General features: G+C 70.3%; 117 protein-coding genes, 1 tRNA gene and 1 pseudogene (1 of these 119 only partly in view). 59 read left to right on the top strand and 60 right to left on the bottom strand.

All coding sequences use genetic code 11. The features are described 5' to 3' along the window. The 3 genes from DP107_RS09590 to DP107_RS09600 form a co-directional block, all read right to left on the bottom strand. Entirely contained in the window at positions 1-240 is a 240-nt protein-coding gene (locus DP107_RS09590; RefSeq protein WP_144261945.1) for a hypothetical protein, read from the bottom strand. A 44-nt stretch (positions 241-284) separates the two neighbouring features. Then, on the bottom strand, positions 285-1286 hold the full coding sequence (locus DP107_RS09595) for a hypothetical protein (RefSeq protein WP_144261946.1): 1002 nt from the start codon (positions 1284-1286) through the stop codon (positions 285-287). 63 nt (positions 1287-1349) lie between these two features. Then, on the bottom strand, positions 1350-1772 hold the full coding sequence (locus tag DP107_RS09600) for a hypothetical protein (RefSeq protein ID WP_144261947.1): 423 nt from the start codon (positions 1770-1772) through the stop codon (positions 1350-1352). 86 nt (positions 1773-1858) lie between these two features. Here DP107_RS09600 and DP107_RS20005 point away from each other — a divergent pair, with 86 nt between their 5' ends. Beyond that, a complete protein-coding gene (locus DP107_RS20005) occupies positions 1859-2014 on the top strand; it encodes a hypothetical protein (RefSeq protein ID WP_185977252.1) in 156 nt (51 codons plus the stop codon). Positions 2015-2231: 217 nt separating this feature from the next. On the opposite strand, the gene DP107_RS09605 is transcribed toward DP107_RS20005, so the two are convergent. The 4 genes from DP107_RS09605 to DP107_RS09620 form a co-directional block, all read right to left on the bottom strand. Further along, positions 2232-2336, bottom strand: a tRNA-Gln gene (locus DP107_RS09605). 380 nt (positions 2337-2716) lie between these two features. Beyond that, positions 2717-3172 carry a metal-dependent transcriptional regulator gene (locus DP107_RS09610; protein WP_144261948.1) on the bottom strand — a complete coding sequence of 152 codons (456 nt, stop codon included), beginning with the start codon at positions 3170-3172 and terminating at the stop codon, positions 2717-2719. Continuing rightward, a complete protein-coding gene (locus DP107_RS09615) occupies positions 3169-3651 on the bottom strand; it encodes a ferritin-like domain-containing protein (protein WP_144261949.1) in 483 nt (160 codons plus the stop codon). Before DP107_RS09615 ends, DP107_RS09610 begins: the two co-directional genes overlap by 4 nt. 576 nt (positions 3652-4227) lie before the next feature. After that, positions 4228-4776: a class I SAM-dependent methyltransferase gene (locus DP107_RS09620; protein ID WP_144261950.1), complete on the bottom strand. Its 549-nt coding sequence runs from the start codon at positions 4774-4776 to the stop codon at positions 4228-4230. Positions 4777-4883: 107 nt separating this feature from the next. Between DP107_RS09620 and DP107_RS09625 the strand changes: the two genes are divergently transcribed. Further along, entirely contained in the window at positions 4884-5396 is a 513-nt protein-coding gene (locus DP107_RS09625) for a GNAT family N-acetyltransferase (protein ID WP_144261951.1), read from the top strand. A gap of 21 nt (positions 5397-5417) precedes the next feature. Here DP107_RS09625 and DP107_RS09630 read toward each other — a convergent pair whose 3' ends face one another. Then, on the bottom strand, positions 5418-6014 hold the full coding sequence (locus tag DP107_RS09630; RefSeq protein ID WP_185977253.1) for a YbhB/YbcL family Raf kinase inhibitor-like protein: 597 nt from the start codon (positions 6012-6014) through the stop codon (positions 5418-5420). A 109-nt stretch (positions 6015-6123) separates the two neighbouring features. On the opposite strand from DP107_RS09630, the gene DP107_RS09635 reads away from it, so the two are divergent. Together DP107_RS09635 and DP107_RS20010 are read left to right on the top strand one after the other, a co-directional pair. Then, the gene (locus tag DP107_RS09635) at positions 6124-6315 is read left to right on the top strand and encodes an HEWD family protein (RefSeq protein ID WP_144261953.1); all 192 of its coding nucleotides are present in this window, start codon (positions 6124-6126) and stop codon (positions 6313-6315) included. Positions 6316-6475: 160 nt separating this feature from the next. Further along, on the top strand, positions 6476-6652 hold the full coding sequence (locus DP107_RS20010; protein WP_185977254.1) for a hypothetical protein: 177 nt from the start codon (positions 6476-6478) through the stop codon (positions 6650-6652). A 183-nt stretch (positions 6653-6835) separates the two neighbouring features. Here the strand turns inward: DP107_RS20010 and rpl12p are convergent, their stop codons facing one another. The 6 genes from rpl12p to DP107_RS20015 form a co-directional block, all read right to left on the bottom strand. Then, entirely contained in the window at positions 6836-7195 is a 360-nt protein-coding gene (gene rpl12p / locus DP107_RS09640; protein ID WP_144261954.1) for a 50S ribosomal protein P1, read from the bottom strand. Between the two features lie 5 nt (positions 7196-7200). After that, on the bottom strand, positions 7201-8268 hold the full coding sequence (locus DP107_RS09645; protein ID WP_144261955.1) for a 50S ribosomal protein L10: 1068 nt from the start codon (positions 8266-8268) through the stop codon (positions 7201-7203). Further along, a complete protein-coding gene (locus tag DP107_RS09650) occupies positions 8268-8909 on the bottom strand; it encodes a 50S ribosomal protein L1 (protein WP_144261956.1) in 642 nt (213 codons plus the stop codon). Before DP107_RS09650 ends, DP107_RS09645 begins: the two co-directional genes overlap by 1 nt. Positions 8910-9048: 139 nt before the next feature. Next, positions 9049-9723: a TMEM165/GDT1 family protein gene (locus tag DP107_RS09655; protein WP_144261957.1), complete on the bottom strand. Its 675-nt coding sequence runs from the start codon at positions 9721-9723 to the stop codon at positions 9049-9051. A 283-nt stretch (positions 9724-10006) separates the two neighbouring features. Continuing rightward, positions 10007-10495 (bottom strand): 50S ribosomal protein L11, encoded by a 489-nt coding sequence (locus tag DP107_RS09660; RefSeq protein ID WP_144261958.1) that lies wholly within the window; start codon positions 10493-10495, stop codon positions 10007-10009. 83 nt (positions 10496-10578) lie between these two features. Then, positions 10579-10746, bottom strand: coding sequence for a hypothetical protein (locus tag DP107_RS20015; protein ID WP_185977255.1), 168 nt, complete (start codon positions 10744-10746; stop codon positions 10579-10581). Positions 10747-10889: 143 nt separating this feature from the next. Here DP107_RS20015 and DP107_RS09665 point away from each other — a divergent pair, with 143 nt between their 5' ends. The 3 genes from DP107_RS09665 to DP107_RS09675 all read left to right on the top strand — a co-directional run bounded on the left by DP107_RS09665 (position 10890) and on the right by DP107_RS09675 (position 13118). Then, positions 10890-12002: an OBG GTPase family GTP-binding protein gene (locus DP107_RS09665; protein ID WP_144261959.1), complete on the top strand. Its 1113-nt coding sequence runs from the start codon at positions 10890-10892 to the stop codon at positions 12000-12002. A 68-nt stretch (positions 12003-12070) separates the two neighbouring features. Beyond that, positions 12071-12763: a DUF7546 family protein gene (locus tag DP107_RS09670; RefSeq protein WP_144261960.1), complete on the top strand. Its 693-nt coding sequence runs from the start codon at positions 12071-12073 to the stop codon at positions 12761-12763. Positions 12764-12887: 124 nt separating this feature from the next. Next, complete coding sequence (locus DP107_RS09675; protein ID WP_144261961.1) at positions 12888-13118, top strand: SelT/SelW/SelH family protein; 231 nt, start codon at positions 12888-12890, stop codon at positions 13116-13118. A gap of 20 nt (positions 13119-13138) precedes the next feature. Here the strand turns inward: DP107_RS09675 and DP107_RS09680 are convergent, their stop codons facing one another. From DP107_RS09680 to DP107_RS09705, 6 genes are all read right to left on the bottom strand, one after another. Then, positions 13139-14020 (bottom strand): 3-hydroxyacyl-CoA dehydrogenase family protein, encoded by an 882-nt coding sequence (locus tag DP107_RS09680; RefSeq protein WP_144261962.1) that lies wholly within the window; start codon positions 14018-14020, stop codon positions 13139-13141. A 64-nt stretch (positions 14021-14084) separates the two neighbouring features. Further along, entirely contained in the window at positions 14085-15206 is a 1122-nt protein-coding gene (locus DP107_RS09685) for a branched-chain amino acid ABC transporter permease (protein WP_185977267.1), read from the bottom strand. Between the two features lie 205 nt (positions 15207-15411). Beyond that, on the bottom strand, positions 15412-16467 hold the full coding sequence (locus tag DP107_RS09690; RefSeq protein WP_144261963.1) for a branched-chain amino acid ABC transporter permease: 1056 nt from the start codon (positions 16465-16467) through the stop codon (positions 15412-15414). After that, entirely contained in the window at positions 16464-17162 is a 699-nt protein-coding gene (locus DP107_RS09695) for an ABC transporter ATP-binding protein (RefSeq protein ID WP_144261964.1), read from the bottom strand. The genes DP107_RS09690 and DP107_RS09695 overlap by 4 nt, the downstream gene beginning before the upstream one ends. Then, positions 17159-18067 carry an ABC transporter ATP-binding protein gene (locus tag DP107_RS09700; RefSeq protein WP_144261965.1) on the bottom strand — a complete coding sequence of 303 codons (909 nt, stop codon included), beginning with the start codon at positions 18065-18067 and terminating at the stop codon, positions 17159-17161. Before DP107_RS09700 ends, DP107_RS09695 begins: the two co-directional genes overlap by 4 nt. Position 18068: 1 nt before the next feature. Beyond that, positions 18069-19310 (bottom strand): ABC transporter substrate-binding protein, encoded by a 1242-nt coding sequence (locus DP107_RS09705; protein WP_238330844.1) that lies wholly within the window; start codon positions 19308-19310, stop codon positions 18069-18071. A gap of 325 nt (positions 19311-19635) precedes the next feature. Between DP107_RS09705 and DP107_RS09710 the strand changes: the two genes are divergently transcribed. Then, positions 19636-20583, top strand: a complete 948-nt coding sequence (locus DP107_RS09710) for an alpha/beta fold hydrolase (protein ID WP_144261967.1) — start codon at positions 19636-19638, stop codon at positions 20581-20583. A gap of 101 nt (positions 20584-20684) precedes the next feature. Here DP107_RS09710 and DP107_RS09715 read toward each other — a convergent pair whose 3' ends face one another. Beyond that, the gene (locus tag DP107_RS09715) at positions 20685-21392 is read right to left on the bottom strand and encodes a helix-turn-helix domain-containing protein (RefSeq protein ID WP_144261968.1); all 708 of its coding nucleotides are present in this window, start codon (positions 21390-21392) and stop codon (positions 20685-20687) included. A 212-nt stretch (positions 21393-21604) separates the two neighbouring features. On the opposite strand from DP107_RS09715, the gene DP107_RS09720 reads away from it, so the two are divergent. The 3 genes from DP107_RS09720 to DP107_RS09730 all read left to right on the top strand — a co-directional run bounded on the left by DP107_RS09720 (position 21605) and on the right by DP107_RS09730 (position 23726). Beyond that, positions 21605-22567, top strand: a complete 963-nt coding sequence (locus DP107_RS09720) for an ABC transporter ATP-binding protein (protein WP_144261969.1) — start codon at positions 21605-21607, stop codon at positions 22565-22567. Further along, positions 22564-23364, top strand: a complete 801-nt coding sequence (locus DP107_RS09725; protein WP_144261970.1) for an ABC transporter permease — start codon at positions 22564-22566, stop codon at positions 23362-23364. Before DP107_RS09720 ends, DP107_RS09725 begins: the two co-directional genes overlap by 4 nt. 86 nt (positions 23365-23450) lie before the next feature. Beyond that, the gene (locus tag DP107_RS09730; protein WP_144261971.1) at positions 23451-23726 is read left to right on the top strand and encodes a hypothetical protein; all 276 of its coding nucleotides are present in this window, start codon (positions 23451-23453) and stop codon (positions 23724-23726) included. Between the two features lie 86 nt (positions 23727-23812). On the opposite strand, the gene DP107_RS09735 is transcribed toward DP107_RS09730, so the two are convergent. Continuing rightward, positions 23813-25501: an acyl-CoA synthetase gene (locus tag DP107_RS09735; RefSeq protein ID WP_144261972.1), complete on the bottom strand. Its 1689-nt coding sequence runs from the start codon at positions 25499-25501 to the stop codon at positions 23813-23815. Positions 25502-25640: 139 nt separating this feature from the next. On the opposite strand from DP107_RS09735, the gene DP107_RS09740 reads away from it, so the two are divergent. From DP107_RS09740 to DP107_RS09765, 6 genes are all read left to right on the top strand, one after another. Next, positions 25641-26165 carry an HNH endonuclease gene (locus DP107_RS09740; RefSeq protein ID WP_144261973.1) on the top strand — a complete coding sequence of 175 codons (525 nt, stop codon included), beginning with the start codon at positions 25641-25643 and terminating at the stop codon, positions 26163-26165. Beyond that, a complete protein-coding gene (locus tag DP107_RS09745; RefSeq protein WP_144261974.1) occupies positions 26162-28459 on the top strand; it encodes a helicase HerA domain-containing protein in 2298 nt (765 codons plus the stop codon). Before DP107_RS09740 ends, DP107_RS09745 begins: the two co-directional genes overlap by 4 nt. A gap of 88 nt (positions 28460-28547) precedes the next feature. Next, complete coding sequence (locus tag DP107_RS09750; RefSeq protein WP_144261975.1) at positions 28548-29354, top strand: enoyl-CoA hydratase/isomerase family protein; 807 nt, start codon at positions 28548-28550, stop codon at positions 29352-29354. A gap of 49 nt (positions 29355-29403) precedes the next feature. Continuing rightward, positions 29404-30294 (top strand): BKACE family enzyme, encoded by an 891-nt coding sequence (locus DP107_RS09755; protein WP_144261976.1) that lies wholly within the window; start codon positions 29404-29406, stop codon positions 30292-30294. A 111-nt stretch (positions 30295-30405) separates the two neighbouring features. Beyond that, positions 30406-30720 (top strand): DUF7116 family protein, encoded by a 315-nt coding sequence (locus DP107_RS09760; protein WP_144261977.1) that lies wholly within the window; start codon positions 30406-30408, stop codon positions 30718-30720. A 285-nt stretch (positions 30721-31005) separates the two neighbouring features. Beyond that, positions 31006-32220, top strand: coding sequence for an acyl-CoA dehydrogenase family protein (locus DP107_RS09765; protein WP_144261978.1), 1215 nt, complete (start codon positions 31006-31008; stop codon positions 32218-32220). Positions 32221-32516: 296 nt separating this feature from the next. Here DP107_RS09765 and DP107_RS09770 read toward each other — a convergent pair whose 3' ends face one another. Further along, positions 32517-33302 carry an SDR family NAD(P)-dependent oxidoreductase gene (locus DP107_RS09770; protein WP_144261979.1) on the bottom strand — a complete coding sequence of 262 codons (786 nt, stop codon included), beginning with the start codon at positions 33300-33302 and terminating at the stop codon, positions 32517-32519. 157 nt (positions 33303-33459) lie between these two features. Next, the gene (locus DP107_RS09775) at positions 33460-34173 is read right to left on the bottom strand and encodes an HAD family hydrolase (protein ID WP_185977256.1); all 714 of its coding nucleotides are present in this window, start codon (positions 34171-34173) and stop codon (positions 33460-33462) included. 182 nt (positions 34174-34355) lie between these two features. Between DP107_RS09775 and DP107_RS09780 the strand changes: the two genes are divergently transcribed. The 4 genes from DP107_RS09780 (at position 34356) to DP107_RS09795 (ending at position 39537) form a co-directional block, all read left to right on the top strand. After that, on the top strand, positions 34356-35483 hold the full coding sequence (locus tag DP107_RS09780; protein ID WP_144261981.1) for a hypothetical protein: 1128 nt from the start codon (positions 34356-34358) through the stop codon (positions 35481-35483). Further along, positions 35480-36550 carry an ABC transporter permease gene (locus DP107_RS09785; protein ID WP_144261982.1) on the top strand — a complete coding sequence of 357 codons (1071 nt, stop codon included), beginning with the start codon at positions 35480-35482 and terminating at the stop codon, positions 36548-36550. The genes DP107_RS09780 and DP107_RS09785 overlap by 4 nt, the downstream gene beginning before the upstream one ends. 1 nt (position 36551) lies before the next feature. Continuing rightward, positions 36552-37316: an ATP-binding cassette domain-containing protein gene (locus tag DP107_RS09790; RefSeq protein ID WP_144261983.1), complete on the top strand. Its 765-nt coding sequence runs from the start codon at positions 36552-36554 to the stop codon at positions 37314-37316. Between the two features lie 85 nt (positions 37317-37401). Beyond that, complete coding sequence (locus tag DP107_RS09795; protein ID WP_144261984.1) at positions 37402-39537, top strand: DHH family phosphoesterase; 2136 nt, start codon at positions 37402-37404, stop codon at positions 39535-39537. A 96-nt stretch (positions 39538-39633) separates the two neighbouring features. On the opposite strand, the gene DP107_RS09800 is transcribed toward DP107_RS09795, so the two are convergent. From DP107_RS09800 to DP107_RS09810, 3 genes are all read right to left on the bottom strand, one after another. Next, a complete protein-coding gene (locus DP107_RS09800) occupies positions 39634-40353 on the bottom strand; it encodes an MBL fold metallo-hydrolase (protein ID WP_144261985.1) in 720 nt (239 codons plus the stop codon). Positions 40354-40498: 145 nt separating this feature from the next. Further along, the gene (locus DP107_RS09805; RefSeq protein ID WP_144261986.1) at positions 40499-41383 is read right to left on the bottom strand and encodes a CAP domain-containing protein; all 885 of its coding nucleotides are present in this window, start codon (positions 41381-41383) and stop codon (positions 40499-40501) included. An 84-nt stretch (positions 41384-41467) separates the two neighbouring features. After that, a complete protein-coding gene (locus tag DP107_RS09810; protein WP_144261987.1) occupies positions 41468-42682 on the bottom strand; it encodes an HD domain-containing protein in 1215 nt (404 codons plus the stop codon). A 120-nt stretch (positions 42683-42802) separates the two neighbouring features. Here DP107_RS09810 and cofD point away from each other — a divergent pair, with 120 nt between their 5' ends. From cofD to DP107_RS09835, 5 genes are read left to right on the top strand one after another with little or no spacing between them, the layout of a single operon-like run. Next, positions 42803-43798 carry a 2-phospho-L-lactate transferase gene (cofD, locus tag DP107_RS09815; RefSeq protein ID WP_144261988.1) on the top strand — a complete coding sequence of 332 codons (996 nt, stop codon included), beginning with the start codon at positions 42803-42805 and terminating at the stop codon, positions 43796-43798. Then, complete coding sequence (locus DP107_RS09820; protein WP_144261989.1) at positions 43795-44595, top strand: tRNA-dihydrouridine synthase; 801 nt, start codon at positions 43795-43797, stop codon at positions 44593-44595. The genes cofD and DP107_RS09820 overlap by 4 nt, the downstream gene beginning before the upstream one ends. Next, positions 44592-45431 (top strand): triphosphoribosyl-dephospho-CoA synthase, encoded by an 840-nt coding sequence (locus tag DP107_RS09825; protein ID WP_144261990.1) that lies wholly within the window; start codon positions 44592-44594, stop codon positions 45429-45431. The genes DP107_RS09820 and DP107_RS09825 overlap by 4 nt, the downstream gene beginning before the upstream one ends. Before the next feature lie 2 nt (positions 45432-45433). Next, positions 45434-46051, top strand: a complete 618-nt coding sequence (locus DP107_RS09830; protein ID WP_144261991.1) for a DUF447 domain-containing protein — start codon at positions 45434-45436, stop codon at positions 46049-46051. A 55-nt stretch (positions 46052-46106) separates the two neighbouring features. Next, the gene (locus tag DP107_RS09835) at positions 46107-46292 is read left to right on the top strand and encodes a 30S ribosomal protein S17e (RefSeq protein WP_144261992.1); all 186 of its coding nucleotides are present in this window, start codon (positions 46107-46109) and stop codon (positions 46290-46292) included. A 150-nt stretch (positions 46293-46442) separates the two neighbouring features. Here DP107_RS09835 and DP107_RS09840 read toward each other — a convergent pair whose 3' ends face one another. From DP107_RS09840 to DP107_RS09860, 5 genes are all read right to left on the bottom strand, one after another. Beyond that, the gene (locus DP107_RS09840; protein WP_144261993.1) at positions 46443-47117 is read right to left on the bottom strand and encodes an O-methyltransferase; all 675 of its coding nucleotides are present in this window, start codon (positions 47115-47117) and stop codon (positions 46443-46445) included. Positions 47118-47252: 135 nt separating this feature from the next. Further along, positions 47253-47870, bottom strand: coding sequence for a thioredoxin family protein (locus DP107_RS09845; RefSeq protein WP_144261994.1), 618 nt, complete (start codon positions 47868-47870; stop codon positions 47253-47255). Between the two features lie 66 nt (positions 47871-47936). Then, a complete protein-coding gene (locus tag DP107_RS09850; RefSeq protein ID WP_144261995.1) occupies positions 47937-49604 on the bottom strand; it encodes a flavin-containing monooxygenase in 1668 nt (555 codons plus the stop codon). Positions 49605-49698: 94 nt separating this feature from the next. Next, complete coding sequence (locus DP107_RS09855) at positions 49699-50526, bottom strand: SDR family oxidoreductase (RefSeq protein WP_144261996.1); 828 nt, start codon at positions 50524-50526, stop codon at positions 49699-49701. A 115-nt stretch (positions 50527-50641) separates the two neighbouring features. Then, entirely contained in the window at positions 50642-52144 is a 1503-nt protein-coding gene (locus DP107_RS09860) for a class I adenylate-forming enzyme family protein (RefSeq protein WP_144261997.1), read from the bottom strand. Between the two features lie 143 nt (positions 52145-52287). On the opposite strand from DP107_RS09860, the gene DP107_RS09865 reads away from it, so the two are divergent. Together DP107_RS09865 and DP107_RS09870 are read left to right on the top strand one after the other, a co-directional pair. After that, on the top strand, positions 52288-53424 hold the full coding sequence (locus tag DP107_RS09865) for an acyl-CoA dehydrogenase family protein (protein WP_144261998.1): 1137 nt from the start codon (positions 52288-52290) through the stop codon (positions 53422-53424). 258 nt (positions 53425-53682) lie between these two features. Then, positions 53683-54618 (top strand): thiamine-phosphate synthase family protein, encoded by a 936-nt coding sequence (locus DP107_RS09870; RefSeq protein ID WP_144261999.1) that lies wholly within the window; start codon positions 53683-53685, stop codon positions 54616-54618. A gap of 7 nt (positions 54619-54625) precedes the next feature. Here the strand turns inward: DP107_RS09870 and DP107_RS09875 are convergent, their stop codons facing one another. Then, entirely contained in the window at positions 54626-57826 is a 3201-nt protein-coding gene (locus DP107_RS09875; protein ID WP_144262000.1) for an FAD-binding and (Fe-S)-binding domain-containing protein, read from the bottom strand. Positions 57827-58002: 176 nt separating this feature from the next. After that, positions 58003-58722 (bottom strand): FAD-dependent thymidylate synthase, encoded by a 720-nt coding sequence (gene thyX, locus DP107_RS09880; RefSeq protein WP_144262150.1) that lies wholly within the window; start codon positions 58720-58722, stop codon positions 58003-58005. Between the two features lie 605 nt (positions 58723-59327). Here thyX and DP107_RS09885 point away from each other — a divergent pair. The 5 genes from DP107_RS09885 to surE all read left to right on the top strand — a co-directional run bounded on the left by DP107_RS09885 (position 59328) and on the right by surE (position 64051). After that, positions 59328-60122 carry a creatininase family protein gene (locus tag DP107_RS09885; RefSeq protein ID WP_144262001.1) on the top strand — a complete coding sequence of 265 codons (795 nt, stop codon included), beginning with the start codon at positions 59328-59330 and terminating at the stop codon, positions 60120-60122. Positions 60123-60192: 70 nt separating this feature from the next. Continuing rightward, complete coding sequence (locus DP107_RS09890; protein WP_144262002.1) at positions 60193-60639, top strand: dual specificity protein phosphatase family protein; 447 nt, start codon at positions 60193-60195, stop codon at positions 60637-60639. Between the two features lie 190 nt (positions 60640-60829). Then, positions 60830-61669 (top strand): prephenate dehydrogenase/arogenate dehydrogenase family protein, encoded by an 840-nt coding sequence (locus tag DP107_RS09895; protein ID WP_144262003.1) that lies wholly within the window; start codon positions 60830-60832, stop codon positions 61667-61669. Then, entirely contained in the window at positions 61669-63153 is a 1485-nt protein-coding gene (locus tag DP107_RS09900; RefSeq protein WP_144262151.1) for a small ribosomal subunit Rsm22 family protein, read from the top strand. Before DP107_RS09895 ends, DP107_RS09900 begins: the two co-directional genes overlap by 1 nt. Positions 63154-63244: 91 nt before the next feature. Continuing rightward, positions 63245-64051 (top strand): 5'/3'-nucleotidase SurE, encoded by an 807-nt coding sequence (gene surE, locus DP107_RS09905; protein WP_144262004.1) that lies wholly within the window; start codon positions 63245-63247, stop codon positions 64049-64051. Between the two features lie 11 nt (positions 64052-64062). Here the strand turns inward: surE and DP107_RS09910 are convergent, their stop codons facing one another. Beyond that, positions 64063-65901, bottom strand: a complete 1839-nt coding sequence (locus DP107_RS09910) for a CocE/NonD family hydrolase (protein WP_185977258.1) — start codon at positions 65899-65901, stop codon at positions 64063-64065. A gap of 145 nt (positions 65902-66046) precedes the next feature. Here DP107_RS09910 and DP107_RS09915 point away from each other — a divergent pair, with 145 nt between their 5' ends. Further along, positions 66047-66781 (top strand): proteasome assembly chaperone family protein, encoded by a 735-nt coding sequence (locus tag DP107_RS09915; RefSeq protein ID WP_144262006.1) that lies wholly within the window; start codon positions 66047-66049, stop codon positions 66779-66781. A gap of 117 nt (positions 66782-66898) precedes the next feature. Further along, the gene (locus DP107_RS09920; protein ID WP_144262007.1) at positions 66899-67300 is read left to right on the top strand and encodes a TlpA family protein disulfide reductase; all 402 of its coding nucleotides are present in this window, start codon (positions 66899-66901) and stop codon (positions 67298-67300) included. A gap of 51 nt (positions 67301-67351) precedes the next feature. Here the strand turns inward: DP107_RS09920 and DP107_RS09925 are convergent, their stop codons facing one another. Both DP107_RS09925 and DP107_RS09930 read right to left on the bottom strand, forming a co-directional pair. Beyond that, positions 67352-67882, bottom strand: coding sequence for a hypothetical protein (locus DP107_RS09925; RefSeq protein WP_144262008.1), 531 nt, complete (start codon positions 67880-67882; stop codon positions 67352-67354). A gap of 6 nt (positions 67883-67888) precedes the next feature. Beyond that, positions 67889-70114 (bottom strand): thioredoxin domain-containing protein, encoded by a 2226-nt coding sequence (locus DP107_RS09930; protein WP_144262009.1) that lies wholly within the window; start codon positions 70112-70114, stop codon positions 67889-67891. A 132-nt stretch (positions 70115-70246) separates the two neighbouring features. Here DP107_RS09930 and DP107_RS09935 point away from each other — a divergent pair, with 132 nt between their 5' ends. The 3 genes from DP107_RS09935 to DP107_RS09945 all read left to right on the top strand — a co-directional run bounded on the left by DP107_RS09935 (position 70247) and on the right by DP107_RS09945 (position 73030). Beyond that, the gene (locus DP107_RS09935) at positions 70247-71140 is read left to right on the top strand and encodes an esterase/lipase family protein (RefSeq protein WP_144262010.1); all 894 of its coding nucleotides are present in this window, start codon (positions 70247-70249) and stop codon (positions 71138-71140) included. Positions 71141-71197: 57 nt separating this feature from the next. After that, positions 71198-72514 carry a phosphoribosylamine--glycine ligase gene (gene purD / locus DP107_RS09940; RefSeq protein WP_144262011.1) on the top strand — a complete coding sequence of 439 codons (1317 nt, stop codon included), beginning with the start codon at positions 71198-71200 and terminating at the stop codon, positions 72512-72514. Positions 72515-72685: 171 nt separating this feature from the next. Further along, positions 72686-73030, top strand: coding sequence for a DUF7113 family protein (locus DP107_RS09945; RefSeq protein WP_144262012.1), 345 nt, complete (start codon positions 72686-72688; stop codon positions 73028-73030). Between the two features lie 4 nt (positions 73031-73034). Here the strand turns inward: DP107_RS09945 and DP107_RS09950 are convergent, their stop codons facing one another. Next, on the bottom strand, positions 73035-74297 hold the full coding sequence (locus tag DP107_RS09950) for a DNA double-strand break repair nuclease NurA (RefSeq protein WP_144262013.1): 1263 nt from the start codon (positions 74295-74297) through the stop codon (positions 73035-73037). Between the two features lie 114 nt (positions 74298-74411). Here DP107_RS09950 and DP107_RS09955 point away from each other — a divergent pair, with 114 nt between their 5' ends. Both DP107_RS09955 and DP107_RS09960 read left to right on the top strand, forming a co-directional pair. Further along, positions 74412-75233 carry an ATPase gene (locus tag DP107_RS09955; protein WP_144262152.1) on the top strand — a complete coding sequence of 274 codons (822 nt, stop codon included), beginning with the start codon at positions 74412-74414 and terminating at the stop codon, positions 75231-75233. A 64-nt stretch (positions 75234-75297) separates the two neighbouring features. Next, positions 75298-75705, top strand: coding sequence for a universal stress protein (locus DP107_RS09960; protein ID WP_144262014.1), 408 nt, complete (start codon positions 75298-75300; stop codon positions 75703-75705). 33 nt (positions 75706-75738) lie between these two features. Here DP107_RS09960 and DP107_RS09965 read toward each other — a convergent pair whose 3' ends face one another. Next, entirely contained in the window at positions 75739-76365 is a 627-nt protein-coding gene (locus DP107_RS09965; RefSeq protein ID WP_144262015.1) for an MBL fold metallo-hydrolase, read from the bottom strand. A 60-nt stretch (positions 76366-76425) separates the two neighbouring features. Between DP107_RS09965 and DP107_RS20020 the strand changes: the two genes are divergently transcribed. The 3 genes from DP107_RS20020 to DP107_RS09975 all read left to right on the top strand — a co-directional run bounded on the left by DP107_RS20020 (position 76426) and on the right by DP107_RS09975 (position 77522). Further along, a complete protein-coding gene (locus tag DP107_RS20020; protein ID WP_185977259.1) occupies positions 76426-76569 on the top strand; it encodes a hypothetical protein in 144 nt (47 codons plus the stop codon). Positions 76570-76655: 86 nt separating this feature from the next. Further along, positions 76656-76850, top strand: a complete 195-nt coding sequence (locus DP107_RS09970) for a methytransferase partner Trm112 (RefSeq protein WP_144262016.1) — start codon at positions 76656-76658, stop codon at positions 76848-76850. Positions 76851-76901: 51 nt separating this feature from the next. Beyond that, positions 76902-77522, top strand: coding sequence for a DUF7524 family protein (locus DP107_RS09975; RefSeq protein WP_144262017.1), 621 nt, complete (start codon positions 76902-76904; stop codon positions 77520-77522). Between the two features lie 21 nt (positions 77523-77543). Here DP107_RS09975 and DP107_RS09980 read toward each other — a convergent pair whose 3' ends face one another. From DP107_RS09980 to DP107_RS10000, 5 genes are all read right to left on the bottom strand, one after another. Then, entirely contained in the window at positions 77544-78692 is a 1149-nt protein-coding gene (locus tag DP107_RS09980; protein WP_394348537.1) for a DR2241 family protein, read from the bottom strand. Positions 78693-78803: 111 nt separating this feature from the next. Beyond that, complete coding sequence (locus DP107_RS09985) at positions 78804-79712, bottom strand: CbiX/SirB N-terminal domain-containing protein (protein ID WP_144262018.1); 909 nt, start codon at positions 79710-79712, stop codon at positions 78804-78806. Between the two features lie 63 nt (positions 79713-79775). Further along, on the bottom strand, positions 79776-80000 hold the full coding sequence (locus DP107_RS09990) for a hypothetical protein (RefSeq protein ID WP_144262019.1): 225 nt from the start codon (positions 79998-80000) through the stop codon (positions 79776-79778). 34 nt (positions 80001-80034) lie between these two features. Then, positions 80035-80721: a hypothetical protein gene (locus DP107_RS09995; protein ID WP_144262020.1), complete on the bottom strand. Its 687-nt coding sequence runs from the start codon at positions 80719-80721 to the stop codon at positions 80035-80037. A gap of 170 nt (positions 80722-80891) precedes the next feature. After that, a complete protein-coding gene (locus DP107_RS10000; RefSeq protein WP_185977260.1) occupies positions 80892-82316 on the bottom strand; it encodes a cytochrome P450 in 1425 nt (474 codons plus the stop codon). A gap of 117 nt (positions 82317-82433) precedes the next feature. Between DP107_RS10000 and DP107_RS10005 the strand changes: the two genes are divergently transcribed. The 5 genes from DP107_RS10005 (at position 82434) to DP107_RS10025 (ending at position 86943) form a co-directional block, all read left to right on the top strand. Then, a complete protein-coding gene (locus tag DP107_RS10005; protein ID WP_144262022.1) occupies positions 82434-83084 on the top strand; it encodes a cupin domain-containing protein in 651 nt (216 codons plus the stop codon). A 26-nt stretch (positions 83085-83110) separates the two neighbouring features. Then, positions 83111-84748 (top strand): spermidine synthase, encoded by a 1638-nt coding sequence (locus DP107_RS10010; RefSeq protein ID WP_144262023.1) that lies wholly within the window; start codon positions 83111-83113, stop codon positions 84746-84748. Positions 84749-84786: 38 nt separating this feature from the next. Next, positions 84787-85044, top strand: coding sequence for a hypothetical protein (locus tag DP107_RS10015; protein ID WP_144262024.1), 258 nt, complete (start codon positions 84787-84789; stop codon positions 85042-85044). A gap of 302 nt (positions 85045-85346) precedes the next feature. After that, positions 85347-86450, top strand: coding sequence for a sulfite exporter TauE/SafE family protein (locus DP107_RS10020; protein WP_185977261.1), 1104 nt, complete (start codon positions 85347-85349; stop codon positions 86448-86450). Positions 86451-86508: 58 nt separating this feature from the next. Then, positions 86509-86943 carry a universal stress protein gene (locus DP107_RS10025; protein WP_144262025.1) on the top strand — a complete coding sequence of 145 codons (435 nt, stop codon included), beginning with the start codon at positions 86509-86511 and terminating at the stop codon, positions 86941-86943. Here DP107_RS10025 and DP107_RS20025 read toward each other — a convergent pair. Beyond that, complete coding sequence (locus DP107_RS20025) at positions 86940-87092, bottom strand: hypothetical protein (RefSeq protein ID WP_185977262.1); 153 nt, start codon at positions 87090-87092, stop codon at positions 86940-86942. The two genes, DP107_RS10025 and DP107_RS20025, sit on opposite strands and share 4 nt — an antisense overlap. A gap of 212 nt (positions 87093-87304) precedes the next feature. Between DP107_RS20025 and eif1A the strand changes: the two genes are divergently transcribed. Beyond that, positions 87305-87589 (top strand): translation initiation factor eIF-1A, encoded by a 285-nt coding sequence (gene eif1A, locus DP107_RS10030; RefSeq protein WP_144262026.1) that lies wholly within the window; start codon positions 87305-87307, stop codon positions 87587-87589. A gap of 105 nt (positions 87590-87694) precedes the next feature. Here the strand turns inward: eif1A and DP107_RS10035 are convergent, their stop codons facing one another. Next, positions 87695-88519, bottom strand: a complete 825-nt coding sequence (locus tag DP107_RS10035; protein WP_238330845.1) for a potassium channel family protein — start codon at positions 88517-88519, stop codon at positions 87695-87697. Positions 88520-88628: 109 nt separating this feature from the next. Between DP107_RS10035 and DP107_RS10040 the strand changes: the two genes are divergently transcribed. Next, a complete protein-coding gene (locus DP107_RS10040; RefSeq protein ID WP_144262028.1) occupies positions 88629-90020 on the top strand; it encodes an NAD-dependent succinate-semialdehyde dehydrogenase in 1392 nt (463 codons plus the stop codon). Between the two features lie 207 nt (positions 90021-90227). Here DP107_RS10040 and DP107_RS10045 read toward each other — a convergent pair whose 3' ends face one another. Then, entirely contained in the window at positions 90228-90422 is a 195-nt protein-coding gene (locus DP107_RS10045; protein ID WP_144262029.1) for a cold-shock protein, read from the bottom strand. 280 nt (positions 90423-90702) lie between these two features. On the opposite strand from DP107_RS10045, the gene DP107_RS10050 reads away from it, so the two are divergent. The 4 genes from DP107_RS10050 to DP107_RS20745 all read left to right on the top strand — a co-directional run bounded on the left by DP107_RS10050 (position 90703) and on the right by DP107_RS20745 (position 94144). Further along, the gene (locus tag DP107_RS10050) at positions 90703-91302 is read left to right on the top strand and encodes a class I SAM-dependent methyltransferase (RefSeq protein ID WP_144262030.1); all 600 of its coding nucleotides are present in this window, start codon (positions 90703-90705) and stop codon (positions 91300-91302) included. 303 nt (positions 91303-91605) lie between these two features. After that, a complete protein-coding gene (locus DP107_RS10055) occupies positions 91606-92829 on the top strand; it encodes an FAD-dependent oxidoreductase (protein WP_144262031.1) in 1224 nt (407 codons plus the stop codon). Between the two features lie 609 nt (positions 92830-93438). After that, positions 93439-93714, top strand: coding sequence for an FAD-binding oxidoreductase (locus DP107_RS20740; protein ID WP_238330846.1), 276 nt, complete (start codon positions 93439-93441; stop codon positions 93712-93714). 70 nt (positions 93715-93784) lie between these two features. Beyond that, a complete protein-coding gene (locus tag DP107_RS20745; protein WP_238330847.1) occupies positions 93785-94144 on the top strand; it encodes a ferredoxin--NADP reductase in 360 nt (119 codons plus the stop codon). A gap of 99 nt (positions 94145-94243) precedes the next feature. On the opposite strand, the gene DP107_RS10065 is transcribed toward DP107_RS20745, so the two are convergent. From DP107_RS10065 to DP107_RS10100, 8 genes and pseudogenes are all read right to left on the bottom strand, one after another. Continuing rightward, positions 94244-95212 (bottom strand): hypothetical protein, encoded by a 969-nt coding sequence (locus DP107_RS10065; RefSeq protein ID WP_144262032.1) that lies wholly within the window; start codon positions 95210-95212, stop codon positions 94244-94246. A gap of 484 nt (positions 95213-95696) precedes the next feature. Continuing rightward, positions 95697-96168 (bottom strand): annotated as a pseudogene (locus DP107_RS10070) (nucleic acid-binding protein). Then, positions 96165-96443 carry a hypothetical protein gene (locus DP107_RS10075; protein WP_144262033.1) on the bottom strand — a complete coding sequence of 93 codons (279 nt, stop codon included), beginning with the start codon at positions 96441-96443 and terminating at the stop codon, positions 96165-96167. Before DP107_RS10075 ends, DP107_RS10070 begins: the two are co-directional and overlap by 4 nt. A 237-nt stretch (positions 96444-96680) precedes the next feature. Then, positions 96681-97460, bottom strand: a complete 780-nt coding sequence (locus DP107_RS10080) for a HEAT repeat domain-containing protein (protein ID WP_144262034.1) — start codon at positions 97458-97460, stop codon at positions 96681-96683. 36 nt (positions 97461-97496) lie between these two features. After that, positions 97497-97931 (bottom strand): cupin domain-containing protein, encoded by a 435-nt coding sequence (locus DP107_RS10085; RefSeq protein ID WP_144262035.1) that lies wholly within the window; start codon positions 97929-97931, stop codon positions 97497-97499. A 3-nt stretch (positions 97932-97934) separates the two neighbouring features. Beyond that, positions 97935-98246, bottom strand: a complete 312-nt coding sequence (locus DP107_RS10090) for a nickel-binding protein (RefSeq protein WP_144262036.1) — start codon at positions 98244-98246, stop codon at positions 97935-97937. Positions 98247-98404: 158 nt separating this feature from the next. Continuing rightward, a complete protein-coding gene (locus DP107_RS10095; RefSeq protein WP_144262037.1) occupies positions 98405-98962 on the bottom strand; it encodes a DUF7351 domain-containing protein in 558 nt (185 codons plus the stop codon). Positions 98963-98965: 3 nt separating this feature from the next. Then, entirely contained in the window at positions 98966-99394 is a 429-nt protein-coding gene (locus tag DP107_RS10100) for a DUF7347 domain-containing protein (protein WP_144262038.1), read from the bottom strand. Positions 99395-99983: 589 nt separating this feature from the next. Between DP107_RS10100 and DP107_RS10105 the strand changes: the two genes are divergently transcribed. After that, positions 99984-101186: an MFS transporter gene (locus tag DP107_RS10105; RefSeq protein WP_144262039.1), complete on the top strand. Its 1203-nt coding sequence runs from the start codon at positions 99984-99986 to the stop codon at positions 101184-101186. 13 nt (positions 101187-101199) lie between these two features. Here DP107_RS10105 and DP107_RS10110 read toward each other — a convergent pair whose 3' ends face one another. The 4 genes from DP107_RS10110 to DP107_RS10125 form a co-directional block, all read right to left on the bottom strand. Further along, positions 101200-101499, bottom strand: coding sequence for a hypothetical protein (locus DP107_RS10110; protein ID WP_144262040.1), 300 nt, complete (start codon positions 101497-101499; stop codon positions 101200-101202). A 95-nt stretch (positions 101500-101594) separates the two neighbouring features. Then, positions 101595-102674 carry a deoxyhypusine synthase gene (locus DP107_RS10115; protein WP_144262041.1) on the bottom strand — a complete coding sequence of 360 codons (1080 nt, stop codon included), beginning with the start codon at positions 102672-102674 and terminating at the stop codon, positions 101595-101597. Positions 102675-102837: 163 nt separating this feature from the next. Continuing rightward, on the bottom strand, positions 102838-103476 hold the full coding sequence (locus DP107_RS10120) for a fibrillarin-like rRNA/tRNA 2'-O-methyltransferase (protein WP_144262042.1): 639 nt from the start codon (positions 103474-103476) through the stop codon (positions 102838-102840). After that, positions 103473-104351: an NOP5/NOP56 family protein gene (locus tag DP107_RS10125; RefSeq protein ID WP_144262043.1), complete on the bottom strand. Its 879-nt coding sequence runs from the start codon at positions 104349-104351 to the stop codon at positions 103473-103475. Before DP107_RS10125 ends, DP107_RS10120 begins: the two co-directional genes overlap by 4 nt. Positions 104352-104507: 156 nt before the next feature. Between DP107_RS10125 and DP107_RS10130 the strand changes: the two genes are divergently transcribed. After that, entirely contained in the window at positions 104508-104846 is a 339-nt protein-coding gene (locus DP107_RS10130; protein ID WP_144262044.1) for a DUF1330 domain-containing protein, read from the top strand. A gap of 55 nt (positions 104847-104901) precedes the next feature. Here the strand turns inward: DP107_RS10130 and DP107_RS10135 are convergent, their stop codons facing one another. Beyond that, complete coding sequence (locus DP107_RS10135) at positions 104902-105363, bottom strand: nucleoside deaminase (RefSeq protein ID WP_144262045.1); 462 nt, start codon at positions 105361-105363, stop codon at positions 104902-104904. A 265-nt stretch (positions 105364-105628) separates the two neighbouring features. On the opposite strand from DP107_RS10135, the gene DP107_RS10140 reads away from it, so the two are divergent. From DP107_RS10140 to DP107_RS10150, 3 genes are all read left to right on the top strand, one after another. After that, a complete protein-coding gene (locus DP107_RS10140) occupies positions 105629-107191 on the top strand; it encodes an FAD-binding domain-containing protein (RefSeq protein WP_144262046.1) in 1563 nt (520 codons plus the stop codon). A 179-nt stretch (positions 107192-107370) separates the two neighbouring features. After that, positions 107371-108912: a ribonuclease H-like domain-containing protein gene (locus DP107_RS10145; RefSeq protein ID WP_144262047.1), complete on the top strand. Its 1542-nt coding sequence runs from the start codon at positions 107371-107373 to the stop codon at positions 108910-108912. Positions 108913-108914: 2 nt separating this feature from the next. After that, positions 108915-109878: the beginning of a DEAD/DEAH box helicase gene (locus DP107_RS10150; protein ID WP_144262048.1), read on the top strand. Its footprint extends 1553 nt past the window's final position; only the first 964 of its 2517 coding nucleotides appear in the window; it begins with the start codon at positions 108915-108917; the stop codon falls past the right edge of the window.

The raw sequence follows: 109878 nt of genomic DNA on the forward strand, positions 1-109878 counted from the left end.
TCACTCGCCGACCGTGCCCGGGCCGTCGGTGGCCTCGTCGGTGCCGTCCGACCGCGCCCGGAGGAGTGTGACGAGATAGGCGACCACGACGATACATATCGCCGGAGCGGTGGCCGCGATGACAGGGTCGTTCAACGCGAGCCACGTGCCGGCGGCGAGATACGGGTAGCCCAGCAGGACGAGGATGTACCGCTGCCGACGGTCGAAACGGTCGAGACGTTGCTGGAGGGCGTCAACCATGCGCGGACTCCTGCGCTGTCGGCGTAATAAACCTTCCTACGGAGTCACCACTCGGGCGGGTAGTCCCGGTCCGGGAGCGGTGGCTCCGTGCCGACCCACTCCGCGCGGCCGGCGGACGACTCGAGCGTGACCGGCTCCTCGTTCGCCAGCGTGTAGGTGAGTGTCACGTCCGCCAGCGAGCAGTGGGCGTTGTAGCGCAGCGTCTCATCGGGGGCCATGTAGGAGACGGTCTGCCACTTCACCTCCTCCGGGGCCCGGATCGTGACCTGGATGTCGACGCCCTCGCCGCCGCCGGAGAAGCGCCAGAGCCCGGGCTCGTCATGGGCCGTCCGGTTGGATTTCGGGCCGACGACGTGCTTCAGCTGGTTCAGCGCGTGGACCTCGCCGTCCCGCCGGAGGCAGATCGAGAGCGTCCCGTCGATATCGAGCGCCTCGAGCACGACCGACCGGTCCGTGAACTCGTTGCACTGAATCCAGGTCCAGGAGTCCGGCGGCGAGGAGCCGAGCGTATGCCCCTGATGGCCCGGGGCGTCCTCGAAGTCGATGACCCGGTCGCCGACCGTCACCTCGCCGTCCATCCGGACGCCCTCGTTGGCGCTCCAGTGCTTGCCCGTGCCGGCGACCGTCGAGAGCAGGTCCGTCAGCAGTTCGCTCCGCAGCGGCGTGAACGAGTACGGGTCCGGGTCATACGAGAGGTCCCACGCCACCTCGCCCCCGTCGCCGGCGAGCGGAATCGAGCCCACCGCCGACGAGGAGGTGAGCTCCGCGTCGTCGATAGTCAGCGAGAACGGCGCGCCGCGGGCCCGGACCCCGTCGAACGGGACCGACCGCGTGATGAACGTCGAGCGGTCGGGGTTCTCCCGGTCGGTGAGCGCGGCCCAGAGCCGCCCCCCCTGCCGGCCCCCCTCCGTCGACAGCAGCGTGTACCGGTACCAGAACGCGACGGAGCCGTCCGTCGGGCTCACCAGCGAGTACCACACCTCGCGGCCCGGCTCGCCGACCGGGAGCGGCCAGTCAAGTACGGGGTCGTTGTCCTCGGGTGCCATGTGCCCTCCCACCGACCACCGGCGAATAAGGATGGTGGAACCCCGGGCCACCAGGCGACCGGCTCAATCCACCCGTGAGTCGTCGACCGACGCCTCGACCGCCTCGGTCACGTCCGCGATGGGCGCGTCCGGGGCGAGCGCGATGTAGAAGCCGCTGTCCTCGTAGAGCACTCGCAGCAGCGTCAGCTCCTCCATCTGCGTGACGATGGAGCGGACCCGGCCGGCGTTCGGGAGCAGCGTCTTCTCGTAGGCCTCGCGCTCTAAGAAGTCCATGTTCAGGTGGTCCAGCACCTGCTCGTAGTGCTCGTTCAGATGTGACTCGTCGCGGTACATCGAGAGGATCCTGTCGTCGACGTAGAGCGTCCGGAAGTCCTCGGCCGTGAACTCGACGAACGACCGTACCCCGTTGCCGCCGGCCTCGCGGGCGGCCTCCAGGGCGGCCCCGGCGTCGATGTCGGCGAGTTCCGCCTCCTGTGTGAACGGCATACGCGTTCCTGTGGGAGCCGAGTGGATAAACCCGAGCGTCACCTCGGCGGGACAACCTGCTACCACGGGCCGTGATACGGACCCATATGCGCCGCGAGACCGCGGGGCTGGGCCGGCTCCGGGACGTCCCGAACACGCTGCTCTCCGCGCTCCCGCTGGGCGAATCGGTCGACCGGGCCAGCAAGCGGCTCCTCCGGGGCGCGACGACGAGCCTATCTGGACGCGCGTCGTGGTCTCCGTGAACGGCCCCGGCCGGTGGGTCGAGGGTCGGCACCGGACGGCTGGTGGCCCCCAGGAACCGGGCATCGTCACGGCCACCGACGGCGTCGATGGCAGCAACCTCGGGGACCACACGGCGGACGGCGACGGGGGACTGTCGACGCCGAGCGCGTCCCCCGGTCGGGCACCCCGGCCGGTCCGGGGACGGTCGATACTGGATGAAACACCCGGATAGCTCAGTAGCCCCGCCCAGATTCGAACTGGGGTCCTAGGCTCGCTTCCGGATACGGCACGAACCGTACCTCGTCCAAAGGCCCATATGATTGGCCACTACACCACGGGGCTACACAGCAGTATTGCGGACGGGTCAGCAATAGCGTTATGATTGTCCCATATGGCCGGGGCGTTCGACGTTCCCTGCCTCGGCGCGACGATGGCGCGACCGACAGGGGCAGGTCACGCCGTCCATCCGGTGGGCATCCTGTGGACCGCCGCAGCTTCCAACTGGTCCGATGTGATGGACACCGGGTTCTCGTCCGATGTTCCCCTCGACTTCCCGCGGACACGGCACTGGTGACCGTCCCGCGCCCGTGCCTCCCGACGGATGGTCCACTGACGTCCCGTTCCTCGGGCGAGGGTGTTCCGAGGCACTCCCGGCCGGCCTCCATACTGTGGACAGTAGACACTAAACCGCGTCCGAGCGGAGTGAAACGGGACAGGGCCGGTCAGTCGGCCGCCTCGGACCCCATCTCGAGGTCGATATCCAGATCGTCGACGAGGTGGTCACAGACGTCGGCCTCGGCCTCGAAACAGTCCGGACAGGCCGGGTCACGGTCGATGATGGTATCCAGCCGGTCGCCGACGGTCTCGTCGATGACCGACTCCAGCTGGCGGGCTTCGGCGCGGAACTCCTCGACCTCCAGCACCTCGACGAGGAACCGTTCGATGATGCAGTATGTCTGGAGCGCGTCGCGGGCGCGGCGGATCCCCTCGTCCGTGAGGTCGACGCCCTTGTACTTCTCGTGGTCGGCGAGGCCGGCCGCTTCCAGCTTGCCGATCATCTCGTTCGCCGAGGCCGGCGAGACGTCGAGCGCCTCGGCGACCTTCCCCGTCGATGCGGGGCCGTCGGCCTGCTGCTGGACCAGGTAGATGGCCTTCAGATATTGGTTCTGGGTGTTCATGAACGGGCCTCCATCAGTCGTGTCACGTCCTCGACGCCCGCCGCCTCGTCGTCGCGGATCTCGCGGAGGGTGTCGAGTAGCCGGCCGCGGTCGATGCTGAATCGGACGTCCGAGCCCTCGATGGCCTCGATGAGGTCGTCGTAGAACTTGTACGCGGTCTCCTCGTTGGCGAGCTGGTCGTAGAGGACCCCGTCCGTGTCGGTGTCGGCCTCGTACCGGGCGGCGACGAGCTGCTCGATCTCCTCGTAGGCCACCGGGTCGCCCTCCAGCTCGTCGACGAGCGACTCCAGGCTGGCGCGGTGCCCGGCGGACTCCTCGGCCGCGTCTCGCAGCAGGGCCTCGATGTCGGTGTCCTGCTCGTCGTCTAGCGACTCGTTGTGCTTGTGGGCGCGGGCCTCGACGACCTCCTCCAGCACCATCCCGATCTGGAGGAGCCGGGCGAGTTGGTGGTCCGAGGCCACGGGATAGGAGAGGCTCACGGCCGCTCATCCCGCGGAAGTACCGGGGAACTCATACTCGGAGAAGGGGGAGCCGCGGACTTAAGCGGTTCCCTCGGCGGTGTCGGCCGGTGGACGTGGCGGTTGCTAGCGGTCGGAACCGGGAGGAACTCCGGGGCCGGACGGTTCGGACCCGGACGGGAGACGTTTTCCGCGGCCCATATGGCCTCCGACACGGCGGGCATCGATGCCGGGGCGTGTCCCGGCGTGCCGACCGTCGTCGGCTCTGGTCGGTCTCTCACCGACCGCCGTGCCCGTGGTGTCGGCTTCGCGAGCGCCGCTCACACGACGCCCGGTAGTTGGCCTTCGCGCCCGGCCGGCCGGCTGGCCGGATACCGGGCCGCTGCGGTTCTCCTTCGAGGCGTTCTCCTCGTGACCCTGTGACGGGCCCTTCGGTCGTTGCCCCCAACCCGACCTCGCTGTCGCTTCGGCCGGGTCGTCCGGTGTGTCCCTGTCGGCCCCCGGAGACGACAGTAGCTAACAAGTCACACGGTAATAAACCTTGTGAACAAGTAGCACGGTTCGCCGCCGACCCCGCGTCGGAGGGCGTTCATGCGGTCATCGACGCGCCCGGAGGACGAACGTCTCCCGACGTTCGTCGGCCCGTTCGACGGTGAATCCGGCTTCCGTGAACGCTTCGAAGGCGTCGGCCGCCGCGAACCGTTGGTCCCGCGGGGGCCCGGCCGCACCCTCGCCGTCCGCCGACCAGTCCGCGATACCGACCAGGCCGTCCGGGCGGACCACGCGGGCGAGTTCGGCCAGCGCCGCGTCCGAGGCGAACTCGTGGTAGGTCATCGTCGACACGGCGCCGTCGAGCGCGTCGTCGGCGAACGGCATGTCGGCCGCCTCGGCGGTGACGAACCGGACGTTGTCGGGGGCGCCCTTCTCGCGGTAGCGGTCGTGCATCGCGGCCTGGACGTCGACGGCGTGGACCGTCCCGGCGTACGGCGCCACGGCGTCCGTGTAGAAGCCCGTCCCGCTGCCGAGGTCCGCCACCACCCCCGACGGCTCGAACAGCGCCAGCAACTCGTCGACGGAGACGTACTCGTACCGGCCCGGGTCCTCCAGGTCGTCGGCGCGCTCGATGTCGTACGTGTGGAACCCCATAACTCCCGTTGCACTGGCCGGTAGATAAACCACCGCGGCCCTGACGATCACCACGTCCGCGGGACTCCGGGACGCAACTGAAGTAGCCGGGACTCTAATGGACGTTCATGATAGTACGGCGCGCGTCCGAGGCCGACGCCGCGGACGTCCAACGAGTCGCCCGCACGGCGTGGCGTGTGGACTACCCCGAGGTGCTGAACCGGGAGAACGCCGCCGAGGCGGCGACCGACTGGTACGACGACGCGACGATAACTCAGGCCATCGAGCGCCCCGACACCAGGCTCTACGTGGCGAGCCTCGGCAACGAGGTCGTCGGCTTCGCACACACCTACGTCGGCGAGGACCGCGGCGACGTCCTCCGGCTGTACGTGGCCCCGGGCTACCGCCAGCAGGGTGTCGGTACCGCGCTCCTGGACCGCGCCGTCACGGACCTGTTCGAGGCCGGTGCCGAGGCCGTACGTGCGATGGTGCTGACCGCGAACGACCACGGTCGGGCGTTCTACGAGGACGCGGGCTTCGAGCTCGGGACCGAGGACGCGGAGACCGCCATCGACGGCGAGACACACGCCGAATGCCGGTACCGTCTCGACGAGGCGCAGTGGGCAGCCATCGAGGCGTGACCGCCGCCGAGCCGCGGGCGGTCACCGACCGCGTGCCGTCCCCGTCACCTCGTCCGGCCGGGCGTAGTAGCCCACGTACCTGATGCTTGCGAGCACGGCCCCCTCGAGTTCCTCCTCGAACTGCTCCTGATTCGCCCCGCCGGGCAGGTCGAGCGGACGCCGCAGCGCATAGACCCGGAACCGGTACTCCTCGGCGCCGAGCGTCGGCGGCGGACAGACCGGGAGCCAGCCGACCTGGCCGATGCCGTTACGCCCCTGTCGCGCGCCGCCGAGCTCCGAGAGCGACTCCGTCGTCGGGAGCCCCGCGGGTATCTCGGCACGGTCCGGTGGCACGTCCCAGAGCAGCCAGTGGTCGAAGTTGTTGGCGAGGCTGTTCGGATACCGGCAGGTGAGCGCGACCGCCTCGGTCGGCTCCGGGAGGCCCGAGAACCGGAACGGCGGCGAGCGCCCCGCCCCGTCGCAGGTGTACTCCATCGGGATGGTCCCGCCGTCGTCGAACGCGGGGGACCGGAAGCCGAACTCGTCGGGGGTCGGCGGGGTGCCGCCGATGCTGACACAACCGGCCGTCCCGGCCGCGGCTGCGGCCCCGAGTGTCGACAGCAGCGCTCGACGGTCCATACCCGACGTACGGGGGATGCCGGGAAAGCGGCTGCGTTCCGGGGCCGCTGCGGAGTCGGTGACCGCCCCGCGCCGCGGGATTGAAGCCCCATAGCGTCGTGCGTTCGCTATGGTCGAGATCGAGCCACCGACGCGACGCTCCTGTGAGCGCTGTGGGCGGGAGGACGTCTGGAACGAGGAGGCGAACAACTGGGTCATCCGGGTCGACGGCGGCGAGCGGCTGGTCGGGGACCGACACTGCATCCACGAGTGGGACATCAACGGCGGCTACAGCCCCATCGTCGAGGACGGCGAGGCCTGACCTCTCACCCGCGGGGCCGAACGGTTGCTCATGCCGACTGCCCAAGCCATCGCGCCGCCGGATGCTGACGGTCCACCGTCACCGGCCGTCCGCAGGGTTGCGGTTTCACTTCCACTCCGGGTGGCTGGCGTTCATACCTGTCCCGGCCGTCCGTTCAGGTATGTCGATAGATACCATCCGCGTGCGAAGCGACACCGACGGCACCCCTCGTCCCGACCGGCGCGTCCTTGATGTGAGCGAGCGGCCGCCGTCGGAGGTCGTCGAGTACGCCCGCGACACTGCCGACGACTGCTACCTCGAACGGAAGGGCGGCCGGACGTACCTGGTCGCGGACTGAGTCGGCCGGCGGGACACCCGGATACTGCAGGAACTCCCTCTCGACGTCGGAACTGCGGGCGCGGCCGGATGCCCACCCGGCTGGTCGATAGAGCACGCCCTGCGCGGGAGACGAGGCTGAGGACACCGAAACTGCCGTCGCTGGCCGGTCGCGTCGAAGGAAGGTGTGGGTGTCGTCGCCGGTTCAGCCGAACAGCTCGCCGAGGCCCTCGCCGTCGGCCTCGTCGTCGTCGTCGCCGCCCTCGTCGGCTTCGGCTTCCTCGGCCTCCTCCTCGTCACCGCCCTCGTCGGCCTCGGCCTCCTCGGCCTCGGCACCGCCGGCGTCGCCGCCGGCCGGGGCGCCGCCACCGGCACCGCCCGCGGGCACCGCGGCGGCCCCCTCGACGGCCTCCTCGATGTCGACGTCCTCCAGCGCGGCCACGAGGGCCTTCACGCGGGACTCCTCGACGTCGGCACCGCCGGCCTCCAGCACGCCGGTCAGGTTGTCTTCGTTGATCTCTTCGCCCGTCTCGCTCAGGATGAGTGCTGCGTAAACGTATTCCATTGTTGTCAGAACATCTCCCCGAGGGCCGCGCCACCGTCGTCACCGTCGTCGTCGGTGTCGTCGGGTTCGGCCTCGGCGTCGTCGGTCTGGTCGTCGGCCTGTGCCTCCTCGTCCTCGGTGGCGTCCGCCTCGGGTTCGGCGTCACCCGCGGGCTCGGGGGCCGTCCCTCGGAGTTCCTCGGGCAGCGCCTCCTCGTCGTCGATGGCGGCGGCGAGCGCGCGGAGCCGGCTGTCGGCCCGCGCGACGAGGTCCTCTGCCACGTCGGGCGACCCGATGGCTGCCTCGATGGCCAGCGTGCGCGCCTCGGCGGCGGCCGTGCTCAGCATGGTCCCCGCCGTCGCCGCGGTCGGGTACTCGGCGTTGATCGAGAGGTTGCGACCGCGTGCGGCCGCCGTCTCGATGTCGGCGCGGTACTCGTCCACGTCGATGGCCAGCTCCTCGGGCTCGAACAGGACGCCGTCGGAGACGACGCCACGCAGGTCCAGCCCGACCTCCTTGGGCTCGATGCCCAGCTCGGAGAGCACGTTCGCCAGGTCGGCGCTCACCTCCTCGCCCGCCTCGAGGACGGTCGAGTCGGACATCACCTGGATGGAGCCCTCCTGGATGCGCGCGTCCGCACCGACCTGCTGGAGCTCGCCCACGAACGGACCGGGGTCGACCCCCGTGTCACCCTCCGGGATGACGATGTCGTTGGGCGCGACTTCGCCGGCGTTGATCGGCGCGGGCGTCTTCGACGCCTCGAGCTGCTTGAACAGCCCGAACGGATTGTCGTCGGTGCCGATAAGGCCGACCTGGCCGGAGACGAACCCCGTCAGGTCCCCCATGCCCTCCTCGACCTCCTCGAGCGCGCGGGTCAGCAGGGTGTTGCGCGAGACGCGGAGCTCGGCGGTGCCGTACAGCTCCCGGCGCATGTCCTGGAGCTGTCGCGACGGGATTCCCGCGATGGCGACGACGCCGATACTCTCGTAGGACTCGATGGTCCCGACGAGCTCGTCGACCTCCTCCTGCTTCCACTGGGGGATCTGCTTCGTCTTCCGCTCGGCGGCCGCCTCCGCGTCGGAGTCGGCGCTCATCAGACGGGCACCTCCATGGCGGGACCCATCGTGGTCTTGACGAAGATCCGGTCGATGTTCTGCGGGCCCTTCTCCAGGTCCGCGGTCATCCGCCGGACGATCACGTCGATGTTGTCGGCGATCTCGTCGGCGGTCATGTCCTCGGCGCCGACGCGGGTGTGGAAGGTGCGCCGGTCGCCGGAGCGGACCTGGACCGTGTTCTTCATGCGGTCGATGGTCTCGACCACGTCCTCGTCCGGTCCGAGGGGGGTCGGCATCTTCCCACGCGGGCCCAGCACCGTCCCGAGGAAGCGACCGATGTCCTGCATCATCACCTGCTCGGCGATGAAGAAGTCGGTCTCCTCGGCGAGGTCCTTCGCCTCGTCGGTGTCGTCCCCGAGGTCCTCGAGGTCGTCCCCGTCGAGCACCTCGTCGGCAACGTCCTCGGCTCGGAGGGCGGTCTCCCCCTCGGCGAAGACGACGATACGTGTCTCCTGACCCGTGCCGGCCGGCAGGACGATCGACTCGTCGATCCGGTTGCTGGGGTCGTCCAGATTGATGTCGCGCAGGTTGACGGCGAGGTCCACGGTCTCGCGGAAGTTCCGCTCCGGGGCCTCGTCAATCGCTTGCGCGACGGCGTTCTCTATGTCCTGATCTGCCATCGTTCACCTCCGTAGTGCGCCGTCTGGCTGCTACGGTGTGAAACAGGGTCCGACGGACGCCTGTCTCGTCGGAAGTTCGACGATGCCACAGTTAAGCCCGTCGAAGCGTGAAGACGCTCCGGCCGACGCGTTCCCGCGGTCAGACGGGGAGGAACCCGTGACCCAGCAGATACACCGCGGCGGTGTCGGCGGCGAACAGCAGGAACAGCGCTGCTGACCCCAGGTAGATGTACTTCCGACGGGTGGCCGTCAGCCGGTGTGCGCTCCTGTGGAACACCAGCGCGTTGACCAGACTGACCGGGATGATGGCCAGCATCTCCCCGGCCCAGATGGCGGGATGTGCGCCGTACTGGACGGCGAGCCCGATGGTCACCAGCTGTGTCTTGTCGCCGAACTCGCCGAACGCGCTCACCGAGAAGGCCGATATGAACCCGTGGTACCGGTCGGGTACGCGCTCGCTGATGGACGCCAGCCCGGCCGTGGGTCGAACCTCGCCGCCGTCCGTAGCGACCCGCTCGCCGCCCCCGTCCGCGTCGACGTGCAGCGCCGTTCGGACGAGCAGTAGACCGAACAGCAGGAACAGCCCGCCGGTGATGGCGTCGAGATAGACCCCCGGGAGCGCGGCCTGCAATGCCTCGCCGAACGCGACCTCCAGCGCCGTCCAGCCGGCGAACGCCGTCCCCGCGCCCGCGACGACGACGTACGGGTTGTACTTCGTCGACAGGCCCGCGATTATCATCTGGACCTTCTCCCCCGGTAACACGAGCAGCTGCAGCGTCGCTGCCGCGACCAGGATCTCGAGCCAGCCCGCCATCTACGACCACCTCCCCCGAGGAGTTATGACGGCCTCATCCATGGATTAGTCGTGTCTAACGTTTCCTATCGCAAGGGACAAAAACCCTCGTATATGGGTGACCGCGTTCGGCGGTCCTGCCAACTGCGGGGCGTCTCGAAGGCGGTCCCGCGACGCCCGGCCGCTCCGTTCGACCGGAGAACGGGACGTCCACTGACCGTCATCGCGTTTCGCCCGCCGGGCTACCGACGGGACCGTTAGTGCCGAGAAGAGCTCGTCCCCAAGCCGTCGCCCCGTCGGCTACCTACGCGGCAGCCCCTTCGGCGAACAGGTCGTCGTACTCCCCCTCGTCGATGCGCTCCTTGAACTCGCGGGGGTCGTGGCCCTCGATGGTGACGCCCAGGGAGGTGCAGGTGCCGGCGACCTCCTTGGCGGCGCCCTTCACGTTGTAGGCGAGCAGGTCGGGGAGCTTCTGCTCGGCGACCGTCTGCAGCTGCTCGACGGACATGTCGGCGACGAACTCCTCCTGTGGCATGCCGCTGCCCGTCTCGAAGCCGAGTTCGTCCTTGATGAGCGCCGCCGTCGGCGGAACACCGACGTCGATGCCGAAGGAGCCGTCGTCCTCGTAGTCGACGGTGACGGGGACCTCGGTCCCGTCGAACGCCGCGGTCTGGTCGTTGATCTCGCTGACGACCGCCTGCACGTCCACCGGGGTCGGGCCGAGCTCCGGCCCGAGCGGCGGGCCAGGGTTGGCCTGCCCGCCGGGGACGAGCACTTCGATGGTTCCAGCCATAGCTAACGGAACCGCCGCGCCGCGTTTAAGCGTTGTTTCTTCGGGCGGTCGCGGCGGCCGGCAGAGCCCCGCCGCTGGGCCGGTCACGGCCGGAGATTGACCAGTGCGATGCCGACGAGACAGGTCCCGGCCACGAGCAGGCCGACCTGCTCCAGCCCGGTATCGAAGACGAACGCGAGAACGGTGTGGAGGAGACCGACGAGTGCGATACCGCCGAGCAGAAGACTGACCGCGAGCGCCCGCTTGTCCATGGCATTCGTTGCCGCTGGGGTGATATAACGCCCCCGAAAGCGGGCGCCGCGGGCGGACTGGGGGCAGCGACCCGGCGTCCCGCGCCGGGGTGTGAAATCGGGAACGGGAACGCATTTGAGTCCGGGTGGCCGACTGCAACGCAATGGGCCTGGAAGAGGAGATCGAGGCGATCGAAGAGGAGATCGCCGAGACGCCGTACAACAAGTCCACGGAGGCCCACATCGGCCGGCTGAAGGCCAAGCTGGCGGAGAAGAAGGAGAAGCTGGAGCAGCAGTCCGGCTCCGGCGGCGGGGGCGGCTACGCCGTCGAGAAGACCGGCGACGCCACGGTCGCGCTGGTGGGCTTCCCGTCGGTCGGCAAGTCGACGCTACTGAACGCGCTCACGAACGCCGACAGCGAGGTCGGCTCCTACGAGTTCACGACGCTCGACGTCAACCCGGGGATGCTGAAGTACCGTGGCGCGAACATCCAGCTGATGGACGTCCCCGGACTCATCGAGGGCGCCGCCAGCGGCCGGGGCGGCGGCCGCGAGGTGCTCTCGGTCGTCCGGACCGCCGACCTCGTCCTGTTCGTGCTGTCGGTGTTCGAGATCGACCAGTACGACCGCCTCTCGGAGGAGCTCTACAGGAACAAGGTCCGGCTGGACACCGACCCCGCTTCCGTCTCCATCACCAAGACCGGTCGCGGCGGCATCAAGCTCACCACATCGGACCAGGTCTCGCTGGACGACGACACGATCAAGGGCGTCCTCCGGGAGTACGACTACATCAACGCCGACTGTACGATCCGCGAGGACATCACCATCGACGAGTTGGTCGACACGCTGCAGGACAACCGCGTCTACCTCCCCTCACGGGTCTGTGTCAACAAGACCGACCTCATCGAGCCCGACTACAAGGACCAGGTGGACGCCCAGCTCCGGGAACACGGCCTCGACCCCGACGACTGCATCTTCATCAGCGCGGAGGCGGAGAAGGGGCTCGACGCCCTGAAGGAGGCCATCTGGGAGTCGCTCGGTCTCGTCCGCATCTACATGAACAAGCCCGGGCGCGGCACCGACTACGAGGAGCCGCTCATCCTGACCGAGGACGCGAACACCGTCGAGGACGCGCTCCACCGGCTCGGCGGTTCGTTCGACGAGCGGTTCAAGTTCGCCCGTGTCACGGGCGAGTCGGCCAAACACGACGAGCAGCAGGTCGGTCGCGACCACGAGCTCGTCGACGAGGACGTGCTCCGCATCGTCGCCCGGAAGTGACGACGCCCGTGGTGCACGGCTGCCGGAACGCGAGGGCTTGAAGCCCCTTGCCCCCGTATCGGAACACGATGAGCACCCTCGCGGGCCGTCTCGATGCCCTCCGTCCCGGCCGCCAGACGGCGGTCTGGTGGGCGGTCGTGCTGAACACGGAGCTCCTGATCATGCTCGCGTACGTCGCCGTCGTCGGCCCCGACGTGACGCGGCCGCTGTTCTACGTGGTCCCGTTCGTCTGGGTCAATGCTGCCCTCTGGGCGGTGTTCCGGGTGTCGCCGCGCCCGGTCACCGGCCGCCAGCGCGCCGTCGCGGTCGTCGTCGCCGTCGGCTACTTCCTCGTGCTCGGCTACGCCGGCGGCCTCTACGGCGGGAGTAACGGCGTCTCGACCGGGTTGCGCGTCGTCGTGACCGCGCTCCCGCCGGGCTGGGGACCGGCGGTCATCTACGGCGGCACCGCCGTCCAGTTCGCGCTGCTCCCGTTCAAACTCGTGGGCTACGCCACGCTCGCATACCTCGTCTACGCCACCGTCGTCGAGACGGCCTCGTCGGTCGTCGGCGGCGTGCTGGGGCTGTTCTCCTGTGTCTCCTGTACGCTGCCGGTCATCGTGGGCGTCCTGTCGGGGTTCGTCGGGGGGACGGGCGCCGTCGCGGCCGCCGCCGCCGGTCAGACCTACGGCCTCTCGACGGTCGTCTTCGTCGTCACCGTGGTCCTGCTCGTCTGGCGGCCGACGATGGCCGATCTGCGTGGATTGACGGCGCGCGGCTGAGCGCCCGATAACCGAGTTACAGCCGACATTTATCCGCCGTACCCGACTCAGCTCGGGAATCAGATTTATAATCGGCCTGTTCGCTCTCGAAAGCCACAAGCCCCGGCGGCGCCAGCGGTCGACCGTGACGACCGTCGAGATCGAGTACTGCGTGCCGTGTGGCCATCTGGACCGTGCCTCCGACCTCGCCGGGCATCTGCTGCGGACGTTCCGCGAGCGGCTGGACCGCGTCGCGCTGGTCACCGGCGACGGCGGCGTCTTCGTCGTCCGGGTCGACGGGGAACGCGTCTACGACGTCGCCGAGGACCCGTACGACCCGGACGAGATCGCCCGACGGGTGCGCGACCGGCTGTGATCGGGGGCCTCGACCGCGGCTCAGTCGTCGTACTCGTAGAACCCCCGGCCCGTCTTCTTCCCGAGGTCGCCGGCCTCGACCTTCCGCTTGAGCAGGTAGGCCGGCGTGTAGCGGTCGCCGAGTTCCTCGTGGAGGGTCTCCGTCGCGTGCAGGCAGACGTCCAGCCCGATGTGGTCGGCGAGTTCCAGCGGCCCCATCGGGACGTTCGTGCCGAGCTTCATCCCACGGTCGATGTCCGCCTTCGTGGCGACGCCCTCGTCGTACGCCCGGACGCCCTCGTTGATCCAGGGCATCAGGATGCGGTTCGAGACGAAGCCCGGCTTGTCGTCGGCCTCCCAGGTCTCCTTGCCGAGCGACTCGGCGAACGCGTGGCCGAACGCGACGACCGGGTCGGCGGTTCGCTCGCCGACCACGAGTTCGACCCCCTTCATCAGGGGGACCGGGTTCATGAAGTGGAGCCCGAGAACGAGCGGCGCGCGCTCGGTGGCGGCAGCGATGGTCGTCACCGACAGCGTCGAGGTGTTGGTCGCGAGCACCACGTCCCCGTCGGTCGCCGCGTCCAAGTCGGCGAAGACGTCGCGCTTGAGCTCCATCTCCTCGGGTGCGGCCTCGACGACGAGGTCCGCCGCGGCGAGGTCGTCGAGCTCCGTCGTGCCGGTGACGCGGTCGCGGGCGGCCGCGGCCTCGTCCTCCGTGAGGGTCCCCTTGCGGACGAGCCGCGAGAGCGAGTCGTCGACGGCGTCCAACCCGTCGGCGACGAACGACTCCTGCACGTCCCGCATCACGACGTCGTATCCCGCCGTGGCGCTCACCTGTGCGATGCCGTTGCCCATGGTGCCGGCGCCGACGACGCCGACCGTCCCGACGTCATCGAGGCCGCGGAAATCCGGATGCTCGGTCATGGTCGGCGGTGGGGCGCCGTGGTGTATAAGGGTGAGCGTCCGAGCCCAAGCGGCGGCCGGGGAGTCAGTCCCCGCCGCGGATCCGGCTCGCGACGCGCTGGGCGACCGTTCCGCCCAGTCGCTCCCGGACGTACCCCAGCACCCCGCCGGGGACGAACAGGACGAAGCCGATGAACAGCAGCCCCAGGTAGAGGCTCCCGTGCCCGTTGAGGAACGTCTCGATGGCGCCCTGGACGGTGAGCCCGGCGATGTCGACCGTGAGTATCGACTCGGGCAGCACCTCCCGGAGGTACGGGAGGAGGCCGCCGCCGGTCCCCTCCTTCGAGAGGAACTCGCGGATGGTCTCGTCCAGCAGGCGACCGTACAGCGGCCCAGCGAGCGTGCCGAAGCCGCCGATGATGGACGCCAGCAGCGCGTCCCCGGTGACGAGGAAGAAGAAGGCGTTGTCCGGCGACGCCGAGCGCCGGAAGCCGGCGAACAGTCCGCCGGCGATGGCGGCGAAGAAGCCGCTGATGGCGAACGCGATGAGCTTGTACCGGAACGTGTCGTAGCCGACCGCGCGGGCCCGCTCCTCGTTCTCCCGGATGGCGATGAGCACCCGGCCGAACGGGGAGTGGATGACGCGCTGGAGCAGCAGGTAGCAGACGAGCACGACGATGCCGACCATGTAGAACGAGACCTCCGTCGTGCCGAGCGAGAGCGGCCCCAGGACGACCGAGTCGCCGGTCAGTACGCCGATGTCGAGCGCGAGGCTGTCGACGAACGGGACGCCGACGCTGAACACCGGGGCCATGGCCCCCTCGGGGCCGACGACGAACGGGCCGTCCCGGGGGCTGGAGGCGAGATAGCCCCAGTCACGCACGAGCACGTACGCCACCTGCGAGAAGCCGAGCGTGATCATCGCGAAGTAGACGCCGGTCAGGCGGAAGGAGACGACGCCGATGCCCAGTGCCAGCAACACCGCGAACACCCCGCCGAGCAACAGCAGCAGCATGAACGGCGTGGTGTGAGGGACCAGCGGCAGCTTCCCGTTGGCCGCCAGGATGACGACGTACGCCCCGGTGCCGTAGAAGACGGCGTGGCCGAACGAGAGGTAGCCGGTGTAGCCGGAGATGAAGTCGAACGACATCGCGAAGAGGCCGAAGTACAGCACCGCGGTCATCGTCTCCACGTTCGGCAGCAGCATCCTCGCCTCGGACGCGACCGGCGAGGCCAGCAGCGCCCCGTGGAGCAGCGGGTAGGCCGCGAGCAGGGCGATGACGGCGACGTGGGCGACGTGCTCCTCGAGATACCGGCGCCACCATGCGGTGTCAGGGGTCGCGACGGCCGTGGGGTCCGACTCGACCGCGTCCTCGGGCGTCGCGGCCGCCTCGTCGGCGGGGTTCGGGTCGCTAATGGCCACCCACCTCCGCGACGCCGAACAGGCCCTGTGGCCTGACGACCAGCGTGACGACCAGGATGAGGAAGATGAAGATCTCGGGGAGGCCGCTGAACTCGACCGCGTTGACGAACCACCAGGTCGTGACCGCGTCGACCATCCCGACCAGCAGTGCGGCGACCACCGTACCGCGGAACGTGCCGAGGCCGCCGACGATGACGACCACGAACGCCGGGAGCAGGGTGTCCGCGGCCAGCGGGACGCTGGCCCCCCAGACGGGGTCCCACATCAGCAGGGCGCCGGCGACGCCGGCGATGCCGGTCCCGAGCGCGAAGACGGTGGCGAACACCCGCCGGACGTCGATACCGAGGGCCTCGGTCATCTCGCTGTCCTCGCTGCCGGCCCGGATGACCAGGCCGTACCGCGTCCGGGTGAGGAACGTCCACACCGCGGCGACGGTGACGACGCCGAACAGGATCTCGAACAGCGACAGCGCGCTGACCGTGGTCGAGCCGAGTCGGAACGTCTCGGTCAGCAGCTCCGGTTTCGTGCTCAGCGCCTCCTGCCACTCGGAGATGGGCTGGAGGCCGTAGAACTGCGTCACGATGCGGACGAGCTCATCCAGGACCAGCGTCACCCCGAACGTCAGGAGGATCTGGTAGATGGGCGGCCGGTCGTAGAGCGGTCGGATGAGGCTGACCTCGACGGCACTCTCCAGCGCGACGAGTCCCCCGAACGTCACCAGCACCGCCACGAAGAACAGGCCGAAGCGGAGGGCGGTCCCGGTGGCGGCGGTCACGCTGAGCACCATCACCAGCCCGCCGAGGTAGGCGCCGACCATCGTGAGCGAGCCGTGGGCGAAGTTCAACACGCCCATCAGTCCGAACACGAGGGTCAGGCCGCTGGCGATCATCACGTAGAGCGCCGCCTTCGACAGCCCGCGCACGAACACCCCCGCCAGCGTCGAGGGCCGGAGGAACTGCGCGAGCGCGTCCAGATACGAGACGAGCGGGAACGGCCCCACGACCCCGGCTCCGGCCAGTTCCACCACCGGTACGGTCCCGGTCATGCGCTGAGATACCTCCGGATGCGGTCGTCGTCGGTCACGCCGCGCGTCGCCGCGCCGTCCTCGACGACCTGGCCGTTGTCGAGCAGGTAGAAGCGGTCGGCCAGGTCCATCGCCAGCGGGAGGTTCTGCTCGACGAGCAGTATCGTCGCCTCCTCGGCGGCCCGCTGGACCGCCTCCGCCACGTCCGCGACGATCTGTGGCGCCAGCCCCTCACTGGGCTCGTCGATGAGGAGCACGTCGTTGTCGCCGACCAGCCCGCGGGCGATGGCCAGCATCTGCTGTTGGCCGCCCGACAGCGCGCCGGCGTCGGCGTCGCGGCGCTCGCTCAGCGCCGGAAACGTCTCGTACGCCAGTTCCAGCGCGGCGTCCACGTCGCCGCCCTTCGGGGTCGCGACACGGACGTTCTCCGCGACGGAGAGCTGGGAGAAGACGCGCCGCTCCTCGGGGATCCAGCCGACTCCCAGCTCGGCCACCTCGTGGGTCCGCTTGCCGACCAGCTCCTCGCCGCGGTAGGTGATGCTCCCGGAGCGCGGGGCGGTCAACTGCAGGACCGAGCGCAGCGTGGTCGTCTTGCCGACCCCGTTCCGGCCGATGAGCGCGATGACCTCGCCCGCCGCCACGGAGAGTGAAACCCCCTCCAGGATGTGGCTCTCGCCGTAGTACGTGTGGATGTCGTCGACCTGGAGGAGGCTCACCCGGGCTCACCTCCGCCGGCCGGGTCGTCGGTTGCAGCGTCGCCCTCCTCCGTGGCGTCGCCAGGGTCCTCAGCATCCGTGTCGTCGCCCACGTCGCCGGGCTCGTAGCCGCCGAGGTACGCCTCCTGCACGGCGGGGTCATCCCGGACCGCGTCGGGCGGCCCGTCGGCGATCACCTCGCCGCGGTTGAGCACGACGATGCGGTCGGAGACGTTCATGACGATGTCCATGTTGTGCTCCACGAGGAGGACCGCGTGGTCCGTTGCCACGTCCTCGATGAGGGCGATGATGTCGTCGACGGATTCGCTGGAGACGCCGGCGTTCGGCTCGTCCAGCAGCAGGACCTCCGGGTCGCCGGCGAGCGCGATACCGACCTCCAGCTGGCGCTTCTCCCCGTGGCTCAGCGTCTCCGCGGGGGCGTCCGCCTTCCCCCCGAGGCCGACCCGCTCCAGCACCTGCCGGGCCTCGGCCAGGTACGATTCGAACCCGTTGACGTTGCGCCACGCCCGGAAGGAGTCGTCACCGTGGGCCTGTGCCGCGATGCGGACGTTCTCCAGCACGGTGCTGGTCGGGAAGACGTTCGTCACCTGGTAGGAGCGGTGGAGCCCCTGCTGAGCGGTCGCGTGGGGTGGGGCATCGGTGATGTCGATCCAGCCGACACTCCCACCCGTGGCCGACCCGCCGTCGGCCCGCTCCCCGTCCGTATCCTCGCGGACGGCCACCTCGACCGTGCCGGCCGTCGGGTCGAGGGCGCCCGTCAGCAGGTCGAAGAACGTCGTCTTGCCGGCGCCGTTCGGCCCGATGAGCGAGCAGAGCTCGCCGCCGGCCAGCTCGAAGTCGACGTCGTCGACTGCGGTCAGCCCGCCGAACTGCTTCGTGAGCCCCTCGGTCCGCAGGACCGCCATCCTACAGCGAGCAGCCCATGTCCGGGCTGTCCTCCGGGATGGTCGTCTCGCTCGCCGGGATGGTCTCGGCCGGTTCGCTGGGCCTGATCGCCGCGTCCCAGTTGTCCTCGTCGTTGGGGACCACGTTCGCGATGGTCATCGCCGAGCGGGCCTGGTTGTTGTACTCCTGGAACGTGTAGCCGTTCTCGCCCTTCGGGGTGTCCGTGACGGTCATGCCGGTCAGGCCCGTCCGGATGTCGGCGCCCGAGGTGGACCCCTCCTCCTCGACGGCCTGGACGATGGCCGAGGCGGCGGTGAACGTTCCCGAGGTGAACAGGTCCGGCACGATGCCGTACGCGTCCGTGTAGCTCTCGACGAACGCGTCGTTGATCTCGTTGTCGTACTGGTTCCAGTGGTACCGGGAGGTGAAGGGGCCGAGCCCGGCGTTGGAGAGCTTCTCCTCGGTCAGCGGCTCGCCCAGCTCCCCCTGCAGGGTCTGCCCGATGATGCCGGTCGTGATCTGGGTCGCGAACCCGCCGTAGACGTCGTAGGAGTAGTCCCCGTTGAGGTAGGCGGTGAACATCGCGGGCAGCGTCTGGACGGTGAACCCGGCGACGATGCCATCCGCGCCCGCGCTCTCGGCGTTGTCCAGCGGGCCCTGCCACTCGCTGTAGCCCCGCTCGAAGAACTTCTCGTCGACGACCTCGACACCGTTGGCCTCCAGCACCGTCCGGTAGTTGTTGACGACTGAGCGGCCGAAGGAGTAGTCCGCGCCGTACATGTAGACGCTCTCGACGTCGGTGTTCTCGGCGACGTACTTCCCGCCGGAGCGGGCGTCCATCGCGACGTTCTCGCTGGCGCGGAACACCTGCTCGCCGCAGGTCTCGCTGTTGGACGTGATGCTGGCCGAGGCCGCCGGCCCCAGCATCGTCGTCACGTCGGCCTGCTTGGAGACCGTGGTCGCGACGCGGCTGGCCGACGCGGAGGAGGTGCAGCCGAACAGCATATCGACGTCCTCGTTCGTGACCAGGTCCTGCGCCGCGGACTGGGCGGTGTCGGCGGCCAGCTCGGTGTCCCGGATGATCAGTTCGTAGTCCACGTCGCCGACGGTCGCGGTCTTCGTTCCGGTCGAGGCCTCCGGCGCGAAGTCGTCGTCGCCCTTGTAGTTGAACCCCTGGAAGAAGCCGTACAGGGCCTGTTCGCCGTAGTAGCTGAGGCTCCCCGACAGCGGCTGCAGCACGCCGATGGAGACGGTGCCGCTCACGGACCCACCTCCGCCGCCGTCGCCGCCATCGCCACCATCGCCGCCGTCCCCGCCGTCGCCGCCGTCCCCGCCGTCGCCGCCATCGCCGCCATCGCTACCGTCACCGCCGTCGCCGGTACAGCCGGCGATGCCGCCGATACCTGCCGCTGCGAGTCCCGCCAGCGCCTTCCGCCGTGTGAGTCGTTACCGTTCCATGGCACTACCTGATGTTGCGAACGGGGCCGTATCGCTCCCCGGGTTAACATATGAACGAGCCGGCCAGGGACGGCCGAGGGTTCACACGTGAACCCCGCGATACACGGTGGTCAGGTCGCAACCATCAGCTATGCAACCGACGCCGACGACGGTGACGGCGACCGACGGGACCGACCTGCGCCTCTGGGACCAGCCGACAGAGGACGGCGACGACGGAACGGCGGTCGTCCACGTCCACGGCTCCATCACGAACTCGCGGGCGCTGTTCGCGCCGCCGGTCGAGGGCGACGATTCCTACTCCTGGCTCGGCGCGACTGCCCGTACCGGGCGCACGGCGCTGGCGCTCGACGTCCGCGGGTACGGGGACAGCGACCGGCCGCCCGAACTCGACGAGCCGCCCGAGGCGAACGACCCGCCCGTCCGCGCGCCGACGGCGGCGAAGGACATCGCCGCGGCGGTCGAGGCCGCCGCCGACCGCTTCGAGACGGTCCACCTGCTCGGCGTCTCCTGGGGGACGATGACCTGCGGCTACTACCTCGCGCATCACGCCGACGACGCGCCCGTGGCGTCGTTGACGCAGGTCGCCCCCGTCCACCGGCCGCCTTGGACCTTCGGGGAGGTGACGACCGCGCTGGGCGTCGACGCGGGACTGGACGCCTACTACCGGCAGCAGTACGACGAGGTCCGGGAGCGCCAGGGCGTCGCCGACGAGGGCTCGGACCCGCTGTTCGAGGCCGTCTGGCGGGCGCAGGTCGAGTCCGACCAGGGCGTCGACGAGGACACCTATCTCGCGCAGGCGGGGGCGCTCGCCGACACGGCCCGGGCCTGCGACGGCGAGCCCGTCTACGACGCCGAGGCGGTCGACGTGCCGGCGCTGGTCGTCCGGGGGACCGACGACGCCATCTCCGTCCGTGAGGACGCCATCGGGCTGTACGACGAACTCGGGGCGACGGCCGACCGGAAGGAGTACGCCGAGCTGGCGGGCGCGGACCACTACGCGATGCACGGCGCCCGGCGGCAGGCGCTGTACGACGCCGTCACCGCACATTACGACCGGGTCGAGGGGGCGCTGGACTGAGGAGAAGGCCGGATAGCCGCGTTATCGTTCTCATTCTCGATGAGACGCGCCGATTGCTGCCCGAGAACGAACACTCGATGCCAACCCGACGGAGAAGTCGGCTACTCGTCCAGTTCCGCCATCGCCTCCACCATCCGGCCGACGGCCTTCTCCTGGCCCCACCGGAGCCGCTTCGAGACGGCGGGCTTGGAGACGCCGAACTCCTCGGCGAGGTCCCCGAGCGTCGCCCCCCGCGGCGACCGGAAGTAGCCGCGCTCGACGGCCGCCTCCAGGGTCTCGCGCTCGGCCGTCGTCAGGTCCTGGCAGCCCTGGATGAGCGTCATGGCCGCGCCGACGTTCTCGACGAAGCCGGTCACCTCCGCCTCGTCGACGGGGTCCCGCGCGACGACCTCGAACTCGTTCTCCCGCTCGAGCCCCGCCAGCGCGCCGTCGGCCGTCGACTCGCGGTCGAAGCCGACGTGCCACAGCTCGCTACCGGCCTCGATGTGGAACGGGCCCGTGATGTAGCCGTCGTGGTCGCGGATGGTCCGCATCGCCGCCGTCTCGTCGATGACCGTCCGGACGTGGGCCACGTCCGCCTGCTTGGAGATGAGGCCACACTCGTGGACCCCGTCGTGGGACTGGAGGACGTCGAGTCCGGCCTCGACGGCGGCGCGGTCGTCACCCTCGACCAGCATCCGCGTCTCCAACCGCTCCGCCCGGCCGTCGTCGAACTCCCAGTTGACCGCCGAGAACGAGACCGGCTGGGCCTCCGTCGCGGCGATGAACGGGCAGTCGTACTGCTCCATGTCGAGGGTGAGGTCTATCATGGTTCTTCCCCGCGGGTTGCCCGCACTGTGTCGCCGAGAAACAAAACGGTTGTCCCCGCCACCGAACCGGCAGAAATCCACGATGACAGGTGTATCGGCCCGCGAGGCGGGTGTCGAACCGGTCGGGGCGACGACCGTCGGGATGCGGGCCCCCGGCCCCCGGGCGCGGGCCGGACGGAAACCCATATCGGGGGACCAGCCGAACCGCATCCATGGTCATCGTCGCCGAGAACGTCCGCCGTCGCTACGGCGGGACGGTCGCGCTGGACGGCGTCTCGCTGTCGGTCGCCGAGGGGGAGGTGTTCGCCCTCGTCGGGCCGAACGGCGCCGGCAAGACGACGCTCGTCCGCGCGCTCACGGGGACGACCGTCGTCGACGGCCGGGTGACGGTGTTCGACGAACCCCCGGCCGACGTCGACCCCGAGCGGGTCGGGCTGCTCCCGCAGGAGTTCGACCCCGCCGAACGGCTCACCGCCCGCGAACTCGTCACCTACTACGCCGGGCTGTATGACCGCCCCCGGGACGTGGACGCGGTACTCGCGGACGTCGGCCTCGACGGCGCGGACGCGCGCAAACCGTACGAGGACCTCTCGGGCGGGCAAAAACGCCGCACGTGCGTCGCCACCGCGCTGGTCAACGACCCCGACCTGCTCTTCCTCGACGAGCCCACCGCGGGCATCGACCCCGCCGGTCGCCGACAGCTCCAGTCCCTGGTCACCGACCTCGCCGACGGCGGCACGACCGTCCTGCTGACGACCCACGACATGGCGGCCGCCGAGTCCCTAGCCGACCGCGTGGGACTGCTCGCCGACGGGCAGTTCGTCGCCGTCGGGCCGCCGCGGGACCTCGTGGCCGGCCACGGCGGGACCAGCCGTCTCGAACTCGCGGTTCCCGAGCGGGCGGAGAGCGCCGCCGCGATTGCCCTGGAGAGGGCCGGCTACCGGCTCGTCCCCGACGAGGCGGTCCTGGCCGTCGCCGATATCGACCCCCGCGACATCGGCGGCGTGGTCGAGTCGCTGGAGGCCGAGAACGTCCCCTACGACGCCATCACGTGGAAGCAGCCGGACCTGGAGGACGTCTACCTCGCGCTGACGGGCACGGAGGTCGGGGCGAGCGGCGACCCGCGGCCGCGACGGCGCGGCCGTCTCCCGGCGCAGGGGGGTGAGACCCCGTGAGCGCGCTCGGTCGGGTCGGTAGCGAGACGACCGCCGCGACCAAGGCCTTCCTCCGCCGGCGGACGGCAGTCTTCTTCACGTTCTTTTTCCCCGCCATCCTGGTCCTCATCTTCGGCGTGCTGGTGCAGGCCCAACCGACCGGCGGCGGGCTGTTCACCGAGCCGGCGGGCTACTACGTCCCCGGCTACCTCGCCGTCGTCGTGCTGTTCACGCCGCTGTCGCGGGTCGGGAGCGAGGTGGCCCGCCACCGCGAGGGCAACCGGTTCGAGAAGCTCGCGACCACGCCGCTCTCCCGGGCGGAGTGGCTGCTCGCACAGACGCTCGTCAACGTCGCGATCATCGGGGCCGCGGCGGTGCTCATCCTCGGCCTCGTCGTCGCCCTGACGGGCGCGGCGGGGTCGCTGACCCCTTCGCTGCTGGTACTGCCGTTCATCGCGCTGGCCGTGGCGCTGTTCTGTGGCCTGGGCGCCGTGCTCGGTCGGGTCGCGGACTCGCAGGATGGGGTCGTGGCCGCCGCGAACGGCATCGCGCTACCGCTGCTGTTCCTCTCCGAGACGTTCGTCCCGCCGGACCTGCTCCCCGCGTGGTTCGACCCGCTGCGGTTCCTCTCGCCGCTGACCTACTTCGCCCGCGGCGTCCGGGAGGCGACCTACCGTCCGCCGGGCGTCATCGCGTCGTTCACCCCGGGCGGCAACGTCCTCGAGGCCGGCGGGCCGCTGCTCGAACTCGGCGTGCTGGCCGCGCTGGCGGTGCTGTTCTTCGTCGCCGGCGCCTACGCCATCCCGGACACCGACTGACCGGACGCCGGCCGATGACTGCACCCGGGTCCCACGGGGCCTGGACGACCGACGCGTTTTCACGGGTGGCGCGCCCGAGAGGGGATGTGAACAAGCTCCCCGCCGCCGGCGAGGACGCGTGGCGGCTGCCGCGGCACGCCCACATCATCGTCTACGAGACCGACGACGGGAACGAGTTCCTCACGGTCTACGACTGCGGTGCGGCCCAGAAGCCGCCCTCCGCGCAGGTCATCGGCAACCTCGTGCGCGTCGACGCCGACCACGAGACCGAGCGGCAGCCGACGGGCTACATCGTCCGGATGCGGGAGGAGTCGCGGCTGGAGCGGCTGGACGCGGACCACTGGGTCGTCCGGGGCGAGTGAAACGGGATATCTCGAACATCCACATATCAGATCGGTGATCGCGTCAGCTGACGGACGGAGTGGAGAGTATATCGATACTATCCCGCCTATTCGGTCGGGTCCTCCGTCCGGTCGCGCAGCTCCGTCCGCCGGATCTTCCCGGTCACCGTCTTTGGCAGCTCGTCGACGAACTCGATCTCCCGGGGGTACTCATGGGCTGCCAGCTCGGTGCGGACGTGCTCCTTGATGTCCTCCTTCAGGTCGTCGGTCGGCTCGGTTCCCGACACCAGCCTGATGTACGCCTTCACGATGGTGCCGCGTTGCCGGTCCGGCTTGGGGACGACCGCGCCCTCGGCGACGGCGGGGTGCTCACCGAGCGCCGACTCCACCTCGAACGGACCGATGCGGTAACCCGAGGAGATGATGACATCGTCGGCACGCCCCTCGAACCAGAAGTAGCCGTCGTCATCCATATGACCGAGATCGCCGGAGAGGTACCACTCGCCGTCGGGGCCGTCGACGAAGCAGTCGGCGGTCTTCTCGGGCTCCTCCCAGTAGCCCGCGAAGAAGCAGGGGAAGTCGCCCCGCTCGGCGATCTCGCCGGTCTCACCGGGTTCCAGAACCTCCCCGGTGTCCGGGTCGACCACGGCAGCCTCGACGCCGGGCAGTGGCCGACCCATGCTGCCGGGCTTCAGCTCCATGGCGGGGTAGTTGTTGATGATCATGTTCCCCGTCTCCGTCTGGCCGTAGGTGTCGTGGATGGTGACGCCCATCGTGTCCTCGCCCCACTCCACGACGCCCGCGGAGAGCGGCTCCCCGATGGAGAGCGCGTGCCGGAGGTCGAGATCCACCCCCTCGAACACGTCGTCGTGCTCCCGGAGCATCCGGTAGGCCGTCGGAACGGAGAACAGCACCGTGATGGGGTATTCATCCAGCAGTTCGGCCCACTCCGCGGCGTCGAACTCGTCCTCGTAGGTGAACAGCGAGGTGCCCCAGAACCACGCACCCAGCGTGTTGATGGGGCCGGTGAGCCACCCGAGGTCTCCGGTCGACCAGTAGAGGTCGTCCCCCGGCCGGAGATCGACCGCGAACTTCTGCGTCGCCGCGACACCGGCCACCCAGCGGTGCTTGTGGAGGACCCCCTTCGCCGGACCGGTCGTCCCCGACGTGTAGTACAGCAGCGCGTCGTCCTCGCCGCTCGTCCGGATGGTCTCGAACTCAGTATCGGCCGCTGCGACGGCGTCGTGGTAGTCCATGTCGTCGTCGTGGGCCGCACCGTCGCCGTCATCCACCACGATGACCTGCTCGACACTCGGGACCTCCGCCAGCGCGTCGGCCACCGTCCCGCGGTTGCCCGTCGTCGTGAGAACGACCGACGCATCGCAGTCGTCGAGACGGTAGGCGATGCCGTCCGGCCCGAACCGCTCGTTGACGCTTCCCCAGACTGCCCCCGTCTTCAGCGTCCCGATGAGCGCGGCGTAGTGCTCCGGGACCCGTGGCATGTACGAGAAGACGCGGTCACCATGGTCGACGAGGTCGTCGAGAACGTTGGCGAACCGGTCGGACTGTTCGGCCAGCTCATCGAAGGTTACGGTCACCGCCTCCCCGTCGGTCCCGACGTACTGGAGGGCGGTTCGCTCGGGGGTCGCCTCCGCGTGTCGGTCGACGGTCTCGTGGGCGATGTTCAGCGCCCCGGGCGCCGACCAGTCGGCCTCGGCGTACAGCTGGTCCCAGCTGAACGATCCGTACTCGTCCTCGTAGTTCGTCAATCTCGGGCTTGCGTCGTGTTGTGACATACCACACGTCTAGTTCCCATGTCCATTAAAAATTAATCCAGCCCCGGGGGTTCGAAGAACTGGCCGACGGTCCCGTCGTCGGAGCCGTCGGCCGCGCGTCTGACGCGGGTTCTTGTGCCCGGAGCGCCCCGCTCGGGACATGGGCGAGGACACCGAGACGATCCGGGAGTGGATGGACGAGCTCGGTATAGAGACCCGTTCGGTGATCAGGAATCCGCCGGAAGAACTGACGGACGAGGGGTGGCTGAGGCCCTCCTATGTAGATAATGTCTGGAGTACGTACGATATCGCTGATGAACTCGACTGCGCTCCCTCTGCCGTGTTTAATCGGCTGAACAGACACGAAATCGGGACGCGAGATGTCGGCTCCCAACCGGGGGAGCTACATCACCGGTGGAAGGGTGGCACGGACTCCTACTACGGGCCGGACCGGTGTGACACTCGACGGTCCGTACTCGAACGCGACGGGAAACAGTGTACCGAGTGCGGCATGACCGAAGAGGAACATCTGGCGGAGTACGGTCGCTCGTTGCACGTGCATCACCTGCAGCCGATCCGAGAGTTCGATGATCCAGAGACGGCCGATACGATGGACGATCTCACAACACTCTGCCACGGCTGTCACATGGCGATAGAGACTCGAAACGAGGGTGGTTCCGAATGACAGAGAGACATATGGAGGTCGGAACGGACTCGGAGGGGAACAGAGTGGAACTACCGACCGTCGAGGTTCTGACGGGCCGCGGATTTATCACTGGAAAGAGTGGTTCTGGAAAGTCCAATACCGCTTCAGTCATCGCTGAGAAGCTACTTGACGAGCAGTTGGGGCTGTTAATTGTCGACATTGATGGGGAATACTACGGCCTCAAAGAGGAGTACGAGATCCTCCACGTCGGCGCCGACGAGGAGTGCGACCTCGTGGTGAACGAGGAGCACGCCGGCAAACTGGCCGAACTCGCGCTGGAGCAGAACGTCCCCATCATCCTCGATGTCTCCTCGTTCCTCGACGAGTCCGCGGCCCGGGACCTGCTGACGGCGGTCGCCCGCAACCTGTTCGCCAAGGAGAAGAAGCTCAAGCAGCCGTTCCTGCTGGTCATCGAGGAGGTCCACGAGTACATCCCGGAGGGCGGCGGCCTGGACGAGTGCGGGCGGATGCTGATCAAGGCGGCCAAGCGCGGCCGCAAGCACGGGCTCGGGGTGGTCGGCGTCTCCCAGCGCCCGGCCGACGTGAAGAAGGACTTCATCACGCAGTGTGACTGGCTCGTCTGGCATCGGCTGACCTGGGAGAACGACACCAAGGTCGTCCGGCGTCTCCTCGGCAGCGAATACGCCGACGCCATCGACGGGATGGCCGACGGGGAGGCGTTCGTGTTGACGGACTGGTCCGAGCGGATCCGGCGGGTCCAGTTCGACCGGAAGGAGACGTTCGACGCGGGCGCGACGCCCGGGCTGGACGACTTCGAGCGACCGGAGCTGAAGTCAGTCAGCAGCGACCTCGTGCAGGATCTGGAGGCCATCTCGGAGGCGGAGGAGCGCCGGGAGTCGCGCATCCAGGAACTGGAGCGACAGGTGGCGGACCGCGAACAGCGCATCGAGGAGCTGGAGGCGGAGCTCTCGGAGGCGAGGGACCTCTCGAAGATGGCCGAGCGCTTCTCCCGGGCGATGATGGAGCACGCCTCCGGCCGGGCGTTCCGGGCCGATATCGGGACACAGACCGGGATGGACGACTGGCGCAAGCGCGCCGTCGAGGGGGAGCATCTGGACGCGACACGGCGGCCGGCCAACCCCACCGAGGACTACCTCGCGGGGGACGAGGCCCCCGACCCCAGCGACGCGAACGACGACCCTCGAACCGAGACGACGGCCCCCGCCGGCTGGCCCGAGACGGGGGAGGACTCCGGCGAGGCCGACGATGGGTCGTCGAGTCGACCCACCACGTCCAGCAGTACCACCGCCGGGAGCGACGCCATCGACGCGGCCTTCGAGGCGCTGGAAGGGACGACGGACGAGGCGGACGAGGCCGGCGCGACCGCCGGGGGCACGACCGAGGACACTGCCACGGGCCTCGAGCACGACTCGAAGCCGGACGAGGCCCGCGGGGAGTCCGGACCGACGGAACCGTCCGACGTGCCGGGCACGGATGTGGGGGACGACGGCTGGCCGGAGTCCGGGGACGACGCCGCGACCGACGGGCCGACCGAGGGGTCGACCGTCGAGACGGTCGTCGGGGCGTCGGCCCCGGGCTTCGAGCGCGAGGTCGTGCGCGAGGTGAAGGCCACCATCCGCGGCTTCGACGATGTCACCCGCCGGATGCTGGCCCACTACCGCGAGCGGGGTGCGTGCGACCCGGTCGACGCCCACGTCGCGGCCGGCGGCGACAGCGACCGGACGCTGGCCTACAGCCGGAACCGCACGCTCCGGCAGGCTGACCTCGTCGCGCATGCCGGCCGGGGCCGGTACGGCTGTCGGCTCGCCGCACACCTGCGCGAGGCGCACGGCGACCGCCTCTCCGAGTCGGAACTCGCCGACGCGGTCGCGTCGGTCGAGCGGACGTTCGTTGACGGGGACCCGGACGCGGAGCACGAGGCGGCCCGGGACCCGGCCGACGGGACGGCTTCCACAGCCACGGGGCGTCCCGACGCGGGCGCGGGTCGGGCGACGGACGCGGATGCCACCGAGGCCAGTGCGGGTGACGGGACGCGGGAGCCCGACGACGACGCGTCGTTCATCGACGCCGACGCGGTCCGCGACGGTGCGGCCCCGGCCGCAGCACGGGCTTCCACTGGGGAGACGGGCGGCGTCCAGCCCGGGGACAGCCTGTCGACGAGCGAAACCGACGGTGAGCGGACGATCGCGGACGCCGGCGGTGACGGCGGCGAACAGTTCCGGACCAGCGAGGAGCGATCGGCCACGGACGGTGGCGGGACCGACGAGTTCCCGAACTGGCCCGGCGAGTGAACGCTGGGCAACGTGTTCATGATTCAACCAGTGGCCTATTGTCGGGGTTCCGAAATCGTATAGTGGCAACCCGTCGCAAACCCGCTGTATGGTAGACGCCGACGAACTGTCGAACGACGACCTCGCGATCTCCGTCAGCGAGGACGGACTGGTGGCGCGGGCCACCATCGACCGGTACGAGGACCGGAACTCGCTGAACGACGCCGTCATCGGGGGGCTGGAGGACACGCTCGCGGCGGCCTCCGCGGACGAAACCCGGGTGGTCGTCATCCGGGGGGCCGGCGGCACGTTCTGCGCCGGCGGCGATATCAAGGGGATGGCCTCGAACATGGGCCAGGGCCCGATGGCCTACCGGGACGGCTTCTCCGGGATGGCGAACCTCATCGGGGCCATCGTGGACGCGAACGTGCTGGTCGTGGCGGCCGTTGAGGGCTACTGTCTCGCCGGCGGGATGGGCCTCGCGGCCGCGTGCGATGTCATCCTCACGAGCGACGACGCCACCTTCGGGACGCCCGAGGTGGACATCGGCCTGTTCCCGGCCCAGGCGCTCGTCCCCATCATGCGCACGGTCAACGAGAAACAGGCGCTCCACCTCCTGTTCACGGGGGAGCATATCGACCCGGAGAAGGCCTACGAGATCGGCTTCGTCACCGAGGTGGTGGAGGCCGACCGCTTCGACGTGGAACTGGACGACCTCGTCGACTCGCTGGCCAACTCCTCGCCCGTGATGATCGAGGTGGGCAAGCGGTCCTACTACAACCAGCGCGATATGGGGTTCGACGAGGCGCTCTCGTACATGCGCGAGATCATCTCGCTCATCGCGATGAGCGACGACACCGAGGAGGGCATCAACGCCTTCCTGATGGACACCGACCCCGAGTGGAAGGGCCGCTGACCGCAGTCGATGCATCGCCAGCCGACCACCACCCATACAGCATCCACCAATGGCAATCGAGCAGGAATCCGTCAAAGGCAACGACCCGGACAAGGCGATCATCAGCGCGTCCCTCACTGGGGCGCTGACCACCCGCGACCAGTGTGAGGCCATCCCCTACACGCCGGAGGAGATCGCGGAGGACGCGGCCGCGGCCCGCGAGAACGGCGCCGCCGTCGCGCACATCCACGCCCGCACCGAGAACGGGAGCCCCACGTTCGACACCGACATCTACCAGCGGATCTACGAGGAGGTCCGCGAGCGGACGGACGTCCTCATCAACTTCTCGACGGGCGCGATGCACGAGCCCGTCGAGTCCCGGCTGGAGTACATCGAGGCGGTCGAGCCCGACATCGCGGCGCTGAACATGGGCTCGATGAACTACGCGAAGTACTCCGAGAACCGTGACGACTTCGTCTTCGACATGGTGTTCGAGAACCCGTTCAACGAGATCCGGGACTTCCTCACCACCATGCGCGAGAACGGCGTCAAACCCGAACTGGAGTGCTTCGACACCGGCCACGTCGGTAACATCCGGCCGTTCGTGCAGAACGGCGAGCTGGAGGCGCCCATCAACTTCTCGCTCGTGATGGGCGTGCTGGGCGGCATCCCGCCGACGGTCGAGAACCTGGCGCACCAGGTCCGCCAACTACCCGATGACGCGACCTGGCAGGTCATCGGCATCTCCCGCGAGCAGTGGCAACTCGTCTCCGCCGCGCTCGCGATGGGCGGCAACATCCGTGTCGGGCTGGAGGACAACTTCTACCTCCCCAGCGGCGAGATGTCGACCAACCCCGAGCTCGTCGCGAAGGCCGCGGAGATGACGCGGAACGTGGGTCGAGAGCCCGCGACGCCGGCCGAGGCCGCCGAACTGATGTGCATCGAGCCGCCACACCTGTAGCGACGATCAACCACGGAGAGAGCGTCCAGGAACCGAAATCGTGCTCGTCGGCTGTGGCGTGGCGTCCCTGTGCAAAGGCTTATCACAGCGGCTGCGTAACCTGCGAATCGAATGGGTGTCATTGGCACACCACTGCTCGACAAGGCACGGACCATCTTCTCCGACCTGGGGTACGAGGTCGAGAAGGACAGCGAGGAGCTCCGCGCGGAACGGAAGTGGCGGACCGTCTTCGTGACGACGGCCGATCCCGGCGACGCGCCGGAGCACGGTCGACTCCGCTGCTTCGTGGCCGAGGAGCCGCGGGCGGCCGACGTCCGCGACCAGCTGGTCTCGCTCGCCCCGGACTACGATTGGGCGGTCGTCGCCGTCGACGCGGACGACTATCGCATCCTCCATCCCGACGCCGAGGCCCTGTCCGCACCGTAACTCCCGCGGCCGGCCGGAACCGCTCCCGGCATCCTATCCACGTCACCTGGCGCCACCCGCCTCGGAGCAGCGGGTCCGGCGGCCGGCGGCTCGCCCCATCATCGCGGAGTCGTGTCGGGACCGGGATAAAACGCCGCGCAACTGATGGGACAGCGCCAATCCCGTGCCGTTCCTGCTCCCGCGTAGACGGGCCACCGCCCGTGACCGACAGATGGCACCGAACACCACCACCATGCCCGTAGCGCCTCCGAACCGACGCGACCCACGCGACCGGGGGTGGGACCAATGCAGTTGACCCCGGAGCAGGAGGCGTTCGGGCAGGACCTCCGCGACTACCTCGAGACCGAGGTCGAGCCGGACGTGGACGAACTGGACCGGAACGGGCCGATGAGCCGCGACCGGATGCTCGACTACATGGGCGACCTCCGCGAGCTGGGGGTCGGCCACGACCCCGGGACCGTCGAGGAGTACTTCGGCGACCTCTGGCGGTTCGCCATCGCCAGCGAGGAGATCTCCCGCGTCTGGCCCTCGCTGAACGTGGCGCTGCAGATGTCGTTCCCGGCGGTCTTCGTCGAGCACGCCGGCGAGCGCACCCGCGAGACGATGCTCCCGCGACTGGAGGACGGCCAGTGCATCGGCTGTCTGGCGGTCACGGAGCCGGACGGCGGCAGCGACACCGCCCGACCGGACGTGGTCGCCGAGTACGACGAGGACGAGGAGCTGTACACCCTCCGCGGCGAGAAGACATGGGTCGGTAACGGCGGCGTCGCCGACGTGGCCCTCGTCGTGGCCGAGGACGAGCGGACGGGTGTCTCGGACATGTTCCTCGTCGACTACGAGAACGAGCCCTGGGCGGCCGAGTCCATCGACAAACTCGGCTGGAAAGGTGTCGACAACGCCCGGATGGACTTCACGGGCTGTCGGGTGCCGCCGGAGAACAAGCTGATGAACATCGTCGGGAACGCGATGGCCGACGGCCACGGGATGAGTGACATCGTGCCGTTCCCCGAGAGCGTCACGGACCTGTTCGCCCGGCAGAAGCCGCTGAACGCGACCTTCTCGTTCATGCGGACCGGGATGGCGTTCATGGCGGTCGGCATCATGCAGGCCGCGTTCGAGGAGGCTCTGGCGTACGTCGACGAGCGCGAGACGTTCGGCAAGCCCATCGCCGGCCACCAGCTCGTCCAGGGGAAGCTGTACGAGATGAACGCGGCACTGGTCGCCTCGCGGGGGACCGCCCGGCGCGCCGCCGAGGCACTGGAGTCGGGCGCCCCCGAGGCCCGTCGGCTCACGTCGCTGGCGAAGGGCTACTGCTGTGAGCGGTCGAAGGACGTCACCGACGAGGCCATCCAGGTGTTCGGCGGCGAGGGGCTGAAGACCGAGCGCCGGCTCGAGCGCTACTACCGCGACGCCCGCACCATGACCATCCCCGACGGGACGACGGAGATCCAGAAACTCATCGTGGGCAAGGAGCTGACGGGCACCTCGGCCTACAACTAGTGACCGTTCGAGGCCCCGCGCGAGGCCGTCGGTTCAGTTCCCGTACGCCTCGTCGGCGTTGATCGCCGCCCTGTACTCGCCGAACCAGGCCTGACTCGGGAACGCGAGTTCGCTCATCCGCTCGGCCTATCGGCATACCACCACCTCACGGTTGTGGATGCGATCGCCGGATGGTTCATGAGTGGTCACGGGACCGCGTGGCAGCAGCCCGCCGATCGACCCGGAGGCCGCCCCGATCCGTCTGCGCGCGAGCGGTTCCGCACCGCGGGCGCGGACCCCGAGCACGAGAAGCTGCGCTAGAAGGAGAACAGGTCGATGCCGCCGGTGACCCCGACCACCTGGCCGGTGACGTAGTTGGCCTGCTCGGAGCAGAGGTAGGCGATGAGGTTGGCGACGTCCTCCTCCGTACCGAGCTTGCGCATCGGCGTGGCCTTCGCGATACGGGCGAAGTGCTCGTCCGTCTGTTCGAGCATCTCGATGTCCATGTCCGCGAGCGCGCCGACGACGATGCTCGGCGCGATGGCGTTGGAGGTGACGCCGTACTGGGCCCCCTCGAGGGCGAGCGTCTTGGCGAAGCCGATGAGCGCCGCCTTCGTCGCGGAGTACGAGGCCTGACCGAAGCCGCCCTGCCAGCCGGCCATCGATGACATGCTGATGATGCGGCCCCAGCCCTGCTCCTTCATGTGGGGGTAGACCTCCTTGGTGATGTTGTAGCTCCCGGTGAGGTTGACCGCCATGTCCCGGTCCCAGATGTCGTCGTCGAAGTTCTCGACCTTGTCGCGGGCGTCGACCATCCCCGCGTTGTTGATGAGGATGTCCGTCGACCCGAGTTCGGACTGGATGGCCTCGACGGTCGCCGCGACGTCCGGGCGGTCGGTCAGGTCGCACTCGTAGGCGACGGCGTCGCCCCGGTACTCCTCGCCGTCGTTGATTTCGTCGGCGACGTTCTCCGCCTTCTCCTGTGCCACGTCCAGCACGACCACGTCCGCGCCCTCGCGGGCGAGTACGCGACAGTCCTCGCTCCCGATGCGGCCGGCACCACCGGTGACGATGGCGACACGGTCCTCGATTCCAAAGTCCATGACGGACGTGGTATCCGGTGGGCGTCGCTTAAGCGTTTATCCGGCACCCGGACGGTCGTTTATCCCATGACCGCTTTGAGGGCGCCGAACACCCCGATAGCGCGGGTATCGAGCACGCTCGCGATGGACTCCGGACCGCGATACTGAACTCCCGGCTCTATCGCCGTACGGTGACGATATCCAGGATATCCCGAAGGTTCGACAGTTGGTAGGTCGCGACCGGCCCGCTCGCGTCCTCGCCGTACGCGATGGCGTCGAGTCCCAGTGCGCTGGCGCCCTCGATGTCGTGTTCGTAGCGGTCCCCGACCATCACGCCCCGGCCGGCGTCGATGCCGTGCTCGGCGGCCCGGTCGAGCGCCGTCTCGAACATCCGCCGGTCGGGCTTCTTGTAGCCGACCGCCTCGGAGGTGGTGACGTGGGCGAAGCAGTCGTCGATGCCGAGCTCGTCGAACATCGACATCGCCTCGGCGGTGTCGACGTCGCTGATGACGGCCTGGTAGATGCCGGCCTCGTCGAGCGCGCGGACCGTCCCGATGGCCCCCGGCTCCGTGCGGAGCGCCGCGTCGAGGCTGCGGTCCAGTATCGGTCGCCACGCCGACTCCGGCGGCGGCTCACGGCCCTCGGCCTCGAAGACGGCCGCCGTCGCCCGTCGGTAGCCCTCTGCGGCCGTGCGGTACTCCGTCCCCTCGGCGGCGCCGAAATGTTCGCCGAGCGCGCGCTTCCACCGCTCGACCGCGGGGTCCGGGTCGAGGCCGTGTTCGGCCGCGAGTTCGGCGAGGAAGGCGGCGTACCCCTCGCGGATGGACGCCAGTTCGACGATGACGCCGCCGATATCCCAGAAGACGGCGTCGTAATCGCGGTGCTCGCCCATACCACAGCCTGGAGCGGGCGGGGTGAAAGCGGTATCGTCCCCGTGGGCTGTCGGGCGGGTCGGCCCGTCGACAGGCATAAATCCCGACCAGCCGACCGAACGGCCATGACAGGTCCCTCGCCGGCCTGCGGTTCCGCGGTCGCGCGGGCCCACCCCCTCCCCCGAACACGGAGTGAGCTGCGGTGACGCCGGACGGCCGGGCGCTGGCCGTCGCGGCCGTCGCGGCGCTGCTGTTCACCGGGCTCGGTGCCGGTGCGCTCCTGCTGACCGCGGACCGGGCGCCGCCGGAGCCGTACGAACCCACTGCGACCGTCCCCGCCGGCGTCGACTACGTCGGAACGGTGAACCTGACGGCGTACCGCTCCGACCCGGCGGTCGCGAACGGGAGCCGCGCCTCGCTGGGGTTCCAGTCCCGCGTGGAGTTCTACGCCGGGCCACCGTATCTCCGGTCGCTCGCGCTCTCGCCGCCTCCGAACGCCAGCCTCGACCCGACGAACGCCAGCCGTGTCACCTACTTCGGCCGGAGCGGGTCCCGGTACGGCGCCCGACTGGTCGTGGCCAACTGGACGGGTGAGGCGGCCGCGGAGGCGCTCGAGTCCCGACGCGGTATCGGGTTCACGCCCGAGACCCGGCGCGGCTACACGGTTCGCCGGTCCGAGGCCGGCGCGGCCGTCGCCGTGCTCGACAACGGCGCCGAGGGCGGTCCGGTCCCGCGGGCTGGGCCGCGGCTCCTGACCATCGGTAACGCCAGCGCCGTCGAGGACGCCGTCGACGTGGCCGCCGACCGCGCGGCCACCGACGCGGAGCCCGCGACGCTCGACGGCGACCTCCGGCGGGAGTACCGCGAGACCTCCGACGGCTACGTCCGGTTCGCGTACCGGTTCCGGCCGTCGACGGTCCCGGACTACCCGTTCGTCGGGCCCGCGGTCCGGACGATACAGTACGTCGGGAGCAGCTACACGCTCGATCGGGCCGGGACGAACGCCGCGGCCACGCCGGCCGTCCGGGTCCGCATCCACATCACGAGCGAGGGCGCCGGGAGCGCCGACGACGTGCGCAACATCCTGGCGGCGGGCCAGTCGTTCTACCTCCTCCAGTCGTCGAACGACACGCTGAAGACTGAACTGCGGCGGGCTCGGTTCAACGTCACGGGCCGGACCGTCGTGACCGAGTACGAGTCCTCGCCGGCCGGGCTCCGGGTGCTCGTCCGCGGGCTGTTCCGGAACCAGCCCGAACCGGAGTCGCTCGACCCGCCGGCCTCGGCCGAGCCGTCCAGTAGCGGGCGCCCGCCTGCCCGAGGTCCGGCATGAGCCTGCGCACCATCCTCCGGAAGGAACTCCTCTGGAGCCGGCATCGCGCCCTGGCGCTGCTGTTCGTCCTCGTCCTGCTGCCGGCGGCGTTCGCCGGCGCGTCGGTGTTCTTCCAGTCCACGCTCCCGAAGGACGCCCCCGTGGCGGTCGTCGTCGAGGACGACGCGGTGAGCGGGGCGGAGTACGACGTGGTCGCCGCCTCGTTCCGGCTGTTCTCGAGGCCGGTCCGGTACGACTCAGAGGCGCGGGCGCTCCGTGACCTGGAGCGCGAGACGGTGTACGCCGTCGTCAGCGTCCCGCCCGACCTGGGCGACCCCGCCGTCGACCGGGTGAACATGACCGTCACCATCGACGGCGACATGACCCCGTACCGGGAGCCGTCCGGCGCGCTGGTGAGCGTGGTCTCGGCGACGATGAACCGACAGCTGGACACGCGGGTCGTGGTCGACCGGGAGGTCCGTGGCGAGGAGCGGAAGCTCGCCTCCTATCTGCTCCCGAGCTTCCTGCAGATCCTGGTGTTCACCTTCGCTTTCGCCTACCTGCCGTACAACCTCGCGAGCGAGGAGGCGGTGCTCGACCGGCTCCGGGTCGAGACGTCGCTGGACGCGGTCGTGGCCGGCAAGCTGCTCTTCTTCACCGGCCTGCTGGCCGTGCCGCTGCTCGTCTTCCACGGGCTCGGGCTCGGGCTGGGCTACGGCGTGAACCTGCTCGCGCCCGGGGCGATACTCGCATACGGCCTCACCTTCCTCGCGTGCGGGGCCATCGCGACGGCCGTCACCTTCGCATCCGGCTTCGGCACGACCGGGCGACTGCTGAACGTGCTCGTCCTCTTCGCGTTCCTCGGGTTCTCCGGGCTGGTCTACCCGGCCGGGTTCTTCTCCCCGCTCCGGCGGGGCGTGGTTCGACTGATGCCGACCCACTACGCGATGGTCGTGGTCCGGGGGACCACGCTGCGCGACCTCCCGCCCGCGGAGTTCGGGACCTGGCTCGGGGGGGTCGCCCTGTTCGCGCTCGCGGCGCTCGTGCCGTTGAAGCTCGCAATGATCGCCTACGAGCGGGGGACCTGAGATGGCGGGGCGCGAGGCGACGGACGGTGACGGCCTGCCCGACATCCCCCGGCTGGACCCGGGGGCGGTGGCCCCCATCCGGGTCGAGGGGTTGCGCAAGCGCTACGGGAACGTCCTCGCGCTGGCGGGCGTGGACCTGACCGTCGAGCCCGGGGCGTTCCACTGTCTGGTCGGGCCGAACGGCTCGGGGAAGACGACACTGCTCCGGACGCTGCTGGGACTCGTGGAACCCTCCGCCGGCGAGGTCTCCGTCCCGGACGCCCGGCTGGGAACGGCGTTCCAGCGGCCCTCGCACTACGACCAGCTCACCGTCGCAGACAACCTCGACGTGTTCGGCGCCCTGGCCGACGCGGACGCGGCGTGGGCCGAGACCGTGCTGGCCAGGCTGGGGCTGGACGTCGTCCGTGACCGCATCGCCGGGGAGCTCTCGGGTGGCTACAGCCGGAAGCTGGACCTCGCGCTCGCGCTGCAGAAGGCGCCCGCCTACCTGCTGCTGGACGAGCCGCTCGGGGAATTAGACGACGTGACGAAGCTCCGGCTCCTCGAGTTCCTCGGCGCCTACCGGGACGCCGGCCACGGGGTCGTCATCTCTACACACAACCTCGGCCAGTTCGCGAGCTACGTCGACCACCTGACCATCGTCCACGATGGCGCGGTGCTGCTCGACACCCCCCGCGAGTCCCTCGATGTCCCCGACGGGGAGCTCCAGGAGCTCTACGTCGAGCGGATACTGAGTGCCGCGTCCGAGTCCGACGGGGAGGGATAGCCGTCGCGGGGCCGCCGGCCGCGGCCGCTCCGCCGGCAGCCACGTTCCGACAGGGGTTTTAGTCACGGCCGTTTTCTTCCCGGTAATGGGTAACTGCATCATCTGTGGTACGGCGACTGACGGGCCGATCTGTGACACCCACCAGGAGGACGTCGTCTTCGAGTTCGAGGGGAACAGTCCGAGCCAGCTGACCGAGGACCGCTTCTACGAGGGTACCGTCGACGGCTACGCCGACTTCGGTGTCTTCGTCGACCTGAGCAACAGCGTGACGGGGCTGCTCCACCGCTCGAAGCTCGACCGGCGCCTGGAATCACTCGACTGGGAGCCCGGGGATAGCGTCTTCGTCCAGGTCACCAACGTCCGCGACAACGGTGACGTCGACCTGGGCTGGTCCATCCGGCAGTCCGACCGGGACTTCCGCGGCCGACTCATCGACGCCCCCGAGGGCGACTCGCTCGTCGACGAGGACGACGAGGGAAACGCTGACCCTGCCGACGCGCAGTCGGCACGTGCACCGACGTCAGACCCCGACCCCGAACCGGAGCCGGAGCCGGACCTCGAACCGGAGCCCGAGTCGGAGCCCGAACCGGCCCCCACGCCGGGGCAAGCCCGGGCGCAGGCCGAGACCGAAGTCGAGGAGGACGACGAGAGCGACATCGCGGCCGAGGAGCCCGATCCCGAGCCGGAGCCCGAGACGGCCGACATCGAACGGGCCGTCGTCGTGGACCTGCGCGAGCGCGTCGGCGACACCATCGCCATCGAGGGCGAGGTCGTCAGCGTCCGGCAGACGTCCGGGCCGACTGTGTTCGAACTCCGCGACGAGACCGCCGTGGTCGACTGCGCGGCGTTCGAGGAGGCCGGCGTCCGGGCCTACCCCGACATCGAAACGGGCGATACCGTCCGGCTCACCGGCGAGGTCCGCGTCCGGCGCGACGAACTCCAGGTCGAGACCGAGGAGCTGGTCGCGCTGGCCGGCGAGGAGCGCGATGCCGTGGAGGAGCGGATGGCGGCGGCGCTCGACGAGGAGGCCGAGCCCGAGCGGGTCGAGCCGCTGGCCGAGGACCCCGTCGTCGAGGGGCTGGACGACGACCTCGGCGAGGCCGCGACCGCCATCCGGCGCGCGGTCGCCGAGTCACGGCCGGTGGTCATTCGCCACGCCGCCACGACCGACGGCTACGTGGCCGGCGCGGCCATCGAGCGCGCGGTGCTGCCCCTCGTCGCCGAGGAGCACGCCGCGAGCGATGCGAGCTACCACTACTTCGACCGCCGGCCGCTGGAGGGCGCCGTCTACGATATGGACGACGCCACGAAGGACGTGACCGGCATGCTGGGTGACCGGGAGCGCCACGACGAGAAGTTCCCGCTGTTCGTCTTCGCCGCCGCTGGCGGCACCCGCGAGTCACTCGACGGGTTCGACCTGCTGGACGTGTACGACGCCGAGCGCGTCGTGGTCGACGGACAGGCCGTCGACGACGAGATCCGCGACGCCGTGGAGACGACCGTCGCGCCCGACGCCGACACGGCCGAGCGCAGCGCGGCCACGGTGGCCGCGACGCTCGCCGCGTCGGTCAACGACGCCATCCGCGACGACCTGACGCACCTCCCCGCGGTCTCGTACTGGGACGACGCCCCGGCGGCGTACGTGGAGCTCGCGGCCGACGCGGGCGTCGACGCCGGGACGGCCGCGCAGCTCCGCCAGGCCGTCGCGCTGGAGGCCTACTACCAGTCCTACGAGGACAAACGCGAGCTCATCATCGACCTGCTGTTCGAGCGCGGCGAGGGCGGCGACGGCGTCGGTCTCGCCGAGGAGGTCGCCGAGCAGTTCGAGACCAAGCTCGAGGCGGAGATGGACACCGCGCTGGCGAACATAGAACGCCGCGAGGCCGCCGGCGTCAACTTCGCAGTGCTCGACACCGACTCCTACACACACCGCTTTGATTTCCCGCCCAAGCGGCTCCTGCTCGACGAGCTCCACCGCCGCGAGGCAGAGGGCGAGCGGTTCGTCACCATCGGCATCGCCAAGGACGAGCTGTTCCTCCGCGCGACGGAGGAGCTGGACCTGCGGGCCATCGCCGAGGAGGTGGCCGGGGAGGCCAAACACGCCGGCGTCGCCGCCCGCGGCGCCCGCGAGGGGAAGATCGAGTTCCTCTCCGGCGAGCGCGACGCGGTGCTGAAGGCGGTCATCAAGGCCGTCGCGGACCGCGTCGCCGCCGCGGCCTGACGGCGCTGCCCGATCCTCCCGCCACCGGATGTTACGAGGATGGCGGCTGCTCCGCCCGACTAGTATCGGAGTCCCGCCTCGACGTGGCGGCTCTCCTCACAACGCATCGACCAGCCCACGAACCGCCCCCCGGCCGCCGCTGACGAACGGGGTGCCGTGGGCCACCGCGGCGACCTCGAACTCGGGTGCCTCGCGGTCGAAGCGGCGGATGGACTCATGGATGGCGCGCATCTCGTAGGAGTCGAGCCAGAACGGCGGCGTGAGTCGGCCGTCCTGCTCCCAGACGAGATCACCGAGGCAGGCCACCGACAGTCCCTCGTGGACGAAGACGGTGTGGCCGTGGTTGTGACCGGGGGTGTGGAAGGCAGTGAGGCCGGCGAACCGGTCGCCGTGGTCGACGGGGCGGAGGTCGACCCCGTCGAAGTCGTAGAGCCGGCGGGCGACCCGGTGGAAGGCGCCCTTGTGATGGAGCAGCGGCGGGTCCCACTCGCCCCGGACGAGTTCCACATCCCGCCGGCCCATGTGGACGGGCCCCTCGAAGCCGGCGTCCACGAGTCGGCCCAGGCCGGTGACGTGGTCGAGGTCGTAGTGGGTCATGCAGACCCGGTCCACGTCGGTCGCCTCGTAGCCGGCGTCCGCGAGCTCGCCCAGCAGCGTGGGGCGGTTGTACCAGAGGCCGGTGTCGACGAGCGTCACAGGGCCGTCGCTCCCGTCGTCCGGGGCCTCGCGCCCGTCGAGCAGGAACGCGTTCGTCGCGAGCGGCGGTATCAGACCCACGTCGAGCAGCCAGACGCCGGGTGCCAGCTCGCGAGTCATGAACGGTCGTTCGGGGGCAGTCGATATCAAGGGGTCGACATCGGCTCCGGCGGTGGGGAGGCGACGCGCGGAGCCGTCCACGGTCCTCAGACCGTGGCGTCAGCCGGTGCGGCCCTGGCTCCGCCGCCGATGTAGCCCGGCGGGCTCAGCAGAGCGCCACGATGACGACCAGCCGGCCGTCGGCGGCCGCGGCACCGACGCCGACGCGGTCGACCGAGGCATCGAGCAGCTGGTCGCGGGCCGCGTCGTCGGCGAGCGCCCGCGACAGGAGCCCCCCGGCGACCGCGTCGACGGAGGCGTCGCCGGGCGGCCGTTCGTCCGCCGTCGCGGTCACCGCTGCCTCCGTCGCCGTACAGCCCGTCACGCGTTCGGACACCGGTCGGCCGCCGTCCCCCTCGACGAAGGCGGTCGCCCGCGCGTCGGCCGCCGCCACCAGCTCCTCGTCGGTCGTCAGCGTCCCGGCCCCCTCGTCCTCGCGGGCGGCGTTCAGGTCGTCGGCCACGGCCGGGGCGAGTGCGTCCGTGTCGACGGTCGCGGTCCAGGGCGGGTCGGGGGCGAGCGGCCCCACGCCGAGCAGGCCGGCGCCCACGACCGCGACCAGCAGGACGGCCACCCCGATGAGCCCCAGCATCGGCCGGTCGAACTCGTACCAGCGGCCGTCGATGAACTGCGTCGGGGCTACGTCATCGGGGTCCACGTCGACCTGCTCGAAGGAGTGGTTGCCACACCGCTTGCAGGGTGGGTTGTTCCGCTGATGGGACCGGCCACACTGCGTGCAGCGCCACTCCAGGTAGCCCGTCGCCACCTCGCCCGCCGTGGGGCCGGCGTCCAGCGGCTCGAACGAGCGGAAGCCACACTCGGGGCAGGCGTCGACGCCCCTCGTGACCATCGTCCCACACTCCGTGCACTTCCGGGTGAGTTTCTCCGTCAGCTGCCGGAACGACGCCGACCCGCACTCGCAGGTCGACATGTCCGTCGGGTGTCGACGGCCACACTCCGTGCAGACGTACCCATCCGCGTCGTCGGCCATCTACCGACGGTAGATGACGACCGCGTAAATGGGCACCGAGGTTCGGCCGCTCCCGCGCACGGCGTTCTCCGGGACGAGCGGCCGTCAGAAGTCGTCGAGCCGCGTGTGCAGTCGTCGGCGGACGTCGGTGACGAGCGCGTCGAGCTCCAGCCCGAGCACGGTCTCGGCGGCGGGGCCGACCGTGCCGGTGTGCTCCTCGGGGCAGTAGACGCCCATCCGCCACTGCTCGCGCTGGGCCGTCCGGAGCGCGTCGACCAGCGCGGACTGGCGGTCCAGCCGGCGGGCCTCGCCGTTGACGACCACCTTCGTCGTGGATTCGGTCATCCGCGGCTCGCCCGGTACGTCGAGGATGACCGCGTCCGGGTCGACGCCGGCGTGGTCCGCGATCTCCCCCTCTATGTTCCGGAGTTCGTGGTAGTCCGCCCCGAGCACGTCCTCCGGGACGTCGGCCAGCTCGGCCCAGACGGCACGCTTGAACAGGTCCCGGCGGTCGAGCCGGTGAGCGATGGCGGCGGTCGAGTCGGCCTCCCGGAGCGCGACGTGGAAGTCCCAGTCGTCCATCCGGCGGAGCCGCTCGGGTGCGACGCCCGTCTCCAGTAGCCGCTCGGCCCCCCGCCGGAGCATCGCCTTCCCGACCCGCGCGGCGTGGTGGTTGTAGACGGTCGGGTTCATCAGCGCCCGCGCCAGCAGCAGCGACTCGGCGGTCTGGACGTTCCCCTCGTCCAGCGCGAGTTCGCCGTCGACCAGCGCGAGCTCCCGCACGAGCCGCGCCTGGTCGATGGTGCCGTACGGGACGCCGGTATGGTGGGCGTCCCGGACGAGGTAGTCCATCCGGTCGACATCGAGTTCGCCCGAGACCAGCTGCCCGAGTTCCCCCTCGCCGCGGACGAGCCCGGCGACCGAATCCGGGTCGAGGTCGTGGGCCGTCAGGACGCGTGCGACTGCCCCCTCCGTGATGAGCGGCCCCACGTCGTCGTGGGCGCGGCCGGTGTGGCGCTGTACCACCGCCTCCGTGTTGTGCGAGTACGGCGAGTGGCCGATATCATGCAGCAGTGCGGCGGCGCGGACCCGCTCGGCCTGTGGCCCGGCGACCGAGAGATGCTCCAGCGCCCGGTCCGCCAGATGGAGGACACCGAGGGAGTGCTCGAAGCGCGTGTGGTTGGCGGCGGGGTAGACCAGCTGGACGGTCCCCAACTGCCGGATGCGGCGGAGCCGCTGGACGGGCGGCGTCTCGAGCAGGGCCTCCGCCACGCCCTTGACGTCGATGTGGTCGTGGACGGAGTCCTTGATGGTGACCATCGGGATGAGATTGTGCCGGATACGGCAAAAGGCTACGCGTGTCCCTGCCGGAACCGGCGGGGTAACGGGCGAGCCTGCCCCGAGCGAAACGCGTTAGTCCCGCCGCACCCGACGGCGGATATGGTCACCTTCCTCGCCGGCGGCACCGGGACGCCGAAGCTGCTCGCCGGCGCGGACCCGGTCTTCGACCCGGCCGAGACGACGGTCATCGGCAACACCGGCGACGACATCGAACTCGGCGGCCACCTCGTCTGCCCGGACCTCGACACGGTGCTCTTCCTCGAGGGGGGCGTCCTCGACCGCGAGCGCTGGTGGGGCATCGACGGCGATACGACGGTCACGCACGAGCGCCTGCAGGGGCTGGCCGCCGAGGCCGGGCTCGACGGCGGCCCGCGCTACCTCCCGGAGGACGCACAGACCGCCGGCCGGGAGCTCGCGAACTGGCGGCGCTTCTCCGCCGTCGCGGAGTTCATGGAGATCGGCGACCGCGACCGCGCGGTCCATCTCACCCGGACCTCGCTGCTGGACGAGGGGGACAGCCTGACCGAGGTCACCGAGCGGCTGGCCGAGGCCTTCGACCTGGAGCGGACGCTGCTGCCGATGAGCGACGACCCCGTCGCGAGCATCATCCACACCGATGTCGGGTCGATGCATTTCCAGGAGTTCTGGGTCGCGCGCCGGGCCGAGCCGGCCGTCGAGGACGTCGAGTTCCGGGGCGCCGAGGACGCCACCCCGACTGACGACGTGCTGACGGCGCTGACCGAACCGGTCGTCATCGGGCCCTCCAACCCGGTGACGAGCATCGGTCCGATGACGGCGATGGATGGGTTCCGCGAGGCGCTGGACCGGACGCCGGTCGTCGCCGTCTCCCCGTTCGTCGAGGACCGCGTGTTCTCGGGGCCCGCCGCGACGCTGATGGCGGCGGTGGGCCACGAACCGAGCACGCGCGGCGTCGCCGGGGCGTATCCGTTCGTCGACGCGTTCGTCCTCGACGAGGCCGACGGGACCGACCTGGACCGGCCGGTCGTCCGGACGGACACGACGCTGGAGACGGACGCCGATGCCGAGCGCGTGGCCCGGGCCTGCCGCGAGGCGCTGGGGGTGGTGGACGGGTGAGCACCGCCGATGCGTTCACGCCGCGTGTTGCGGCCGCCTCGCTCTCGGGCGAGGCCGACGCCGCGTGGGCCCGGACGGCCGCACCACACATCGGCTGTGCGTTCCTCGGCGGTATCGCGCTGGACGAGCCGACCCGCGACGCGGCGCGGGCGCTGGTCGGCCGCGACCGCGACGAGTTCCTCCCGAGCGACCCCCTCGCGTTCGTCGACGACCAGTTGCTCGCGCTGGCGGACGCCCCCCTTCGCCCCGCGTTCAACGTCCGCGCGGCGGCCCCCCGACCGGTCGCCGCGGCCGCAGAGGTCTGTGCCGCGCACGACGCGGTACTGGAGGTGAACGCACACTGCCGGCAGGGCGAGATGTGCGGGGCCGGTGCCGGTCAGTCACTGCTCCACGAGCCCGACCGGCTCGCTGCGCAGGTCCGCGCGGCGAGCGAGACTGGCGCGACGACGAGTGTCAAGTGCCGGACGGAGGTCCCGGGCGTCGACCTGCCCGCGGTCTGCCGGCGGGCCCACGACGCCGGGGCGGACGTCCTCCACGTGGACGCGATGGACTCGGAGGGGGTCGTGGCCGCGGTGGCCGCGGCCTGCCCGGACGCCTTCGTCGTCGCCAACAACGGCGTCCGGGACCGCCGGACGGTCAGGGAGTACCTCTCCTACGGCGCGGACGCGGTCTCGGTCGGCCGGCCCAGCGACCGCCCGCCGGTCCTGCGGCGGGTGCGGGCCGCGGTCGAGACGTGGTTCGACGGCTCGGCGCCCGAGCGGCGGCGGGCGGCACCGGACGCCGGTGGTCGCGGATGAGCTCCCCGCGGACCGTCGCCCAGGACGCGACCCTCGCGCTCCTGCTGGAGATGACGGGGACACCCAAACCGGGCAACGTCGACCGCCATCACGACCACGACGACCTCCGGTTCGAGCATTTCCTGACGGGCGCTGTCGGCGCGGCGCCGGCACTCCGCGACGTCCCCGATGCGCCGCTCGGGCCCACCTTCCGCCGGGCTATCGAGGGGATGAGCCATCAGCGCGGCGGCAACACGCAGTTCGGGGCCATCCTGACGGTCCTGCCGCTCGCCTACGCGGCCGCCGGGGACGACCTGACGTCGGAGGGCGCGACCGCCGTCGTCGAATCGACGACGGTGGCGGACGCGGTCGGCTTCTACCGCGCGTTCGATGCCGTCGACGTGGCCGTCGATGACCCCCCCGAGGGGCTGGGCGACCTCGACGTGCGTCGCGGCGGCGACGCCGCGCCGACGCTCCGCGAGCGCGACCTCACCCTGTCCGACGTGATGGAGCGGTCGGCCGATGTCGACGGCATCGCGGCGGAGTGGGTCGCGGGCTTCCCGCGGGTGTTCGACGCCGCCGCTGCCATCGCCGACGACACCGGTCCGGTCCCGGACCGGGCCGCCCGGGCGTATCTGGAGGCCCTCGCCGACGAGCCGGACACGTTCGTGACGAAGACCCACGACCGGGCGACGGCCGAGCGCGTCCGGGAGCGTGCTCGCGCGGCCCGCGACGGCGATACCGACGTGGCCACGTTCGCGGACGAGCTGGTGGCGGAGGGTATCAACCCCGGGACGACCGCCGACCTGACCGCCGGGGCGCTGTTCGTCGCACTCCGGCGCGGGCTGGAGGTGTGACCGTGCCGGATGACCCCACCGCGGACTGGCCGGTCGCTCTCGCGGACAGGGGGGTGACCGAGACCGTGGTGACGACGCGCGGCCCGAACGACCGATGGAACGTCGCGGCACTGGGGCTGCACGCACCCGAGACGGATGGGGCCCCCGCCACGGCCCGGACCTGGGGCCGGACCCGGACGTGGCGTAACTTCACCGAGCGCGACGGCGGCTACGTCCAGTGCTGGACGGACCCCATCGACTTCGTCGAGGCGGCCTGTACCGTCCGCGAGGAGGACGCGCCGGTCCTCGACAGTGCCGCCGCCTGGGCCCGCGTGCAGGTCGAGCAGCTCGACTCCGGGACCGACGGTGGGACGGAGTGGGTCGACTGGGCCCTCCACCCGGTCGAGTCGGTGGTGCGGAACCGCGAGGTGCCGACGCACAGCCGGGCCCGCGCCGCCGTCGTGGAGGCGACCGTCGCGGCCTCCCGGCTCGGCGTCCCGGGGTTCGACGACGAGCGACTCCGCGCACGTATCGACCACTACGCCGACGTGGTCGACTCCTGCGCCGGCTCCCGCGAACGGGCCGCATGGAGGCGGTTCGACGAACTCGTCGACCGGCGACCGGACCGTGACGGGCGTTGACAGGCCGGTCCGGGAGTCGAACGTTTTTTGCTGGGGAGTACCGAGGTAACAGTACATGGCTATCAAGCCCGCCTACATCAAGAAGATCGGGAAACGACTGCTCGAGCGCTACCCGGACGCGTTCGGCCAGGACTTCGAGCACAACAAGGACGTCGTGACGGAGACGACCAACGTCGAGTCCAAGGGCGTTCGCAACCGCATCGCGGGCTACATCACGCGGAAGAAGCGGCCCACGGCCTGATCCTTCGATCGTACCGCGTCGTCGATGCCGACAGGTAGCGGCGGCTCATCCGGGGCTCGGGATCATCCGAGAAGACCGACGAGTTCTGCTGAAGCCGGATAATACGACGGATAGTCGCGATACACGTTCGAAACACCGGGCTTCCGGGCGCTACTCGGTCCGGATACTGACCGCGAGCCCCTCGCCCAGCGGGAGCAACACCGTCTCGAAGGCCGGGTCGGACCCGACGGTGTCGAGGTAGTCCGCGATGCCGCGCGTCGGTTCGTTGGTGTCGACATCTGCCTCGCCGGCGACCAGCCGCCGGAGGGCGTCGAACTCCATCGGGCCCGCGGTCATCGCGTTGTCTGCACAGACCAGCCCGCCGGCCGGAACCTTCCCCCGAACCGCCTCGAAGGCAGCCGTGTAGCGCTCCTTCTCGTTATCCAGCAGCACGAGGTCGAAGGGACCGTCGTACCGCCCGACCGTCTCGAGCGCGTCGCCGGCCTCGAAGCGGGCGCGGTCGGCGTAACCGCCCCGACGGAGGTTCCGCCGGGCGTCCTCGAGTTCGCCCGCGTCGACCTCGGTCAGGACGAGTTCGCCGTCCGGCGGCAGCGCCGGGGCCATCCAGTAGGCGGAGTAGCCGAAGCCGGAGCCGAACTCGAAGACGCGTTCGGCGCCGACGGCCCGTGCGAGGAACCGGAGCCAGCCACCGACCGCGGGCCCGACGGTCGGGAACCCCTCGCGCTCGGCCTGGGCGTCCATCTCCTCGATGACCGCGTCCGGCTCGGGCCCGACGGCCGCCGCGAACGTCCCCGTCACCGCGGGCAGGAACTCCTCGATGTCCATACCAGCCCGTGGGCGTCAGGGATGAAATGTGTACAGGCGACGCGACCTCCGCCCGAGGACCGACCCCCCAGGCCCCTGTCCCCGGCATGGACCGTCCCGACGGCATCCACACCTCCCCGACAACGGTGGCGCCGCTCAGTCGCGCCACTTGATGGAGCAGCCGCGCGAGGGCCGCGTTTCCGCCCCGACCGGGTCGCCCGCCAGCACCGTCTCGATGTGTTCGCGCATCTCGAATCCAGGGTCGCCCGATGGCTCCGCATCCGGGCTCATCGCGTCGTCGAGCCGGCCGTGGTACTTCAGGTGCCATTCGCTCCGCGGCGCCGCCGCTCCGTCGTCCGAGGCGTGTGATTCGCTGCCGCCGTGATTCACGAACAGGTAGGGGTCCGGGGTGCAGGTCGCGCCGTACGCCCGGGCGACCTCCTGGGACTCGTCGCGGAGGTACGCGTCGTAGGCCACCCGGCCGTCCGCGACGTACTCGCGCATCTTCTCGAACGAGTCCTCGGGGTACGCCGCGGCGTCGTTCGGGTTGATGCCGACGACGGCCACCTCGTCGTAGTCCGTCGCGATGGCGTTCAGCGCGTCGAACTTCGCCTTCGCGTACGGGCAGTGGTTACAGGTGAACACCAGCAGGAGCGCCCCGTGGTCGGCGAACGAGTCGAGCGTGTACGTCCCGCCGTCCGTCCCGGGCAGTTCGAAGCCGGGGGCGGAATCCCCCCGTTCCAGGGCGTCCGTCTCGGATTCCTTCATGACCATATCCGCCGGTTGGACCGGGCAGGGCATGTGCGTTCCGACGGTCGCCGCGGGGGTGGCGGTCCCCGACTACTGCCCGGCCGTCGGTGCGGCGGTGCCGCGCTCGAGCTCGAAGCCGTCGTAGTCGTCGCGGGCGACCCGATCGCAGATCTCCCGGTACTGGTCCAGCCCGCCGGGGAACGGCGTGAAGATGGACGGCTTGCCTGGGACGTTCTCGCCACGGTACCAGGAGTCGGCATCGGAGAACAGCATGTTGGACGCGAGCATGTTGGTGTTCGAAACCCAGCGCTGCTCGGCCTCCTCCGTCGGCTCGATGCGGTCGTACCCCTCCGCGTCCATGTAGGCGATGCAGTCGTCGATCCACTCGACGTGCTGCTCGATGGACATCGGCATGTTCGTCAGCACGGAGGGGCTCTGGGGCCCGGTGATGGTGAACATGTTCGGGAACCCGCGGCTCATCAGCCCGAGGTACGTCAGGGGGCCGTCGGCCCATTTCCCATTCAGCCGGCGGTCGTCCCGCCCCTCGATATCCATCGCCAGGATGGCGCCGGTCATCGCGTCGAACCCCGTCGCGAACACGACCATGTCGAGGTCGTACTCGGCGGCGGCCGTCCGGATGCCGGCGGTGGTGAAGCCCTCGATGGGTTGGCCGTCCTCGCTGACGTCAACGAGGGAGACGTTGTCGCGGTTGTAGGTGCCGTAGTAGTCGTTGTAGTCCATCGGCGGTCGCTTGGCGCCGTACGGGTGGTCCGTCGGGACGAGCGTCTCGGCGGTCTCGGGGTCGTCGACCTTCGCGCGGATCTTCTCGCGGATGAACTCCGAGACCGTCTCGTTCACCTCCCGGTTGGTCAGGATGTGGGCGGGTTCGAAGGCGTGCAGGAAGCGGAAGCCGCCCTTCTCCCACCGCTCCTCCAGGGTCTCGCGGATCTCCGTCTCCGAGAGGCCCGCCGCCGAGTAGTGGTCGTGGTCGAACGGCATCCCCAGCCGCGAGTCCCGTGCGTCCGCCCAGATCTCGTCGTAGTTATCGCGGATCTCCTCGTACTCCTCCTTGCTGATGGGCCGGTTCTGTGCCGGGACCGCGTAGTTCGGCGTCCGCTGGAACACCGTCATGTGCTCGCACCGGGCGGCGTTCTCGGAGATGAACTGGATGCCGGTCGAGCCGGTGCCGATGACGCCGACGTGGTCCCCACTCAGGTCGAGGTCGCCGGGCCAGCGGGCCGTGTGGTACCAGTCGCCCTCGTACGACTCCAGGCCGCCGAAGTCGGGCCGGTACGGCTCCGAGAGGCAGCCGACCGCGCTGATGAAGAACTGCGCCGTGACCTGCTGGCCGTCGGCCGTCTCGACGGTCCAGGTGTTCGCGGTCCCGTCGTACGTGGCCGACTCGACCGCCGTGTCGAACCGGATGTCACGCCGGAGGTCCAGCTTGTCGGCGGTGTGCTTGAGATACTCCAGTATCTCGGGCTGCTCGGGGTATCGCTCGCTGAACTCCCACTCCTCCAGCATCTCGTCGTCGAAGGAGTAGCAGTAGATGTGGCTCTCGCTGTCGCAGCGCGCCCCGGGGTACTGGTTCCAGTACCACGTTCCGCCGACCTCGTCGGCCTTCTCGAACGCCTGCACCGACAGCCCTCGCTCGCGGAGGCGATGGAGCATGTACATCCCCGAGAACCCCGCGCCCACGACGACCGCGTCGACGTCCGTCTCGGCCGACTCCGTCCGCTCGCGTGCCCCACTAGACATGGTGACTCACTGCACGGTAGGCGGGGACAATCGCTGTTAAACCTACTGCCGCGCGTTATGGCGGTCTTAATGAGGGGTCGCGAGGGCGCCGGTCTCAGTACGGCGATTGCCGGACCAGGTGCCCCCCGTCGACGGCGTAGTAGGACCCGGTGACGTACGCGGACGCCCGACTCGCCAGGAACAGCGCCAGCGGGACACAGTCCTCGGCAACGCCGAACCGGTCGGCGGCCATCTCGTCGAGCAGCTGCGGGGGGAGCGCGCCGCCGGCGGCCTCGGAGACGCCCTCCGTCTCGATGATGCCCGGCGCGATGGTGTTGGCGCGGATGCCGTACTTGGCCCACTCGCTGGCGACCGTCTGCATCAGGTTGTGGACGCCCGCCTTCCCCGCCCCGGAGTGGCCGTGGAACGGTGCGCCGTCGACGCTGTTCGTGGCCCCCATCGAGATGATGGAACCGCCGCCGGACTCGCGCATGTGCTCACCGACGCTCATCGTACAGTAGGCGGTCCCGTCGAGGATGGTCCCGACGACGGCGCGCCAGCCGTTGACAGAGAGGTCCTCGAACGGGGTGAGGAAGTTCGCACCCGCGTTGTTGACCAGGACGCTGATGTCGCCCAACTCGTCGAGAACGGTGTCGCACATCGCGTCGACCGCCTCCTCCTCCCGCACGTCGACGGTCGTGGCGCACGCGTCGACGCCCTTCTCCTCGATGGCCTCCGCGACCGGTTCGAGGTGGTCCATGTCGCGGCTGGCGACCGCCACGTCGGCACCGTGCTCGGCGAACGCGAGCGCCATCGATTCCCCGATACCCGTGCCGCCGCCGGTGACGAGGCAGACCTCGCCTTCGAGGAGGTCGTCGGCGAAGACGTCGGTCGAGGGTGGGGTGGCCGGCCAGTCGTCCGTCGGCTCGCTGTGGTCGGACATAGCCCACCCCACCGCCGGCGGGCACAAGAAGCCACTCCCGCGCCAGACGGAGCGTATTTATGACGGGGGCAGCGGTGGCGCGTTGCCAGGGGCGTCACCCGGCCGGCGGACGGCCTCAGTCGAACCGCTCGCGCAGCGCCACCTTGTCCATCTTCCGCGTCGAGGTCTTCGGCAGCGCGTCGACGACGCGGAACTCCCTCGGCACCTTGTAGTCGGTGAGGGTCCCGCGACAGCCGGCCTCCAGGTCCTCGGCCGTCACGTCGCCGACGACGAACGCGACGATGCGCTCGCCCAGCCGGTCGTCCGGCGCGCCCACGACGGCGGCCTCGGCGACGCCGTCGATGCCGTAGAGCACCTCCTCGACCTCGCGGGGGTAGACGTTCTCCCCGCCCGTGATGATCATGTCGTCGATGCGGTCCTCGACGAACAGGTGGCCGTCCGCGTCCATCCGGGCGACGTCGCCCGAGCGGAGCCAGCGCTTGCCCTCGCGTTCCACGAACGCCTCGTCGTTCTTCTCGGGCAGGTTGAGATAGCCGGGCGTGATGGTGTCGCCGTGCCAGAGCATCTCGCCCTTCTGGTCCGTGTCTACGGGCTCCTTCGTCTCGGGGTCCTCGATACGGACGTCGACCACCTCTCGGGCCGGCGGCCCGATGCTGCCGGCCTTGTAGACGTCCTGGTCGGGGGTGTTGATGGCCGCCAGCGGCGTCGTCTCCGTCATCCCGTACCCCTCCAGGAGTCTGATGTCCAGCAGCTCCTCGGCGGCGTCGATGCGCTCCCTGGGCATCGGCGACCCGCCGACGCCGACCGTCGAGAGCGACGAGAGGTCGTGGTCCCCGATACCCTCGTTGAGGACGTCGACGAGCATCGTCGGGATGAAGAAGGCGTAGGTCACGTCGCGTTCTGCCATCGTCGACAGCGCGAGGTCGATATCCCACTGCGGGAGGAGGTGGTTCTCGGCCCCCGCGACGATGAACGGCGTCGTCGTCACGTTCAGCCCGGAGACGTGGAAGCAGGGACAGACCGTCAGCGCGACCTCGTCGCTCGTCCAGTCCATCGCCGCGATGAGACCGTCGGCGTTGGCCGAGAGGTTCCCATGCGTGTGCTTGACCCCCTTCGGCCGCCCGGTCGTCCCGGAGGTGTAGACCAGTTCGGCGAGTTCGTCGTTCCGACGCGGATGGGTCTCGTGCGGGCCGGCGTGCTCCGCGACGAGCGAGCCGTACGCGTGGCCGCGCTCGCCACCGGCGACGATGAGGTGTTCGAGGGCGTCCGTCTCGAACGACGCGGCGGCGTCCTCGAACTGTCCGACGGTGACGAGCGCCGACGCCCCCGCGTCGTCGAGGACGTACTCCACCTCCGACCCCTCGAACCGCATGTTGATGGGGAACGGGATGGCGCCGTGCTTCATCGCGCCGAAGTAGGCCGCCACGAACGCGGTGCTGTTCGGGAGGTAGAGCGCCACGCGGTCGCCCGGCGCCACGCCGAGATCGGCCAGCGCGTTCGCGAACGCGTCCGTCTCCCCGGCGAGCTCACGGTAGGTGAGGTCGCGCTGGGGGTCCGTGACCGCGAGGTCGTCCGGCGACTCCGCGGCCGACATGTCGAGGTAGTTGGCGAAGTTCATACTCTCCGACGTGGCTGGGACCGGCTTATCGTTTTGGGGTGTGGTAGCTACGGTCACTCTGCCGGGTCGTGACCGCGGTCCCGGGTCAACCCACCGCACATCCGAGGGCAAACGGCTTGGTGCGTGCCACCGTGTCGTGTGGCATGGTCGACTTCGGGTTCTCCGAGGAGGAGCGCGCCATCCGGCAGACGGCCCGCGAGTTCGCCGAGAACGAGATCGCTCCGGTCGCCCGCCACCACGAGGAGACCGGCCAGTGGCCCCGCGAGGTGTGGGAGAAGGCCGTCGACACCGGGCTCGTCGGCGGCGGCATCCCGGTCGAGTACGGCGGGGCCGGGCTCTCGCAGGTGGAGATGTGCCTGTTCATGGAGGAGATCTCACGGGTCGACGCCGGGATGCTCGCCGCCATCGGCACCGAGTTCGGTACCCGGATGATCGAGAAGTTCGGCACCGAGGCACAGAAGGAGTGGATCCTCCGCGGGGTCGCCGAGGGGGAACTCATCGGCGCGCTCGGCAACACCGAGCCCAGCCACGGCTCCGACGCCGCCAGCATCGAGACCACCGCCCGCAAAGAGGGCGACGAGTACGTCATCGACGGCGTGAAGACGTTCATCACGCACGGCACCATCGCGGACTACGTCCTCACGACGTGTCGCACCGGCGACGAGGGCCACGGTGGCATCTCCGCCGTCATCGTGGAGACGGACCGCGACGGGTTCGAGGTGGAGAGCGAGATCCACAAGCTCGGGTGGAACGCCTCCGAGACCGCCCAGCTGCGATACGACGGCGTCCGCGTCCCCGAGGAGAACCTCGTCGGCACCGAGAACGCCGGCTTCTATCAGCTGATGGAGTTCTTCGAGGAGGAGCGGGTCGGCATCGCCGCGCAGGCGCTGGGCATCGCGCAGGGCTGTCTGGAGGAGACCGTCGACTACGTGGGCGAGCGCGAGCAGTTCGACCGCGAGCTCCGGGAGTTCCAGGCCGTCCAGCACACGGTCGCCGACATGGCGACGAAGGTCGAGCTGGCGCGCCGCATCGTCTACGACGCCGCCCAACGCGTCGACGACGGCGAGAAACCGACCAAGCTGGCGTCGATGGCGAAGCTGTACGTCAGCGAGATCGCCGAGGAGGTGGCCTCGGATGCCATCCAGCTCCACGGCGGCAACGGCTACACCACCGACTACCCCGTCTCACGCCACTACAAACACACCAAGATCTATCAGATCGGCGAGGGCGCAAGCGAGATCCAGCGCAACATCATCGCCAAGGAACTGCTTGACCTGTGAGCCACCCCGGCTACGGTCCCAGTGGAGTAGTAGTTCCCCGTTCCTTCTCCGGATTCGCTGCTCGCCGGGTGACCTCCCCCAGCGACGACACGGCCACGGCCGGGTCACGGGGTGGACCCCGGACTCCCGAGTGGGGAATCGGTGTGTACCACCCCGCTGGCATAGCGGGAACGGGGCCGATACCGCCCAGTCGGACCAGCCGCCAGTGCCGCGTTCCGGACCCCAACCGTTGAAACGCCGGGGCCCCGAAGTCAGACCATGTCGCTCGTGCTGCCCGAAGAAATCGTCGTCGAGCGGCTCCTCCCGACGCTGCGGGTCGCGCTCGCCCGCGACCTCTCGGAGCGGGGCCTCACGCAGTCCGCCATCGCCGACCGGCTCGGCGTGACTCAGGCCGCCGTCAGCAACTACCTCTCGGGGGACCCCGACGTCGAGGAGCGGTTCGTCGAGCACGAGCGGTTCCGGCGGGCCGTCGACCGCATCGGCGCCGGCTTCGCCGAGGGCTCGATGGACGGCTACGAGGCGCTGGCCGAGACGCTCGAACTGGTCCGGGCGTTCGAGGACCGCGGGCCGGTCTGTGCCGTCCACGAGGAGGAGATGCCCGCGCTGCAGGGGCTGGGCTGTGACCTCTGTGTGCGCGGCGCCGACGAGGCGCTCTCCGAGGAGCGTCGCGTGCTCGCGGACGTGCGCAAGGCCACCAGACGGCTGCAGGACGTCGAGGGCGCGGCGGGGTTCATCCCCAGCGTCGGCACCAACGTCGGGATGGCGCTGCCGGGGGCCGCCGACCCGACCGACGTGGCGGCGGTCCCGGGGCGGGTCATCGCCGTCCGCAGGCGCGTGACGGTGCCCGCGAACCCGGAGTTCGGCGCGAGCGAGCACGTCGCGAACGCGCTGCTCGCCGCGGCCGAGCACGACCCCTCCGTGCGGGGCGCGCTGAACGTCGCGACGGACGACCGGCTGCTGGCGGCCCCGCGCGACGCCGGCCACGACCCGCTGGAGGTCGCGGCCGCCGGACCTGACGGCGACGGGGAGCAGGTCGGGTTCTGGGCGGCGTTCGCCGAGCGCGAGGGCGTGCCGCCCGTCGTCTACCATCGCGGTGCCTACGGCGTGGAGCCGGTGACCTACGTCTTCGGTGAGTCCGCGGAGGCCGCGGTCGAGCGGCTGGCGACCCTGGTCGCGGCGGCGACCGCGGAGTGAGGCGCCCTCACTGCTGTTCGGCGAGCGCGGCGTCCAGCGCCTCGACCGGGTGGGGCGGGCGCTGGTCCATCGCGTCCCAGTCCTCCAGCTGCGTGCGGCAGGAGGCACCGGGGGCGACCACCGTCTCCGCGGGGCTCCCTTCGATCTGGTCGAAGAGGACCTCGGCGACCGCCTTGCTCATCGAGTAGTGCTCGGCCTCGTAGCCGAAGGAGCCGGCCATCCCACAGCAGGTCGAGTCGAGCGGCTCGACCGCGAAGCCGGCCCGCCGGAGCACGCCGACGGCGTGGTGGTCCTTCTTCGTCGCCTTCTGGTGGCAGTGGCCGTGGTAGGCCAGCGACCCGCCGATGGGAACGTGGCCGTCGCGCTCGCCGGCCGCGCCGACGGCCCGGTCGGGGTCGAACGCCAGGTCACGGTCTAGGTCGTGCCGGTCGAGATACTCACAGACGCCGTGGGTGTGCTCCCGGACCATGTCGACGGCGGTCCCGGAGAGGAGGTCGCCGTAGTCCGACTGGACCATCACCGCGTCCGTCGGCTCGACGACGACCACGTCCCGTCCGTCCTCGACCCGGGGAGCAAGCTCGGCGACGACCTCGCGGGCGCGCTCCCGGGAGGTGTCGAGGAACCCCTTCGAGTGGGCGGCCCGGCCCGAGGGGAGCGGCTCGGCCAGGTCGACGTGGACGCCCGCCGTCTCGAGCACGCCGACCGCCGCCCGCGCGACCTCCGGGGTGACGTAGGTGGTGTACGGGTCCGGCAGGAGGACGACCCGATGGGTCGCGGATTCGGGGTCGACCGGCGAGGTCCGCCCCTCGAACCAGTCGACGAACGACTCGCTCGCGAACGCCGGGAGGTCCCGCTCCCGGGCGATTCCGACCGTCTTCTCGGCCAGCCAGCCGGCGCCGGGGAGCGACCCGAGTGCGTTGACCAGCGGCGCGAGCCGCGACCCGGCCGCGGAGAGGCCGAACACGTTGGCGAACAGCCGGTCCCGAAGCGGCGGCTTCCCGCCCGACTCGTGGGCAGCGTGCTCGACCTCGGCCTTCAGCTTCGCCATGTCGACCTGCGAGGGGCAGTCCCGGGCACAACCTTTGCACCCGACGCAGAGGTCCATCACCTCGCCGAGGAACTCCTCGTCGGCCGCCTCGATGTCGACATCGCCGGAGAGCACCCCGCGGAGCGCGTTCGCCCGACCACGGGTGGACTGGATCTCCTCGTCGGCCGCCCGGTAGGTCGGGCACATCACGCCGCCGGTGGTCTCCTGGGGGCCGCGACAGCCGCCGCAGCCGTGGCAGAGCTCCACCATCCCCTGGAACCCGTTCTCGTTCTCCCACTCCAGCGCGGGCTCGAAGCCCCCGCCCCCGCCGCCCGCACCGTCGTCGGCGCCCGCGTCCGGAGCGAGCACGTCCGCGTCGAACTCGTACTCCTCGTCGAACCGGAGGTTCTCGGTCATGTCGACGTCGCCACAGACCTGCCCGGGATTGAGCAGGCCATCGGGGTCGAACGCGCCCTTGAGCTCCCGGAACAGGCCGAACACCTCGTCGCCGTACAGCTTCCGGTTCCAGCCCGTCCGGGCGCGGCCGTCGCCGTGCTCGCCGGAGACCGAGCCCCCGTACTCGACGACGAGGTCCGTCACGTCGTCGGCGATGGACTGCATCCGCTCGACGCCCTCGACGGTCTTCGTGTCGACCAGCGGCCGGACGTGGAGACACCCGGGGCCGGCATGGGCGTAGAAGGAGGCGTACGTGTCGTGTGCCTCAAGCACCTCGCGGAAGTCGGCGACGTACTCCGGGAGCCGCTCGGGCGGCACCGCACAGTCCTCGACGAAGGAGATGTGCTTGGCGTCGCTGGTCCGCCCGAGCAGGATGGGGAGGCCGGACTTGCGGAGCTTCCAGAACCGCGCGCGGTCGTCGTCGTCGTGAGCCTCGCGGGCGAACGTGGCACGGGGTTCCGGCCCGGTCGCCGCGGCCACGACCCCCCCGTCCGGGAGCCCGGCCTCGGGGTCGGGGTCGAGGTGGCGCGCGCGGTCGCCCAGCAGCCCGGCCACCGTCTCCCGGCCCGCGGCGTCGTCGTCGGCGTAGAACTCCACCAGCAGGACCGCGCCGGTCCCCTCCGGTGCTAACTCCGCCACGAGGTCGCCGAACTCCGTGGTGTCCCGCGCCAGGTCCAGCAGTACGTCGTCGAGCACCTCCACCGCCGCGGGGTCGTGTTCGAGGATGGGCGCCACGTCGGCCATCGCGGCCACGAGGTCGTCGTAGCCCAGTAGCGCGACCGACTTCGTCGCCGGAACCGGTTCCAGCGACACGGTCACTGACGTCACGACCGCCAGGGTGCCCTCGGAGCCACAGAGCAACGTCGCGAGGTTCACGCTCGTCCCGTCCGGGAGCGGGCCCGCGCCGTCGCCGGGTTCGCGGTCCAGTCCCGCGTAGGCGTCGGCGACGAAGGCGTTCAGGTTGTAGCCGGAGACGTTCCGCTTCAGGTCGGGGAACGCCGTCATCAGGGTCCCGGCCTCGTCCTCCAGGGTCTCCAGCGCCTGGCGTGCGATTCGGGCCTCAATGGACCAGTCGCCGCCGGCCCGGCGCCGGAGCTCGCCGACCGTCGTCTGCCCCAGGGTCGCCGTGGTCCCGTCGGCCAGCACGACCTCGCAGGACTCGACGTATGCGTCGGTCTTCCCGTACTGCAGTGAGTGTGCGCCGGTGGAGTTGTTGCCGACGGCGCCGCCGATGGCGGACTTATCACCCCAGGCCGGGTCCGGCGCGAACTTCAGGCCATGCTCGCCGACGGTCGCGTTCAGGTCGCCGAGCAGACAGCCCGGCTGCACGGTCGCCGTACGCGCCGCCGGGTCCACGTCGACGACGGCATCCATCTGGGCAGTGAAGTCCAGCACGACGGCCTCGTTGACCGACTGCCCGGCCAGCGACGTGCCGCCGCCGCGAGGCAGCACCGGCACGTCGCGGTCGGCGCAGAACGAGACCGTCGCCGCCACGTCGTCGGTATCGCGCGGGAACACCACTCCGACCGGGAGCACCTCGTAGGCGGAGGCGTCCGTGGCGTACAGGGTCCGCGTGTACTCGTCGAACCGGACCTCCCCATCGACCCGCTCGCGGAGCCCCGCGACCAGGTCGGCGTGCTCCTCGGGGACCGGACCGCCGGCGTAGTCGTAGTCGGCCCGCGGGTCCGCGGCGGGGGCGGGTGGGTCCGACTCCTCGGTTGCCATGGTCCCGCTCAAGGGGCGTGAGTATGTTAATCCCCCGCCGGCCCCCGACTGAGCCGACGGTCAGCGCGGGCGCCGGGGCCTCGACGGGTGGCCACGAGGCCAGTCCCCGACACGGCCCCCGGCCGTGGTGGGCGGGCTGGCCGGGCCACGGATGGCCCGGCCCAGCGTGACCGCGGTCAGGGCGACAGCGGCTGTGGGTGGCGCTCCTCGTACCGGTCGAAGGTGTACGGCATCCACTCCTTTGCCTCCTCGAGCACCGTCTCCGAGAGCTCCCGCACCTCCCACTGGGCGTCGCCCTTCATGCGCATGTTGAGGAGATGCATCAGCGCCCGCGCGTTCATCGAGAAGGTGAGGTTCACCTTCGTGCCGATGGGGAGCAGCATCCGCGCGTCCTCCTTCGGGACGCCTGCGTCGACGAGGTCGGCGTAGGCGTCGATACACCTCTTGTACACCTCGTCTGCCAGCTCGGTCCGTTCGGCGGCCGGCATCTCGACCTCCTCCGCCCCCTCGCGGGAGACGACCTCGTCGGCCTCGAACGTCTCCGGGTAGGTGAACCGCTCCTCCAGCGGCTCGTCCTCCGAGAGTTCGACGTAGCGGAGGCTCATCACGTCGAACGAGGCGTGGCGATGCCGGGTGATCTGTGCCATGCACGAGCGACTGACGCCCCGAACCGCGAAGGTCGCGGAGGGGTGCTCGAACGGACCCCAGTGGCCCGACCGCATCAGGTGGTCCATCAGGGTGCGTTTCTTCTCCTCCAGCGTCTCGCCCTCGACGGGCTCCATGACCTCGGCGAACGGCACGTCGCTGCCGACCCAGTCCGACGAGTAGTCGCCGCGGGCCGCGCGACAGACCAGTTCCTCGGGGTTCGGCGTGCAATCGAGGAGTTCGACCTGCATGCACCAGTGCCCGTGCGGAGAGGGTAAGAACCCGTCGCCGTCCGTGTCTCGATGCCGGGCCGCCGCCACCGTCAGCACCACGCCGTCCTCGCTCACGGCGGCGGCCCGCGTCCGGCTCGGGTCGTACGACCTGCGACCGGTGAACGGGTCGTAGCCCCCGTGCGGACCTGCGGCCGACAGCGACGTATCGCCGGTGAGTTCCACCCGGGGAGCCGCTCGACGGCCTCCCGTGATTCGGCGGGGAGCGCGGCGCGCTGGCGCCGGCAGGCATCGACGCTTCCGGAGCAGAACCCGCGCATGTCCGCCTCGGACAGGACGCCCGTGCGAACAGCCAGTCGGGGTACTCGGGCGGCGGCTCGTCGCTCCCGGCCGGGAGGTCCTCGGCGCGGCCGGCGGGACCGCTCGTCAGGAGGGCGGCGACGCCTCCGGCGCGGAGGACGTCGCGACGTCGTGGAGACATCGACGTGGGATGTCGGTGGTGCCGGTAACTGTCTTCGGCTGCCCCGCCGGTGACCGACGCCACAGCGTCCCCGGCGTCCGCGCCGACCGTCCAACGCGCCGCCGTACTACGGGGTTTCATATCCCGCCGGTTCCTGGCCCGTCGCATGTACCTCGCCGACGAGGCGTGGCCGGACCTGGAGTCGTACCTCGACGCCGAGTCCGTCGCGCTCGTGCCGCTGGGTTCCACGGAGCAGCACGGCCCACATCTCCCCGAGGGGACCGACCACCTCATCGCCGAGGGGCTGGCCCGCGCCGCGGCCGACCGGGGGGGTTACCTCTGCACGCCGACCGTCAACATCGGCGTCAGCCCGCACCACAAGCAGTTCCCCGGGACGATGTGGGTCGGCGCGCCGGAGTTCCGCGACTACGTGGAGTCGTTCACCCGCAACCTCACCTACCACGGGCTCGACCGTGTCGTCTACGTCAACGCACACGGCGGGAACATCGAGCATCTCCAGGAGGTCGGGCGCCGCCTCTACGACGACGAGACCGCCTTCGCCGTCGAGTGGATGTGGGACGAGTCCATCCCCGAGCTGGTCGACGAGCTGTTCGCCGAGAACGGCCCCCACGGCGGCCCGAAGGAGACGGCCATGATCCAGCATCTCCGTCCCGAGCTCGTCCACGGGGACCGCCTGGAGTCGGCCCGCGACGGCGGCGTCCTGATGAGCGAACTGGAGGAGGCCGAGCCGGACGGTCGCCGGCGCGGCATGGTCAACGGCGCCCGCGTCTTCTACGACGCCGCCGACAACACCGACAACGGCGTGCTGGGCGACCAGACGGACGCCTCCGCCGCGAAGGGCGAGCAACTGTTCGAGGCGGCCTGCGAGCAGCTGGTCGAGCTCTGCGACTGGCTCTCCGCCCGCGAGACCGAGGAGCTGCGGCCGAAACCCCGGCGCTGAACCGGAACGGGGTTTCGCGGCGGCCGGACGTCCGACGCGGGCTTTTGCCGGTCGAGCGTGTATCAACACCATGCACCGTGTCGCCGAGAACCTCCACGTCGGGGGACTGGACGCCGCCGGGGACGGGGCCGCGCTCCGGGCGGCCGGCATCGAGACGGTCGTCGGCCTGACGCACGACCCGTCGACCGGCGGCTACCCCGACGGCGTGCGCGTCGTCCGCGAACCGATGGTCGACGGACCCCGCAACGACGCAACGGCCTTCGAGCGGGTCGTCGACGCGACCCGCGGGACGCTCGCGGCGGGCGAGCGGACCCTGGTCCACTGCTCGGCCGGCTCCTCCCGGAGCGTGACCGTGGCCGCCGCGGCGCTCGCCGGTGTCACCGACCGCGGGCTGGCGGCCGCGCTCGGGGCGGTCCTGTCGCGGCGCCCCCCGGCGGACCCACACCCCGCGCCGGTCAGGCGGGCGAATCCGATCCGTGGCGGCCGAGGATGGCGAGCGCTTCCCTACCATAACTGAGACGATTCGTTGATACGGTCAATATACGGGTTTTCCACGGGTTGTTCGGCGCTGATACCCACGTGTTCGAGACGATACCATCGTATCGGTACGCACCCGCGCATCGACTCCCGTGATGGCGGACAGGGGGTGATGGAGTCGCCTCCCGCGGAGCGAACCCCTTTTGCCGGGTCGTCGGCATCCTTCGGACATGCATCTGCTCGTGGTCGGGGCCGGGACGATGGGCCGCTGGTTCGCCCGGAGCGTCGCCCCCGTCGTCGACCGCGTGACGTTCGCCGACGAGGAGGCCGCGGCCGCCCGGGCCGCCGCCGCGGGGCTGGAGGCGCGACTCGCGGACCGCGAGGACTCGCCGGCGGTGGCGGTGGACGACGGCGGGCCCGCGGATGTCGTCTGCGTGGCCGTGCCCATCTCGGCGGTCGCGGCCGTCGTCGCCGAGCACGGTCCCCGCGCCGAGCGCGCCGTCGTGGACGTCTCCGGCGAGATGGAGACGGCCGTCGGCGCACTCCGGGACGCCGCGCCCGACTGCGAGCGGGCCTCCTTCCACCCGCTGTTCGCCCCCGACAACGAGCCGGGCAACTGTGCAGTGGTCGTCGACCGCGGCGGCCCGGCGGTTCGGGCCGTCCGCGATGCCCTCTCCGAGCGCGGCAATCACGTCTTCGACACCACGCCCGCCGAGCACGACCGAGCGATGACGACCGTCCAGGCCCGCGCTCATGCCGCCGTACTCGCGTTCGGCCTCGCCGCGGAGTCGGTCCCCGAGGAGTTCCACACCCCCGTCTCGGCGCCGCTGGGTGGCCTCGTCGCGAACCTGACCGGCGGGAACCCCGCCGTGTACGCGGAGATCCAGGCGGCCTTCGAGGGCGCCGACGAGGTGGCCGCGGCGGCCCGCCGTATCGCCGACGCGGCCGGCGATCCCGAGGCGTTCGCGGCCTGCTACGCCGACGCCGGCGCCGGCGGGTTCGGCGCCGACCGTGAGCCGGGCGACGCGGCGGACCCCGGCGACACCGGGTCCGGGGGTCCCGGGGCATGATGGACGAGACACAGCGGGAGTCGCTGCGGGACACCGTCCGCTACCTGCGCGAGGTCCGGCCCATCGACCCGGAGGAGGTGTTCGAGTACGTCGACGACCAGCCCCACCCGGCCGTGGTGACGCAGGCGCTTCGCGAGCTGGCGCCGGAACTCGGTCTGGTCGAGCGCGGCGACGGTCGGTCCGTCCCGGTCGCCGAGGCGCCGGTGCCGCCGTGGCGGGCCCGCGGCGGCCATCGCGAACGGGTCGCGGCCCTCCCGGCGGACCACGCGGCCCGACTGGAGGAGCTCCTCGTCGAGGAGTTCGGCCCCGGCTGGCCGGACGGCGAGAGCGGGGACCGCCTCCGCGAGCGGCTCCGCGAGGTCAAAGAGCACTACCTCCACGGCGGCGCCGTCGACTACGACTACGAGACGGCGCTGGCGTACGCGGTCTATCATCTCCCCGGCTACTACGCGAGCGTCGGGTACGTGCTGGACGAGCTTGCGAGGGGCGAGCGGCTCCCCCACGACCTCCGGGTGCTCGACGTGGGGGCCGGCGTCGGCGGCCCCGCGCTCGGCCTGGCCGACTACCTCCCGACTGACGCGCTGGTGGACTACCACGCCGTCGAACCCGCGGCCGCGGCGGACGTGCTGGAGTCCCTCCTCGAGGGCACCGGGAAGAACGTCCACCCGACGGTCCACCGCGAGACCGCGGAGGCGTTCGACCCGGCGCACGGGGACCCCTGGGATCTGGTCCTGTTCTCGAACGTCCTCTCGGAACTCGACGACCCCGCTGGCACCGCCCGTCGCTACCTGGAGGCGCTCGCGCCCGACGGCTCGCTGCTGGCGCTGGCGCCGGCCGACCGGAACACCGCGATGGGGCTGCGCGGCGTCGAGCGGGCGCTGGCCGACCGCGACGGCGGGGCGACCGTCTGGGCGCCGACGCTCCGGCTGTGGCCCGACGCCGCGCCCGCCGACAGCGGCTGGTCGTTCGACGTCCGGCCGGACCTCGACGTGCCGGCCTTCCAGCGTGCGCTCGACCGGGGGGAGCGTGGGCCGGAGGGCGGGGGGAAGCGCGCGGACGCCGACCGTGAGCCCGGCGACGGTGAGTTCGTCAACGTCGACGTCCAGTTCGCCTACAGCGTGCTCCGGACCGACGGCGAGCGGGCACTCGACTTCCGCCCGAGCCGCGGGGAGTTCGCCCGGCTCGCCGACTCCGAGACGCACGTCACCGACCGCATCAACGTCGCCGCCGTCAAGCTCAGCCGCGACCTGACCGAAGGGGACGACGCCAACCCGCTGTTCCGGGTCGGCGACGGCTCGCAGGGGGTCGACCACTTCGCCGTCCTCGTCGACGAGAACTCGCTGAACGCCCCGCTGCGCGAGGCCGACTACGGCGACCTGCTCACCTTCGAGCGGGTTCTGGTGCTCTGGAACGACGACGAGGGCGCCTACAACCTCGTCGTCGACGAGGAGGTCGTGGTGGAGTCCGTGCCGGTGCCACCCTGACTCGCTCCGGACCCGGCCGGTGTGTCGCCGACCCGCCGTGTGTGACACTGTGGTGTGGCGGGTTTTTGCCGCTCCCGCCCGGAGATGCGGTATGGATATCCTCCTCACCAACGACGACGGCGTGGACGCGACGGGACTGCAGGCACTCCGCGAGGCGCTGGCCGACGTGGCCGACGTGACCGTAGCCGCGCCCGCTGACGACCAGAGCGCCGTAGGGCGCGCGATGTCCAGTGAGGTGACCATCGACGACCGACCCGAGGGGTACGCCGTCCACGGCACCCCGGTTGACTGCGTGGTCGCGGGCGTCCAGGCGCTTTCGCTCGACCCTGACCTGGTGGTCGCGGGCTGCAACCGCGGGGCCAACCTCGGGGGCTACACGCTCGGCCGGTCGGGCACCGTCTCGGCCGCAGTCGAGGCGGCCCTGCTCGGCGTCCCGGCCATCGCCACCTCGCTGTACTTCCCGGGGACGGACGAGCGGTATCGCGAGTTCGACCCCGACGTGCCCGCCTACGCGGAGGCCGCCCGTGCGACCCGCTTCCTGGTCGAACACGCCCCCGAGGCCGGCGTGTTCGACCACGCCGACTACCTCAACGTCAACGTCCCGCTACCGCCGGAGTACGAGCCGGATTCCCCCGGCTCCGAGCGCCACGCCCCGATGCGCGTGACGCGCCCGTCGGAGGTCAACCGTATCGACGCGGAGCGCAAGGGTGACCAGGTCGTCATCCACGACCACATCTGGGCGATGATGGCCGAGGGGACCATCCCCGACCCCGAGGGGACGGACCGCCGGGCCGTCGTCGAGGGAGAGGTCTCGGTCACGCCGCTCACCGCGCCCCACACGACCGAACACCACGAGGCGCTCGACGGCCTCGTGGCGGCCTACGACGGGGCGGACTGACGTCTCGGGTCTCAGACGGAGTCGGGCAACGACGCGTCCAGCGCCGCTCCGGCGGGTGATTCGAGCCCGCTCTCGCCCCGGACCGGAAGTCGGACCACCGAGTCCTCGTTGTCGATGCGGACGCCGGCCGAGGTCCGCGAGTTGAAGTAGGCCGCGTCGGTGGTCGAGAGGGTCAGCCGGAGGGTGTCCTCGGCGGCGAGCTGCCGTTCGATACCGGCCAGTTCGAACGTGACCTCCCGGGGCTCGCCGACCGGTCCCTCGACCTCGTACGGCGTCGCCTGGTTGTAGATGAGATCGGCCCCCTCGTCGGTGACGTGTGAGAGCTTCGCGAAGACCAGCGGGTCGCGCCCCAGTGGCGTCACGGACAGGGTCACCTCGGGGATGCCCAGCAGCTCCGTGTCGTCCGTGACCCGGTAGTCGAAGTCCGCGAACGTGCCGGGGACGTAGTCGTCGTTCTCCCGGACCAGCACCTCGGAGTTCGAGCCCGGGGCGGGTCCGCCCGCGAGTTCCGTGCTCCCCGACCCCGCGTTCGACGCGTCGGCCAGCGCCCGCGTGGGGCCGTCCCCGGCCGACGGGAGTCCGCCGGTCGTCTCGAAGCCGCCCGTCTCGACGTCCCCATCGGGGTCGTCCTGCCAGTAGGTGACCTCGGGGATGTACACGGCACGCCTCGGACCCTCACCGGGGCTCGAGCCCCCGGCGCTCTCGCGGTCCCACGGCTCCGGCGGCTCCTCGGGCGCCTCGCCGCCGACGTGGCGCGCCATCCAGGTCAACGCCATCCGGTCGAGCTTCTCCTGTCGGACCGGCGCTTGCCGCTCCAGCGAGTGCCCGCCGCGCATGAACACCATCCGACTGTCCGCGCCGGCCTCCAGCAGCTCGTGGTTCCGGACCGTCTCGGTGGCGGTAAACAGCGTGTCGTTCCAGCCCGTGATGAGCAGCGACGGCGGCGCGGTATCCGTTAGCCCCCGTCCCTTCGTCGACGGCGACCGGATGCCGAAGAACGACCGCGCGGCCGGCGAGAACTCGTTCGTCGCGGCGCTCTCCGCGTAGAACCGGTACAAGTTCGGGTCGACGCCGTTGCGGACGTCCCGCTCGTCCGGTCGGTTGTCGCCGGACTGCACCCCCCGCGAGCCGGCGGCGCCGAACTCCTGCAGGATCGTCGTCCAGGCCGACTTGACCCCACCGTTCGGCGCCAGCGAGTAGACGAGGTCGTTCCACGCCCAGCGCGGAACGATGGCGTCCAGCCGGTCGTCGACCGCCGCGGTGTTGAGCTGGATGCCACCGGCGTACGAGAGGCCGTCCATCCCCACCCTGATGTCCGGCCCGGAGCCAGGGCCGTCGACGCCCTCGTCGTGGCGCCGACCCGGCGGCCCGTCGCGCTGGATCAGCCGGGTCGACTCGTCCCCGCCGACGACCGCCTCGCTCGCTCGTCCGAGCCAGTCCAGCAGCGCCCGCGCGTCGTTGACCTCCTTCGGGCCGTCGACGCCGACCTCGCCGTCGGATTCGCCGAACCCCCGCGAGTCGTAGGTCAGCACCAGGTAGCCCTGCTGCGCGTACTTCGGCCCCATCCGCGCCGGAACGCCGCCCTCCTTGTCACCGCCGTAGCCGTGCGTCATGAGGACGGCTGGATACGGGGCCCTGTAGCCGTCTCCGGGGACGAACAGCCGCGTCGCCAGCGTCTTGCCGTCCCAGGTCTCGATGCGTCTCGTCGTCGTGTGGACGGCCCCGTCGTCGGCGGCCGCGCTGGTGACGCTCGTTCCGAGCGCCCCCGCGGCCAGCAGCGTCGTCGCCCCTCGCAGAAAGGAGCGTCGGCCCGTCCCGCCACCAGCCGCCCGCGGACTGTTCCGGTCCATACACCGGGGTCGTCGCTCGCCGCCCAAGGCTGGTTTGACAGAAGCATGAAAAGGTATCGGAGTGGTTCGACTCCGCACCCGGTTCGCGGGCCCGTCGCGGGGGCCGCCCCACACGTTCAAACCCCTCGCCGCGGAACGTCGGCCCATGCCACATCTGGATGTCGACACGGACTTCGACCCGACCGACACCACGCTGGTCGAGGGGCTCCCCGGGGCCGGTCTGGTCGGGAAGATCGCCGCCGACCACCTCGTCGAGACGTTCGACATGACCCACGTCGGCGGCGTCTACTGCGACGGTATCCCCGACGTCGCGGTCTACCACGGCAACGATTCGGCGCTGCTGCCGCCGGTCCGGCTGTACGGCGACGCCGAGCGGGAGCTTCTGGTGCTCCAGAGCGACGTCCCCGTCTCGCCGGAGGAGGCCGACTGCTTCGCCGACTGCATCACGGAGTTCATCGGGAACCACGACATCACCCCGCTGTACCTCAGTGGCCTCCCCGAGGAGAAGAACGGGTCGCCGGAGCTGTACGGCATCGCCACCACCAGTGCCGACGCCCGGCTCGACGAGGCGGGCATCGTCCCGCCCCGGGTGGGTGGTATGGTCAGCGGCCCGACGGGCGCCCTGCTCGCGACGGCTCGTGAGGTCGACCTCCCGGCCATCGGCCTCGTCGCCGAGACCGACGCCCGGTTCCCCGACCCCGAGTCCGCACGCACCGTCATCACCGGCGGCATCGAGCCGCTCACCGGCATCGACGTCGACACCGGGGAACTGGTCGAACACGCCGAGGACATCCGTGAGGCCCGCGAACAGCTGGCCCAGCGCATGGAGGACGCTGGCGAGGAGTCGACCCAGGCCCGGCCGCTCCGGGGGTTCCAGTAGAGCTCCTCTGCGCCGGGTGGGTGCCGCAGCGCTCGCCGGAGGCGCGGCACGCACGTCACCCTGGATAGGGTCCCCCGGAGCGCGGCCGTTTTATCCCCAGCCCCCGTCAGGTGGGCCATGTCAGAGCCCGACGAGGCCGGCCGGCTGGAGACCATGCGCCCGAACCCGACGTGGGACGCCGAGTCCTACGACGACGCCGTGGAGACGCTCGCCGCGCTCCCCGAGGACACCGTAGTCCGGGTGTGGGGCGGGGACTGGTGCAAGGACTGCCGCAGGCAGCTCCCCGACTTCGGCGCCGCGCTGGAGGCCGCGGGCATCACCGGCGACCGGGTCGCCCACTACCCCGTCGAGAAGCTGGATGACGGCTCGAAGACCGGGCCACTGGTCGAGGAGTACGACATCGAACTCATCCCGACGGTCGTCGTCGAGTCCGGTGGCGGGACCGAGCGAGCGCGGTTCGTCGAGGAGGAGCGGGTTCCCGTTCTGGTCCATCTGGCCCGGCAGCTCGATAACCGGTAGGGACGTGTCATAAGTCCGGTATACCCCGTTCTTCTCGGCGATCTCGGGGGTTCAACACAGGCTGGTCGTCCTGTGGAGTACCACCCGCGTCCGGCCGTCGTTCGGCGGGAGGACGAGGGCGTGGAAGGTCGGGTTCTCGACGGCCGCGATGATGGCGAACCGGTCGATGTCGAACCGCTCCCGCGGGTCGAACGTCTCGCCGGCGATGCGGATCCGCTCGTGGGACCTGGTGGCCGGGAAGAGCGGTGAGCGCGGGTCGAACTCCGTGCCGAGGGCGGCCCGTTCGGCGAGCACCGCCGCGTCGGCCCCGTCAGCCCAGGTTCCGTTGACCGTGACGTTCTGTGTGAACACCGGCGGATAGCGTTGCTCGGAGCCGTCGGGACCGGCGGGACACGTCGGCTCGACCGGACCGATGGGGTAGGTCGTCGTCGCGTCGAACGGGGCCGGCGTGGTCGCGGGCGCCGGTGTCGGAACGGGTGCCGGCGTCACCGTGGGTGACGGCGTCGGAGCGGGCGCGAACCCTGCACAGCCGGCCAGCAGGGTCACCAGGGCGAGGGCCGCGCGGCCGCCCGGCGACGGCATCGGGGACTACCGCTCCCCGTCGGGGGTCCCCTGCGACCCGGGCGCGAGGTCGGCGGCCCACTCCAGCGCCTCGCCGAGATCGTCCGTCGGCGGCGAGCAGGTCCGTGACCGACAGGCGTACACCGTCGGCCCGCCGTCGCGGGCCTCGCGCCCGGCCCAGACGGGTGGCGCCCCGGCAAGCCCCAGCTCGTCGAGCCAGCCGCCGAGCGCGGCCGCCGTCCCGGGGCGGCGCGCGAGCAGTCGGCCGGGCAGGTAGGTCCGCGCCAGCGTCTCGCGCCACGCGTCCGGCAGGTCGCCCGCGATGGTCAGCTCCAGCGGCTCGACGGCGATGTCGTCGGCCGCGAGCGTCAGCGTCGGGTGCTTGAGCGGGTTCGACTCCAGCGTCGAGGCGTGGGTCGACACCACGCCCTCGGCGACGTCCCGGAACCGGTCATGTGGGACGAACCCGTCGAGGTCGGCGAGGAGCCTCGCCGCGACCCCCGCGCTCGACGGGGTCGACGAGTCGCCCAGCTCCTGCGGCCGGGCGACCAGTGACTCGCCGCCCGCCGGCGTGAAGTAGAGCGTCCCGCGGTCCGCGTCCCAGAACGCCGCCTCGATGCAGCGCGCCAGGTCGAGCGCGAACGCGAGGTGCTCGACGTCGCCGGTGGCCTCGTAGCAGGCCAGGGCGCCGCGCCCGAGGAACGCGTAGTCCTCCAGGTAGCCCTCGATGCCGGCGTCGCCGTCCTTCCAGCGGCGCTGGAGGCGTCCGGTCGGCCCCCCGGCATCGGTCTCGACGCCGTCCAGGTCCGCGTCGGGGTCCCAGAGCCGCTCGTGGATGAACTCGAGCGCGTCGGTCGCGAGGTCGGCCCAGCGGTCGTCCCCGAGCACGAGCGCCCCCTCGGCGAGCGCGGCGACCGCCAGCCCGTTCCAGCCCGCGAGCACCTTCTCGTCGCGACGGGGCCGCGGCCGCTCCTCGCGGGCCGCCCGGAGGGTGGTGGTCGCGGCATCGAGCCGCTCCCGAACCGCCGTCTCGTCGAGGTCGAACGCCGTCGCGAGCTCCGGAACCGACGCGGCCCGCGTGAGCACGGAGAGCCCGGCCTCGAAGTCGCCGGGCTCGGTCACGCCGAACCGCTCGCGGACGAGGTCGGCATCAAGGGCGTCGTGGCCGCCGTGGCCCTCAAGCGCCGCCGCCACCTCGTCGGGGGACCAAGCGTAGAACGCCCCTTCCTCGACCTCGGCCGCCTCGCCGGCCCTGCCGTCGAGGGGCGGACTCCGCGCGTCGAGCGTCGCGTAGAACCCGCCGTCGGGATGGCGCAGCTCCCGGTCGAGGAACGCGAACGTCTCGCGGACGACGGTGGCGTAACGCTCGTCGCCGGTGACCTGGTAGCCCGCCAGGAACGCCCGGGGGATCTCGGCGTTGTCGTACAGCATCTTCTCGAAGTGTGGCACCGTCCACGAGCGGTCGGTGCAGTAGCGGTGGAAGCCGCCGCCGAGGTGGTCGTAGAGCCCCCGGTTCGCCATCGCATCGAGGGTTTCGGTCGCGACCGAGCGGTAGTCCTCGCGTCCGGTACGGTCGTGGGCGCGGAGCAGGACGTGGAGCCGCCCGGGCTGGGGGAACTTCTGGTCGCGGCCGAACCCGCCGTGCTCGCGGTCGGCCGCCCGCAGCGCCGACGAGGCGGCCGCGTCGAGGAACTCGGCGTCCGGAGGTTCTCCCGGCGCGTCGGGCACCTCCTCCAGTTCGCCGCGGGCCGCCGCGGCCCACTGGGCCGCTCGCTCCTCGATCTCCCCGCGCTCCTCGGGGTCCGTCCAGTTCTCCCGGATGTCCCGCAGGAGCTGCAGGAAGCCCGGCTGCCCCCGTCTTGCCTCCTTCGGGAAGTAGGTCCCCACGTAGAAGGGCTCGCCGTCGGGTGTGAGGAACACCGAGAGCGGCCAGCCGGCCTGGCCCCGGACCAGCTGGCAGACCGTTATGTACAGCGAGTCGATATCCGGCCGCTCCTCGCGGTCGACCTTTATTGGCACGAACGACCCGTTGAGCAGTTCGGCGACCTCGGGGTCCTCGAAGCTCTCCTCCTCCATGACGTGACACCAGTGGCAGGCGGAGTAGCCGATAGAGAGGAAGACCGGGACGTCCTGCTCGCGGGCCGCCGCGAGGGCCTCGTCGTCCCAGGGCTGCCAGTTGACGGGGTTGTCCGCGTGCTGTTCGAGATACGGGGACGCCGCCTCGTCGAGGCGGTTCCGGTCGACGGTTGGCATACCACCGCTTCGCGCGGGACGCGCAAAAACCGGTCGCCGCGGCACGTCACCGTGTGCCGGGGGACGCTGGGGGGGGGGGACCGCCGGATGGTATGACGAAAGGACTATGTAGGTGCCGCGTCGTCTGCAAACGTGTCTCTTGCCAGCGGCTCACATGGACTACCCTTCTCCGCGGCTCTGCGGGATAACCTGCGGGAGCTAAAGCGGGCCCGCCGGCACGGCGGCTGCGCGGTCGAGTGCGACCGCGACCGGACCGACGCCGAACGGCTCCCCTGGAACGCCGGCGGCCTCTACGGCGGCTGGGGCGGCCACGACCACCACGGGACCGCGTCGGGTGTCGAGCGGACGCCCGTCGTCTTCGTCCACGGTAACCAGCGCGACGCCTGCGACTGGAAGGCCCATGCCGAGTTCTTCCTGCAGCACGGCTACCTCGGGGACGAGCTCTGGGCGGTGACGTTCCGCGACGGGAGCCCGAGCCACGACGAGATGGCGGCGACGCTCGGCGACTTCGTCGGGCAGGTACTGGCCCACACCGGGGCGGATTCGGTGGCGGTCGTCGGCCACAGCCTCGGCGTGACGGGCATCCGGTGGTGGCTCTCGGAGCACGACGCCCACGACCGCGTCGAGGCCGTCGTCGGCCTGGCCGGGGCCAACCACGGCTCCGTGCTGAACAAGTGGGCCGACGCCGCGGGCTACAACGACGGCACCTACAAGATGAGCGCGTTCCTCCGCGCGGACTACGACCGCTACGAGGGCCACCCCCTCGCCCGGCTGAACGAGAACGAGACCCCCGGCGACATCGACTACTACACGCTCCGCGGGACCGACGACCCGCTGTACTGGGGCTGCCCGGAGAGCCCGGAGCTGGCGGGTGCCACCAACGTCGCCATCGAGACCGACCACGACGGCGTCCGCGGCGACCGGCGGGCCCGGGAACTGATCTTCGAGTGGGTCTCCGGGGAGCAGCCGTACGACCTCAGCCTCCAGGTCGGGCTGCCGGAATCGGCCGGGAACGCCGCGAACTGAGGGGCGTGTGCGGGCGGGAAAGCAACCCTTAGGGGGGACCCGCGCTCCGTCACGGGCATGAGCACGAGCGAGCACGAGCGAGTCCTGCTGGTCGGCGGCGGCGGGCGCGAGCACGCGGTCGCCAGGGCCGTCGACCGGGCCGCGGACGCGTCGCTGTACGCCTGCGCCTCGAACCGGAACCCCGGAATCGACGCGCTGGCCGAGGCCTACCGCGTCGTCGACGACGAGACGGACCCCGAGACCGTCGTCGAGGTGGCCCGCGAGGTCGGCGCGACGCTTTCGGTCGTCGGCCCGGAGGCGCCGCTCCAGGCCGGCGTGACGGACGCGCTCGACGAGGCCGGCGTCTACGCGTTCGGCCCGAAGGCCGCCGAGGCACGCATCGAGACGGACAAGCGGTTCCAGCGCGAGTTCATGCAACGGGAGGGTATCCCGGGCTGTCCCGAGTTCGAGACGTTCGAGGACGCCGACGCGGCCGCCGACCACGTCGCCGCGGTCGACGGCGACGTGGCGGTCAAGCCCCGCGGGCTCACCGGCGGCAAGGGCGTCCGGGTGACCGGTGACCAGCTCACACGGGACGAGGCCGTCGACTACGTCCGCGAGTCGGACTACGACGAGTGGGTCGTCGAGGAGCGGCTCGTCGGCGAGGAGTTCACCGTTCAGGCGTTCGTCGCCAACGGGAGCGTTCGCACCTCGCCCGCCGTGCAGGATCACAAGCGCGCCTACGAGGGCGACGAAGGACCCAACACCGGCGGGATGGGCTCGTACACCGACGCCTGCTTCGAGCTGCCGTTCATGTCCGGTGCCGACTACGAGGCCGCCGTCGACGTCATCGAGGCCGTGGTCGACGCGATGCCCGACTACAAGGGCATCCTCTACGGTCAGTTCATGCTCACCGAGGACGGGCCGAGGGTAGTCGAGTTCAATGCCCGCTTCGGCGACCCGGAGGCGATGAACACGCTGCCGGTGCTGGAGACGGATTTCGTGGAGCTGCTGCGCGAGGCCCGCGCCGGCGCCGACCTGCCGGAGCTGGCGTTCGAGGCGAAGGCGACCGTCTGCAAGTACGCCGTCCCCGACGGCTACCCGACCGACCCCGAGGCCGGCGCCCCGGTCCGCATCGACGAGGAGTCGGCGGCCGAGGCCGGCGCGCGGCTGTTCTACGCCAGCGTCGACGCCCGCGAGGACGGGGTCTACACGACGACCTCGCGCTCGTTCGGGGTCGTCGGCATCGCCGACGACATCGCCGCGGCCGAGGAACTCGCGGCGACCGCGCTCGCGGAGGCCGGCGAGGAGGGACTCCGCGTCCGACACGACATCGGCACGGCCGACCTGTTGCAGAAGCGCATCGACCACATGAACGAACTCCGCGGCCGGTAACCCGGTAATACCGTCGATATCCGGTCAACGTGGCAGGCTCATCCACAATGCCGAGGGTACGTCCGCAATTCCGCCCTCGACCCACCGTCGACGCAGCCAGCCGGGCCACCCTGCTCGATACCCCCGCCGGCCGGCGCGGAGGTTATACGACCCGCCGCCGTAGGTCCGGTCATGCTGCTCATCCGCGGGCACGCCGGGGGGACCGCGCTCACGGGGACGCTGTACGAGCGCGGCGAGGACGCGCCCACGTTCAAGGGCGCGCCCGACGACGGCTCGCCGTACGTCTGGGTCTGCGACGCCTTCTACGAGGTGGAGTCCGGCGGCCAGGTCCAGCAGCTCGGCGACCGCGAGGTGCGGGTGGCCTTCGAGACGCCGATGCCGCGCGGGTTCGAGACGCGCGAACGCGCGGTCGAGGCCGCAGAGGAGCACCTCCGGACGCAGTTCGCGCGGGTCGGCATCCCGGAGGCCGAGGTGGAGATCGAGGTCATCCGGAGCGCGGAGCCGCCGGAGCAGTGACGGCCTACCCGTCCAGCCCCCACTTCGCCGCCCGCTCGTCGCCGTAGTTCGTGTCGAGTTCGGAGTCGAAGGCCCGCTCCAGGGCCTCCCGGAGCGCGGCCGTCTCCCGCCGGGAGATGCGCGCCAGCTGGTCGGCCTTCCGCACCGCCAGCGGCGGCCCCCGCTCGGTCGCGACGGCGGTGAGGACGTGCCGGGTGAGCCGCTCGCGGAGCTCGGGGTCGCGGGTGAACACCGCCGGCGACTCCACCCGGTAGACGGTGTCGGTGCGAGGGTCGTACAGCATGCAGAACGTGACCTCGTAGTCCGCCGGGTCGCGCTCGCGCTCGATGTCGTACGGGACCGACAGCGCCGACAGCGCTCCGTCCGTGCCACCGCGGGAGACGAACCAGTTGGTGAACGTCAGTGCCGAGGTGTCGCGGTCGGCGGCGCCGGTGCCGGGCGGGTCGGGGGCGAGCACCTGCGAGAAGAAGGCGGCGTCGTTGACCCACGGCGCCGACCCCTCCTTCTCGCGGATGGTGCGGGTCACCTGGCGGGAGACGGGCGTCTTCACGAAGCCGATGAGCGGGACGCCACGGTCGGCGAAGTGCTCGACCATGTCGACGTACCGCTCGATGATCTGCTGGGGCTGCTCCTCGGCGGCCAGGAGTTCCTGGAGTTCGGGGTCCCGTTCGGCCCACGTCAGCAGGCCCTTCGGGTAGACCGGCCCGTCGAGCACCAGCAGGTCGTCGACGACCTCGCGGTTCCGGTTGGCGTGGGTGATCTCCGCCAGGTAGAGCGCGAGTTCGTGGACGACGGGCGTCACCGTGCGGTCGACGCGCGGGACGTGCAACACGCGACCGCGGACGTACCCCTCGTCGTCCATCCGCCAGTCCTCCTCGAAGGTGGTGGTCGCGTCGTTCGTGTGGACCGCAGTCACCATGGTCCGGCCGCGGTGTAGGTCCACGTCGGAGGGGACCGCGCTCATGGCGGCCTGGGCCACGTCGACGACGAGGCCGTTCTTGAACGTCGTCGGGTTGATGGTCCCCGAGTCGAGGCCGTGTCGGGTGGGGAACGGGTCCTCGGTGAGCGCGATGGTCTCGGCGTCCACCCGGCGCCGCCGGCGCTCGCCGACGGGCTCCAGCACCACCTCGCCGTCGGCGAACAGCGGGTCCAGATACTCCTGCCAGACGGTCTCCGCGAAGTCCCGGTGGTCCGCCTCGGCGTCCTCCCGATTCACCCGGCCCGCGAGCCGCGTGATGGCCTTGAAATGGACCGGGTCCAGCGTCATACTCCCCGGTCGGCGGGCGAGCCACAAGAAGGCCCCGAGAGCCCGGTGGAAGTGGAGGCCCGGGCACGCCGACGGACCGTGGCGGCTATGTTCGACGACCGCCGACGCCGGGACATGAAGCTGCTCGTCGCCGGCGGGGACCGCGTCGACGCCGGCAAGACCACGTTCTCGACGGGGCTCTGTGCGGAGACCGGCGCGACGGGCTACAAGCCCCGTGCGGGCAACGACTACTGGTTCGACCACGACGACGTCCGCCACGCGGTCGCCGACGGCCGGCTCTACGGGAAGGACGCCAGGCGCCTGGCCGCGGCGGCGCCGGGCGACCGCCGACCAGAGGCCATCAACCCGGTCCACCGCCTCTGGGCGCCCGTCCCCGGCGCCGGGACGGGCCTGCTCGGCCAGGACGGACGGGCGTTCCTCGTCGACCGCGTCGGCGACCCTCCCGCCGGCGGGGCGCAACTCGTGGTGAACGACACCGCCGACCTCCCGCCGGGCGTCGTGGAGTCGCTGTCGCTCGGGAACGCCCGCCGGGTGGACTCGCTGGAGGCGGCCAACGCCGCGATGGCCGACCTCCACGTCCCGACGATGGCGGCGCTCGCCGAGGAGGTCGCGGCCGCAGAGCGCGCCGTCGTCGAGTCGTACGCGGACATCGCGCGCCCGCTGGAGGGGTTCGTGCCGGACGCCGTCGCGGTGGTCGAACCCCGCCGCGCCCGTATCTACGGCGGGGAGCGGTACGCGAACGCCTGCGAGGTGGCCTCCGGGAGCGCCCACGAGGGTCGGCTGGAGGAGCGGGTCGAGCACGTGGTCGGGCTGTTGGAGCCGCGGGCGCAGGTCGGCCTCCCGGCGCTGACGGGGGCGGAGCGCGAGGACCCCGGAGCCGTCGCGGACGCCTACGCCCCGGCTTACGAGGCGCTGCTGGCGACGGCGTTCGACTGAGCCGGGGCCGTTACGGCGGCGAACTGCCGGGCGATTTATGCCCGGGCCGTCGTAACAGGGGGCCATGGTGACGTACCTCGTGGGCACCGACGGCGAACCGGCGAGCGAGGCCATCTGCGACCATCTCGACCCCGAGGTCGGCCCGGACGACCGTCTGGAGGTCATCAACGTACAGGAGACGAACGATGTCGAGGCACACCAGGCGGGGGAGGCCGCCCTGGCGCTGTTCGAGGAGCGGTTCGGGGACCGCACCGAGGTCACCGTCCGGCAGGTGAACCGCGGGAACCCGCCGGCCGAGGAGCTCACGGCCGCCGCCGAGGCGGCGGACGCCGACCATATCGTGGTCGCGCTCCGCCGTCACTCCCGGACCGAGCGCGTCATCTTCGGCAGCGTCTCGCACTCGCTGCTCCAGCAGGTCACGCGCCCCATCACCCTCGTGCCGCTGGAGGAGTACCAGGCGCCCTCGTCGTAGCGACACCGCCCGACGCCATCCGGTCTGGGGCGGTTACATCCGCCGCGCGGCACGCGCGGAGAGTTTGATGTCGCTGTACGGGTCGTCCGTCACGCTCGGCCCGTGGCCCGTGTGCATCGCACGGAGGCCGGGACCGACGGTCTCGAGCACGCGGTCGATGCTCTCGACGAGAACGTCCCGGTCGCCCTCCGGGAGGTCAGTACGGCCGAAGCTGCCGCCGGCGAAGACGAGGTCCGCGGCGAACAGGACGCCCGCGTCGGGCGAGTGGAGGCAGACGTGGTCCTCCTTGTGGCCGGGGGTGTGGAGCACGTCGTACTCGTGGGTGCCGAGTTCGACCGTGTCGCCGTCGGCGAGTCGATGGTCGACCAGCCGGTGGCCGGGGTCGAACCCCCGGACGTCGACGTCGAACGCCTCCACGACCGCCTCGGTGTTCCCGACGTGGTCCGGATGGGTGTGGGTGAGGACGACCGCGTCCAGGTCGTCGACGTGGCGCTCGACGGCCGCAACGACGTCGAACTCGCTCCCGGGGTCGACCAGGACCCGACGGCCCTCGCCCGGGTCGTCCTCGACCGCGTCCCCGTCGCTCGTCACCGACCGTCCCGTGACCAGGAAGGCGTTGCTGGTGAACCCCCGCTGCCCATCGGCGAGATTGCGGATCATACCGTCCGTAGTCGCTCCGGCGGTTAGGCGTTTGCGAGTCCGCCGGGCCCCTGCCGACAGATGCCTACCCGCGACACCACGCTTCGGCGGTCGCTCGTCGGGGATGACGGCCCGTTGGCGACGCCCGACCGTATCGACCGGCTGCTGCGACGAGTGGCGACGGAGGCCGGGGCGAGCGGTACCACGGCGCGGGCCGTCCGGTGACGCTGGCCGCCGTCGAGGCGGCCATAGAGCGGGTCCCGTCGGTGCCACCCGGCACGTTTTTGCACCGGTCCCCCGAACGCGGACGCATGAAGGAAGACCTCATGGATATCATCTGCTGTCCGCTGGACAAGCACGACCTCGAGCTGGAGGTTATCCGTCGCGACGAGGCGGAGATCCTGGAGGGTCGGCTCGTCTGCACGGAGTGTGGCGAGGAGTACCCCATCGAGGACGGCATCCCGAACCTGCTGCCGCCGGACATGCGCGACGAGGCCGCGGCCTGAGCCGGGTGAACCGTCGACAGCTTTTCCTCCCGGCGGCGAGTCCCCAGTCGCGTGAGTGACGCGTCCGACAGACTCCTGGTCGAGATCAACCGGACGGGGATGCGCTCGCTGGAGGTCCCCGATTCGGTGACGGTGGACCGCTCGTTCACCGTCGACCTCCGGAACCATGGCCAGGACACGCACGTCCACCTCCACCTCGACGATGCCCTCTCCGAGGTGGCGCGACTGGGGACGGACAACCATCACGTCCCCGGCGGCAGCCGCCGCCCCGTCCCCGTGCACGTCTCCAGGCCGGACGGTTACGAGCCGGTCTCCGGCCGGCTGAAGGTGGCCATCGCCTACGGCCAGGAGACGGAGTATATCGACATCACCGTCGACGTGGACGAGCCCGTGACTGTCGACCCGGAGCTGTCGCAGCCGACCGGCGCGGCCGCCGACGGCGCCGGTGGCGGTCCGGCGATGGCGGGCCCGGCCGGCTCGGGGGGCCCCACCGACGGTGGGCTGGGCGACCGCCGCGAACTGCTGCGACTCCTCCCCGCGGCCGTCCTCGGCCTGGTGGCCGTGCTGCTCGGTGGGATGGCGCTTCTGCCCGCCGGAGGCCCCGACATCGCCACGGGCGGGTTCGCCGTCGCGGCCGCGGTGCTGGCGGCGCTCTACCTGCTGGCGACCTGAAGCGGGTGGCTGCCCGCCGGGTCAGTCGTCCTCGGAGCCCTCCTCGGGGTCGGTCGGAACGCCACAGAGCCGGCCGGTGTCGTCCATCCGCTTGGCGCGGAGGAACCGGGTCCGGTAGCGGTTGCCCCCCTCGTAGATGTCGGCCTCGCGGATGTCGTCGACCCGGCCGTCCGCGACGGCGTCGATGATGGCCTCGACCTGCTCCTTCTCGCCGGGCGTCAGCTCGAACTCGTATGTCCGGGGCTGCTGGCCCTCCAGTCGGGTCCACTTCCGGGCGGCGGCCACGACCAGCGAGCAGGGCTCCCGGCAGGGGAACTCGCCGTCCCCGCCATCGACGTCCAGCTCCGTTTCGTCGTCGTATCCCCACTCGCGGCGCTTCAGACACTGGGAGTCGTCACAGCAGGCCTCCGCGACCCAGTTGACGTGCTCGTACCCCTCGCCGCGGTCCCAGGTCTTGATGACGCTGTAGATGCCGGACTGGCGCTCCATCGTCTCGCGCCAGTGGTTCACGTCCAGGTCCCCCTCGCGCTCCAGGTGCCAGTTGGCGACGGTGGCGGGGTAGATCAGGTCGAGCGCCCGGGTGCAGGCCCGGCCGTCGAGACCGACGAACGCCCAGCCGGTCGGCAGCGACGGCGCAGTCTTGAGCGGCCGGTACCGGCCGCGGTCGTCGTGCTTGACGAGGTCCCGGGCCGCCAGCGGGTCCTCGTGGCGCTCGAGGTCGGGCAGTGGCGTGCCGAGGTCGTCCTCGTGGCGGAGTTCGTAGCGGCGCCCGCCGGCCCCGAGCATCGCCGTCACGGCGACCTGGCCCCACGACCGGGCGACGCCCTCGCGGAGCGCGTCGTAGCGGGTGGGAACGTCCCAGGACTCGGCATCGCCGTCCTCCAGCCAGCGGAGGAAGGCGCGGTCGGCGGGCGAGCGGTCGCCGCCCTCGAAGAAGTACCAGTTGTCGACGTACTCCGGGTGGTTGGTGCAGGCGTCGCGGAACTCCGACTCCGTGAGCCCCGCCCGGGTCATCTCCGGGGTTTCGAACCGGTAGCCGTCGCCCTCGCTGACGGCCCGTAGGCCGTCGAAGTCGACGCCGCCGTTCTCGGCCGCGGCCACGAGCGCGGCCACGGCCTCGTCGCTCACAGTCACCCGCTCGTCCGCGGCCGGCCCGTCGGTCGCGCTCACGCCGGCACCCCCGTCGTCGCTCGGCGTCGCTGGTCTGGCATACCCACCGTTACGAGCCGCGCCGTCAAGAAGGCTGTCGAACCGGTCGACCGCGGGACGGGGCGCGGCCGGTCAGTCGTCGGCCGTGGGCGCGCCGGCGTCGCGATCGGCGCTCTCGCCGCCCACCCGCGTCAGTTCCCGGACTCGTTGGACGGCGTCGCCCACGTCGGCACCGGCGTCGGCGGCCCGCTCCAGCAGCACGTCGGCCATCAGCGCCTCCGTCCCGACGGCGCCCGCGTACCAGATGCGGTGCCCGTCGACCACGGCGGGCGTCTCCCAGCCGGTCCGGTAGTCGTCGGTCAGACCCATGTCCTCCGGGATGTCCTCCTGGGTGTGGTAGCCGTCGGCGACGAACAGCGGCACTACGATGACGTCCTCCGTCTCGAAGAAGTCGGTCACGTCGTCGACCTCCGGGTCCTCGTCCATGTAGAGGTCCCGGACCTCGTCGAAGCGGCCGCGCTCACGGATGCGGTCGGCATGGTACTGGATGGCCTTCGCGGAGTTCTCGTTGCGCTTCGTGCCGTGGCCGACCACCGCGAGCCCGAAGCCCGGGCCGACGTCGGGGTCGCCCGTGACGCTCTCGGCGCGCCGGACGATGACGTCGGTCATCGCGTCGTGCGTGCCGGCGGGGCCGCAGTAGTGGACCCGCTGGCCCGTGTCCGTGGCGGTGAGGGTGACGGAGGTGGCGCTGGTGCCGTCGGAGTCCCAGGCCGCCTCGTCCCAGTCCTCCAGCCGGAGCTCGCGGGGGATGACCTCCTCGGTGAAGTAGCCCTCGCTGATGAACAGCGGGACGACGTACGCCTCCTCGGCGTCGACGGTCCGGAGCACCTCGCGGAAGTGTGGCTCCTCCTTCCAGAAGCCGACCCGGACCTCGTCGAACGCGCCGACCTCGCGGACCGTGTCGGCGTGGTCGTAGGTCGGCGTGCTGGACTCGGGGTTGAGATGCGACCCGTGGGCGACGATCACCAGCGCCTGGCTCATGGCTGTACCGAGGACCGTCGCGGGCTTAGGGGTGTCGCCCTACTGGCGAGCGCAATCGTGCCGTCATGCCAGTCCGGTCACGAACAGCAGGCCGACGGCCCCGGCCACGAGCACGACCGCCCCGGCAGCGCCGGCCTGCACGCGCCGCCGGAGCCGCCGGCGGAGGCTCTCGGCCTCGGTCGCGCGGATGAACCCGTCGCCGGCCAGCGCGTCGAGGCCGTCCGCGCGTTCGACGCTCCCGGTCGCGGTGACCTCGTCACCCGCCACCAGCCGCCGCTCCTCGTACACCCGGTTGTCGGGGCCGGCGCCGAGGTCATGCTCGTCACGGTACGTTCGGACCCGCTCGGTGAGGCCCTCGCTCGCGCGCCACGAGGCGTCGCCGGTGGTCCCGATGGACGTGGTCCAGCCCTCCAGCGGGAGCGTCCGGGGGTCGACCTGTACCCGGCCCGTCCCGCAGCGCGAACCGGACGCCGCCGTGGTCGTCGTGGACCAGGCCGCGCATCCCGCGCCGGCTGATTCCGCGGTGCTCCCGAACCCGGACGGCCCACGCGAGACACGGCTCGCCACTGAGCGGCGCTCGCGTCTCGCCGCTGGACGCCTCGGCGGTCCCGGTGACCGTTACCCGGTCGGTGCCGCCACGGTCGGTGGCGTCGATGGCAGGCGTGGTCCGCCGCACCCGCCGGTAGTCCGGGAGGCTCCCGATGCCGACCGCCAGCGCGAACGCGCCGGTCATTACGCCCAGCGTCGCGATGTCGGCCGCCAGCGACCCGGGCTCACCGTCGGCAGGGAGGTCCGTCCGGAACTCCACGAACATGAGGACGGCCAGCCCGCCGACCGCCGGGCCGAGGGCCGCCCAGCGGTTCACGCCGAGGGCCTGGCCGACCGCCGCCAGGGAACTGTTCAGACCGAACAGCCGGGAGACGGCGTACCCGGCTCCGACGGCGACGAGCAGCATCGAGATCGCGAGGGCGGCGACGACCGCCGCGACGATGGGCTCGGTGGCGACCACGGCTTCCGTTCGCCGGCGGAGATGAAGTAGGCTGTGACGCCGCTGACCGAGCGACGGGCCCTCCGGACCGGTAACTGCCGGGTTTCTCGGTTGTCCGACCGATTCGTTCGAAGCGACCCGATCTCACCGCATATTCGACAGCGGACGCGATCGGTCGGGGGTTTCGGACGCTATTCCGCGAACCGGACCGTCGAGGGGACGCCGTCGCCGGGCCGGAGCGTCGGCGTCGCCCGGAGGTCGTCGAGCCCGTGTGCGGGGACGTCGACGTCGAACTCCCGGACGATCCCCGCGAGGGCCATCCGGGCGCCCGTGAGCGCGAACTGCCGTCCGATGCAGGCGTGGGGGCCGACGGAGAACGGGAAGTACGCCTCCACGGCCTCGGGCCGTCGGTCGTCCCAGCGCGAGGGGTCGAACTCGTCGGGCCGGTCGAAGTACCGCTCGTCGCGGTGGATGGACCACTGCGGCATGATGACGCCCGCGTCGGCCGGGACACGGTAGTCGCCCAGCTCGACCGGCTCCGTCGTCCGGCGGAACACCGCCCAGGCCGGCGGGTAGAGCCGGAGCGCCTCCGCGTACACCTGCCCGGTGTACTCGAGGTCGGCGTAGTGCTCGTAGGCCGGGGTCTCGTCCCCGACCACCTCGCGCACCTCCTCGCGGACGCGTGCCCGGATTTCGGGATGCCACGCGAGCAGGGACTGCGTGTAGCTGAGCGACAGCGCCGTCGTCTCGTGCCCGGCGATGAGGAAGGTGGCCACCTCGTCGCGGATCTGGTTCGGCGGGTAGTCGACCTCGGGGTCGTCCTCGCGCAGCAGCAGCAGCGTCAGCATGTCCATCGAGTCGTGCGTGCCGTCCGCCAGCTGCCGGCGTCGCCGCTCGATCATCGTCTCGGCCAGCGTGAGGACGCCGTTCGCCGCGTCGTCGAACTCGGCCGAGACCGGCGTCGGGAGCCACTCCGGCGCCGCCGTGGTGGCGTCGAACTCGAACTCCTCGCCCGCGACCGCCATCCACTCGTAGAACCGGTCAGCCAGCCCGCGGCCGACCGTCTCGCCGAGGATAGCCTCGCAGGCCACGCGGAAGGTCATGGAGGTCATCTCGCGGTGGAGGTTCAGCGAGAGCTCCCCGCTGACAGGGTCGGCCCGCCGTCCCCCCGTCGGCGCTGCGGCGGTACCGCCGTCGGCCGCCGTCGTGGGGCCGTCGCCGCCGGACAGCGCCGTCCGCCACTCGTCGGTCAGCTCCTCGACCCGCCGGCCGACGGTGTCGCCGTACGACCGGACCGCGGGGCCGGCGAAGGCGTCGCCCATGACCTCGCGCTGCTGGCGCCAGAGGTCGCCCTCGCTCTGGACGAGGCCCTGTTCGGAGATCATCGACGAGGGACCCTGCGCGGGGACGCGGGGGAAGTCCTCCGGGCGCGAGAGGGCGTCGTGGACGAGCGATGGGTTCGTCACGAGCACCAGAGACCCCCCGCCGGCGACGGGGATGGAGACGGCGTCTTCGAACCGCGACTGCACTCCCTCGAGGAACCGGAACGTCTGGGTCCCGAACCGCAAGGCGTTCACCAGGCCCGCCTCGGGCGGCGTCGGGAGTTCGCGTGCCATACGTCTACGACGTGGGCAAGGGGTTAGTGGGTTTCGGGGGACGACGCCCGGGCGGCGGGACGGGTGTCGTCGGGCGGTCGACGAAATCCACATGCCGTCGCCGCCCGTGATAGTCCCATGAGCGATGCCGACGCCGACGGGGGCGACGCGCCACGGGCCATCCACAACCCGGTCACGGGGGTCACCATCCGCGAGTTCGCCGACGGGCGGGAGGGTGCCGAGGTGGTCCTCCGGCCGGGGGCCGAGGGGCCGGCCGCACATATCCACCCGCGCATCGAGGAGCGGTTCGAGGTGCTCGCCGGGCGCCCGACGTTCACGGTGGACGGGCGCGAGCGGACGGTCGAACCGGGCGCGGACCTGTGGGTGTCGCCGGGGACGGCCCACGCGTTCCGGAACGGGACGGACGAGGTGGTCCGTATCCGGGTCCGGACGCTCCCCGAGAGCGAGCGCCTCGGCGAGGTCGTGGCGACGCTGTTCGGCCTCGCCGCGGAGGGGAAGACCGACGCCGATGGCCGCCCGAGCCCGCTCCAGGCGGCGGTGATGGCCGAGGCCACGCTCGACGAGACCTACTTCGCGGACGTCCCCTACCCGGTGCAGCGGGCCCTCGGCGACCTGCTGGGACCGGTCGGGCGGGCGCTGGGCTACGAGGCGACCTACGAGCGCTACACGGACGAGGCGTTCTGGCGCGAACACGCCCCCGAGGGGGTGGCCGGATCGGCGGCGGGCGGCGAGGGCGAGGAGACGCCGGGTCGGTCGGGGAACGCTTAATCCGGGGCTCCCCCAACGCTGGGTGAATGAGCGCGCTCCGCGGGCGGCTCTCGGCGGTCTCCGACGCCGGCATCGCGGTGTTCGTCTCCGGCGTCGCGAGCATGGGGCTGGAGATCCTCTCCGGGCGCATCATCGCGCCCCAGTTCGGGAGCAGCATCTACACCTGGGGTACCATCATCGGCGTCTTCCTGGCGGCGCTCTCGCTGGGCTACCACCGGGGCGGCCGCCGTGCCGCGGCGGACGCCTCGACCGACCGGATGGCCTGGCTGCTGATGGCGACGGCCGCCTACGTCGCGGGCATCGTCTTCGCCGGCGAACTCATGATAACGGCGCTGTCGGGGCTACCCCTGCCCGCCCGGTTCGCCTCGCTGCCGGCGGTCACGCTCCTCTTCGGCCCGCCGACCTACCTCCTCGGCTACATCAGCCCGTACGCCGCGGAGCTGGCGGAGACAGAGGGCGTCGGACGGGCCTCGGGCCAGGTGTACGCCGTCGGGACCGTCGGGAGCATCCTCGGCGCCTTCGGCACCACGTTCGTCCTCATCCCGACGCTGTCGGTGGCGCACATCGGCTTCGTCTTCGGCGCGCTGCTGGTCGGCACCGCCGTCTACCTCACCTATCCGCCGCTCTCCGGGCTCACGGCGCGGTCGCTCGGGGTGGCGGCCCTGCTGGTGGTGGCGGCCGCCAGCGGCTCCTTCGGCGTCGCCGCGGAGGGGCGGGTGCTCTACGAGAGCCAGACCTCCTACCAACAGCTGGAGGTCACACAGCTCAACGACACCCGCACCCTCTACCTCGACGACCAGACCCACAGCGCGATGGACGTGAACGATCCGACGCGACACGTCTTCGGCTACACCCGCTACTTCCACCTCCCGTACCTGCTGGCCGACGACCCCGACGACATCGACCGGGTGCTGTTCGTCGGGGGCGGCGGGTTCTCCGGTCCCAAGCGGTTCGTCGCGGAGTACGATGCCACCGTCGACGTCGTCGAGATCGACCCCGAGGTCATCGACGTGGCCGAGCGCTACTTCGCCCTCGACCCGTCGGACCCGCAGCTGAACGTCCACCAGGGCGACGGGCGGCGCTTCCTCCGGGGGACGAACCACACCTACGACCTCATCGTCCTCGACGCCTACAAGAAGGACAAGGTCCCCTTCCAGCTGACCACGGTGGAGTTCTTCGAGCTGGCCGAATCCCGGCTCTCGGCGGACGGGATGCTGTACGCCAACGTCATCTCCGCGGAGTCGGGCCCGGCCTCGAAGTTCTACCGTGCCGAGTACCGGACGCTGTCGCAGGTGTATCCGCAGGTGTACACCTTCCCGACGGTCGGCGGGACGACGGTCCAGAACCTCGAGCTAATCGCGACGAAGGACGGCACCCGCGTGGACGCCGGGACGCTCCGGGCGCGCAACGAGCGCCGGGACATCGGCACCGACCTCTCCCGCGAGATCGACCGACTCCGCGCGGAGCCGCCGCCGACGGACGACGTCCCCGTCCTCCGGGACGACCGCGCGCCGGTCGACAGCCTGCTCGACCCGATGGTCGGGCAGCGCTACGTCGTCCAGCGCGCGCCGACCAACGGAACGGCCACGCCGTCGCCGGCCCTCGACCCCCCGGTTCGGAACGTCGGGCTGGAGCCCGCTGCCGCCCGTGGGGCGGGCGTCTGACGGAGCTTTAAGACGGTCGCTCGCCAACCGGCGCATCCGTGGTACAGCAGCTCGATATCGAGAACATCGCGTACGTCCAGCTGACGGGCATCGAGTGCGACGACTGCGGCCGCCCGTTCGAGGAGCGGGTGCGGGGCGGCGAGATCGGGCTCCTCGACGGCTGGACCGTCGAGGCGGTGACCGAGCTCCGGTGCCCCTACTGTGGACACGCGACCCGCCTCGTCTTCGAGGAGGAGCTGCGCCACGCGTACTCCGAGGACTCGCGGGACGGCCCCTCGACCGCGTCGTCGCTCTAGTCACGCCGGATCTCCCGTATTACCCACGCACTGGACCGTGATTCGGAGCCGCACGGCACCACACAACGGAAGCTCTTTTTATACCCAAGTACCAAATGGCAGATAGCCATGGTCGCAGGTTCGTGGCTGGTCGGTTCCGATGAACGGTTCCGCCGCTCCCCGGAGGGTGAGTTCCACTAAATGCCCATCACACGGCGACTGCTGGTGAGTCCCTGCTCTGTAGGACCGGACCGGTTCGGCCCGTCGACCGGCCACTCCACATCGAGTGTCGAACGACTGCTGCGAGTCGCGGGGGGCACACGATGATCGAACCCCCCTCCTCCAGCCGGGTCCAGAAGTCGTTCCTCAAGTACCAGCACGTGTTCGTTTTCCTGGCACCGGTCCTGTTCGTCAGCGGGGTCTACCTGTTCGCCCCGACGGGTGACGTGAGCGGGGGCTACTGGTTCGAGTACTGGTGGCTCTCTGTCTTCTTCCTCATGGGTGCGACCATCGTCAACACGGTCGGCATCAGCGGGTCGGCGCTGTTCGTCCCGTTCCTCATCTTCATCTTCCCGCTGCTGGCGTTCCCGCTGGAGCCCGAGACCATCGTGAAGGTGGGGCTCATCAGCGAGTCGTTCGGCCTGTCGAGTTCGTCGATCGCCTTCATCCAGTACGGGCTGGTCGACCGGCGGCTCGCGCTCACCATCGTCGGCGGCTCCGTTCCGTTCGTCGTCGGAGGCGCGCTGCTCTCGTTCATCATCCCCGAGCCGCTGTTCCACCTCGCGCTCGGGGGGGCGCTGCTGGCCGCGTCGTACCTGCTGTTCAGGGCCGACCTGGGTCACGAGGAGCCGAGCAGCGAGAGCGACCCCGAGCCCGCGACCGACGGTGGGAGCCCGGAACTGCCGAACGACGACGACAAACTCGGCCCCGCTGGCGTGGAGACAGACGCCGATGGGAACGTTACTCGCGTCGACCGCGAGGGTGACAACTACCGGTACACCCGGGGTGGCTACATCGAGCGTTTCGCGAACTACGCGGTCGGGGGCACCTTCCAGGGGCTGGCGGGGTTTGGCTCCGGCGAGCTGGGCATCATATCGCAGCTCCGAACGGAGGTGCCCGTCAGGGTCGCCATCGGAACGAACCACATCATCGTCGCGACGACGGCTATCCTCGCCTCGCTGGTCCACGTCTTCGGCGGTGGCTTCGTCGGTGGGCACTCCTTGAGCCTCGCCAGCACGCCGTGGAACATAGTCGTCTGGACCGTCCCGGCGACGGTCACGGGCGGCCAGATCGCCCCGTACGTCTCGAACACGCTGGATACGGGCACGATCAAGAAGGGTGTCGGCGGGTTGTTCGCCGTCATCGCCGTCGCGCTGTTCCTGATGGCGGCCAGCGGGGTCGGCCTGAGGCTCGGTCTCGGGAGCTGATTCCTCCTGGCCGCCGGCCACCACGTTCCTTTTGAGACACGGCACCCGACTTCGGTACATGTATGACACGCTCCTCCTCCCGACAGATGGGAGCGACGCCACCCGATCGGCGATACGGCACGCGAACGAGCTAGCGACCACGTACGACGCGACGGTTCACATCCTCTCGGTTGTTGACACCCGGAACCGTTTCGAGAGTCCCTCCGGCGGGTTGGCACCTGATGCGTGGGCCGAGCGCGAGCGCGAGCGCGCAAAGGAGGCTATCGACGAGGCTGCTGCAGCGCTCAGTGGCGCCATAGCCGTCGAGCGAGCCATCCAGGAGGGGACGCCGACAGAGGGCATCCTCGGCTACATCGACGATGCCGGCATCGACATGGTGGTGGTCGCTACGCACGGGCGGACCGGGCTCGACCGGTACCTCATCGGTAGCGTCACGGAAGAGGTCGTCAGGAAGTCGCCAGTACCGGTGTTGACCGCGAGTGTCGAGGACTAGTCGGTGCGAGCATCGAGGCGCATATCGACGTAGTATTCCGGCCAGGTCACCGCATGGGTTCGAACCCGCTCGCCGAGCCGATGCAGCAACTTGACCACCCCACCGGGGCCCTGATCGTCCCCACTGTCGGGTTGTTGCTCGTAACTCATGTGTTGATCTTTCACACGGTATAATATAAATCTTCGTGACGTTCCCCGGAACTGCCACCTCGTGGCGGTGAGACACATCGATAACCCCGCAGTGGTCCCCGGCGGTAGCTCGGGAGAGTCAGTGATGACAGCTCCCGGTCTGGGTCCCGTCCGTTTCCCCTGCTACCGCGCGCATCAGGACGCTTATACGGCGTGATGGCTTACTTATCGGTATGAGCGAAGAGAGCGGGCGTCGGAACCTCCGAATGCCCAACGACGACGAGATGTTCGCGGTCGTCACCGAACACAACGGTGGCAACCACGTCCGGGTGCAGTGCCAGGACGGAAAGAACCGGATGGGCCGCATCCCCGGCCGCATGAAGTACCGCGTCTGGATCAACGAGGGCGACGTGGTCCTCGTGGAGCCGTGGGACTGGCAGGACGAGAAGGCAAACGTGGAGTGGCGCTACGACGAGCAGGACGCCGAGCAGCTCCGACAGGAGGGCCACATCGAGTAGTAGCGGCGGTCCGACCGCGTCTCCGACCTCTCGCCGGATATTCCTGCAGTACCGTACGATACGTCATAAACGTAGATATATCTCGGTTACTGCCAACGAAGTCGACTAATCACCGTCGTACTCCTGATAGATGACGTGGCCGCAGGCCTTGCAGTGGGAGACGTCGCGGTCGTGGCCCGTGAGCCCACAGTCCGGACAGGTCACGTCCACCCGGTCGCGACCGGCCCACTCCCTGACGACCCGGCCGGCCTGCCACGGGATGACGATGATGCCGCCGAGGATGGAGACGATGGTGACCCACCGGCCGGCCGCCGTCGTCGGCAGCACGTCGCCGAACCCGACGGTCGACAGCGTCACCACGGTGTAGTAGAAGGCATCGCCGAACGTGTCGACCGCGGGGTTGACCTCGTGCTCGGCGGCGTAGAACAGGCTCGCCGAGCTGAAGAAGACGACCAGCACCGTCAGCAGGAGTTTCAGCGACCGGAGGGTGTTGTCCGACACGGTCCCGAAGAAGAACTCGGCGTCGCGGGTGAACCGGTAGAACCGGAGCACCCGGACCACCCGGAGCACGCGGAAGAACCCGAGTTCCATGGCCAGCCCGGCACCGGGCACCACCGCCACGACCAGCGTCGGCAGAACCGCGAGCAGGTCGGCCACGGTGTACGGGTCGGTGGCCTCCTCGACCCGCGACTCGGCGCCGTACAGCCGGAGGCCGTACTCGACGAGGAACGTCAGTCCGATAGCGACCTCCGCACCCCGGAGCAGCGCCCGCGTCTCGGGACCGAGCGGATAGGTCTCGGCGACCAGCACGACGACGAAGACGAGGTTCAGCACCAGCAGCGCCACATCGATGAGCTTCCCGATCCGGGTGCGGTGGTCCAGCAGGTAGAACCGGACGGTCCCACGGAGGCTCGACGGCGGCGACGCCACTACCGGCCGGACGACCGCGTCCCACGTATATCCCACCGGTCCGTCCGGTCGCCCCCGCGAGCCTCCCGCGACGCAAACGGTTAGCCGGATGCGGGCGAAGGGGTCAGGCATGGAATCACGGAACCCGGCGACGGGCGAGGTGGTGGCGACGTACACGGAGCACACGGACGCCGAGGTCGACGCGGCGCTGGACCGGGCCCAGGAGCGCTACTCGGCGTGGCGCGAGCGGACCGTCCAGGACCGCTGTGGGTACTTACAGCGGGCGGCCGACGTGCTGCGGGACCGGGTCGACGAGTACGGCGCGTTGATGACCCGCGAGATGGGCAAGCCAATCGACCAGGCCCGCGCGGAGGTCGAGAAGTGCGCGTGGGTCTGTGACTACTACGCCGAACGCGCCGACGAGCAGTTGGCCGACGAGGTCATCGGCACCGCGCCCGACGCCCACACGCTCGTCAGCTACGAGCCGCTGGGGCCGGTCCTGGCGGTGATGCCCTGGAACTTCCCGCTCTGGCAGGTGTTCCGCTTCGTGGCACCGAACCTCGCAGCCGGGAACGTCGGCCTGCTGAAACACGCCTCCAACGTCCCCGGCTGTGCGCTCGCTATCGAGGAGGTGCTCCGCGACGTGGGCGTCCCGGAGGGTGCCTTCCAGACGCTGCTCGTGGATTCGGGGACGGCCAACGACGTCATCGCGGACGACCGCGTCCGGGCCGTCACCCTCACCGGCAGCGAGCCCGCCGGCCGGGCAGTCGCCGAGCGCGCCGGCCGGGAGCTGAAGAAGACGGTCCTCGAACTCGGCGGCTCGGACCCGTTCGTCGTGCTGGACGACGCCCCGCTGCCCGAGACCGTCGAGAAGGCCGTCACCGCGCGGGTCCAGAACAACGGCCAGTCCTGCATCGCCGGCAAACGGTTCGTCGTCCACACCGACGTCCACGACGCGTTCGTCGACCGGTTCGTGGACGCGATGGCGGCCCTGACCGTGGGTGACCCGAGCGACGAGGCCACCGACGTCGGCCCGATGGCCCGCCCGGACCTCATGGACGAGCTCCACGAGCAGGTCGAACACTCGGTCGCGGCGGGCGCCGACCTGGTGCTGGGCGGCGAGCCGCTCGACCGCGAGGCGGCGTACTACCCGCCGACGGTCCTGACCGATGTCCCGGCCGACGCGGCGGCCGCCTGCGAGGAGACCTTCGGCCCCGTCGCCGCGGTCATCGAGGTCGGGAGCGAGCGCGAGGCGCTCGCGGTCGCCAACGACTCCGACCTCGGGCTGGGGGCGAGCGTCTGGACGAGCGACCTCGACCGCGGCCAGCGGTTCGCCCGCGGCTTCGAGGCCGGCTGCTGTTTCGTCAACGAGTACGTGAAATCCGACCCGCGGCTGCCGTTCGGCGGCATCAAGGACTCGGGCTACGGTCGGGAGCTCTCACATCACGGCATCCACGAGTTCGTGAACCGGAAGACGGTCTGGGTGGACCACGGCCTGACCGACGGCGACACCGCCGACTGACGGCGGCTCACTCCCCGACGGGGACCCGGAGCGCGGCCCCCCTCGCTTCCGACCTGATGGTCGTCCCGAAGCGGTCCGAGAGCGTCCGGACACGCTCGCCGAGCCACCGGGCCGCGGCCGGTCACGACACGGCCCGCAGCGGCGCTCGGTAGGTGGTCTTCCGGGAGAACGTGTAGTGTTATCGCCTTGCGGCGATGGTGGTCCGAATCAGGCGCGGACGAGGTTCTGTGCGCGCGGGCCCTTGGGGGCCTGCTCGATGTCGAACTCGACCTCCTGCCCTTCGGTCAGATCGTCGCCGCCAACGTCGTCCATGTGGAAGAAAACGTCGTCGTCGGAGTCCTCAGTCGTGATGAAACCGTAACCGCCCGTGTCGTTGAAGAAGTCAACCTTGCCGTTTGCCATTGCGAATGAACGGAGACCGCCACCCCGTATAAGGGTTGTGTATACGTCCAGTAATAACCGAATCCGTGTGACGATCGCACACGACGTACTGTACTGTTCTCGAATAGTTCGTGTCCCGTCGGCCGACGGTCCGGGAGGCGCCCGAACGGTCACCCCCGGTCGTGGGTCGGAGGGGTTTCGGTGGGTCCCGGCAGCCGACGGCGCTCCCGCGGCGGCGTCGGGCGGCTGTCGGCGGCGGGTCTACCGACGGGCCTATACCCGTCGGCCGTCGTCTTCCGATGTGGATTCTCAGGAAGTCCGTCGTCAGTGGGCCGAGCGGTCCGGCGAGTTCTCGCCGACGTACTACGCCTACCGGGGGCCGGACGAGCGAAGCGAGGCCGTCCTCGACGCCATCAAGCGGCGCCTCGACACCGACGCCCGGGTCCTGGAACTCGGCTGTAGCTCCGGGCGTCACCTCTCCCATCTGTACGACAACGGGTTCCGCGACCTGCACGGTATCGAGTTGAACCCCGACGCCATCGAGGTGATGGCCGAGCACTACCCGGAGCTGGTCGACGCGGCCACCGTCCACATCGGCGCCATGGAGGACATCGTCGGCGAGTTCGCCGACGACGCGTTCGACGCGGTCTACTCCGTCGAGACCCTCCAGCATATCCACCCGGACGCGGAGTGGGTGTTCGCCGAGCTCGCGCGCATCACCGAGGACCTGCTCGTCACCGTCGAGAACGAGGGCGAGGACGACGAGGAGCTCAACTACGTCAACGACGAGGTGCCGCTGCACTACCGGGACTGGCACGCCGTGTTCACCGGTCTCGGCCTCACCGAGGACGAGACCCGGGCCGGCGACCGCGACACCATCCGGGCGTTCACGGCCCGGTAGGCCCACGGCCGGCTCGCACCAGTGCGGCCAGTTGGCCCGCGGGGTGGCCCAAGACCGCCGCGAGCAGACCGACGAGCACACGCTCGAGGACGAGCACGCCGGCCCCTCGGGCCATCGTCCGCCGCTCGCAGGGCCCGGGCGTGTTCGCCACCCGCTCCCCGCTCGTTCCCGACGGCCCGTCGGCCTCGGGTATCGACCCTTCGACAGCTCGGTGGCCGAGGGGCTGTCGAGGCAGGGGGTCGGGAGTGCCGGCAAACGCCCGGGCGACCGTCAGAGGCTTGCCCAGTCGAGGAAAGACACCGTATGACAGATCCGACAGCGCTCGTCGCCGGGGGCGGTGCGACCGGCGCCGGAGTCGCCCGTGACCTGACGCACCGTGGCGTCGACGTCACGCTGGTCGACCGCGATGGGTTAGGGGGCGGGACCTCCGGCCGGTCGCACGGACTGCTTCACAGTGGGGCCCGATACGCGGAGTCCGACCCGGTCGGGGCGGAGGAGTGCATCCAGGAGAGCCGGGTCCTGCGGGACATCGCCGGGGAGTGCATCCGGGAGACGGGCGGGCTCTTCGTCCAGCTCTCGGCCGACGACCCCGAGTACTTCGACGCGAAGCGCGCCAGTTGCGAGTCGGTCGGAATCCCGACGACGGTCATCGATGGTGACGCCGCCAGAGCGGCCGTCCCGGGACTCTCGGACGACGTCGAGCGTGCCATGCGCGTCCCCGACGCCGTCGTGTATCCCTCACGACTGGTCGCCGCCAACGCGGCCGACGCCCGTGACCGGGGCGCGACGGTCCACGTCGACGCCCCGGTCGAGGGAATGACCGTGGAAGGCGGACGAATCACGGGCGTCGAGCTCGGCGGCTCCGTCGGCGAGCGGATCGATCCGGACTACGTCGTCAACGCGGCCGGCGCGTGGGCCGGCCAGGTCGCCGCGATGGCCGGCCTCGACGTCGGGATGCGACCGACGCGCGGGGTGATGGTCTCCGTCGAATACGACGACCTCGGGCCGGTGTTGAACCGCTGTCGCAGCCCGGACGACGGGGACATCATCGTCCCCCACGACTCGGAGGTCGTCCTCGGGACGACCAGCGTTCCGGTCACGGACCCCGACGACTACCCGACCGACGAGCGGGAGGTCGAGCGAACCTACCGGGAGTGTGGGGCCATGCTCCCGCAGACCGTCGACGCACCGGAGGTCCGCACCTGGTGGGGGATCCGCCCGCTGTACGCGCCCGACGAGGACGAGCGCGGTGGCCGTGGGATCTCCCGCGGGTTCGTCAGGCTGGACCACGCCGAGGAGGGGGTCGAGAACTTCGCCAGTATCGTGGGCGGGAAGCTGACCACCTACCGGCAGATGGCGGAAGCGACCGCCGACCTCGTCTGTGACCGCCTGGGCGTCGACGCCGAGTGCATGACCGCGGACCGCCGACTGCCCGGTGTGGACGACCCGGACCGACTCGACGCGTTCGTCACCGAGTTCGATGGCCAGGGCCCAACCGACGCTGATGTCGTCGAATCCAGAACCTGAAGCCAGGCCCGGCTCGGGGAACGCCGAACCGTGTCCCGCCCGCCGTCCCCGACGGATGGCTCCACGTTCGCGACCGCGGGCCCCCGTCGAATCCGCGTGCGATAGGCTGGGACGACCGACGAACTGAGCAGTGCCCGTGGTCTCGAGCGCGGTTGGACGTCCCCGAGACAGCGTCTACCGACGGAGGACTGGTCTCGGCGCCTACGACTCACAATCCATCCGTACCGAATGTATTTACCGCAGCGATAGATGCCGCTCGGTCCACCATCTGCCCACTCTCGATTACCATTCCTCGAGCGGCCCTACCTGGAGGTCCGGACGGGCGCTACGGCCTCTTCAGGCGACTGACCAGCCGCGCTGTTTGTATTGTGCCTCCGTAGCATACGTGTACGGACGAAAACCAATATCTCGGCGTTGCCCGGTTTCGGCGCCAACCCACCTTATCGGACGGTTCCGCGCGGTTCCGACCGGGGTACATCGCGGAGACTGGCATACCAGCGTTCGCGAAACTGATAGATCACCGACATACCGTACCACGCCACGGCCGAACTACCTCGGCCTCGCGGAGCAGAACACGCTTCTCGGCACTACATAACGCTCCCGTTCACCATGACACACGAAGCGACAGTCGTTGACACGTATCAGATCACGCCCCGAGTGAGCGGATTCCGTCTGCGAGTACCCGGTCACGAGTTCGAGTACGACCCGGGACAGCACACAACGATCCGGTTCGGATCGGGCAACGAGCGGATCGTCCGCCCGTACACGCCGACGAACCTACCGGGTACTGAAGAGCTGGCACCGACGATCAAGCGCTACGACGACGGACTGGCATCGTCATGCACCAGAAGCGACCGGGTGACACGGTCGAGATCGGTCCGATAGAGGGCGCGTTATCGCTCGCCGACACGAGCCGAGACGTCGCCCTCCTCGCGTCCGGCCGGGCCTCACACCGATGATGGCGATGCTCCGGCAGTATCCACGCGAGGGCACTGGCCACGCGCAGATCATCCTCGGCGAGAAGCGAGAGGAGACCATCATCCACCGGGAGACGCTCAACGAGCTGGCGGCGAACAACCCTGATCTCGACCTGACCTTCGTGCTCTCGGACCCCAACTGGGAGTGGACCGGGCGGATCGGATACGCACAGGCCCACCTCGAAGACCTGTTCGACGAGTTCACCGAGCGGGACTTCTACGTCTGTGGGGTCCCGCCGATGGTCGTCCAGGCGAAGGACCGACTGGCCGAGCTCGGAGCGCCCGACGAGCGGATTCACAGCGAAGGCTGGGAGGACAGCGTGGTCGGAGACGACTAACGAGGCGTCACGGTATTCGGTCAGTGGAAGGGCCGCTCACGCTCGGTCCGACCGTCCTCGTTCGGCTCCCAGTGTGGTATCCCGGTCGACCCCCCTCGATTATCGTTCGAGGCGGCGCTCGGAGAGCCGCAGACAGCCGAGTCGGTCCATCGTGCCGTGCGCTACGAGTTCACGGAGCAGACCGAGATCCGCGCTCGCGTACGCCTTCAGGCAGCGGGCGAGCTCTGCCGAACCAACCGATCCGTCCTCGGGGTCGAGATACCGCTCGAGGAGCGTCGCATAGTCGCTGTCGGTCATCCGTGGGTCGGATACGTCCGAGGGCGGCGTGGCGTCGGCCCCGCCGCGCCAGTCCGCCCGGTCGATCCCGATGTCGTAGTCGCTGAGTAGAACCGGATCGACCTCGATGTCGAGCTGACGAGCCGCTTCGACAACCGTGTCAGCCTCCGATCCGATCGGGACGCGCCCCGGGGTTGCGTGGAAACACTCCTCCAGTACCCGCTCTGCTCCGGTCCCGATGATATCACCCCCCGATACCTGCGCGAGGCGCTGATAGAGCATTTCGAGCGGAGCGCGGTCCTGTCCACGCGTAACGAGCGTCGCCCCTTCTGCCTCGGAAAGGTCTTCGACGACGTGCTCGAGCAGGAGCTGTTCGTCTCGCGGGTCGGGTTCCTCGCGATGGTATACCGTCGCATCACCGGACCGGTCACAGTATGCGAAGCAGACGGCAGCGATTTCGTACGTCTCCGGGGCTTCCACCCGGACATTCCCTGTCTCATCCGTCTGCCGGGGCTGGACTGTCAGGGCGATACGTTCGTCGCTCGCCCCCAGCTGGACCAGCCACGGGGTGTCACGTTCAGCCAGTGACGGGTGTGTCTGGGGCTCCGGTGCCTGGATAGGTTCCATCCCGTCGCTCTCGGATGGGAGACGGAGGTGCGCCCCGAGCGAGTTCGACCGAACGACCCGGTCGAACCGGTACCATTCGCCGGGCTCCAACGACCATTCGGTAGTCGATGGCTCCTGGACCGCTACCCGTAGCTCCGTCCTCTCGATGTCGGTGCAGTGGAGCATACACGCGGGTTCCGCTGGGTCGGCTGCGACGTGGTCAACCCGGAGCGGAACCGCTGAACCTCCCTCGGCCGTGATCTCTCTCGAGGCTGTCATCCGTTCGGAAGAGTACGGCCTGTATCTACAAAAACCACGAGCCGTCCCCGTGGAGTGTCGGTCAGAGCCCGTCGACCTCTGCTGCAACTGATCGTTCCCGTTTGTAGAATCTGCACTCCTCGCCGGACGTGCTCTGTCCCTGTGCCGACCCGTGTGGCGGTCCCGATAGATCCGTACGGGCCGTCACCTCACATCTCGTCCAACCGCTCGACGTGTACTCCGTTGGGCCTGAACTGACGACTCCTCTCCCAGTACGTAACAGACGCGAGTCCCCCACGTCCGTTCAGTTCCGCTCGTGCGTAGACGGACGGGAACGCGGCCTCGGCACTCACGACTCGGAACCTATCCACAGTGAATCCGTTCAGCGCGTCTATACCGTCCGCTCGTCTCGTCACTGTTCGTCCAGCATCTGGATACCGCGCTCAACAACCGCCTCGGTCACGAAAAGACTCGTCTCACGCTGGAGTGCTCGCATACGCGATGCCGCTTCGTCTCTGTCGAGCAACCCGCGGCCGTAACCGAGCGCGATGACGCCGATGGAACCACGTCCTTCGACGCCCGTGTCGGACGCTGCCTCTCGGGCGGCGCGGTCGTCGGTGTGGAGAACGATTCCCCGCGCCTCAGCGACCGCAATCGCGGCGCGTTCCCCGGCGTCCAGCTCTTGCGCTCCGACTTGGCTTTCATCGGCTTCGGCGGGCCCGTGTGAGAGGTCGGCCAACTCGTCCGGAACACCACCGGCCTGGACTTCCTTCTAAACCCTCCCTGGTACGAGTAGTGTGTCGAACGCCGAGAACAGTTCGAGCGAGTCGACTTCGGCGAGGTGGATGAGCCGGTGCCGCGTCCGAGACAGTCGCGAGCGTCACGCGTTCGAACCCCAGTCGACGTCCTCTTCGACGACGTCACGCTCACGCTCCGCGCGCTCGACTTTCGTCCGACCGGCGCATTCGATGGCCTCCTCGCGGTCGAGTTCTCCGTCGAGATACTGCGCGAGTAGGAGGTCCTCCCACAGGTCCTCGGGCCCGCGTTCGAGTGGCCGCTCGAACAGTTCGGACTCGGGGAGGCCGCGAGCCCCCGCGATTTCTCGTACCCGGTCGGAGATTCCGGCGGCCGTACTGTGTGTTCGCTCGGCACCGTTCATCTATCCGCGTCTGCCAGTCCGGCGAGAACCTGACCGGGGCCTCTGTCTACCGTGGGCACAACCGGATGCCCTAGAGACGCTGTATGCTGTCAAAAGTGGCGGTCTCGGCAGTCGAACCCGGGCAGCCGAACTGCGACGGACCCCCAGGCACACTCGCAGCCGTGTCCAGACACGGAATCAGAGCCCGTGGGCGTCATTCGAAAGTTCATCTCAGTCCGAACTGATGGGACTACCGTCTCAGTCGGTCACGCTCTCGACGACGTCTGACCGTTCCTGTGCGAGTCTCGCGAGTGTCCCGGCTGCGACCTGCTGTACTGCCCGTTCGCCGTGGCTCCTGAGGTCCGCGATCGTCTCGGCGGCCGGCGTGACCGCGTCCGGATGCGTCGCTGCGAGGACGCCGAAGACACCGGTTGCGTTGTGCTGGATTGCGACATCGTTCGCGCTCAGGAGAGGCCGGAGCGCGTCAGCGGCCGGCGCGACTGCGCCCGGACACTCCTGTGCTACCGCCGCCAGCGCTTCGACAGCGTTGTGCCGGACTGTTCGGTTCTCGTGTTCGGCCAGCGCGGCGAGGTCCATCGCAGCGGGAGCCACCGCGTCTGCGTGTGTCTCTGCGACCCGTCCCAGAGCACCCGCGACCCACGCCGCAACAACAGGGTCGTCGGTGTCGAGGAGCGGGCGCACTGTGTCTATCTCTCTCGCAATCGTGTCGGCCCGGTCGGCGGCAGCGGCAGAGAGCGCTCTTGCCACGGTCCGTTGTGCCTCTCTACCGAGGTCCCGAGCCAGTCCCCCGACAGAGGCGTCGAACGGTTCGCCGTCGACTGCGGCTGCTGGCTCGGTGACAACAGCCTCGGCAACGGCCCGAAGTAGTTGTTCTCGCTCCCGTGTTGAACCAGCTACGGCATCACCGTTATGACGCTCCTCCGTCTCCCGTAGTGCTGTCAGCAGCGGGGACAGCTCTGTGGCCGACTCGCTCGCCTCGGTCGCTGGTGACCGCTCGTCCGGATCGGTGTCAGTCATCCGCTTCAGTGACCCGCTCGAAACCACAGCCGCGGGTCACGCTTTGACGACCGTCTCACCGACCGGCTGGAGTGTCTCCTCGAACTCGGAGACGCTCGTGCCGTCGGAGAAGAATCCAAGGAACCTGGCCGTCTCCGCCCCGTGGTTATGGAAGCCGTGTGGCACCATCGGCGGGACGACGGCGATGTCGCCACCTTCGATGTAGCCCTCTGCGTCGCCGGCCCACGCCTCGATGTCTTCGCCCTGCAGACAGACGACAACCTCCTCAGGGCTGTCGGTGTGGGTCCCCAGTTTCTTGCCGGGGTCGATCTCGAAGTAGACGACGTTGTGTCCCCCTTCGAGTTCCATCCCGGTCGTCGCCGGAAACTCCGGCGAGAACGGAAAGTTGACACCGACTTCCATCTCGGTCGTCTCCTGTGTCATCTCCACGAGGTCGAGTCCGCCCAGTGTGGCTGTCTTGAGTTCCGGCATCGGTCACTCGACTGTCTCCGTGTTCAGTTGGTCGTCCATACGGGTTAGTTTCGTCACCGGCAGCCCCGCGCGCTCGGAGTGTTGCTTGATCGCCTCCTCGCTGGGCGCCCGGTAGTGACAGTACGCACACTCCGAACCGCTCTCGGGGTCCTCGAGCACGTCGGTGCTCACCCACTCCACTTCGGTGCCCTCCTCTTTGAGTTCTGCAATTGCACCCTGTGAGGCCTGGAGGGCTTTCTGTTTGGTCTCTTCGTCGGTGATGTCTGCGTCCATCTCGCGCCAGATGCCAAAGTCGATCAGGTCTTCCTCTGACATACGCGGTGTGCTAACGATGGCCGGGGGGTTAAAGATAAGGAGAAATACATTTCACTCAGACAGTTTAGTGAAATTCTCTTCACGGGTTGTTGTTCACAGGGCCGGAGCGCCGTCGCTCCATCTGAAAGAACTGCCCGGTCCGCGGCTGTCCGGCGTGCTCAGTCGACGGCCTTTGCTGTGGGCCGGTCGATACTGCGGATGTTCATCTCCTCGTCGAACTCGACACTGACCGATTCCCTCTCGCCACTGATAGTTACGGTTACGGCGAGGGGGTCTCCGGAGACGCTGGTTTCCGAGTGTACCTCGAGCAGGTTGACGATCTCTTCGAACGTCGGTGCGAAGGCGTTGATCTCGCGATCGTCGAGGAACCCAATGACCGGGGTGAGGCCCAGACAGCAGAGTTCAATCGGGAGGCGTTTGCCGAATCCACAGGTTCGGCACCGCTGGTCGGCCCACACGGGTGACCTGGTCCCACAGGCCCCACACTGGTGACCGCCAGCGGAGTCGTGGTCCTCGCAGACCGACAGGGTGGCGTCGACGTGACCGCCACACTCCCTGCAGACGCCCTGCATGAGGTACGCCTGATCGAGCAGACACCGGAACAGACCGGCCTCGGCGGCCTCCTGGGTGCTGCGGTCCACGAGTCCCGCCGCCGGGTAGTTGGCGAAGTATACCATCCCTTCGGGTATCTCGTCGCCGAACAGTCCATCACACACTGTTCACTCGATCCGGAGCCACTGGTCCCTGTATGCGGCCGTCATCGGTGATTCACACAGTGGACAGTCCATACCGAGGTCCGCAGAGAGGTCGACATCCTCTGCGCCCGAGACGGCGATTACTGTCCGAGCGATGCGTTTGCCGGCCCCGCTCAACCGGTAGCCGTCGTCCGTCTGCCGGACGAACTGTGGCATCAACTCCGAGATGTGGTAGTTGAACTTTCCGTTGTCGTCGACGCCGACCTCGCCCCGTAACTCCGAGAACGACATGCTCCGGGTGTCACCGCGGACGTCGTCGTACTGCCTTGCCGCCCCTGCCTGCCAGAGCGCTCTGATGATGTCGAGACGAATCTCGTTGCCCAAAATAGAGAACGCTTCGTCAGGGGTGATTCCCTCGAGGTCGATATCCGGCACCAACCGCGTCAGTGACATATCTCGCGGCAGGGACTCTACGAACATAACTGTATCACCGTCTCGGGTCTCCCCGCCCGACGCCCGCTCTACCGTCTCGAGCGGCTATCGCACCTGAACAGCGCACAGATTGGAGAGAACAACAACCCGTCTCTCCGGACGGTGAAGCGGCGACGAGCGTCCCGCGCTGACTGCCTGACGACTACTACTCGGAAGTAGACGGTGAAAACAGCTGATAAACCGGTTGTGGAGTGTGGCGGTTCTGGAGTTTGGCGGGGAGTGGCGGACTGCGACTGCTCGCGCCCGTCCACGCCCGGCATCTACTCGTTATCCACCCCACTCTCCCCGGAAACTACCGGTAAATCGGTGGCCTCGGCACTCATAGGGCTCGTCACGGCCGGGGGCCACCCGGCTCGGGCCCCGTCCTCGTCATCGACCGGGTGATGGTAGGCCCCGGTCCAGCAAGTCGGTTGCCCCTGAAGCCGGATGCCCGGGAGTTCGCGGTCGAGCGGCTGCCCCGACTGGTCGAGACCGACGCGTCGTGACCACCGGGCGGGGCCTCATCCACCGCAGGAAAGACCGATGTGACCACGCCTCCTAACGCCTGTAGATGCCGGACCGCCGTCGCCGGGTCGCGCTGGCACTCGTCGTCTTCAGCGTTCTGTTCGCGCAGGTGCTCCTCTACCCGGGGGTCGACCGGCTGGTCGGCGCCCTCGGCGCGGCGATGGACCTGAACGCGAGTATGTGGTTCCTCGCGGCGGAGTTCGCCGCGTTCGTCCTCTTCGCGGGGCTCTGGGGTGCCGCCAGCGACCGTGCCGGTCGCCGCATTCCGTTCATCGTCGTGGGAGCACTCGGGGGGGCGCTGGGCTACGCCACGCTGGCGGTCCTCCCGCGGGTCGTCGATCCCTCCTTTGAGGTCGTCCTGCTGCTGCGCGCGCTCCAGGGTGCGGCCACCATCGGCCCGTTCTCACTGGCGATGACCGGGCTGATGGAACTGGACGGCGGCCACGGACGGAACATGGGCGCGGCGGGCATCGCCATCGGTTCGGGGACGGCGCTGGGCGCCCCGGTCGGCGGCCAGCTCTACGGGCTCGGCCCGCTGGTCCCGCTCTGGGTCGCCGCTGGCGCGCTCGTCGTGGCGGCCGGGCTGGCCGCCCGGGTCGGCGAGGTCGCCACCGCCGACCGTGACGACGATGACGAGGGCTCGCTCGGCGAGATCCTGACGGGGCTCCGGCGGACGCCCGCGCTCGCCGTCCCGTACGCCTTCGGCTTCATCGACCGACTGACGGCCGGCTTCTTCGCGCTCGTCGGCACGCTCTACTTCCGATCGGCCCTGGGGGCGAGTCCCGGGATGACCGGGTTGTTGCTGGGCTGCTTCTTCGTCCCGTTCGCGCTGCTGCAGTTCCCCTTCGGCATCCTCTCGGACCGCGTCGGCCGGGTCGCGCCGATCGTGGCCGGCTCCGCCCTGTACGGGATCGGCGTCGCGCTGGTCGGCGTCGCGCCGAACGTCCCAGCCGTGGCCGGCGCGATGCTCGCGGTCGGCGTGCTGGGAGCGCTGATGGCCCCTGCGACGATGGCGCTGGTGACCGACCTGTCCGGGGTCGACCGCCGCGGTGTAGCAATGGCCGGGTTCAACGTCTTCGGCAGCATCGGCTTCCTCGTCGGCATCGTCGGGGGCGGGCTCGCCGCGAACGTGCTCGGCTTCGGCACGGCCTTCCTCGCCGCCGGCGGCGTGGAGGTGCTGCTGGCGGTGCTGGCGCTCCCCTACCTGCTCCGACTGGATGTCGACCGGCAGGCGCTGTTCGCGCGGTGAGAACGGGTGTCGCTCAGTTCCGGTCGCCGCCGGCGTCCTCAGCGGCGTCGCGGAGCATGCCGAGGAGTTCCTTGCGGCTCTGCTGGGCCTCCTCGCCGATCTCGGCCAGGATGTCGCTCCCGGGGAACGGGCTGGACTCGTTGAACTCGATGAACAGGTCCTCCAGGGCCGTGTTCGTCTCGTCGGCCGCGTCGATCAGGTCCTGGACGAACTCCTCCGGGGAGACGTCCGTGTCGTCGAGCAGGCCCGAGAGGGGACCGTCCTCGAACAGCCGCGTGAGCTCTTCCACCGGGTCGTCATCGCTCGCGCTCATAGCGCGCGGCGCTACGCCCACCCGGGGCATAGACCTGACGACGACCCGAAGCGCTCCGGAGCACCCCGCGAGCGGCAGCCTCGAGGTCGGTGCCGCTACTCGAGTCGGTCGAGCGCTCCCGCGACCACCAGGGGGAGGGTGATGGTCGCGTCCGCGTAGACGGAGACGTTCCGGGCCTCCTTCTCCAGCTTCCCCCAGGAGCGGGCCTCGTCGAGCGTCGCGCCCGAGAGCCCGCCGGTCTGGGGCGGGTCCATCGTCAGCTGGACGGCGTAGTCGTACGCGCCGGGCGTCACGAGCATCGTCTGGAGGACGTAGTTCTTCGGGACGCCGCCACCGACCACGAGGGCACCGGTCTCGTCGGCCTCGTAGGCCAGGTCGTTCAGGTCGCTCATGTCCGACAGCGCGTCGAGCGAGAACCCCGAGACCTGCGAGCGGAGCCACGCCTGCAGCCCGAGCACGGAGTCCTGGACCGCGGGCGCGTAGATGGGGACGTCGTGCTCGTGTGCGGCGGCCGCGATGCCGGCGTCCTCGTCGACCCCCTCGCGCTCGTTGACGCGGGCGTTCGCGGCCCCGAGCGCGTCCGTGAACGCCGCGATGGAGACGACCTCCTCGCCGAGTTCGGGGAACACCTCCGCCCGCAGGTGGTCCTCGAAGGTCGCGAAGTGCTCCTGGGGGAGATAGACGTTGTAGATCCGGTCGACGCCCTCGTCGCGGAGCCGCTCGTCGTGCTCGCGCTCGGAGCTGTCCGGTGCGTGGACGCGGCCGTGGTGATGCTTCCCCCCGACCGCCTCGATGGCGTCGTGTGTCAGGTTCGCACCCGTGGTCACCAGGGCGTCGATGTGACCGTCGCGGACGAGGTCCGTCACCAGGGCCCGCATCCCGGCGGGCACCATCGCGCCCGCCAGCCCGAGCAGCGTCGTCACGTCGTCACGGAACAGCTCGGCCGTCACGTCGACCGCCTCGTGGAGGTCGGCCGCGCCGATGCCCGCGTCCCCGTACTCCGCCACGAGGTCCGCCACGGCCATCCCGGCCCGCGCGTCTATGTGGTCGACGGGGTCGTGGCCGAACTCCTCGCGCTCCGGGTCGTCGTGGTCCGGATGCTCCACGTCCGCCGCATCGGCGTCGTCGTGGCCGTCGCTCGTGTCCTCGTGCCCAGCCCCGGCGTCCTCGGTCATGCACGAGCGTGCGGGCGGCCCGGGTTTGAACAATGCGGTTGGCCGGGGCGAAAAACAACGCTGGGAAGCCAAGCAGTACCGAACAACGGAATAGATAAACGGAGAGACATCCGGATACAACACTTGTTCGGCATCTCGCCGCAATACGATGCCGGCCGGCCCATCACTCCGTTCGCGGGGTCGCAACGACCGCGAGATGGTCCTCGTGGGTCGGCGTCAGCCGCTCGGTCGCCAGCACCTCGTACCCGCTCCGGAGGTCCTCGAGGACCCGCTCGAACACGTCCCCGGGGTCGGCGACCACGTCCTCGCTCCGGGCCTTCACCGCCAGCAGCAGTCGGCCGTCGTCGGCCAGGAACCGGCGGTTCCGCAGCGCGACCTCGGCCTGCCCGCGGGTCGCCACGTCCTGGACGATGGCGTCCACGGGCTCGACGACGTGGGCGTACGAAGCTGGTTCGCGGGCGTCTTTCAGCAGCGGGAACAGGTTCGACCGCGGTGCTGCGGCGTCCAGCAGGTCCCGGGTCGGCCGGGGGGCGAACTCGACGGCGTAGGTTGGTCCCGCGAAGTCGGCGACGTGCGAGACGGTCGTCCCCGCCGCGGCACCGAGGTACAGCACCGGCTCCCCGCCGGTGAGCCCGGTGTCCAGCCCCCGCGAGAGCATGGCGCCGAGCTTCGACCGGCTGGCGTCCCACGCCCGCCAGTCACCGTCGGTCGGCTCCCCGTACACGGGCGACCCGCGGGTTGCGAGGCGCTCCCGGCCGTCGAACGGCCGTCGCTCGACGCCGTCGGGGAGCCCGTCGCTCACCGGTCCGCACCCCCTTCGGCCCCCTCGTCGGCATCGTCCCGTCGGGCCCGGATGGTCGCGACGCGTTCGCGCAGCTGCTCGTCCAGCTCCGGCCGGCGCTCGCCGGTGTAGTGGTCGGCCCGGGCGGCGATGGCGAGCTTCCCGGCCAGCGCGCGCGCCGCCGACCCACGGTCCTCGGGGTGTGTGTTCCGGACCGCCTCGTGTGTGTAGATGACCCCGTGCTTGGGCGAGGGCGCGTGCCCGCGGAGGTGGGCGAACAGCGCCTCCTCCGCGCCGAGCACCTGCACCGTCCCGGACGGCTTGCGCGCGAGCGTCTCCAGCCCGCCGGCCAGCGAGACGAGCCGCGCCGCGAGCACGGGTCCCGCCAGCGCGGCGAGATTGGGCGCCACCTCCGGTGCCGTGCGCTCGATGCTCCGGCGCAGGGCGGTCGCCTCGTCGTCGAGGTCCCGCACCCGCCGGGCGAGTTCGACGACTCGCCGCTGTTCGGGGTCCGGGTCGCGCTCGGCCAGCCCGAGACAGTAGTCGACGCCCGTTCCGGCATCGCCGAACAGCGTCGCCGCCCACTCGGCGACCCGCTCGGCGAGCTCGTTCGCGACCCGCTCGCAGTCGTCCATCGCCCGGACCACGCGCTGCAACTGCTGGACGTCCGACCGTCCGTGCTCCTGCACGGCGGCCCGCGTCGCCGCCATCGTCGCGTCGTGTAAAATTTCGTAATAATCGTTCTCGTCGGCAGCGAACCCCGACTCGACCGCGCGCGACGGCCAGTCATCTGGAGCGTCCGCGGTGCCATCGCGGATGGCCGCTGTGGCTGCCGCCTCGTCGTCGCGGTCGATTCCCCCGAACCAGCCCTCGCCCGAGGGAGCGGTACCGTCCATGACCGACCGTTGCGCGGTGGCTCACATAGACGTACTGGAGACCGGTTTGGGGAGATACGGGGGACGCTTCACCTCCGACACGTGCCGTCGCGGGGAACTGACCGGCTTCCGAGGAGTGCTAACGATTAACACGAGCCCCCACGAACCGCCGCGAGCATGACAGCAGAGTCAGCGAGTTCGCGGACGGGGTACGCCGTCTTCATCGAGGAGATCACCGACTGGGACCGCTACCTGAACGAGTACCTTCCGGCAGCCGACGAGACGCTGGACGAGCACGGCGGGACGCTGGCCGTCTGGAACCGTGATCCCGACGTCATCGAGGGGGAGTGGGACCACAACATGACCGTCGTGGTGGAGTTCCCGTCGGTCGAGGACGCCCGAGCGTGGTACGAGGGGCCCGCCTACGAGGCGGTCAAGGGGATCCGACACGAGGCCTGCGAGTACGCCCACGCCATCATCACGCCGGAGTTCGCCCCGGAGGACCTGGAAGGGTAGGTCGGGTTCCGAACCGCTCGGTTCCGGCGTCGAACCCGGCGTCAGCGCCGACCCGTCACCAGTCGTAGGCCTCGTGGACCGCCCGTCCCTCCGCGTTCAGGACCGGGCCACGAACGCCGGTGATGCCGTCGAGTATCGCTGCCGACCGGACGGCCGCGCCGCCGCCGGTGAACTCGACGACCTCGTCGGCGTCGACGCTGTACACGACCCGACCGAGCGCCGTCGACCGCAGGCCGCCGGCACACATCGGACACGGCTCCGTGCTCGTGTACATGGCCGTCGCGGCACGCTCCTCCGGTGTGAACTCCCGGACGGCTCGCATCGCGAGGTCCAGCTCCGGGTGCCGGCGGATGTCGTCCGCCGTGTTGACGCGGTTCGACGCCTCCAGCACGATATCGTCCCCCCGGATCAAGACGCTCCCGAACGGCTCGTCCCCCCGGTCGGCGGCCTCCCCGGCCAGTTCGATGGCGCGCCGCATGTGTGTCTCGTGGTCGAACGTGTCGAGGTCGGTCGACATACTCGGAGGTCGAGCGGGACGACTAAAACCTGCAGGCCGGGGGTACGGACCATCGCCACAGGCAAGAGCAGTGCCGGTGAGTGCGCTGGGGCCCGGTCCACATCAGCCGGATGCGCGGTATCACCGACCCGGCCGGTGAACTCGTGGCGGTCCAGTACGACGGTTTTTGTCGCCCGACGGCGTACAACTCGCTGTGACCGACAGTCGGCCGAGCCCTCCGACTCCCACCCGCGTTCCCGCGCCGGCCGAGTGTCTACAGCGTCGCGTGGATACGGACGGACGAGCCGCCGACGGGTCGCCGTCCGGAGCCGTCGTCTGGCATCGCGAGGACCTGCGGATCCGCGACCATCCGGCGGTGACCGCGGCGACGACCCACGCGGATGTCGTCCTCCCGCTGTTCGTCTTCGATACCGGGTTCTACGGCGATGCCGGACTGGCGTGTGACGCGCGTATCCGCTTCCTCCACGAGTGTCTGCTCGACCTGGACGACCGCTACGATACCGCCAGCGCGGGCCATGCCGGCCTCACCTACGGCCACGGCGACCCGATCCCGGTTCTTGCGGCGTTCATCGAGGCTGGCTGGACGGTGTTCGCGGCACGGACACCGACGGGACGGTACGGCCTCGAACGCGACGAGGCGGCGTCGGACCTGGGTGTCAGGTTCGTCTCGGGCGACGGCCTCCGCAGGGACGTCGACCGGACGCGTGACGGCTGGAGCGATCACATCGAGGCGTGGTTCGAGGCCGACCCGTGCGAGCCCTCGCTCTCGGAGACGACGCTGGCCGGCCTCGAGACGGGTGTGACGGTCGACGCCATCGAGCGATGGTACGACACCGACCCGCGGAAGTCGCAGGTTCCGTCCGGCGGAACGACCGTCGCCCGCGAGAAGCTGGAGCGGTTCGTCGGGCAACTGGGCGACTACCCGGGCAACATCTCGTCGCCGCTGGACGCCCGTGACGGCTGTAGCGGGCTCTCGCCGTACATCCGCTTTGGCTGCCTCTCGACGCGGCAGGTCTACCAGTACGTCCACGACCACGCACCCGACGGCCGAGGGCGGGACATGTTCACCTCGCGGCTGTTCTGGAACCGGCACTACAACCAGAAGCTGGAGGACTGGCCGGGCTGGCTCGACACCGCGGTGAACCCGGAGCTTGCGGGGTTCAACCGCGAGGAGTACGACCCCGAACTGGTGGCCGCCTGGAAGGAGGGGCGGACCGGCTATCCGATGGTGGACGCGTCGATGCGATGCCTCCGGGGGACCGGCTGGCTCAACTTCCGGATGCGGGCGATGTGTGCCAGCGTCTACTACCACCTGCTCCAGCAGCCGTGGCGGATCGGCGCCGACTGGTACCATCATCACCTCATCGACTCGGACGCGGCCATCAACTACACCCAGTGGCAGTCACAGGCCGGGCTCGTCGGCAAACCGAGTCTCCGACTGTACAATCCCCGCAAGCAGGTCCGGGACCAGGACCCCGAGGGCGAGTGGATCCGCCGCTGGGTGCCCGAACTCGAAGGGCTCCCGGCGGAGCACCTCCCGCAGCCGGAGAAGACGCCGCCGAACGTGCAGGCCGAGTGCGGGGTCGTTATCGGCGACGACCCGGACGCGGACTACCCGCGCCCGGTGGTCGAGTACGAGGCGGCCAAGGAGCGGTTCTGGCGGCGATACGAGGACGCCAAGGCGGCCGCCGCGGCCCGCCTCGCCGACGAGGAGGTCGCCAGGCGGGCCTCGCTCTCCCGCGGCATCGCCGGCGCGAGGGCCATCGCGGAGAAGTACGGCGAGGAGTCCGACGACGGGGGCACGCAGACGGACCTCACCGCGTTCTGAGTGTCGGGAGCTACCGTCCGGCTGGCGGCTCGGACTCGCACCGGACCGTCCTGGGGCTCTCGTACCCGGGCCGACCCGGCTCGGACAACATACTTGCGTGGTAGCGTCCAACCGTAGCACATGCAACGGTCGCCGGAGGACACCCCGGCCGAGGGGACACGGTTCGTGGGGGCTCCTACGTGACGGTTCGGCCGACGCTTCCGCCGGAGGACGCCGAGCCGACGCGCCTGCTTGCGCTCCCGGGCACCGCCGTCGAGTCCCACCACCGGGACACCGTGGTGGCGATGCTGGAGGCGGTCGCCCCCGACCTCGTCGTCGCGACACCCCCGCGGGCCGGCACTGTCGGTGCCGCCGTTCCGCGCCAGGTGGGGACTCCGGTCCTCGCCCCCGAGCGCGGCCGCCTGCCCGACGCCGTGCCCACGAAGGGGGGCACCGTGCTCGTCGCGACGATCCCGACGACCGCGCGGGGCCTGGACGCGGCCGAGGTCAGGGGGCGCGGCCAACGGGAGCGGCGAGGGGAGCCCGACGGGACACCGCACGAGGAGCACCGGGTCTGCCTGACCGCCCGCGTCACGCTCGACGTCGACCCGTACGCACGGGAGGCCTCGATAGACGGGCTGGACGGGTACGCCGACCAGCTCCCGGACGGCTGGCTGACCGGCGACACGACCCACTGCTCGACCGGACTCCGGGCCGGCTATCGGACGACCACGCGGGCCGACGGCGAGCCGGTCTCGCTGGTCGGCATCGGGCGGACGGAGGCCTCGCTGGGCGTCGGCGCCACCGACGATGGCCCGGAGCCGACGCTCGTCGAGGTGTACCCGAACGGTGCGGTCGGGACCGGGACGGTCGACCCCGGCGCGTTCGGCCTGCGCGGGGTCCCCGGTATCGGCGAGAAGCGGGCGCGCACGCTCCGACGCGCCGGGTTCTCGACGCCGCGTGACGTGGCGGACGCCCCGCCCCGCGAGCTCGCTGACCTGTCGGGGCTCGGTCGGTCCAGCGCGACCGGACTCCGGGCAGCGGCCGAGGCCCGCGCTCACGGGACTGCCGTCGCGACCGGCGACGACTCGCTTCCCCGGGGTGACCCGATCTTCGTCGACATCGAGACGGACGGGCGCGAGCCGTCGTGTGCGTGGCTCATCGGCGTCCTCGACGGCGGGGCCGAGGACGGCCACTACATGCCGTTCATGGAGTCCGAACCCGGGGACACGGGCCATCTCGAGTCCTTCCTCCACTGGCTCGACGCCAACGCCGGCGGCCGGCCGCTCGTCGCGTGGTACGGCTACCAGTTCGACTTCCCCGTGCTGCGCGATCTGATCCAGCAGCACTACCCCGACCACGTGGAACGCTGGGACGACCGGTACCAGTTCGACCTGCTCTGGTGGGCGCGGGACAAGAACGGCGGCAACGTCGCCCTTCCCGGCCGGAGCAACACGCTCGAACCGGTCGCGGAGGGGCTGGGCTGGGAGCCGGAGACGACCGGTATCGACGGCGGCGTCGTCGCGCGGGTGTACACCGCATACCGCCGGGCGTGGCTCTCGGCGGACGAACCCCACAGCGTCGAGGCCCCCGACTGGGACCGCCTGGCGGCCTACTGCGAGGACGACGTGCGGGCCCTGGCGACGATCTACGAGGCGTGCGAGGCGGCCGCCCGGCGTGACCCCGGGACGACCCGGGACACGGACAGCGGCACGCAGGGCGCGCTGTCGGACTTCACCTGACCATGACCGACGAGACACCTCCCCCCGACCGCCCCGACGCCGCACGCACGGACGGCGGCGTCGGGTCCCCGCAGCGAACCGCCGAAGTCCTCTCCGAGAGCGCGCTCGAGGCCTCGTACCCGGAGTATCGTGATCAGGTCCGGCACAGCGAGCATCTCGAGGAGCGGGACGGCGACACCGTCCCGGCGGAGGCAGTCCTCCGGCCGGAGCTCGCCGCCCGACTGGAGTACGACCTGTTCACCCATCAGGCCGAGGGGCTGGACCACCTCGCCGACGGGAACAACGTCGTCGCGACCACCTCGACGTCCTCGGGGAAGACGTGGATCTACGCGCTGCAGATGGCGCGCAACCACCTCGACGACCCGGACGCGACGGCGTTGTGCCTGTTCCCGATGAAGGCGCTCGCGCGCGACCAGGAGGAGGCGCTGACGACCAAGCTGCGCCACGACTGGGACCTCGACCCGTTCATCGGCACCTACGACGGCGACACGCGGTCCGAGCGCAAGCAGCGCATCCGCCGGGAGGCAAACGTCGTCCTCACCAACCCGGCGGGACTGAACGTCTACCTCCCGCGGCACAACCGGGACCGCGGCTGGCACCGGTTCTACTCCAACCTGGAACTCGTCGTCATCGACGAGGGTCACGAGTACAGTGGCGTGACGGGTACCCACGTCGCGTTCATCCTCCGGCGGCTCCGGCGGGTTCTGGAGCACTACGACGCCGACCCCCAGTACGTCATGACGACGGCCACTATCGGGAACCCGGCCGAGCACGCGACCCGACTGACCGGCGCCGACTACGCGGTCGTCGACGAGGACGGCTCCCCCCGGGGGGCCCGCGACATCGTGCTGTGGGAGCCGCCGCTGGACGAGTCGGCGATTGACGCGGACGCCGCCGACCCGATGGCGGACTTCGAGCAGGCGCGCCGCTCGACGGGCGCGGAGTCGGCCTCCGTGGTCGCCCACC

Source organism: Haloglomus irregulare (genome assembly GCF_007421925.1).
Classification (GTDB): domain Archaea; phylum Halobacteriota; class Halobacteria; order Halobacteriales; family Haloarculaceae; genus Haloglomus; species Haloglomus irregulare.

What these genes read in the sequence shown, in the direction of transcription:
- DP107_RS09590 (WP_144261945.1), bottom strand. Translation starts at nt 240, where the DNA reads ATGGTTGACGCCCTCCAGCAACGTCTCGACCGTTTCGACCGTCGGCAG.
- DP107_RS09595 (WP_144261946.1), bottom strand. Translation starts at nt 1,286, where the DNA reads ATGGCACCCGAGGACAACGACCCCGTACTTGACTGGCCGCTCCCGGTC.
- DP107_RS09600 (WP_144261947.1), bottom strand. Translation starts at nt 1,772, where the DNA reads ATGCCGTTCACACAGGAGGCGGAACTCGCCGACATCGACGCCGGGGCC.
- DP107_RS20005 (WP_185977252.1), top strand. Translation starts at nt 1,859, where the DNA reads ATGCGCCGCGAGACCGCGGGGCTGGGCCGGCTCCGGGACGTCCCGAAC.
- DP107_RS09610 (WP_144261948.1), bottom strand. Translation starts at nt 3,172, where the DNA reads ATGAACACCCAGAACCAATATCTGAAGGCCATCTACCTGGTCCAGCAG.
- DP107_RS09620 (WP_144261950.1), bottom strand. Translation starts at nt 4,776, where the DNA reads ATGGGGTTCCACACGTACGACATCGAGCGCGCCGACGACCTGGAGGAC.
- DP107_RS09625 (WP_144261951.1), top strand. Translation starts at nt 4,884, where the DNA reads ATGATAGTACGGCGCGCGTCCGAGGCCGACGCCGCGGACGTCCAACGA.
- DP107_RS09630 (WP_185977253.1), bottom strand. Translation starts at nt 6,014, where the DNA reads ATGGACCGTCGAGCGCTGCTGTCGACACTCGGGGCCGCAGCCGCGGCC.
- DP107_RS09635 (WP_144261953.1), top strand. Translation starts at nt 6,124, where the DNA reads ATGGTCGAGATCGAGCCACCGACGCGACGCTCCTGTGAGCGCTGTGGG.
- DP107_RS20010 (WP_185977254.1), top strand. Translation starts at nt 6,476, where the DNA reads ATGTCGATAGATACCATCCGCGTGCGAAGCGACACCGACGGCACCCCT.
- rpl12p (WP_144261954.1), bottom strand. Translation starts at nt 7,195, where the DNA reads ATGGAATACGTTTACGCAGCACTCATCCTGAGCGAGACGGGCGAAGAG.
- DP107_RS09645 (WP_144261955.1), bottom strand. Translation starts at nt 8,268, where the DNA reads ATGAGCGCCGACTCCGACGCGGAGGCGGCCGCCGAGCGGAAGACGAAG.
- DP107_RS09650 (WP_144261956.1), bottom strand. Translation starts at nt 8,909, where the DNA reads ATGGCAGATCAGGACATAGAGAACGCCGTCGCGCAAGCGATTGACGAG.
- DP107_RS09655 (WP_144261957.1), bottom strand. Translation starts at nt 9,723, where the DNA reads ATGGCGGGCTGGCTCGAGATCCTGGTCGCGGCAGCGACGCTGCAGCTG.
- DP107_RS09660 (WP_144261958.1), bottom strand. Translation starts at nt 10,495, where the DNA reads ATGGCTGGAACCATCGAAGTGCTCGTCCCCGGCGGGCAGGCCAACCCT.
- DP107_RS20015 (WP_185977255.1), bottom strand. Translation starts at nt 10,746, where the DNA reads ATGGACAAGCGGGCGCTCGCGGTCAGTCTTCTGCTCGGCGGTATCGCA.
- DP107_RS09665 (WP_144261959.1), top strand. Translation starts at nt 10,890, where the DNA reads ATGGGCCTGGAAGAGGAGATCGAGGCGATCGAAGAGGAGATCGCCGAG.
- DP107_RS09670 (WP_144261960.1), top strand. Translation starts at nt 12,071, where the DNA reads ATGAGCACCCTCGCGGGCCGTCTCGATGCCCTCCGTCCCGGCCGCCAG.
- DP107_RS09680 (WP_144261962.1), bottom strand. Translation starts at nt 14,020, where the DNA reads ATGACCGAGCATCCGGATTTCCGCGGCCTCGATGACGTCGGGACGGTC.
- DP107_RS09685 (WP_185977267.1), bottom strand. Translation starts at nt 15,206, where the DNA reads ATGCTGCTGCCGAACGTGGAGACGATGACCGCGGTGCTGTACTTCGGC.
- DP107_RS09690 (WP_144261963.1), bottom strand. Translation starts at nt 16,467, where the DNA reads ATGACCGGGACCGTACCGGTGGTGGAACTGGCCGGAGCCGGGGTCGTG.
- DP107_RS09700 (WP_144261965.1), bottom strand. Translation starts at nt 18,067, where the DNA reads ATGGCGGTCCTGCGGACCGAGGGGCTCACGAAGCAGTTCGGCGGGCTG.
- DP107_RS09710 (WP_144261967.1), top strand. Translation starts at nt 19,636, where the DNA reads ATGCAACCGACGCCGACGACGGTGACGGCGACCGACGGGACCGACCTG.
- DP107_RS09715 (WP_144261968.1), bottom strand. Translation starts at nt 21,392, where the DNA reads ATGATAGACCTCACCCTCGACATGGAGCAGTACGACTGCCCGTTCATC.
- DP107_RS09720 (WP_144261969.1), top strand. Translation starts at nt 21,605, where the DNA reads ATGGTCATCGTCGCCGAGAACGTCCGCCGTCGCTACGGCGGGACGGTC.
- DP107_RS09735 (WP_144261972.1), bottom strand. Translation starts at nt 25,501, where the DNA reads ATGTCACAACACGACGCAAGCCCGAGATTGACGAACTACGAGGACGAG.
- DP107_RS09740 (WP_144261973.1), top strand. Translation starts at nt 25,641, where the DNA reads ATGGGCGAGGACACCGAGACGATCCGGGAGTGGATGGACGAGCTCGGT.
- DP107_RS09745 (WP_144261974.1), top strand. Translation starts at nt 26,162, where the DNA reads ATGACAGAGAGACATATGGAGGTCGGAACGGACTCGGAGGGGAACAGA.
- DP107_RS09750 (WP_144261975.1), top strand. Translation starts at nt 28,548, where the DNA reads ATGGTAGACGCCGACGAACTGTCGAACGACGACCTCGCGATCTCCGTC.
- DP107_RS09755 (WP_144261976.1), top strand. Translation starts at nt 29,404, where the DNA reads ATGGCAATCGAGCAGGAATCCGTCAAAGGCAACGACCCGGACAAGGCG.
- DP107_RS09760 (WP_144261977.1), top strand. Translation starts at nt 30,406, where the DNA reads ATGGGTGTCATTGGCACACCACTGCTCGACAAGGCACGGACCATCTTC.
- DP107_RS09765 (WP_144261978.1), top strand. Translation starts at nt 31,006, where the DNA reads ATGCAGTTGACCCCGGAGCAGGAGGCGTTCGGGCAGGACCTCCGCGAC.
- DP107_RS09770 (WP_144261979.1), bottom strand. Translation starts at nt 33,302, where the DNA reads ATGGACTTTGGAATCGAGGACCGTGTCGCCATCGTCACCGGTGGTGCC.
- DP107_RS09775 (WP_185977256.1), bottom strand. Translation starts at nt 34,173, where the DNA reads ATGGGCGAGCACCGCGATTACGACGCCGTCTTCTGGGATATCGGCGGC.
- DP107_RS09785 (WP_144261982.1), top strand. Translation starts at nt 35,480, where the DNA reads ATGAGCCTGCGCACCATCCTCCGGAAGGAACTCCTCTGGAGCCGGCAT.
- DP107_RS09790 (WP_144261983.1), top strand. Translation starts at nt 36,552, where the DNA reads ATGGCGGGGCGCGAGGCGACGGACGGTGACGGCCTGCCCGACATCCCC.
- DP107_RS09795 (WP_144261984.1), top strand. Translation starts at nt 37,402, where the DNA reads ATGGGTAACTGCATCATCTGTGGTACGGCGACTGACGGGCCGATCTGT.
- DP107_RS09800 (WP_144261985.1), bottom strand. Translation starts at nt 40,353, where the DNA reads ATGACTCGCGAGCTGGCACCCGGCGTCTGGCTGCTCGACGTGGGTCTG.
- DP107_RS09805 (WP_144261986.1), bottom strand. Translation starts at nt 41,383, where the DNA reads ATGGCCGACGACGCGGATGGGTACGTCTGCACGGAGTGTGGCCGTCGA.
- DP107_RS09810 (WP_144261987.1), bottom strand. Translation starts at nt 42,682, where the DNA reads ATGGTCACCATCAAGGACTCCGTCCACGACCACATCGACGTCAAGGGC.
- cofD (WP_144261988.1), top strand. Translation starts at nt 42,803, where the DNA reads ATGGTCACCTTCCTCGCCGGCGGCACCGGGACGCCGAAGCTGCTCGCC.
- DP107_RS09825 (WP_144261990.1), top strand. Translation starts at nt 44,592, where the DNA reads ATGAGCTCCCCGCGGACCGTCGCCCAGGACGCGACCCTCGCGCTCCTG.
- DP107_RS09835 (WP_144261992.1), top strand. Translation starts at nt 46,107, where the DNA reads ATGGCTATCAAGCCCGCCTACATCAAGAAGATCGGGAAACGACTGCTC.
- DP107_RS09840 (WP_144261993.1), bottom strand. Translation starts at nt 47,117, where the DNA reads ATGGACATCGAGGAGTTCCTGCCCGCGGTGACGGGGACGTTCGCGGCG.
- DP107_RS09845 (WP_144261994.1), bottom strand. Translation starts at nt 47,870, where the DNA reads ATGGTCATGAAGGAATCCGAGACGGACGCCCTGGAACGGGGGGATTCC.
- DP107_RS09850 (WP_144261995.1), bottom strand. Translation starts at nt 49,604, where the DNA reads ATGTCTAGTGGGGCACGCGAGCGGACGGAGTCGGCCGAGACGGACGTC.
- DP107_RS09855 (WP_144261996.1), bottom strand. Translation starts at nt 50,526, where the DNA reads ATGTCCGACCACAGCGAGCCGACGGACGACTGGCCGGCCACCCCACCC.
- DP107_RS09860 (WP_144261997.1), bottom strand. Translation starts at nt 52,144, where the DNA reads ATGAACTTCGCCAACTACCTCGACATGTCGGCCGCGGAGTCGCCGGAC.
- DP107_RS09865 (WP_144261998.1), top strand. Translation starts at nt 52,288, where the DNA reads ATGGTCGACTTCGGGTTCTCCGAGGAGGAGCGCGCCATCCGGCAGACG.
- DP107_RS09870 (WP_144261999.1), top strand. Translation starts at nt 53,683, where the DNA reads ATGTCGCTCGTGCTGCCCGAAGAAATCGTCGTCGAGCGGCTCCTCCCG.
- DP107_RS09875 (WP_144262000.1), bottom strand. Translation starts at nt 57,826, where the DNA reads ATGGCAACCGAGGAGTCGGACCCACCCGCCCCCGCCGCGGACCCGCGG.
- thyX (WP_144262150.1), bottom strand. Translation starts at nt 58,722, where the DNA reads ATGCAGGTCGAACTCCTCGATTGCACGCCGAACCCCGAGGAACTGGTC.
- DP107_RS09885 (WP_144262001.1), top strand. Translation starts at nt 59,328, where the DNA reads ATGTACCTCGCCGACGAGGCGTGGCCGGACCTGGAGTCGTACCTCGAC.
- DP107_RS09890 (WP_144262002.1), top strand. Translation starts at nt 60,193, where the DNA reads ATGCACCGTGTCGCCGAGAACCTCCACGTCGGGGGACTGGACGCCGCC.
- DP107_RS09895 (WP_144262003.1), top strand. Translation starts at nt 60,830, where the DNA reads ATGCATCTGCTCGTGGTCGGGGCCGGGACGATGGGCCGCTGGTTCGCC.
- DP107_RS09900 (WP_144262151.1), top strand. Translation starts at nt 61,669, where the DNA reads ATGGACGAGACACAGCGGGAGTCGCTGCGGGACACCGTCCGCTACCTG.
- surE (WP_144262004.1), top strand. Translation starts at nt 63,245, where the DNA reads ATGGATATCCTCCTCACCAACGACGACGGCGTGGACGCGACGGGACTG.
- DP107_RS09910 (WP_185977258.1), bottom strand. Translation starts at nt 65,901, where the DNA reads ATGGACCGGAACAGTCCGCGGGCGGCTGGTGGCGGGACGGGCCGACGC.
- DP107_RS09915 (WP_144262006.1), top strand. Translation starts at nt 66,047, where the DNA reads ATGCCACATCTGGATGTCGACACGGACTTCGACCCGACCGACACCACG.
- DP107_RS09920 (WP_144262007.1), top strand. Translation starts at nt 66,899, where the DNA reads ATGTCAGAGCCCGACGAGGCCGGCCGGCTGGAGACCATGCGCCCGAAC.
- DP107_RS09925 (WP_144262008.1), bottom strand. Translation starts at nt 67,882, where the DNA reads ATGCCGTCGCCGGGCGGCCGCGCGGCCCTCGCCCTGGTGACCCTGCTG.
- DP107_RS09930 (WP_144262009.1), bottom strand. Translation starts at nt 70,114, where the DNA reads ATGCCAACCGTCGACCGGAACCGCCTCGACGAGGCGGCGTCCCCGTAT.
- purD (WP_144262011.1), top strand. Translation starts at nt 71,198, where the DNA reads ATGAGCACGAGCGAGCACGAGCGAGTCCTGCTGGTCGGCGGCGGCGGG.
- DP107_RS09945 (WP_144262012.1), top strand. Translation starts at nt 72,686, where the DNA reads ATGCTGCTCATCCGCGGGCACGCCGGGGGGACCGCGCTCACGGGGACG.
- DP107_RS09950 (WP_144262013.1), bottom strand. Translation starts at nt 74,297, where the DNA reads ATGACGCTGGACCCGGTCCATTTCAAGGCCATCACGCGGCTCGCGGGC.
- DP107_RS09955 (WP_144262152.1), top strand. Translation starts at nt 74,412, where the DNA reads ATGAAGCTGCTCGTCGCCGGCGGGGACCGCGTCGACGCCGGCAAGACC.
- DP107_RS09960 (WP_144262014.1), top strand. Translation starts at nt 75,298, where the DNA reads ATGGTGACGTACCTCGTGGGCACCGACGGCGAACCGGCGAGCGAGGCC.
- DP107_RS09965 (WP_144262015.1), bottom strand. Translation starts at nt 76,365, where the DNA reads ATGATCCGCAATCTCGCCGATGGGCAGCGGGGGTTCACCAGCAACGCC.
- DP107_RS20020 (WP_185977259.1), top strand. Translation starts at nt 76,426, where the DNA reads ATGCCTACCCGCGACACCACGCTTCGGCGGTCGCTCGTCGGGGATGAC.
- DP107_RS09970 (WP_144262016.1), top strand. Translation starts at nt 76,656, where the DNA reads ATGAAGGAAGACCTCATGGATATCATCTGCTGTCCGCTGGACAAGCAC.
- DP107_RS09985 (WP_144262018.1), bottom strand. Translation starts at nt 79,712, where the DNA reads ATGAGCCAGGCGCTGGTGATCGTCGCCCACGGGTCGCATCTCAACCCC.
- DP107_RS10000 (WP_185977260.1), bottom strand. Translation starts at nt 82,316, where the DNA reads ATGGCACGCGAACTCCCGACGCCGCCCGAGGCGGGCCTGGTGAACGCC.
- DP107_RS10005 (WP_144262022.1), top strand. Translation starts at nt 82,434, where the DNA reads ATGAGCGATGCCGACGCCGACGGGGGCGACGCGCCACGGGCCATCCAC.
- DP107_RS10010 (WP_144262023.1), top strand. Translation starts at nt 83,111, where the DNA reads ATGAGCGCGCTCCGCGGGCGGCTCTCGGCGGTCTCCGACGCCGGCATC.
- DP107_RS10020 (WP_185977261.1), top strand. Translation starts at nt 85,347, where the DNA reads ATGATCGAACCCCCCTCCTCCAGCCGGGTCCAGAAGTCGTTCCTCAAG.
- DP107_RS10025 (WP_144262025.1), top strand. Translation starts at nt 86,509, where the DNA reads ATGTATGACACGCTCCTCCTCCCGACAGATGGGAGCGACGCCACCCGA.
- DP107_RS20025 (WP_185977262.1), bottom strand. Translation starts at nt 87,092, where the DNA reads ATGAGTTACGAGCAACAACCCGACAGTGGGGACGATCAGGGCCCCGGT.
- eif1A (WP_144262026.1), top strand. Translation starts at nt 87,305, where the DNA reads ATGAGCGAAGAGAGCGGGCGTCGGAACCTCCGAATGCCCAACGACGAC.
- DP107_RS10040 (WP_144262028.1), top strand. Translation starts at nt 88,629, where the DNA reads ATGGAATCACGGAACCCGGCGACGGGCGAGGTGGTGGCGACGTACACG.
- DP107_RS10045 (WP_144262029.1), bottom strand. Translation starts at nt 90,422, where the DNA reads ATGGCAAACGGCAAGGTTGACTTCTTCAACGACACGGGCGGTTACGGT.
- DP107_RS10055 (WP_144262031.1), top strand. Translation starts at nt 91,606, where the DNA reads ATGACAGATCCGACAGCGCTCGTCGCCGGGGGCGGTGCGACCGGCGCC.
- DP107_RS20740 (WP_238330846.1), top strand. Translation starts at nt 93,439, where the DNA reads ATGACACACGAAGCGACAGTCGTTGACACGTATCAGATCACGCCCCGA.
- DP107_RS20745 (WP_238330847.1), top strand. Translation starts at nt 93,785, where the DNA reads ATGATGGCGATGCTCCGGCAGTATCCACGCGAGGGCACTGGCCACGCG.
- DP107_RS10065 (WP_144262032.1), bottom strand. Translation starts at nt 95,212, where the DNA reads ATGCTCCACTGCACCGACATCGAGAGGACGGAGCTACGGGTAGCGGTC.
- DP107_RS10075 (WP_144262033.1), bottom strand. Translation starts at nt 96,443, where the DNA reads ATGAACGGTGCCGAGCGAACACACAGTACGGCCGCCGGAATCTCCGAC.
- DP107_RS10080 (WP_144262034.1), bottom strand. Translation starts at nt 97,460, where the DNA reads ATGACTGACACCGATCCGGACGAGCGGTCACCAGCGACCGAGGCGAGC.
- DP107_RS10085 (WP_144262035.1), bottom strand. Translation starts at nt 97,931, where the DNA reads ATGCCGGAACTCAAGACAGCCACACTGGGCGGACTCGACCTCGTGGAG.
- DP107_RS10090 (WP_144262036.1), bottom strand. Translation starts at nt 98,246, where the DNA reads ATGTCAGAGGAAGACCTGATCGACTTTGGCATCTGGCGCGAGATGGAC.
- DP107_RS10100 (WP_144262038.1), bottom strand. Translation starts at nt 99,394, where the DNA reads ATGTCACTGACGCGGTTGGTGCCGGATATCGACCTCGAGGGAATCACC.
- DP107_RS10105 (WP_144262039.1), top strand. Translation starts at nt 99,984, where the DNA reads ATGCCGGACCGCCGTCGCCGGGTCGCGCTGGCACTCGTCGTCTTCAGC.
- DP107_RS10110 (WP_144262040.1), bottom strand. Translation starts at nt 101,499, where the DNA reads ATGAGCGCGAGCGATGACGACCCGGTGGAAGAGCTCACGCGGCTGTTC.
- DP107_RS10115 (WP_144262041.1), bottom strand. Translation starts at nt 102,674, where the DNA reads ATGACCGAGGACGCCGGGGCTGGGCACGAGGACACGAGCGACGGCCAC.
- DP107_RS10125 (WP_144262043.1), bottom strand. Translation starts at nt 104,351, where the DNA reads ATGGACGGTACCGCTCCCTCGGGCGAGGGCTGGTTCGGGGGAATCGAC.
- DP107_RS10130 (WP_144262044.1), top strand. Translation starts at nt 104,508, where the DNA reads ATGACAGCAGAGTCAGCGAGTTCGCGGACGGGGTACGCCGTCTTCATC.
- DP107_RS10135 (WP_144262045.1), bottom strand. Translation starts at nt 105,363, where the DNA reads ATGTCGACCGACCTCGACACGTTCGACCACGAGACACACATGCGGCGC.